The organism is Pseudomonas sp. 2957 (genome assembly GCF_031456345.1).
Taxonomy (GTDB): Bacteria; Pseudomonadota; Gammaproteobacteria; order Pseudomonadales; family Pseudomonadaceae; genus Aquipseudomonas; species Aquipseudomonas siliginis.
Window position 1 is genome coordinate 398409 of record NZ_JAVDUL010000001.1, and the last position, 113414, is coordinate 511822.

Sequence of the window (113414 nt, forward strand, 5' to 3'; positions counted from 1 at the left end):
GTTGCACGAGTTCCGTTGAATCAGGCGCGTGCCTGTATTTTATGGTGGCTGTGCGCATGGCGCCTTCGGGTGCGCCGGATGGGGGATGGGTCCGGTCTACTAACTTGCGTACAGCCGCCATTCTCCCGTTTAGTAGCGTGGTGGATGCGGCTCAAATGAAAGGTACCGCCCCGTGTTCAAAGTAACGCCAAATCCGCCGGAAACCGATCCGGCCTCTCCTTACGAGTCCCTCGATTCGAAAAAACTCCACGAAGCCGCCGAACGCGCTCTCGACCACTATCTCATCCCGCCGCAAACCAGCTCACCGCCATACCAGGCCAGCAGCATGTTCATGGTCAATCCAGGCACCGACACCGGGTCGCTATCGGTCAATGCCAGCTAATCCCTCGGATCGGTCAGCGTCATGCCCGGCGACTTCGCCGCCTTGCTCGACGGCAGCCAGCGCAAAACCCTGCTCGGCATCGCCCAGGTCGTCATGCTGGGCGAGCTGGCGGTGAATCAGGTGTTGGATAATGTGGTGCCGGTGGGTTAGCCGGCGTTGATTTCCGAGTAAAAAGTAACCGGTCGTTGCGACCGGTTTTTCGGCTAGTGCAGCGTCAAAACCGCTGATCAATACCAGGTTTGTCCTCTTGAAAGGGCTCGGAAGGGGGAATCGGGAATTGCTGCTCCTCATACTCGCCCACCCGCCGAGCGAGAATTTCCAATTCATCGCCTTCCGGCGAGTTCATCTCAGCGCCCCAAATCTGCTCGATACGCAGCAATGCTGCGGACAAGTCTTCAGTGCTCCGAATGGGTTTGATGTCCATAAATGATGTCCGCTTTGGTAACCACATGAGCGGCGATCTTGAACGGCACAACAAACGCTGTGTTCATCATTACGTTGCCAAATATGACTGCATTGCGGAGAGTCAGATTCGCGGTGACAAAAGCGGCCACGCGTGACCCAACCGCGTAATCCTCAATGTCAGCTGTGTAGCAATCAGAAGATCTCTATTGCTCCACGAAATTAGTGAAATTTTTCAAAAATGGTCATATCTGATCCTTAAGGGAGGCTAGATGGCTACAATGGCTCTATTAAGATCCTTAAGAATTGGAAGGGTTTGCCATGTCATTCATGCATTTGCTTCACTCGCCGGCTGAGATCGCTAGAAATGTCGGAGAAAACGCCAAAATCCTGCGGCTCTCCAAAAACCTTTCCCGCAAGACGCTCGCAGAAAAGGCGGGGGTTTCCGAATCCACCATCAAGCGATTCGAAGCGACCGGCCTCGTGACGTTGGAGGCTTTGATCCTGATAGCCACTGCGCTTGATGAACTCAACGCTGTGACCAGGCTGTTCAAACCAGAGCAACCGAGCTCGCTGGATGAGCTGAAGAATGCCAGGCGCAAGAGAGGGATGCGCTGATGATCAAGCCTTTCAAACACACAGAAGCGCTGGATGTTTTGAAAGAGGGCGCCAAGGTTGGTGAGCTGGTCAGAGTCGCGGGCCGGGGGATTTACTTCGCTTACGATCCGGGTTGGCTTGCCACTGGCTACAATCTTTCGCCGCTGACAATGGCTTGGGACGAAAAGCCCCAGTTGGCCAGGAACACCAGCCTCTTCGAAGGGCTACACGGACCGTTCGCCGATTCACTGCCTGACGGCTGGGGCATGCTGCTGATGGATCGATATTTCGACAGCACCTTCGGTGACGGCACCCACCTTACCCTCACAGCGCTTGATCGCCTTGCTTATATGGGCGAGCGCAGTATGGGGGCGTTTGAATATCAGCCGAAGGCGGAAAAAACAGAGCTCACAGGCCCTTTGGATATTTGCCAACTCTACGAAGCTTCAATCGAAGTTCAAGAGGGTGAGACCCCTGCTGTGCTTACCAAATTGCGACTGGCCGGTGGCTCACCGGGGGGCGCACGACCGAAGGCAATCGTGGCGCTGTCTGCCGACAAAAAACACGCAATTTCGGCCTTTGATGCCCTGCCCGAGGGCTATGCACATTGGATCGTGAAGTTCAGGGCATTGTACGAACCGATTGAAACCGGCGGCATTGAACTCGCCTATGCCGAGATGGCTCGTGCCGCCGGAGTGACCATGGCTGAATCGGATCTTCTGGATGTGCAGATGCCTGGCGGCGAGGTTGAGCGTTTCTTCGCAACCAAGCGCTTCGACCGCGACGGCGAGCGCAAGATTCACATGATGACCGTCTCGGCGCTCATGTACGCGGACTACCGCGCATTGTCATCCATCGACTACCCGAACCTGCTCAAGCTCACTCAGGTGTTGACCAGAAGCTCCGTCGAAGTGGAAAAGATGGCCAGGTTAATGATCTTCAATGCGCTGTCTCACAACCATGACGACCATGCGAAGAACTTTGCCTTTCTCTGCCACAATCCTGAAAAAAAAGGCGAGAAAGAAACCTGGACGCTGTCCCCGGCATACGACCTGACTTTCGCAAACGCCATGGGCGAGCACACCACTGACTTCGGTGGCCGCACTCCCGGCACGCCTACGCGCAAGCGAATCATGGAGATCTGCAAGGATTACAAATACCTCAAGGCCGAGGAATACATCGAGCAGACTCTCGCAGCGCTCGCCGACTGGAAGAAAGTATTCACTCGATTGAATGTCCCGCACAAAGCCGGGGAACCGATCTTCAATGTACTGGCGAGGCTGCATCAGGATTTCGAGAAGTAATCCGGGGAGGAGGGGCTCAGCGATCTTCTGGAAGTCTTCACCGCCAACACGCTTCAACTTCCAGACACAAAAAAACCGGCCATCAAGGCCGGTTTTTCATTTCTGCATCCCCCGTCGGACAACACAACGCGAGATCAATATTCGGTGGAGCGGGTAGAGGGAATCGAACCCTCATCTAAAGCTTGGGAAGCTTTCGTTCTACCACTAAACTATACCCGCTCAGAGCGGCTGACTTTGTACCAGACTCGGCCACGGATTTGAAGTTTTCTTTTCTCTGCGAGGGCTTTGCCACGCAGAAAACGGTCGATCGCGAGCAAGGGCTGCGCCGGTGCAACAGGCACTTCAAGCTTGCAGCCTTGCCCGCGATGACGCTGTTTCAAATGGCCAAAGCATGTTGATCCTGCACAAACGAGTAGCGCGTTCGGCTGGCTTGCGGCGCAGGTTTCAGAAAGCCGAGCAGGGCGTTCTGGCTGTCGCGGCAGGCGGCCTTGTGCTCCATGTCGAGAAAGTGTCCGGTGGCTTGCAGGGTGGTGAAGCTGCTGTGGGCAACGTGATTGCCGAACAGTCGCGCATCCTCGGCGGCGGTGTATTCGTCCCATTCGCCGTTGAGAAACAGCACCGGCACGTTGATCTTTTTCGCCGCATTCAGATAGCACTGGCGATCGCTGTGCAGCACGTCGTTGATATGAAAATGCATCTGTCCGTATTCATGCTCGGCGAGACTGCTGACGTGGCGGTAGTTGAAACGCTTGAACAGCGACGGCAGGTGTTTGCCGATGGTGTTGTTGACCAGATGGCCGACCCGGTCGCCGTCGCGGCTGCCGAGGTAGTCGACGCCGCGCTCGAGGTAATCGAGCATGTGCGCATTGATCACCGGTGAGAACGAGCTGATCACGGCTTTTTCGATGCGCCGCGGTTGCTGGGCGAGGGCGACCAGAGTGGCGGCGCCGCCCCAGGAGAACGACAGCACGTGTTCGGCGGCGAAGTGATCGATCAGCTCCAGCAGAATCTGCCCTTCGACTTCCTTCGTCAGATGTTTCTCATGCCGGTTGTGGGCTTTTGAGCGGCCCGCGTAGGGCTGGTCATAGCAGACCACGTTGAATTGCGGGTGCAGGTTTTTCACGGTCTGTGCAAACGACGCAGTCGTGGCCATCGAGCCGTTGACCAGAATGATGGTCTTTTCTGCGGCGTCTGCGCGATAGAACTCCGTGTAAACCCGATACTGACCCTGTATATCCAGCACAGCGATTTCTGGCCTCATGTCATAAGACTCCTGGCAAGCAAGCGGGTATGCGCGCAATCGAGATTGCACGAGCTTTGTGACAGGTAGGCATACGCCTGAAATTTGCTGGCCCATGTCGATCCGGTACGGCAGGTCGACGGGTGTTGTTATTGGCGGGCAGATTGTCGGCTGAGGCGCAGCCCTTGAGGGCAGACGACCGACAAAAAGTTTCTTGGAAGTATGTGGTGACTCATCGGTCACATTTCGGCCGACGTCCTGATTCAAGCAGGGGACTCAGGATCACGCAAGTGCCGTCGGCGAATTGTTCGACAACTTCGGCTGAGCGGTCGCCGGCTTAGAACAAATGAATCTCTTCGGTGCGCAAAGCGCGGTACTCGCCCGGTTTTAGCGCGTGATCGAGGGTCAGTTTGCCCATGGATTCGCGGTGCAGGCGCAGGACTTTGTTGTTGAAGAACCCGAACATGCGCTTGACCTGATGGTAGCGGCCTTCAACGATGCTCAACCGTGCCGAGCGTGGGCCGAGCAGCTCAAGCTGTGCCGGTTGCGTGGTCAGATCTTCGAAAGCGAAGTAGATGCCCTCGGCAAATTTCAGCGCGTAGCTCGGGTCGATGTCCTGTTCGGTTTCGACGTAATAGACCTTCGGCAGTTTGGTTTGCGGCTGCGTCAGGCGCCGCGACCAGGCGCCGTCATTGGTGATCAGCATCAGCCCGGTGGTGTTGAAATCCAGACGTCCGGCGATGTGCAGATCGTCCTTGTGCGGTTCGTCGAGCAGGTCGAGCACGGTCGCATGCTGCGGATCGCGGGTGGCGCTGACGCAACCCGGCGGTTTGTGCAGCATGAAATAGCGCGCCGGTTTACCGCTCTGCAGCACCTCATCGTCGACTTCGACCCGGCTGAATTCCAGCACATCACTGTGCGGGTCGCTGACGACTTTTCCGTCAATCCGCACGCGCTTTTCCACCAGCAACAGGCGCACCTGCTGACGGTTGTAGCGGGGCAGATTGCTGAGGAAGCGGTCGACGCGCATGGTCAGGATTCAACGGACAAAGGGCCGCGCATCTTACGGGATCGGCCGCCGGTCTGCTTGCAACTGCGCTTCGACCTGGGCGCAACGCGGGCACAGGCAGGCTTGATTGCGCAGCGCGGCCGGCAGCGCTTCGAGCACCGCCGGGTCGATGGTTACGCCATAGCACCAGCATTCGCGGTCGGCGGTGCGCGGGTCGGCGAGGCTGCAATCGTTGCGGGCGCCGCAGGCCGGGCAGTGGTCGGGTTTGACGTCGTTATCAGGCATAGGTCGAGTGCGGCATTTCCATGCAGGTGCGGTTGCGCCCGGTTTGCTTGGCGCGGTACATCGCATGATCGGCCCGCGACAGCAGAGTGTGCAAGGTGTCATCGCGTTGCACGGTGGTGGCGCCGATGCTCACGGTCAGATGCAGGCTGTGGCCATCGTAAGCGTATTCGTGTTGTTCGACGTGCTGGCGGATTTTCTCGGCGATTTTCTGCCCGGTCTCGCCGTCGGTGTCTTTCAACAGAACGATGAACTCTTCACCGCCCCAGCGGCAGACGATATCGGCGTGGCGCAGGCAACTTTGCAGATCGCGGGCGAAACCGATCAACACCTGGTCGCCAGCCATGTGCCCGTAGGTGTCGTTCAAGGCTTTGAAGTGGTCGAGGTCGAGCAACAGAGCGGTCAGCGGCTTGGTTTCCCGTTGGGCCTCGTGCAGCGCTTGCGCAGCGAGGATGTCGAAGCCGCGTCGGTTCGGCAGCTCGGTCAGACTGTCGAGGGTGGCGTGCGCCTGGATCTTCGCCTGGAAGCGCTTGATCACCCGATTGAGCAGCGCCAGTACGATCAACGTCACCAACAGGCAGATCAGCAGATTGAGATACAGCGACTGGCGGATCTCGCTCAGCGCGCCGTCTTCGCGTTTATCGACGAACAGGTACCAGTTCAACTCGGGGATAAACCGCACGTTGAGAAAATGTCCCTGGCCGTGGGTGGAGTATTCGTAGCTGCCGCTGTGCGGCTTGGGCAACTGGCTGACCAGACTTTTCATGCTCTCCAGTTCGCCAAGACTCTGGCCGATGTGCGCGCCTTCCGGACCACCCTCGGCACCGGTCAATACGAGGCGGCCGAAGGTGTCGACGAAGTACACGCTGCGTTGATAGCGCTGTTGATACTTGTCGATCAGCTTGATCACCGCGTCCACGGTCAGGCCCACGCCCGCCGCGCCGATGAAGCGGTTGTGGTAGTCGTAGACCTTGTAGTTGATGAAGAACGTCAGGTTGTCCTTGTTGGCGAGATCCGGGTCGACGTTGATCTCGTACGGGTCCTGCATGTCGCGCACGCGGAAGTACCAGGTGTCGCGCGGCTCATCGACTTTGACCTGTTTGAGCACGCCTTTGGCGTGGTAGTAGGTGAGCGTGGCATTGGAAACGAAGAACGCCGTGTAGGCGCCGTAATGGGTCATGACCTCGTCGAGATAGCGGGTCATCTGCTCGGGATTCTGCTCGCCGTTGACCACCCAGTCGCGCATGAACGTGTCACGGGACATCATCGAGGAAATCAGGATCGGCCGGACCAGATCTTTCTGGATTTCCGAATAGACCGTGTCGGAGGTCAGTGGCAGTTCAGTGTTGACGATGTTGTCGCGGATCGACTCGCGGGAAGCGAAATAGCTCAACAGCGAGGTGGCGAGAAACCCGGCGCCGAGCAGGGCGACCAACGTGAGCACCAGTGAACGTTGCGAGTACAAGGGAGAACGAAGCGGCATGGCAGATCCGTTGGCAGTGGCCCGATGGGATGCATTCTAGTGGCACTGCGCGCAAATAACTGCTCCCTGTGCGGCGTGAATGGTCGTTCCTTTATTCGGGGGTGGTGCGCCAGAACCTGTGGGAGCGAGCCTGCTCGCGAAAGCGGTGGGTCAGCCACATCAATGTTGAATGACATACCGCATTCGCGAGCAGGCTCGCTCCCACAGGTCGACAGATTCAGGCCAGGGTTTTGAGGTATGCCCGCCATCCCCCCAAATGACTGATATCCACCGCACCCTCCAGGCCATACGGCTCGCAGATAAACCCGCTCTCCCAGCGCCCGTCCGCCAGCTGCACCTTGCCCAGCCCCAGCGGCGCCGGAATTCCGGTGAGAAACGAGCCCAGCTCGCTGCTCGGCAACTCCCAGACCTCCACGGCAATCGCCACGCCGCCGTCCTTGACCCGCACCATGCCCGGCCGCAATGGCGGGCCGCCGGCGAGGGCGTGCAGTCGATAGTCCGGCGAACTGAACGTGGTTTCCAGCAAGCGCCCGCCACGCTGGGTCAGTTGCCAATTCAACGCCAGCCCTTGCAGGTGCGCGCCGCATACCACCAATCGAGCGCGGTCATTGCGCGCAGGGTTCGCCGGAGCTGGCAGGGCACTGTCCTGCTGGCGTTGCAAGGCATCGGCCACGCTCAACAGATACTGATCGGTAAACACCCGCCCGAACAACGTCACGCCCCACGGCAAACCGTTGCTCATGAACGCGGTCGGCACGGCGACGGCGGCGTAGTCGAGCAGGTTCATGAAGTTGGTGTAATAACCGAGTTCGGAATTGCGCAGCACCGGCTCGGCCGCAAGCTCGGCCAGGGTCACTGGACGACCGATGGTTGGCGTCAGCACGCAGTCGAGATTTTCCAGGGCCTCGTCGCAGAGGGCCTTCAGCGCCTGCAATCGATATTGTGCGCGGAAGGTCTGCACGCCGGTCACTGCCGGAGCCTTGGCCAGTACCGCTCGGATCACTGGCAGCACCGCTTCGGGATTCTGCTCCATCAGCTCACCGGCGACGCTGTAGCGCTCGGCCACCCATGGCCCGTCGTAAAGCAACCGCGCTGCTTCCAGAAACGGTGACAGGTCCAGCTCGACGGCTTCGCCACCCAAGGCCTTGAGCCGTTCGATGGCCGCTGCGAACAACTGTGGCCCCTCGTTGCAGCCGAAAAATTCAAGGTCCTGCGCCCGTGGCACGCCGAAGCGAAACGGCTGTGGCGCGCCAAAGGCCGAGCCGTCGTTCCATGCCGGGTTGCCTCGGCTGTATTCATCGCGAGGATCGTGTCTGGCCGTCAACGCCAGCAACTGACTGGCCTCACGGGCGGTCGCGGTGAAGGTGGTTACGCAGTCCAGCGTGCGGCACGCCGGCAGCACGCCAGCGGTGGAAATCAGGCCCTTGCTCGCCTTCAATCCCACCAGATTATTCAGCGCCGCCGGCACTCGCCCGGAACCGGCGGTGTCAGTGCCCAAGGCGAAACTCGCCACACCCAGCGCTACCGCCAGGGATGAACCCGCACTGGAACCGCCGGACGGATACTCCGCCAGCACGCTGTTCGGGCACGCACCATAAGACGAGCGGCTGCCATTGAGGCCGGTGGCGAACTGATCGAGATTGGTCTTGCCCAGCGGAATCGCCCCCAGCGCCAACAGTTGCTCGACGATGGTCGCCGACTGCTGCGGCACATAGGCAAACGCCGGGCACGCGGCTGTGGTGGGAATGCCGGCCAGATCGATGTTGTCCTTGATCGCGAACGGCACGCCATACAGCGGCAGACTGTCGAGGTCACGACCGTCGAGGGCGGCGAGGTACGGCTCCAGTTCATCGACGCTCAGCAGGTGGATGAACAGGTGATAGTCGGGATTCAGCGCAGCGGCTTTTTCGCGCAGTTGCAGCAGCAGTTGGCGCGGTGTGGTGTCGCCATTGCGATAGGCCTGGCGCAGTGCATCGAGTTGCAGATTCATCGGTTGATCCTTTTAAAAAAAATGGCTTCAGTCGAGTTCCAGCACCACCACCCGTTGTCCGGCGCGCACCGCCGAACCGGGTTGCACGCGGATCTCGCGCACCACACCGGCCAGCGGCGCGAGCACAGGGATTTCCATCTTCATCGACTCGAGAATCACCAGCACATCGCCCGCCGCGACACGCTGGCCGGCCTCGACCTGCACCTGCCAGAGATTGCCGGCGATGTGGCTGTCGACGCTGTGTTCACCGCTTTCCAGCGGTGCTTCTTCGCTGGCGTCAGGCACGGCTTCTTCACTGTCGAAATGCGCTTGGCCGCTGGCGATCCAGCGTTCGCGTTCAGCCTTGAACGCGCCCTGTTGCTGCGTGCGGAAGGCGCTGATGCCCTCGGCTTGCTGACTGAGAAATGCCTGATAGTCGGCGAGGTTGAGTTGGCTGTGTTCAATGTTCAGATCAAAGCGCCCAAGGGGGAAATCGCGGCGAATGCGCAGCAGTTCTTCAGCGCTGACCGGGTAGAAACGGATCTGATCGAAGAAGCGCAGCAGCCACGGTTTGCCGTCGAACGCGGCGACTTCGCGATAGCGATTCCACATCTGCAGAGTGCGCCCCACAAACTGATAACCGCCCGGGCCTTCCATGCCGTACACGCACATGTAGGCGCCGCCGATGCCGACCGAATTCTCGGCGGTCCAGGTGCGTGCCGGGTTGTACTTGGTGGTCACCAGACGATGACGCGGGTCGAGCGGCGTGGCCACCGGAGCGCCGAGATAGACGTCGCCAAGGCCCATCACCAGATAGCTCGCATCGAACACCGTGCGCTGCACTTCGTCGAGATTCGGCAGGTCGTTGATGCGCCGGATGAACTCCAGATTGCTCGGGCACCACGGCGCCTCCTTGCGCACGGTGGTCATGTATTTCTCGATCGCCAACTGACAGGCCGGGTCGTCCCACGACAGCGGCAAGTGCACGATGCGCGAAGGCACCTGCAAGTCCTTGGCGGCGCACACCGCGTCCCATTCGCCAGCGATGATGCCGAGCAGATCGGCCAGCGGCAGTTGCTCGGGCTGGTAGTGCACTTGCAGCGAGCGAATGCCCGGGGTGAGGTCGATCACGCCATGCAGGGCTTGGCTTTCCAGCGCCTGCATCAGCGCGTGGGCGCGAAAGCGCAGGACCAGATCAAGCTCCGGCGCGCCGATCTCCAGCAGTAAATGAGTGTCGCCAGAAACCCTCCCGACAAGCCGCCGATCCCCCTGACCCAACTCAAGAACCACAGGCGACACAATCCCTTGTGGGAGCTGGCTTGCCAGCGATGAAGTTGATGCGGTGTCAGATCGGGCACCATCGCTGGCAAGCCAGCTCCCACAGGGGGCATCCCATTTCAGGGCGAGATCGCGGGCGTCAGCCAGAGAGACGGGAATGAACTGGATTTTATCGCCCGCCTTGAGCTGCCCCAGCTGCCACAGATCGGCCTCAATCACCGTCACCGGGCAGACAAAACCGCCGAGACTCGGGCCATCCGGGCCGAGAATCACCGGCATGTCGCCAGTGAAGTCCACCGCACCAATCGCATACGGATTGTCATGGATGTTCGACGGGTGCAGACCCGCTTCACCGCCATCCTCACGCACCCACTCAGGCTTCGGTCCGATCAGGCGCACGCCGGTGCGGCTGGAATTGAAGTGCACTTCCCACTGGGTCGCGAAGAACGTGGCGATGTAGTTTTCGCTGAAGTATTCCGGTGCGCCGTGCGGGCCGTAGATCACCCGGATCTGGCGCACGCTCGGCAGCGTGGTGATGTGCTGTTCGGCCAGTTGCTGGCCGGCGCTGTGGTCGGCCAATGCCGGCACATGCAACACGTCACCGGCCCTCAACGCGCGCCCGCCATGCCCGCCGAACTGGCCGAGGGTAAAGGTACTTTTGCTGCCCAGATAATCCGGCACCTGCACGCCGCCGCGCAGGCACAGATAACTGCGCGCGCCGGCGCCGCTGATGCTGCCAAGTTGCAATGTCGCGCCGGCCGGGATCAGCAACGCGGTGTTCATCGGCACCGGTTCAGCGTCAAGGGTCAAGGCAATCGGCGCGCCGGTCACCGCGACCACTGCGTCACAATTGAAGCGCAGGATCGGCCCGCTCATGGTGATTTCCAGTGCGGCGGCGCCTTGTTCATTGCCGAGCAGGCGATTGCCCAGACGCAGCGCTCGGCTGTCCATCGGCCCCGAGGGTGGCACGCCGACGGCCCAGTAACCGAGGCGTCCGGGATAGTCCTGCACGCTGGTTTGCGTGCCGGCGCTGAGCACTTCGAAGGTGTTGGCGTGATAGAGCAGATTTTCCAGGCAACGGGTCCACGGCTGGCCGCTGGCGAATGGAGTATCGAGGAGAATCTGCCGCAGGTAATCGCGGTTGGTTTCCACGCCATACAGCAGGCTATCGCCCAGTGCCTGATGGAGTTCGGCGCGAGCCTGTTCGCGGCTCGGCGCCCAAGCGATGAGCTTGGCAATCATCGGGTCGAAATACGGCGGGATTTCCACACCGGCTTCGACCCAGGTGTCGATGCGCAACTCAACGCCGTTGGCTGGCGGAAATTGCACAGCGGTCAGCAGGCCCGGGCTCGGCTGGAAATCACGCCCCGGATCTTCCGCGTACAGACGTGCCTGAATCGCATTGCCCTGCGGTTCCAGGCCTTGATACAACTCGTTCAGCGGCGGCAGATCACCGGCGGCCAGCTCGATCATCCAGCGCACCAGATCCACGTCCCACACCTGTTCGGTGACGCCGTGCTCGACCTGCAAGCGCGTGTTCACTTCGAGAAAATAGAAGCGCTGGGCCTCGCTGTCGAAGACGAATTCGACGGTGCCGGCGCTGCGGTAATTCACCGCTTGCGCCAGTTTGATCGCTGCCGCGCACAGCTCATCGGCCATGCCTTCGGGCAAGTTCGGCGCCGGGGTTTCTTCGAGGACTTTCTGGTTGCGCCGCTGCACCGAACAGTCGCGCACACCGAGAGCGATGACTTCACCGCAGCCGTCGCCGAACACTTGCACTTCCAGATGCCGCGCGCGTTCGATGTACTTCTCGATGAACACCCCGGCGTCGCTGAAGTTGTTCTGACCGAGGCGTTTCACCGCTTCGAATGATTCGCTCAATTCACTGGCGCTGCGGCACACGCGCATGCCGATGCCACCACCGCCAGCGGTGCTTTTCAGCATCACCGGGTAGCCGACCTGTTCGGCGGCACTCAGCGCGCAATCGAGGCTGTCGAGCAGGTCGGTGCCTTCGAGCATCGGTACGCCGTGCTGTCTGGCCAATGCGCGAGCAGTGTGCTTGAGGCCGAACACCCGCAATTGCTCCGGCGTCGGGCCGATGAAGGCGATGCCCTGCGCTTCGCAGGCTTCGGCGAACGCTGCGTTTTCCGAGAGAAATCCGTAGCCGGGATGAATCGCCGTGGCGCCGCTTTGTTTGGCGATAGCGAGGATTTTATCGACGGCCAGATACGTCGCGGACGCCGCGCCTTCGCCGAGGCTGTACGCTTCAGCGGCCTGGGAGATGTGCAGGCTGGCAGCATCGGCTTCTGAGTACACGGCGACGCCTTGGGCCTTCAGCACGTTGATCGTGCGCAGGATGCGACAGGCAATCGCGCCACGGTTGGCGATCAGGATTTTTTCGAACATGGCATAACCCCTGAAGGGGGAGCGGGCCGTCCCGCTGTTTTTCGACAGACATCCGGGCCGTCCCGGATGGAAAAAACACACTTCACTCAAACCCACCACAAACCCCCTGTGGGAGCGAGCCTGCTCGCGAAGGCGGTGGATCAGCCACATCAATGCTGAATGACACGGCGCATTCGCGAGCAGGCTCGCTCCCACAGGGTTCAGGGTTGTCTGGTGGATTTCAGGCACTGCCCGGAACGCGCCTGGCACAGGGCAAAAAGCCAACGGCGTAAACGGCTGATGGTCAGTTCCATACGAGCAACTCCGCCGGGGTCGGGTTGTAGGCATTGCACGGGTTGTTCAACTGCGGGCAGTTGGAAATCAGCACGATCACGTCCATCTCGGCGCGCAAGTCGACATACTTGCCCGGCGCCGAAATACCGTCCTCGAAAGTCAGCCCGCCGTCCGCCGTCACTGGCACGTTCATGAAAAAATTGATGTTCGGCCCGATGTCACCTTTGCTCAATCGGCCGTCGTGGGCGCAGGCGCGCAGGTAGTTGTCGCGGCAGCTGTGCATGTAGCGTTTTTCCAGGGCGTAGCGCACGGTGTTGCTCTCCTGCGCACAGGCGCCGCCGAGGGTGTCATGGCGCCCGCAGGTGTCGGCAACGATGGTCAGCATGGGCTGGCCGAGATTGGAATACAGCACGCTGCCGGTGCTCAGGTAGACGCTGTTCTGCCGGCGCAAGGTGCGTTGCACGTCGTAGCGCTCCTTGGGGTTGGCGAGGCTGTAGAACAAGGTGTCGACGGCCTGATTGCCTTCCAGATCCAGGATGCGCAGGGTCTGCCCGGCCTTGACCTCCATCAGCCAGGGCTCGCCGGCGGGAATGGTGGCGCGGTAGATCGCGCTGTCGGCTTGCTTGTGCGAAGTGGCGATTGCGAGTGACATGGCAGCGATCCTCAGGCGAACAAACGGTCGGTGTTGATAAAGCCGCGCTCGTTTTCCGGGCGCGAAGTGCGGCAGTGTTCGGCGACGCTGGCGTCGGCGTTCATCCAGCTCAGCTTCAGAGGTTTCGGGGCGTATTCGGGTGACGGGTCCATCGGATGTTGCAGGGCGGTGAGCACCACCAGGGTGTCCATCGGCGCGTACAACTCGATGTAGTCACCGGCCTTCGAATTGCCCTCGACGAAGTGGAAACGCCCGGCCTCATCGACGTTCACACGGCTGAACAGATTCAGGGTCATCAGCAGGTCGGACAGGCCCAGGCCCCACTTGCCGAGTTCCACCAGCAGGTTGTCGGTGCCATTGCGAAAGAAGCCGTTGCGCAATTCCTGGTAGCGGCCCTGACCGTACTTTTCGGCGACTTCCTGTGCGCAAAGCACACCGCCGAGGCTATCGCTCCAGCCGCAGGTGTCGGCGGTGATCGCGGCGAGCACGCGGCCCATGTCCGAGTACAGGCAGTGGCCGGCGGTGAGCTTGGCGGTGTGTTGGCATTTGAGGCTGTCGGGCAGGTTCAGCCGCTCGGTTTTTTCATTGGCATTAAGCAAGGTCAGGCTGACATTGGCGCCACCGCGCAGGTCGGTCAGGCGCAGCAATTGGCCGCGCTTGAGCACGAACGAACGGTGGCCGCCGCCCGGCAGCATTTCCTCAGCGAAGGGTGGGAAAAGTTGGATTGAATCAGTCATTGCAGCAGTCCTCTCAAGCAGTGCGAAGGGTGCCCGCCAGCGGCAGCGGCAGGGCCTCGACGGCGGCGCGCTGGGCGCGGCGGTCGCTGTTCAACGGGATGTCGTAGGTGATGCGGGCGCCATAGGCGCCGGGGGCGTGCGGGTCGAGGCGCACCTTGTCGAACACCAGCAGGCGCGTGCCGAGGCTGAAGCCCTCGGACAGGTCGTGGGTGACCATGAACACCGTCAGTTGCGTCTCGCGCCACAGCTCCAGCAGCAGCGCGTGCATGTCTTTGCGAATGCCCGGGTCGAGTGCGCCGAAGGGCTCGTCGAGCAGCAACACGCGCGGCTTCATGATCAGCGCCTGGGCAATCGCCAGCCGTTGCTGCATGCCGCCGGACAGCTGTGCCGGGTACTTGTCCAGCGCATGGCCGAGGCCGACTTTTGTCAGCAGTGCTGCCGCCTGTTCGCGGGCCTCGCGTTTGGCGTTGCCGAACAGCCGACCAAGCAAGGGCGCGCGCGGCAATTCGAGACCGAGGGCGACGTTGTCGAGCACGCTCAGATGCGGGAACACCGAGTAGCGCTGAAAGACCACGCCACGGCTGGCATCCGGCTCGCTGGCCAAGGGCTGGCCGTCGAGCAGAATCTCCCCGCGACTGGCGCTTTCCTGGCCGAGCAGCAGGCGCAGGAAGGTCGATTTGCCGCAACCGGAGGCGCCGACCAGGGTGCAGAACTCGCCTTCGTTGACGCTCAGGTTCAAGCCTTCCAGCACCACTTGATCGGCGTACTGCTGCCAGACGTTTTTTACTGTGATGAAGCTCATTTCGCCGCTCCCTCATACCAAGGGAAAGCGCGCTGGGTCAGCTGTTTCAGGCCCCAGTCCATCAGCCAGGCGAGCAGGGTGATCCACACCACGTAGGGCAGGATCACGTCCATGGCCAGGTAGCGCCGCACCAGAAAGATCCGGTAGCCGAGGCCATCGGTGGAGGCGATCGCTTCGGCAGCAATCAGGAACAGCCACGCCGAACCGAGCATCAAGCGCAGCGAGATCAGCAAGCGCGGCAACAGCTGCGGCAGAACCACGCGCAGCATCAGCGTCCAGGTCGAGGCGCCCAGGGTCTGCGCCTTGATCAGCAGTTCGACCGGAATGTCGCGGGCACGCTGTTCCAGATCCCGGGCCAGCGCCGGGGTGATGCCGATGACGATCAGCATGACTTTCGACAACTCGCCCAGCCCGAAGACGATGAACAGAATCGGCAGGATCGCCAGCGGCGGCACCATCGACAGCACCGTCAGCAGCGGCGACAACGGCGCGCCGAACAGCGGCAGGGTGCCCGCCGCAATACCGAGGCAAAGACCTGCCAGCGCCGCGATGCCGAGGCCGATGGCCAAGCGGCGCAGACTTGCCGCGGTGTCTTGCCACAACAGGTATTCACCGGTGCGGCTGTCGGCGTTGAAGGCCAGGCGTTTTACCGCGTCGCTCATCTGCACGGCGCTGGGCAGCAGTTTGTCGTTGGGGTTGTCCGCCAGGCGCTCGGCCGAGCCTGTGAAGTAGGCGAACAGCACCAGCGCGAACGGCAGGATCACCAGCAACAGGCGACTCGGGCGATCGGGGTGGCGATTGATCAGGCGCATGGCCAAATCCTCCGTGGCTTACAGCTTGGCGTCGGCGGCCATCTGCATGTAAGTCGGATCGAAACGCAGCTTGAGATTGGCGGTGTCGCCGCTGGTCACGCCGTTGGCGAAGGACATGCCGACCGCGCTCGGGTCCTTCGCGCCTTCGCCGAGCAGGCCGTGCTCGAAGGAGAATTCGGCGACCTTGCGCATGGTGTCCGGCAGTTGTTTGCTGGTGGCGAAATTCAGCGCTTCGCTCGGCGTGGCGAACAGTTTTGTGGTGTCCAGTTGCGCCTGGAAGCCGGCGAGATCAGTTCCCGAGGCCTTGGCCATGTGCTCCAGCGCAGCTTTGCTCGCGGCACTTTTCGCGTTCATCAAAGCGACCACTTCGAACCACGCCCCGGTCAGCGCTTTGCCCAGCGCCGGGTTGTCTTTGAGGGTGGCGCTGTTGACCACCATCATGTCCATGATCTCGCCGGGGATCTGGCTGGAATTGAACACTTCGGTGACGCCGGGTTTGGCTTTGATATCCGAGAGCATCGGGTTCCAGGTGGTCACGGCGTTGACGTCGTCGGTGTTGAACGCGGCGGCAATGTCGGCGTCGGAGGTGTTGACCACCTTCAGGTCTTTCTCGGTCAGGTCCACCGAGTCCAGCGCCCGGGCCAGCAGGTAATGGGAGACCGACAGCTCGACCAGATTGACGTCCATGCCCTTGAGGTCGGCGACTTTCTTACCTTCACCCTTGAGCACGATACCGTCGTTGCCGTTGGAGAAATCGCTGACGATCAGCGCGGTGCTGTCGACACCACCGGCAGCCGGAATGGTCAGCGCATCCATGTTGGTCATGGTGCAGCCGTCGAACTGGCCGGCGGTGTACTGGTTGATCGATTCGACGTAGTCGTTGAGCTGCACGACGTCGATCTTGATCCCGTATTTCTTCGCCCATTTGTCGACGATGCCCTGGCTGCCGGCGTATTCCCATGGCATCCAGCCGGCGTAGATCGTCCAGCACACGCTGAAGTGGTCTTTCTGGGCGGCGGAAGATTGCGTGCTGATGAGCGCGGCGAAGGCGGCGGCGAGCAGGGCGGGGAAACGTAGTCGGATCATTGCGGATTCTCCAGTTGATCGAGGGCGGACAGGAAGGCAATGCGGCACCGCGAACGGTGGCTTGTCTCCCGGGCTTTTGTCCCGCCGTGTAACCTCAACTGGAGGTCGCCAACTCTCGGACCAGCCACTCGCGCTTGCGAGCCGGAACCCTAGTCAGCCATTGCAAATTGTGGTGCCGCGAACCTGTGATGACTCCTGCACAGGTTTGCTAAAGCGAGAGACGTGCCAAGTCGCGCCGAGGCCTCTGCGGCGGGGATCTGCTGGATTGTCGAAGTGAGCGGGGCGAGCGACAGCGCATCGTGGTGGTGCGCGGTTGCACCGTCATGCAGCGCGTTTACGCTTCACGGGTCGCTGATTTTGCGGATAAACAAGATTTCATAATCACTTGTTTCAACTTGTTGCAGGAACGCACCAGATTCTGAAACCGCTGTCTGATTCTTCGACAGTCACGCAATTGCTGACGGTCGCCTGCCAGCGTCGCTGGTGTGGCCAACCCGCGGTCCAGGAGGCCGCCATGTATCGCCGAATCGTACTGCTTGCCGTGATGCTTTTTTCCCTTGGCGGATGCGTTCCTTATTCCTATGGAGACAGCTACTACAGGTCAGAGGTCTACACATCACCCGCACCGGCCTATTACAGCGGTGGCGGCTCCTATTACCGCAGCGGCGGCACCTATTACACCCAGCCGCGCTACTACCAGCCAGCGCCGCGTTACTACCAGCAACCGCGTTATTACCAGGCACCCAGGCACTATCAACCGGCCCCGCGTTATTACGAAAGCCGTCGCTGGCACGGCAACGATCGCGGACGCTGGGACGGCCACCGTCGCGGCGGTTGGGACAATGACCACCGCGGTCGCGGCAACTACGATCGCCACAGCGGTCGTCGTGACTACAACGGCCGTGGCAACCGCTGGTAAATCTCTGCAATGAGCAAGCGGCGCATGATGCGCCGCTTTTTTTTTGCCCGGCGAAAAGTCCTTTCGTTGGCCATCTCCTAGGACAATCCCGGAAGCGTCCTACAGTTTCATTTCGTGGCGTTTGTTAGCGTTCGTGGATGCCGAACGAGGCGAGCAATCCTCAGCTCGATAGCGGCGAAAAATGGACGTTCAGCGCTATGAAGCTACTGGTTATTCATCAAAATTTTCCCGGTCAGTTCCGTCATGTGGTGCTGGCAGCGCTGGAGCGCGGTGATGAGGTTGTGGCGATAGGTCGGGACACGGCACCGGGCGTCGCCGGGGTGGAAATCCATCGATATCGAGCGACGGGGCGAGCGCCCGGCAATATTCACCCGTATCTGATCCGCTACGAACAAGCGGTGATCGACGGGCAGAAGGTTTTTGAAATCCTGGGCAGGCTGAAACGTTCGGGCTATCAGCCAGACGTGATTCTTGCGCATCCCGGATGGGGAGAGACGCTGTTTGCCAAGGACGTCTATGCCGATACGCCGCTGATTCACTATTGCGAGTATTACTATCGAGCGCAGGGCGCCGATTGCGGGTTCGACCCTGAATTCCGCCGAGCCGCAAGGGAGTCGTCACGGCTGCGAGTGCTCAACTCGCTGCATCTGTTGAATCTTCAACAATGCGATATCGCAATCGCGCCTACGCAGTGGCAGCGCAGCCTGTTTCCGGCCGCTTACCGGTCGGCGATTCGGGTCATTCACGAAGGTGTGATTCAAAATTCTGACCTGGCGAAAGTCGGGGCAGTCAGATTGCCCAATGGAATCGAGCTCAAAGCCGGACAGCCGATCGTTACCTATGTCGCCAGAAACCTTGAGCCTTATCGCGGCTTTCACAGTTTCATGCGAGCGATCCCGCTTATTCAGGCCGAGTGCCCCGATGCGCAGATCATCGTGGTTGGCGGTGACGGTGTCAGTTATGGGAGTAAGCCGGTCGGGTACCCGGATTGGCGCAGCAGGATGGAGGCGGAGGTCAGTTTCGATCACTCCAGAGTGCATTTCACAGGGAAACTTCCCTACCAGACTTATCGAGCGGTTCTGCAGTGTTCGAAAGTTCATGTCTATTTGACGTATCCGTTTGTCTTGTCCTGGTCGTTACTGGAGGCGATGGCGTCCGGTTGTGTGGTTGTTGCGTCGGATACGGCTCCGGTAAGGGAAGTCATTGTCGAGGGGGCTAATGGAATATTGGTGGATTTCTTTGACCATCAAGAAATTGCCAGAAGTGTAAGCAAGGTTTTGAAGTCGGCAGGTGAGTACGGTGGTCTTGCCAGCGCCGCGAAGTTGACGGCAGGTCGGTTCAGTGTGGAATCGGGCGTGAGCCAATATTTTGAGGTTTTTGCAAGCGCGATATCCGGGCATAGCGACATACCAACCGTTCCGCAGTTTGAGCGGGAGGTTTGAAATGTCCAGGAAGTCGCGTAAGCAGGCGATCAAGTGGTTTAAAAGGTTGTTGAAGTATGGATTGTTCTTTTATGTCTGTTACTGCGTAGCGGAATTTTATATTCGCAAAGAACAAACTGCCGAGTCGGCGGCTATTCACCAGGCAAACGAGAAAGCTTGCCAGAACAAGCTGGCGAGCATGCAGCAAGTGCCGATATTAGGCGGCGCCTATATAGATAAGACGCTGGTCCCTGAGTTTTACGTAGGCATGCCTGAAATGGTCAACAAGAAAGCGTGTCTGGCGATTGCTCTGAAGGGGCTTTTCTGGTGGACCGGGACGGGGCTGCACCGGTACCAGGATCAGCGCGCAGAGTCGATCCCCAAAAGTTGGCGGCTCTATAAATTGAACGCCGGACTTTTTACCAGGAAAGAAACCACCGAACCCCATGAGCGGGGTTATCGGCACGTCAACTGGCCGGATGAGTTGATTGTGAAACTAAAGAATTATCCGGGGCTGGAAGTTTGGCTTAACGCTCCGCCACCGCACTTCAAAAATGTGTCATCCGTACGAAATTTTGTAATTGCAGGTTGGCCGCGGCGAGACGGAACCCCTCGGCTGATCAAGTGTGACGGCTTGATTCGCCCGGCTTCCGAAGAGCAACTGACTGACAAAAAGCTGGCAAGTTTTGGTAGGGCTGAATTGGAGAATCTGGATTTCGGCAAGCTGAATTTCTTCTGCATGGTCAATCTGGATAACTTCGACTTCGCTGGAGGGCACGGTAGTGTAGGTCTTGGTCTGTCGTCATTACGCGAAGCACCTGAGATGCTCAAGTATCTCAGTGATTATCTTTCACGCTCTGTTATTACAAGGAAGTAACAATGAGTTATGTTTTCAGCGATATGGAAAAATCGGAAATTTTTAATGCGGCTAATAGTTGCAAAGGCATGTCGTTTGATTCTGAGGATGTGGAGTACATTGCATTGGAGTTAGCAGGGGCAAGCTGCGCCCCCCTGTACCAAAAGCTATTCGACATTATTGGTGAAAAAGTTTCTGACGTTGCAGCTGCCGATAAAGAGGCCGGAGAAGTGCTGAAAAGCGCCAGACTCTGGCTTGCCGTGGCCATTGATGCCAACGGTGGAAACGGTGCCTACTCTGCCCTGATTCGTGGTTACACCTCACGCCAGGGTGAACTCAGACTGAATACAATTTTCAGTGAAGACCTGATGCAGCTTTCATCCAACCAGGTTGCCGTCAATTTCATCAATACCCTGATCAACGGATCCCTTGCCGGTCAACTGGCACCCTGGACCGTTCCGTCAATCAGCCAGATCGCAGAAATCGACGCCAGCGCGATTGGCGAGGCCCTGTTCAAGGAGGTTTGCGGGGAGGACGACACCGCCGTGAAACGTAACTCCGGTTGGTCTGGAACAGTCGGATTCAGCTTGTTGGGCGGTAAACCTCCCTATGAAACGTGGAGACTGATCTCTGCGGGCGACCCGGATGCGGAAGATGGCGGCCCACCCACTCAGGCAAAAGCCAACCGGCTCGACGACTATAAAAACATTCTCTTCGCCATCGACGCCTACAGCGTCGGCCTGCGAGCGGCGATCAGTAATTTCGGCATCAATCCACTGCAAAGTCTGCTTTCAGTGGTTCCGGAGCAAATCAATATCGCGCTGGCCAGTGGCAGTGTGAATCCGCTGATTCAGCATGTAGTCAAAGGCACGCCCGTTGCCGCCGTGGTCGAGCTGATCTTGCGCTACGGCCAGAACGAATTTCTCGACATGTTCAAGCGCACTTACGACGGCGATTCTGCTGCCATACCCACTACCAACGACACTTTCGCCAGCAACGCTTACGCCTTCTTCTCGGCATTCTCCCCAGAGCAGTCGCAAAGCATCGTCACCCGGACAATAAGCGAGTTCGGCAATGCCAATGCATGGGCGAAACTGGCAGCCGAGGCGACGCCGCTCGGTCTGGCGTTGCGCAACTCTTTGCAGCAACTGAGTGAAGTCGTCATAGAGCGAGCCGACGGTTATCCCGACCGCAACCTCGAGCTTTACGATCCGCACACTGGCGAAGGCTTTATCACCGCGCAGTGGCTGGCGGATCGTGCGCAGATGCTCGCCCGTTTGATTGCCCGAACCCAAGGCTCGTTTGGAGAACACTTGCTGCAGCAGTTTTCCTACTCCGATCTCGCCTCCGGCAAACAGGCGCCGATGACCACCGGAGTGCTGAACCCGCTGGCCATGTTCGGTGATGACGGCGGGCGATCTTTCGCTGGTGGCGCCAATGCCGATCATCTGTATGGCGGCGTGGGCAATGACTCCATCGATGGGATGGCCGGTCACGATGTCATTGAAGGTGGTCGCGGTAACGACTCGCTAACCGGAGGTGACGGCAATGATGAGTTGTACGGGATGGCCGGTGACGATGTTCTGATCGGAGGAAAGGGTAACGACTCCTTGATCGGGGGCGAAGGCAACGACCGTTATGAATTCGCCAGCGGCGATGGCCTCGACGAGATTCTTGATGCCAATGCCAATGGGCAGCTGTGGATCAATGGCGCACCGATTCCCGCACTCAAACGCCGCGCGCCTCTGAGCAACATCTGGTCTACCGAGAATCGGTCCATCACCCTGGCGCTTGTTGAAAACACCCTCAACATCAAATACGGCCAGGGCGATCTGGTGGTGATCAAAAACTTCCAGCCCGGGATGCTTGGCATCCGCCTCCCTGAATACGAGGAGCAGCCGGTCCCCGTTGCTGATCTGACCCTCCAGGGCGACTGGAAAGCCAAAGACGCCGATCCCACTGTCCCCGGCGATCAGCCCTCCTTTGATGAGCTGGGCAACGTGGTGCTGCTGCCCAAGGTCAAACAGCGCAACAAGGCCGACGTACTTTACGGTTCCGCCGCAGACGACGTCATTCTCGGCCTGGGGGGTTCTGATCGATTGTTCGGCAAGGCTGGAGACGATCGGTTATTCGGCGACAAGCAGACGACACTCGAAAAAGCTATGGCCGACGGTGACGCCAAGGGCAAGGCAAGTCGCGGAGACTGGCTCGACGGCGGACAAGGTGACGATTTGCTTATCGGTACGGCATCCCGAGATGTTCTGCTCGGTGGCAATGACCGGGATACCTTGATCGGCGGTGCTGGCGACGATCTGTTATCCGGAGACGAAACCACCGGTGCGCTGGAGCAGGGTTGGGCGGTCAAACACGCTACCGTCACTATTGCTGGCGGTGTGACGAGTCACCGAACGGTCTTTTCAAAGGCCTCGATAAACAGTGCCTCCGAGGGCGGTGACGACGTGCTGTACGGTCAGGGTGGCAAGGACTTTATCGACGGCGGCTGGGGGGAGGACCTGCTTGACGGCGGAGCTGACGACGATTTTCTCAAAGGCGATCAAGGTAACGACACCCTGGCCGGTGGCAGCGGCAACGACGTGATGCTTGGTGACAACCTCGATTGGGGCGGTGGCCTGCCCAGCAGACACCATGGCAACGATGTGCTGGACGGCGGCAGTGGTGATGATTCACTCGCCGGTAACGGTGGCAGCGACGCTTTGTATGGCGGCCCTGGCAACGACATTTTGCAGGGTGATGACGGCGTACTGGACGGGGTCGAAGGCGATGCCGCGCATTTTTTTGGCGATGATCTGCTGGACGGTGGCTCCGGCGATGACACGCTCTGGGGCGGCGCTGGCGATGATTTGCTCTTCGGCGGCGAAGGCCATGACGATCTGATTGGCGACAGCCCTGAGCATCCGGTTCGCTATCACGGCAACGACTTTCTCGATGGCGGCGCGGGGGATGACACCCTGCGCGGCATGGGCGGCGCGGATACGCTGACGGGTGGCGCTGGGGCTGATTTTCTCGATGGCGATGTGTCTGACCTGCAACCGGGCGGGAGCAACAACGACGTGCTTCAGGGCGGCGAAGGAAACGATACGTTACAGGGTGGTTTCGGTGCCGACACGCTGTACGGCGGCGCGGGTGACGACATCCTTGCCGGCGATTACGAAAACAGCGCTGAGGCCGAGCAGAATGCCGATTATCTGCACGGTGGCTCAGGCAACGACACGCTGCTCGGAGGCGCTGGCAACGACACCTTGCTGGGCGGGGAAGGGACGGACTACCTTCGCGGCGATTCTGGCGACAACGTGTTTGATGGCGGTCCCGGTGCTGACGTGCTGGATGGCATGGATGGCGCCGACATCTACTATTTCGGCGCTGGCGACGGCCTGGATATCGTCACCGATGCCGGCGGCCGCAACATCATCAGGTTCGGTGCAGGGTTTTGCGCGCAAAGCCTGAAGGCCGACGTTATCGAAGTTACCGTCGGCACGGTTTTGCGACTAGCCAATGGCACGGGCGACGCGATACTCATCAAGAATCACGAGCGGTGGAAGGATTCCACATTCAATTTCAGCGACGGCGTGGTACTTGATTACGCAGATGTCCTGCGCAAAACATTGCCACCGATAGAGATGTCCGAGCCACCCGTACCGGAACCTGTCACCGCCCCGGCAACCCCTGAAAGCAAAGTTGTGGATCCGGTTAAGCCAGACGATGGAACCGCTGCGGCGCAAGGCCCGGTGGCATCTGTTCAAACGGTCAACTGGACCGATGAGTTCCTCGCGCGAATCCAGTCAAAACGCTCCGCCCGCAGACACGCCACAGGTTTTACCTTGAATGAGCAAGGCGTCTGGGTCCGCAGCCATATCACTACCAGCGACACCGGTTACACCACTCACACCGAGCTGATCGATGGCAGCGTCGAAGCGGGGACACTGTCTGAAACGCCGCCATGGATGAAGGTTGATTCAGCGCACGCCGTGGTCAGTGAAAGGCAGTCGACAACCACAACCCGTGTCGAAAATAAGCAGGTGAAAGCCGAGGGAGCAATGCCTTCCTCAGCTCAGGCGCCTCGCTATTATCGATCCGGTTCGGCCAACGGGTTTTCATTCAATACGGGCGACGTATTGGTTGAGGACCGAAAGGAGTCCGGCGCGCTTGAAGGCTGGTACGTCTATCCGGCGGCAAGCTTCAGTTCGGCCGGAACGGTGCGCAAGGAATTCCGCTGGGAGGTCGAAAGCACGACGATCAAACGCAAAATCGTCCATGGCAACGATGCCGGCGGGCGGGTCAACGTGGAAGTGGAAAACGTTTTCCACGGCGGCGCGGGAGACGATCTGATCGTCGTTTATGCAGGCTCCCCACTTGACTACGGCACTGTCGGCGACAGAACACCGGGCGCGTTTTTATCCGCAGGTGCAGGTGACGATACCTTGCTGGGCGCCGAGGGCGCCGACTATCTGGTCAGCGGGGCAGGGGATGACTGGCTTTACGGCGAAGGCGGTGCCGACACCTACATCGTGCAAGCGCACGCCGCAGCGACCACCACGATTGCGGATGTGCCGAACCCTGTTTTCCACCGCGCAGAAGTTGGCGTGGCGGGGTGGAAAGACGAGTACGGATTGATCGATCAGGACACGGTCGTTCTTCCAGCAGATGCGCAGCGCGATGCACTGCAATTGAGCTGGGGTGCTGCGCTGATGGAGACCACTCATGTCGAGCTGGAACCCAACCCGGATCGCGGGGCTTACCGCAACCCGCCGAGAGCGAAAATGCTCCATCCGACGCTCGATATCCAATGGGGCGGGACACAGAAAGTCCGCATCGTCTGGCCCCACAGCGGTGAACTTGAGGGCGCAGGTATTGAGCTCGTCAAGTTCGCCGATGGGTCGGTCGCAAGTTTGAAGCAGCTCCTGGAATCAAGTCAGCTGGGACCTGCGCCCGAGACTTTTCATACGGGTGTCATCGTCAACCATCCCACCCGTTCAACTTCCTTGCGAGACGGACGAGCGCTGCCACTCGTGGGCGGTCGCGGCAATGACACGATAAGCGGCGCGGCAGAGATCCGAGGCATGCACGGGGATGACGTGCTCACGGGCAGCCCCGGTGATGATCTGCTGCTGGGTGGGCCGGGCAATGACACGCTAACCGGCGGCGCGGGAAATGATATCTACCGATACGATGGCCTCGGCAGAGACGTGATCATCAACAACGGAGGCGGCCTGGACGGGATCGATTTTTCCGAGCGCATGCTGACGATCGACAACCTGAAGTTTCACCGTGAGCGTGATGATCTGGTGATCGTGGTCGACTACGGCATGGCACCGAAAATCCGGGTTTCCAGTCATTTTGCCGAAGGTGAAAACGCTATTGGCTTCATAAGAGTCAGCGAAGGAACAGCGACTCAAGACTACAGCGCGACGCAGATTGCCGAGCGCCTGCACCCGCTTCCGCCATTAAGGGATGTCGAGGATATTTTGATAAAGGGCGACGATGAAGCGCAGCGGGCCATGAGGGAAATCATTGAGTTCTACGAACTGAATGTCTGACAAGACGACCGATTGAGCCGGCCCGCGATGGAAATCCAGTCGCCATAGCGGGCCTCGCGCCACTTCAATACTGGGTCAGATCCGCCAATGGATGCCGTCCCTCCCAGACCTTATGAAAGTGCGCCTCGACCACCGCATCCGGCACGCTACTGATATCCGGCCAGTGCCAGTGCGGCTTCTGATCCTTGTCGATCAACCGCGCACGCACGCCTTCGCTGAATTCCGGATGACGGCAGCAATTGAGGCTCAGGGTGTATTCCATCTGGAATACTTCGGCCAGCGACATGTGCCGCGCGCGGCTGATCTGTTCCCAGACCAGATGCGCGGTCAGCGGCGAGCCCTCGGTCATGGTTTTCGCCGCTCGGGCGATCAATGGATCGCTGCTGTCGCGGTGCAGACTGATGGCTTTCCACGCACAGGTGACGTCGCTGACGTCGAGCAGTTCGTCGATCAGCTGGCGACGCGGCAGCCACTGCGCTTCGGGCATTTGCTCAAGTGCCTCCTGCTGCAGAGCCTTGAGCAGGCTGTTGAGCTGCATGGCGGTCTGTTCCTGCCAGTTCAATTGCAGCAGGCCTTCGATCAATTGCGGTTGCTGTTCGTCGAGCAGGAAGCGATCGGCCAGATCCAGATCCAGCGCATCACGGCCGTTGATGTGCGCGCCGGTCAGGCCGAGAAACAAGCCGAGCTTGCCCGGCAATCGGGCGAGAAACCAACTGGCGCCGACGTCCGGATACAGTCCAATAGTGATTTCCGGCATCGCCAGACGGCTGCTCGGCGTGACGATCCGCGTGCTCGCGCCCTGCAACAGGCCCATGCCGCCGCCAAGCACGTAACCGTGACCCCAGCAGATCAGCGGCTTCGGATAGGTATGCAGGCTGTAATCGAGGCGATATTCCGCGCTGAAAAACTGCGCGGCCAACGGCGGGACTTCGCCGGGGTGGGCGCGGCAGGCTTCGACCAGGCTGCGCACTTCGCCACCGGCGCAGAAGGCTTTGCTGCCGTTGCCGCGCAGCAGCACGCAGACGATTTGCGGGTCATTGGCCCAGGCGTTCAATTTGTCGCTGAGGGCGTTGATCATCGACAGTGACAGCGCGTTCAACGATTTTTCGGCATCCAGGCTGGCGATGCCGATGCGGGCGCCGTCGGTGCCGGTAAGTTCTTCGAAGTGCAGATTCATCGTGACCTCGATCGGGAATTTGAGCGATCAGTATGATCGCTATGGGGGAAAGTGCCGGATCTGCGTCAGATCAATTGACAAGCGTGGTCGGCTTTCCTAGGGTTCGCCCCATTGTTTTTGCCGGAAATGACCATGACTGCTGACGACCGTATCAAACTCGAACCGAGCTGGAAGGAGGCACTGCGTGCTGAGTTCGACCAGCCTTACATGGCAGAGTTGCGCAACTTTCTGCAGCAGGAGCGGGCAGCCGGCAAGGAGATCTATCCGCCGGGGCCGCTGATTTTCAATGCGCTGAATTCGACGCCGCTGGACAAGGTGAAAGTGGTGATCCTCGGCCAGGACCCGTACCACGGCCCGGGCCAGGCCCACGGTCTGTGCTTCTCGGTGCAACCGGGCGTGCCGGCGCCGCCGTCGCTGGTCAACATCTATAAAGAGCTGAAACGCGACCTCAATATCGACATTCCCAACCACGGCTACCTGCAGAGCTGGGCCGAACAGGGCGTGCTGCTGCTCAACACCACCATGACGGTTGAGCGCGCCAACGCCAACGCGCACAAGGACAAGGGCTGGCAACACTTCACCGACCGCATCATTGAGGTGGTCAGCGAACGGCAGCCGCATCTGGTGTTCATGCTCTGGGGCGCCCATGCGCAGAGCAAGCAGAAGCTGATCGACGCGACCAAGCACCTGGTGCTGACCTCGGTGCATCCGTCGCCGTTGTCGGCCTATCGCGGGTTTTTGGGCTGTGGGCATTTCAGCCGGACCAACAAGTTTCTCGAACAGAATGGCGAAACGCCGATCGACTGGCGCTTGCCACCGATTTGATGTGTCGACCGGGTTGGCCCCTTCGCGAGCAGGCTCGCTCCCACAGGAATTGTGTGCAAGCCACAAACCCCCTGTGGGAGCGAGCCTGCTCGCGAAAAGAGCGACCCGATCTCGCAGACTTAGGCGGGATGACGATTCCAGTATTTGAACAACGGCTCCGCCAGAAACAGCACAAACAACAGCCGCATCACCTGCATCGCCGTCACCAGCGGCACCGACAGTTGCAGGGTCTCCGCCGTCAGGCTCATCTCGGCGATCCCGCCGGGCATCATGCCCAGGGTCAGTGAACGCAGATCCAGATGGGTCAATGCACTCAAGCCCAGCGCCGCCAGCGACGCGATCAACATGGTCAGCGCCGTGCCGATCAACGTCCGGCCCATGAACGACGGCGCGCGGCGGAAGAACTGCCGATTGAAGTGACAGCCCAGGCCGCTGCCAATCAGCCATTGGCCGATCTGACTGCCGCCGTTGGGCAAACCGATGTGCAGATCCCACGTAATGCTCACCGCCGCACTGACCAGCAACGGCCCGAACAGCCATGGATTGGGTTGGCGCAGACGCTGCCAGAGCCAGGCGAGCAGGGCGCCCGCCGGAAACAGAATCGCCAGCCAGCGCCAATCGACGCTGCCGGCGTGAGAAATCGGCGTGCCGTCACCGAGCAGATACTTGAACGCCGCCGGCACGCACAACACCACCACCAACACCCGCAGACTCTGCCCGGCCGCGACATGGCTGAGCAGTGCACCGTTACGAGCGCCGAGGTTGACCATCTCCCCGGAACCACCGGGCATGCTTGAGAAAAAAGCCGTGGCGCGATCCTCGCCGGTGCGGCGCATCAGCCACACGCCGACCACCGCCGACAGGCTGGTGACCAATGCACCGAAGAAAATCAAACCGAAATGGCTGAGCACCTGTTCCATCACCAGCGGGGTGAAGTGCAGGCCGATACCGATGCCGACGATCCACTGGCCGCACTTGCGCCCGCCAGGGATTTCCGCCAGTTGCCACGGCGTCAGGCAGCGCACCAGGATGATCGCCAGCAACGAGCCGACCATCCACGGTAGCGGCCAGCCGATCTGACTGGCGATGAAACCGCCAAGCAGACCGACCAGCGGGGTGCCCCACCAGGCTTTCAGGGACAAGCGATCAAACATCGGCAATGACGCGCCGTGCCGCCGAACGTTTACGCCAGATGCGAATCAGCGGCATCAGCAGCATGATCGCGGTGAGGATCCAGCAACCGAAGGTGATCGGACTCGACCAGAGAATCTCCAGCGCGCCATTGGAGATCGACAGCGCGCGACGCAGGTTCTGCTCCATCAAGCCACCGAGGATGAAGCCCAGCAGCAGCGGCGACAGCGGGAAATCCAGCTTGCGCAGGATGTAACCGAAGATGCCGATACCGATCATCAGGAACAGATCGAAGGTGGTCGCGTGCACCGCGTAAACGCCGATCCCGGTGATGATCGCGATGATCGGCACCAGCGCCCAGTTCGGTACGGCGAGGATGCGAGTGAATACGCGGATCATTGGGATGTTGAGGATCACCAGCATCACGTTGGCGATGAACAACGACGCGATCAGACCCCAGACGATGTCCGGTTGCTGTTGGAACAGCAGTGGACCCGGGGTGATGTTGTACAGCGACAGCGCGCCGATCATCACCGCAGTGGTGCCCGAACCCGGAACGCCGAGGGTCAGCATCGGAACGAGAGCGCCGCACGCCGCGCCGCCGATTGCGGTCTCTGGCGCGGCCAGACCACGCGGATCACCTTCACCGAATTTGCCGCTGGTGCCAGCGATGCGCTTCTCGGTCATGTAGGCCACGGCACTGGCGAGCGTCGCGCCGGCACCGGGCAACACGCCCATGATGAAACCGAGCACGCCGCAGCGCACGTTGACGACGAAAACCGACGCCGCTTCCTTGAAGTTGAACATCATCCGGCCGGTGGCTTTCACCGCTTCCTGGCCGTGGTGGGTCTTTTCCAGCAGCAGAAGGATTTCGCTGATCGAGAACAGACCCAGCACCAGCACGACGAACTGAATGCCGTCGGTCAGGTGAATGTTGTCGCCGGTGAAACGGTACACGCCACTGTTGGCGTCGATGCCGACGGTGGAAAGGAACAGACCGATCAGCGCCGCAATAAAGGTCTTCAACGGTCGATCACCAGCCATGCCGCCGAGACAGACAATCGCGAACACCATCAACACGAAGTATTCCGCCGGTCCGAAGGCAATCGCCCATTTCGCCAGCAGCGGCGCAAACAGCACCATGCCACACGTGGCGATGAACGCGCCGATGAACGAACTCCACGCCGACAGCGACAGTGCCACACCGGCCATGCCTTTGCGGGCCATCGGGTAGCCGTCGAGGGTGGTCATTACAGTCGAGGCTTCACCCGGAATGTTCAGCAGGATCGAGCTGATCCGGCCGCCGTATTCGCAGCCCAGATACACCGCCGCGAGCAGGATCAGTGCCGACTCCGGCGGCAGGCCGAGCGCGAACGCGATCGGAATCAGCAACGCCACGCCATTGATCGGACCAAGGCCCGGCAACAGGCCGACGACGGTGCCGATCAGGGTGCCGCACAGGGCGGTCACCAGGTTGTACGGGCTCAGCGCGACGCCGAAGCCCTGACCCAAATAGCCAAGGGTATCCATATCAGTTCTCCAGGACGCTGAGCAGGCCGAGTGGCAGCGGAACATCCATCAAGCGATCGAACAGCAGATAGAGACCAACCGCCATCAGGCTGATGATGACCACGCTCGGCAGCCAGCGGCCGCCATAGAGACGGGCCATCGGTACGCCGGTAATGATGCTGGCCACGATGAAGCCAAGGGGTTCGAAGGTGCCGGCAAACACCAGCAGCAACACCACGCACAGACCTATCTTGGTCAGGGTTTCGCGATCCAGCGGCGGCTCATCCGGGTTGTGTTTGATCGGCGCCGGGCGAACCACCATGTACAGCAGCGCCAGCCCCATCAGGCCGAGCATCAGCAGCGGGAAGGCGCGTGGGCCGACCGGTTCATAGGAAAAAGCCGCTTGATACGGCCACGCCATCAATGCCAGGCCGGCACACACCAGCAGCAACACCGAGGCGAAAATGCGTTGAATAAGCATGGGAGCTCCTGTGCTGCGTCCCCGCGTAGGAGACGCAGCCACTAGACAGAGACGATCACTGGATCAGGCCGAACTCTTTGGCCAGCACTTTGTAGTCGGCGACCTGCTTCTTCACGTAGGTGTCCAGTTCCGGGCCGGTCATGGCGAACGGGAACAGCTCACGCTGATCGCGCAGCTTGGCGAACTCGTCGGAAGCCAGCAGTTTGTCGAACGAGTCTTTCCACCAGGCGTAGTCTTCGTCGCTGACTTTTGGCCCGAGGTAGAAGCCGCGCACCACCGGCCAGACGATGTCGTAGCCTTGCTCGCGAGCGGTCGGGATGTCCTTCATTTCCGGTTCGTCGAGACGCTTGTCCGAGAACACCGCGAGCAGGCGCATGTCACCGCTCTGGATGTGCGGCATGGAGTCGGAGATGTCGGTACTGCCGACCTGGATGTGGCCGCCGAGCAGGGCCGTGGCGATCTCACCGCCGCCTTCGAGTGCCACATAACGCAGCTCGCGCGGGTTGATGCCGGCGGCCTTGGCGATCAGTGCGGTCTGCATCCAGTCCTGGCTGCCGACGGTGCCGCCGGAGCCGATAACCACCGAGCCTGGATCTTTCTTCAACGCCTGAACGAGATCGTCGAGGGTCTTGTAGGGCGAATCGCTTTTCACTGCGATGGCACCGTAGCTGGTGCCGACGGCCGCGAGCCAGCGCACGTTGGTTTCATCGAAGCGGCCGAACTTGCCCTGGGCCAGGTTCAACAGCGAACCGCTCGACCACGCGACCAGCGTGCCGGCGTCCGCCGGACGTTGCGCGACCACCGCGTTGTACGCCACCGCGCCGACACCGCCGGGCATGTAGGTGACGCGCATCGGCTTGCTCAGCAACTTCTGGTTGACCAGTGCGCTCTGCACCAGTTTGCAGGTCAGGTCGAAACCACCGCCGGGGGAGGCGGGGGCGATGCATTCCGGACGTTTCGGCTCGGCCATGAGTTGGCCGGCAAACAGCATCGCGCCAGCGGCGAGAGCAACTTTACGCAGTGATACGTTCATTTGAGTCTCCAGAGGAGTTGTTGTTATGGATGGACCGAATGACCAAAGGGCAACGCGAAAACCTAGCGGCAGGCGCAGTTTTCTCGCGGCGCGCGCGCAACGACTGAAACAACGGAGGGGAAACAGGACTGCGGCGAGAAGCCGACGGTGCAACGGTGGAATCGAGCAAGGCGAGCAGGCATTACAGCCTTGGTGCGCATGGAGGGCATGCTGGGGTACTCCGTTATTGTTCTTATGAGTCGAAAACGCTTCATGGCGTTTTTCGTTGCGCTGTGTGGCGGCAGCGGCGACAGTCGAAACTGTCCGTGGGCCGACTCTAACCGGCTAACCTTTCAACAACCTTTCAATTGTCTTTCGCGGTTTTTCGGGCTTCACAGCGGCGGTTGCGGCTGTAAACTCCGCGACAAAGCGTGGCGTCGGCCAACCCTGAACGAGGTAAAAATCCATGCGTGTCCTGCTCGTCGAAGACCATTTGCAACTGGCCGAAAGCGTGGCTCAGGCGCTCAAGAGCACCGGTCTGACGGTGGATGTGTTGCACGATGGCGTAGCTGCCGACCTGGCGTTGGGCAGCGAGGAATACGCCGTGGCGATCCTCGACGTAGGCCTGCCGCGCATGGACGGCTTCGAGGTACTGGCGCGGCTGCGTGCTCGCGGCAAGAACCTGCCGGTGTTGATGCTGACCGCGCGCAGTGACGTCAAGGATCGCGTGCATGGTCTCAATCTCGGTGCTGACGACTACCTGGCCAAGCCGTTTGAGCTGACGGAACTGGAAGCGCGGGTCAAAGCCTTACTGCGCCGCAGTGTGCTGGGCGGCGAGCGTCAGCAGCGCTGTGGCGTGCTGGCTTACGACCTCGACACACGGCGCTTCACCCTCGGCGACGAACTGCTGACCCTCACCTCGCGCGAGCAAGCCGTTCTCGAAGCGTTGATCGCGCGGCCGGGGCGAGTGATGAGCAAGGAGCAACTGGCCGCGCAGGTGTTCGGCCTCGACGAAGAAGCCAGCCCCGACGCCATCGAAATCTATGTGCACCGCTTGCGCAAGAAACTCGATGGCCAGCCCGTGGCCATCGTCACCTTCCGTGGCCTCGGCTATCTGCTGGAAAGCCGCGATGCATAAGCCCAGCAGCCTGCGCTGGCGGTTGCTGTGGAACCTTGGATGGTTGCTGGTGGTGCTGATGCTCGCCAGCGGCTTGAGCGCTTACTGGAACGGTCGCGAAGCCGCCGACACCGCGTATGACCGCACGCTGCTGGCCTCGGCACGCACCATCGCTGCCGGGTTGTCGCAGCGCGATGGCAGCCTCAGCGCCGATGTGCCTTACGTGGCGCTGGACACCTTCGCCTACGACAGCGCCGGGCGCATCTATTACCAGGTCAACGACATTCACCAGAAGCTGATTTCCGGCTACGAAAATCTTCCCGGGCCACCGCCCGGCACGCCGCGCACCGACAGCTATCCGGCGCTGGCGCGCTTTTACAACGCGAAGTACAACGGCCAGAACGTGCGCGTGGTCAGCCTGCTCAAGGCCGTAAGCGAGCCGAACATGAACGGCATGGCGGAGATCCGCGTGGCTGAAACCGACGAAGCGCGGGTCAGCATGGCGCGCAGTCTGGCGGCCGATACGTTGCTGCGCCTGGGCATGCTGGCCGTGGGCGCATTGTTGCTGGTGTGGTTCGCGGTGAGTGCGGCGTTGCGCCCGCTGGAGCGGTTAAGAACCGCCGTTGAGGAACGCCAGCCCGACGACTTGCGGCCACTGCCGTTGGTGGAAGTGCAGCATGAACTGGGACCCTTGGTCCGCGCGCTCAATCATTTCACCGAAAGGCTACGCGGCCAGTTCGAGCGGCAGGCGCAGTTCATCGCCGATGCCGCTCACGAGTTGCGCACGCCGCTGGCGGCACTCAAGGCACGCCTGGAATTGGGCCTGCGCTCAAACGAACCGGAAACCTGGCGCACCACCCTTGAGTCATCCGCACAAAGCACCGATCGCCTGACCCATCTGGCCAATCAGCTGCTGTCGCTGGCCCGGGTCGAAAACGGTGCGCGGGCGATTGCCGAGGGCGGCGCGCAGTTGCTCGATCTGAGTCAATTGGCCCGAGAGCTGGGCATGGCCATGGCGCCTTTGGCGCACAAGCGCGGCGTGGCGCTGGCGCTTGAAGCGGATGAACCGGTGTGGCTGCGCGGTGAGCCGACGCTGCTCAATGAACTGTTGAGCAATCTGGTCGACAACGCGCTGGCGCATACGCCACCAGGCGGCAATGTGATTTTGCGGGTGACGGCGCCGGCGGTGCTTGAGGTTGAGGACGACGGGCCCGGGATCCCGCTGCATGAGCGCGATCGGGTGTTCGAGCGGTTTTACCGGCGTAATCAGCAGGTCGCCGGTTCAGGTCTGGGCTTGGCGATTGTCGGCGAGATCTGTCGCGCGCATCTGGCGCAGATCACCTTGCATGATGGCGAGCAGGCAGGGTTGAAGGTGCGGGTCAGTTTTATTGCCGGGTAGTGCTTTTGTGACGAGGGGATTTATCCCCGCTCGGCTGCGCAGCAGTCGCGGTTCGCATCGCAGAGTCTAGGGTCGCTTCGCAACCCAACGGGGATAAATCCCCTCACCACAGGTCAGTAGAACATCGACCGCGATTCTTCCAGATCCGCGCAAAATTGCTTGTTCTCCGGATCAATCCCCAGCTTCCTGAACGCCGGCACACTGAGCGGATCAATCCGCGCAAACGGATGATCGGTGTCCTTGCGGCAATACAAATTGGCCACCTGCACGACATCGACGTAATCGATGCGCGTCGAGTCGCGGCTGAAGTCTTGATACAGCAACGGCAAATGCACCAGGCGCTCGGGAAACTCCCAGACCCGCAGCAATTTCTCGCCGAGCAATGGGTGAATCTGCTCGATCACATGGGTCAGGCTGACCGCATCGGAGAGCAGTTCATTGTGGTCTTCGGCGTAAGTCAGAATCGGCAGCACTCCAATCTGATGCACCAGCCCGCCGAGTGCCGCCTGATCGGGTTTGAGCTGAGTGTGACGACGACACAGCGCATAGCTGACGCCAGCGATTTCCAGACTGCTGCGCCAGACTTCGCGCATCTTCTGTTCGACCACCTCGGAGCGGGCATTGAAGATCTGCTCCATCACCAGACCGATCGCCAGGTTGCTGCTGTAGTTGATGCCCAAACGGGTAATGGCGGTGTGCAGGTCGGTGACTTCCTGCGCGGCGCGCAGCAGGGGACTGTTGACCACTTTGATCAGGCGCGCCGACAGCGCGGTGTCGCGGCCGATGACTTTGCTCAGATCGCTGACGCTGATTTCCGGATCCTCGGCGGCCTTGCGAATTTGCAGGGCCACTTCCGGCAACGTTGGCAGAACCAGGTCATCGTTATCGATGGCCGCAACCAAATCCTGTTGGACCTTTTCCGCCAGTTCGCTCATTTGGACTCTCTAGGGTGTTGCAACAATGCTGCGATCAACGCTGGATTTCGCGGTCGCGATCCAGTTCGTAAGGCAGGTCGAGCACGTGCAACGCGGGGCCTTCGAGGGCGCCCAGACGCAAATCACCGGCTTCGGCAGCTTCGGCCTGCAACACGGCCAGGAGTTCAATGTTTCCCTCGGCATTGGCCGCCAGCACCACTTCGCCGATCGAGCTGTTGTGGCTGGGCGCGAACAACTGAGTGCCGGGCTCCGGCAACTCGGCCGCGTCGAGGCGCAGGCGGTACAGGCGCCGCTTGAGCTTGCCCAGGTACTGCATGCGCGCGACGATTTCCTGGCCGGTGTAGCAGCCTTTCTTGAAACTCACGCCGCCGACCGCCTGCAAATTGAGCATCTGCGGGATAAACAGCTCGCGGGTGGAAGGCATGACCTGGCCGATACCGGCGCGGATCTGGCCCAGCAGCCATTGATTCAGTTCGGCCTCAGGCAGCGCAGTCGACAGTTGGCTTTGCACGCTTTGCGCCTGAGCGGCAGGCACCCAGAGTTCGGCGCGCTCGGGCGAAACGCGAATTGCGATCAGGCCTTCGTTGCGCACAACGCTGTCGGTTTCGGCGGGCAGTGCCAGACCGAGGCTGGTCAGGGCTACGTCGCCATGCGCCAGACCGAAGCGCACCCAGGCGGCGCTTTCATCGGTCAGTTTCGATTTGGAGAACACTGCGTACTTTTTCAGGTCGGCCAGTTGCGGTTCGAGCAGCTCGCTGGCCATCGCCATCACCACGCCGTCACCTTCAAGCAGAATGCGGAAGCTCGACTGCATCCGGCCTTTCTGTGTGCAGCGGGCGCCGAGGCTGGCGTGGGTGTCGCTCAGGTAATTGATGTTGCAGGTCAACTGGCCTTGCAGGAATTTTCCGGCGTCCGCACCGCGAACCGCGAGTACGCCTTCATGAGACAGGGTGCAGAAAAAAGCAGAATCGGCCATGGGTCATCGCAGGGTAAATAGACTGGGGCACATCATAAGGGGGCAGGGTTGAAATGGGTAGTTGATAAAGGATCAGGGGTCCCCGACCAAAGCCGACTGTGCGGCCCGCGCCGGGGCTGTATACTGCCCGGCAAATTCGAGGAGGGCTCCATGGTCGAACAAGTTGAACTGAATCGCCTCTTTTGGCACAGCCGTCGCGGCATGCTTGAGCTTGACGTGCTGCTGGTGCCGTTCGTGCAGGAGGTTTACGCGACGTTGAATCAAGTGGATCGCGATCTGTACGTGCGTTTGCTGACCTGTGAGGATCAGGACATGTTCGGCTGGTTCATGGAGCGCAGCGAGTCGGAAGATCCCGAGCTGCAACGCATGGTCCGGATGATTCTGGATCGTGTCCAGCCCAAGTAATACGTTCGAATGCCGCTGGCATGCCTCACGGCAGTTGCTGGCGGCGTATCTGTTGGCCCAGGCGTTCGCCATGGGCTCGTTGTTTCTTCTGTCGATTCCACTCTGGGCCAGTCTGCTCGGCGCTTGCGTCTGTGCGCTGCATGGTTTTTGGGTGCTGCCACGGCAGATTCTGCTGAACCACCCGAAAGCATTCTGCGGCTTGCGCCGCGATGGCGATGGCTGGCAGGTCTGGAATCAGGCTGATGGCTGGCAAGCGGTGCAACTGCGCCCGGACAGTCTGGCGCTGCCATTGATTGTGGTGTTGCGCTTTCGTTTGCGCGGAGAGTGGCGGGTCAGGTCGATCTGCGTACCACGTGACTCGCAGGCGGCGGATCTGCACCGACGCCTGCGAGTGCGGCTCAAGTTCAGCCGGCGTAGGTGGGCGGCACCAGAATAGTGTCGAGCGCTTCGGGCAGCATATCCGGATAGTCGAGGGTGTAGTGCAGCCCGCGACTTTCCTTGCGTTCCATGGCTGAGCTGATCATCAATTCGGCAACCTGTGCCAGATTGCGCAGCTCGATCAGGTCGCGGCTGACTTTATAGTTGCTGTAAAACTCATCGATCTCATCCAGCAGGAGACGCACCCGGTGCTGCGCCCGTTGCAGGCGCTTGTTGGTGCGCACGATGCCGACGTAGTCCCACATGAATCGGCGCAACTCGTCCCAGTTGTGCGCGATGATCACGTCTTCATCCGAGTCGGTGACCTGGCTGGCGTCCCAAGCGGGCAGGGCTTTTGGTGCCGCGACCTCATCAAGTTGCGCGAGAATGTCCGCCGCTGCCGAACGGGCATAAACGAAGCATTCCAGGAGTGAGTTGCTGGCCATGCGATTGGCGCCGTGCAGGCCGGTGAAGCTGGTTTCGCCGATGGCGTAGAGGCCGGGCACGTCGGTGCGACCGTGCTGATCGACCATCACCCCGCCACAGGTGTAGTGCGCGGCGGGGACGACCGGGATCGGTTGTTTGGTGATGTCGATGCCGAAGCCCAGGCAGCGTTCATAAACAGTTGGGAAGTGAGTTTTTACGAACGATTCAGGCTTGTGGCTGATGTCGAGATATACGCAGTCGACACCCAGACGCTTCATTTCATGGTCGATGGCCCGCGCGACAATGTCACGAGGCGCCAGCTCCGCGCGTTTATCGAAGCGATACATGAAGCGCTCGCCGTTGGGCAGCTTCAAATGCGCGCCTTCGCCACGCAACGCCTCAGTGATCAGGAAACTCTTGGCTTGCGGGTGATACAGGCAGGTCGGGTGGAACTGGTTGAATTCCAGGTTCGCCACCCGGCAACCGGAGCGCCAGGCCATGGCGATGCCGTCACCGCAGGCGCCGTCGGGGTTGCTGGTATAAAGGTAGACCTTGGCCGCGCCGCCCGAAGCCAGAATCACGAAACGTGCGCCGTAGGTGTCGACTTCGCCCGTGGCGCGGTTCAGCACGTAGGCGCCGAGGCAGCGATCGCCTTCCATGCCCAAGCGGCGCTCGGTGATGAGATCAACGGCCACCCGCTGTTCCAGCAGTTCGATGTTCTCGCGCTCTTTGGCCTGGGCCAGCAAGGTTTTGAAGATCGCGGCACCGGTGGCGTCTGCAGCATGGATGATGCGCCGATGACTGTGGCCGCCTTCGCGGGTCAGGTGAAATTCGAAACCACCATCTTCAGTGCCGGACTGTTCGTCGCGGGTGAACGGCACACCCTGGTCAATCAGCCATTGGATGGCTTCGCGGCTGTGCTCGACGGTGAAACGCACCGCGTCTTCGTGACACAAGCCGCCGCCAGCGTTGAGGGTGTCGTCGACGTGGGATTCGACAGTATCGGTATCGTCGAGCACCGCGGCCACGCCGCCTTGGGCCCAGAAGGTCGAACCGTTGGCGAGATCGCCTTTGCTCAATACGGCAATGCGCAGATGACCGGGCAAGGTCAAAGCGAGAGTCAAACCGGCAGCACCGCTGCCAATCACCAGAACATCGTGTTGGAACTGTTGGCTCATTTCAGGATTCCGCTCAAAGCGACCCGGGTCGGGGTTGGCGCAAGACAGCTGGATCGGCGAGTCAAGACAGCCACACAGCCCACTAGTATATAGAGGGGTTGGGCGGCACAATAGCCAGGCCCAGATGGCATTGTGAGACTACTGCGCGGTAAAAAGCGCTGTGCTTCGTCGGAAGTTTTTTTGCCGGTTTGGGAAAAAGACACCTGTATCGGAGCTGAAACAGACTTTTCCGAGCAGGGTTGCGCAATGTCAGGTGGGTACGGCTATAAATAATTGGAACTTTTGCCAAAGGCCCAAGATCAATAGACGGTGCCAGAAACCAGGGACAGTGTCGGCTTCAGTGCGGGATCTGCGTTTGGATTCCTGCCGGCGAAACCGATAACAAGATTATTCGCGCAGCCGGTTTATCCCGCGCTGCGTTTTTCGTGCGTGCCAAATCAGAGCCCGCAGGAAACTTGCTTGGAGGGGGAGAACTTTTGCGAAAAGCCCGAGTCTATGTTTGCAAGTCTGGTCGTTTAGTAATGCAAGTCTCCTCCGGGCTTATCGAGGAGTGTTCATGCTAACCCAGGAAGAGGATCAGCAGCTGGTCGAACGCGTACAGCGTGGCGACAAGCGAGCTTTCGATCTGCTGGTGCTGAAATATCAGCACAAAATTCTCGGGTTGATCGTGCGTTTTGTGCACGACACCCATGAAGCCCAGGACGTTGCTCAGGAAGCCTTTATCAAGGCGTATCGGGCACTTGGAAATTTCCGCGGTGACAGTGCGTTTTATACGTGGCTGTACCGTATTGCCATTAACACGGCAAAGAACTACCTGGTTTCCCGCGGCCGTCGGCCGCCGGATAGCGATGTAAGTTCGGAGGATGCGGAGTTCTATGATGGCGATCACGGCCTCAAGGATCTCGAATCACCAGAACGTGCATTGCTGCGGGATGAGATCGAAGGCACCGTCCATCGGACCATCCAGCAACTGCCAGAGGATTTGCGTACGGCTTTAACTTTACGTGAATTCGATGGTCTGAGTTACGAGGACATTGCGAGCGTCATGCAGTGTCCGGTGGGTACCGTGCGCTCCCGGATTTTCCGCGCTCGGGAGGCCATCGACAAAGCCCTGCAACCGTTGTTGCAGGAAAACTGAGACAGCGGCGACAGCCAAGAGAGGAACGCCATGAGTCGTGAAGCCCTGCAGGAATCGCTGTCCGCAGTGATGGATAACGAAGCGGACGAACTGGAATTGCGTCGAGTGCTTAGCGCACTGGATGATGTTGATACCCGTGAGACCTGGGCTCGTTACCAGATCGCTCGGGCAGCCATGCACAAGGATCTGCTGCTTCCGCGTCTGGATATCGCTGCGGCAGTGTCCGCTGCGCTGGAAGACGAAACGGCTCCGGCCAAAGTATCCCGCAGCCCATGGCGTAACCTGGGTCGCCTCGCTGTTGCCGCTTCGGTAACCGTGGCCGTTCTGGCCGGTGTTCGTCTGTACAATCAGGACGAAATCGCTGGTGTTGAACTGGCACAGCAGTCGAATCAGCCAACTCTGGCCACTCCACAGGTCAAGGGTCCGGCAGTTCTGGCTGGTTACAGCGAAAGCTCGGAAGCGACTGGTCCTATGGCTAACGGCGTTCTGCAAGGACAGCCAGGCTGGCATGATCAGCGTCTGCCAGGCTATCTGCGTCAGCACGCTCAGCAGGCTGCACTCAAAGGAACTGAAAGCGCGCTGCCATACGCACGTGCCGCAAGCCTGGAAAACCGTTAAGGAGGATCATGCGCGCCATCCCTCTACTTTCGCTTCTGCTCAGTGGCTGGTTCATCGTTCCAGCCCACGCTGACGAGGCCCAGGACTGGTTGACCCGTCTGGGCCAGGCCGAGCAGCAGCAAAGCTTTCACGGTACTTTCGTTTACGAGCGCAACGGCAGTTTTTCCACGCACAACATCTGGCATCGTGTCCAGAATGGCCAGGTCCGCGAGCGGTTATTGCAGCTCGACGGTTCGGCTCAGGAAGTCGTGCGCATTGATGGACGTACTCAATGCGTCAGCGGCACACTGATTGCGGGATTGGGTGACTCGCCCAACGCTGCCGCCCGTGCGCTGGATCCCAAAAAGCTGAAGAATTGGTATGACCTTGCTGTCATTGGCAAGTCGCGCGTGGCCGGTCGTGATGCAGTGATCGTGTCGCTGACCCCTCGTGATCAGCACCGATACGGTTTCGAGCTGCATCTGGACAAGAAAACCGGCCTGCCGCTCAAGTCGTTGCTGTTGAACGATAAAGGGCAATTGCTCGAGCGCTTTCAGTTCACCAGCCTCGACACCGATGAAGTCCCGTCGGACAAGGATTTGATGGCAGACGCCGATTGCAAGCCGATCAACATCGCAAGCGACAAGGCTTCTGCGGCGAAGACCGTGCAAAACTGGCGTTCGGACTGGCTGCCGCCCGGCTTCGAGCTGACCAGCAGCAGTTCGCACAAGGATGCGCAGACCAATACCCAGGTCAGCAGCTTGATGTATGACGATGGCCTGGCGCGTTTCTCGGTGTTCCTTGAGCCATTGAACGGTGCCACCGTCACCGACACCCGCACTCAGTTGGGTCCGACCGTCGCGGTATCCCGTCGTTTGACTACACCGCAAGGTGAAATGATGGTGACGGTGGTTGGCGAAATCCCGATTGGCACCGCCGAACGAATTGCTCTATCGATGCGTAACAACGATGGCGCTGCGACCAGCAAGCAGTGAGCTGATTTCAGTCATTTCCACCTCGTCGTCGAGACGTCGAAATGTTTGCTGAGCATTTTCATTTGCAAAACCCCTGAAAATTTTTTATAGGTCAGAGCCTCACGGCTCTGGCCTTGTTTGTTGTTCCCGGAACAAAAATACCGGTCTGTGGTTTCCGGTGTTCCTTTGCTCCATATCGCTTAACCCTGCTCGTCGTAACGGGAGCTGTATGTCGATACCTAGTTTGAAGTCTTATCTTTCCATCTTCGCCACCGTGCTGTTGCTCGGTCAGGCGGTCCCTGCTGCGCAAGCGGCCGATCTGCCTGATTTCACCCAGTTGGTCGAACAAGCGTCGCCAGCGGTAGTGAATATCAGTACCACGCAGAAACTGCCGGACCGTCGCGTGAATCAGCAGATGCCGGATCTGGAAGGTCTGCCACCGATGCTGCGCGAATTCTTTGAGCGCGGCATGCCGCCTCAGCAGCGCTCGCCGCGTGGCGACGGGCGTCAGCGTGAAGCGCAATCGCTGGGTTCGGGGTTCATCATTTCGCCGGATGGCTACATCCTCACCAACAACCACGTGATCGCCGATGCTGACGAAATCCTCGTCCGTCTGGCTGACCGCAGTGAGATGAAAGCCAAGCTGGTCGGCACCGATCCACGTTCCGACGTGGCGTTGCTGAAAATCGAAGGCAAGGATCTGCCGGTGCTCAAGCTCGGCAAATCCCAGGATCTGAAGGCTGGCCAGTGGGTCGTCGCGATCGGTTCGCCATTCGGCTTTGACCACACCGTGACCCAAGGCATCGTCAGCGCTGTCGGCCGCAGCCTGCCGAACGAAAACTATGTGCCGTTCATTCAAACCGACGTGCCGATCAACCCGGGCAACTCCGGTGGCCCGCTGTTCAACCTGAACGGTGAAGTGGTCGGCATCAACTCGCAGATCTACACCCGCTCCGGTGGCTTCATGGGCGTTTCGTTTGCCATCCCGATCGACGTGGCTATGGACGTTTCCAATCAGCTCAAGAGCGGTGGCAAAGTCAGCCGCGGCTGGCTGGGCGTGGTCATTCAGGAAGTGAACAAGGACCTCGCCGAGTCATTTGGTCTGGACAAGCCAGCTGGCGCGCTGGTAGCGCAGATCCAGGATGACGGCCCTGCGGCCAAGGGCGGCCTGCAGGTTGGCGACGTGATCCTGAGCATGAACGGTCAGCCGATCGTCATGTCTGCCGATCTGCCGCATCTGGTCGGCGCGCTGAAGGCTGGCGCCAAAGCTAATCTGGAAGTGATTCGAGAAGGCAAGCGCAAGAACGTCGAGCTGACTGTCGGCGCAATCCCGGACGAGGATAAAGAGCTGGACGCACTGCCGAAATCCGGCGCGGAAAGCAGCAGCAACCGCTTGGGTGTTGCGGTCGGCGAATTGACCGCCGAGCAGAAGAAAGCCTACGACCTCAAAGGTGGTGTGGTGATCAAGGAAGTGCAGGACGGTCCTGCGGCCCTGATCGGTCTGCAGCCGGGTGATGTGATTACTCATCTGAACAACCAGGCCATCGGCTCGGCCAAGGAGTTCACCGACATTGCCAAGGCATTGCCGAAGAACCGTTCGGTGTCGATGCGCGTGCTGCGTCAGGGCCGTGCCAGCTTCATCACCTTTAAACTGGCTGAATAAGCCTGCAACAAGGTAAAAAAGAAACCGCCTCGAAAGAGGCGGTTTTTTTGTGTCTGAAGTTTTTGTCTTGTCTGGAAAGACTCAGCCCATCATGTCCTTGACCATACGCTCCTGTTCCATCAGCTCACGCTGGCGGGCATCGATGCGCGAGGACAGCGGGAAGTTGTTGCCAGCCTTGCGCTTGGCGAAGTCCAACTGCTGAATGGCCTGGCGGTAATCGCCGACCAGCGCAAAATACTCGGCTCGCGCCTGGTGCAGGCCGATGATGTTGCCCGACAAGCCACGGGTTTCAGCAACCTGATACCAGACGTCCGGATCATCCGGGCGGGACTTGAGCAGGCTGTCCAGCGCCTTCTCGGCATCGGCGGCGCGATTCTGTTTCAACAGCAGATCGACACGCACCTGATTCAGCGGATAGTTGCCCGGGAACTGCGTGAGCATGCGGTCGACCCGTGATTGTGCATCGGGCAGGCGATTGTTGGTGATGTCCAGATCGACCTGAGCGAGGTTGTAGATAATCTCGTTGGGCGACTTGGCCAACAATTGCTTGAGATTTTCGCGGGCTTCGTTCAGCTGGCCACCCTTGATTTGCGCGATGGCGAGGCCGTATCGCGCGACATCGTTTTTCGGGTTTTCATCGAGCAGGGCGCGGAAACGCTTGGCGCCCAGCCCCGGGGTTTCCTCGTAGATCAACTGCACCCGCGCGCGGATCAACTGGTAGCGCATGCTGTCTTCGATGCCGCCCGGTTTCGCCTGCTCGGCGCGGTTGCGGGTATCGGCGATACGCGATTCGGTGACCGGGTGAGTCAGGAGGAATTCCGGCGGTTTGGCGTCAAAGCGGTACTGGCGCATCAGGCGTTCGAACATGGTCGGCATCGAGCGCGGATCGTAACCGGCCTTTTCCAGGTTGAGGATGCCGATGCGATCTGCCTCCTGTTCGTTTTGTCGCGAGAAGCGCCGTTGTTCCTGCAACGCCGCAGCCTGGGTGCCAGCGATGGTGGCGATGCCGGCATCACCGCCGCCGGCCGCCGCAATGACAATGCCGGCCAGCAACGCGGCCATCATCGGCACCTGCATTCTTTGTGAAGCTTCCACCCCGCGAGCAAAGTGGCGTTGCGACAAGTGCGCCAATTCGTGAGCGAGCACCGAGGCGTATTCACCTTCGGTCTGGGCGTTGAGGAACAGGCCGCCGTTGACCCCGACCACGCCGCCCGGCGCTGCAAAGGCGTTGAGTTGTGGGCTGTTGATCAGGATGAATTCCAGGCGTCGGTCGGAAACCTGACTGGTCTCGACCAGCTTGTACACGCTGGATTCGACGTAGTCCTTGAGCTGCGGATCGTTGAGCTGGGAAACCTGACTGCGCAGCATGGCCAGCCAGGCGCGGCCGAGCTGGTATTCCTGTTGCGGCGAGACAATGGCAGAGCTGGCGTCGCCGAGTGACGGCAGATCGTCGGCAAAGCCTGGTGAGGCGAGCAGGCAAGCGAGCGTCAGCAGGGTAGGGCGCAGAAAAGTCATGCACAAAGCCTTGGAGGACAAAGACCTTACTGTAGCCGGACACCGAAGCCGCGACCAGATATTCTAGGCAGCTCGACAACGAACCGGAGTGACGCAATGACTGACGCTGTAGCCCATGACGTGGAACTGGACGCCAGTGGCCTGAACTGTCCGTTGCCGTTGCTCAAGGCAAAAATGGAACTCAACAAACTGCACAGCGGCGCTGTGCTCAAGGTGATCGCTACCGATGCCGGCTCGCAACGCGACTTCCGTACCTTTGCCAAACTGGCCGGTCATGCGCTGTTGCGCGAAGAAGACGAGGCTGGCGTCTACCGTTACTGGTTGAAAAAAGCCTGACGCGAGCGCGTTAACGATCGAAGGGATTATTGATGTTCAAAGTGTTACGCGACTGGATTCAGCGCTACTTCTCCGATGAAGAAGCCGTGGTGCTGGCGGTGCTGCTGGTTCTCGCCTTCACCGCCGTGCTTACCCTCGGCGGCATGCTCGCGCCCGTATTGGCGGGCATGGTGCTGGCGTATCTGATGCAAGGCCTGGTGGTGACGCTTGAGCGGCTGCGTGTGCCCGGCGGGGTGGCGGTGGGGCTGGTGTTTGCGCTGTTCATGGGCGCGCTGATGCTGTTTATTGTCGTGGTGCTGCCGCTGCTGTGGCATCAGTTGATCACGCTGTTCAACGAGTTGCCGGGCATGCTCGCCAAGTGGCAGTCGCTGCTGCTTCTATTGCCAGAGCGCTATCCGCATCTGGTGTCCGACGAGCAAGTCTTGCAAGCGATCGAAGCGGCGCGGGGCGAGATTGGCAAGTTTGGCCAGTGGGCACTGACTTTCTCGTTGTCGAGTTTGCCGCTGCTGGTGAACATCATGATCTACCTGGTACTGGTGCCGATTCTGGTGTTTTTCTTCCTCAAGGATCGGGCGATGATTGGCGAGTGGGTGCGTGGCTATCTGCCTCGCGAGCGCGCGCTGATCACCCGCGTCGCGCAGGAAATGAACCGGCAGATCGCCAATTACATACGTGGCAAAGGCATCGAGATCGTGATTTGCGGCGGCGTGACCTACATCGCCTTCATCGCGCTGGGCCTGAACTACGCGGCGCTGCTGGCTTTGCTGGTCGGCTTGTCGGTGGTGGTGCCATATGTCGGTGCGGTAGTGGTGACCGTGCCGGTGCTGCTGATTGCGCTGTTCCAGTGGGGCTGGAGCGATCAGTTCATCTACCTGATGGCGGTCTACGGAATCATTCAGACGCTGGACGGCAACGTGCTGGTGCCGTTGCTGTTTTCGGAAGCAGTGAACCTGCATCCGGTGGCGATCATCTGCGCGGTGTTGTTGTTTGGCGGATTGTGGGGATTCTGGGGTGTGTTCTTTGCGATCCCGCTGGCGACGCTGTTCAAGGCTGTGCTCGATGCGTGGCCGCGCAAGGAGCCGGTGGTGGCGCCGTTGCTTTAAATCGGGGTGAGGCTTTGGCCTCATCGCTGGCAAGCCAGCTCCCACAGGTTTTGTATGTGCTGAACCCTGTGGGAGCTGGCTTGCCAGCGATGGCGTCGGTGACGACACAGCAAAAACATCAGGCTTTATTCAGAGCCTCAGCCGCCGCCAGCACGGCATCAACATGCCCCGGCACTTTCACGCCACGCCATTCCTGACGCAGCACACCGTCCTTATCAATCAGGAAAGTGCTGCGATCAACGCCCAGGTATTCCTTGCCATACAGCTTTTTCAGCTTGATCACGTCGAACAGCTGGCAAACCGCCTCGTCCTTATCGCTGATCAGCTCGAAGGGGAATTCCTGTTTGCCTTTGAAGTTTTCGTGCGACTTCAAGCTGTCGCGGGAAATGCCGAAGACTTCGGTGTTGGCAGCCTTGAACGCCGCATATTGATCGCGAAAGCCCTGGCCTTGAGTGGTGCAGCCCGGGGTGCTGTCCTTCGGGTAGAAATAGATCACCACTTGCTTGCCCTTGAGTTCGGACAGGCTGAAGGTCTGCCCGCTGGTCGCAGGCGCGGTGAAATCCGCAACCGGTTGGTCGATGACAACGGCCATGAAAGCTTCCTTACATTGGGTTTTGTGGGCGCCAAGGCTCGATCAGGGCATCCAGGTTCATCGCGTCGGCGAAATCGAGGAACTGATCGCGCAGCCAACTGATCTGCGTGTTGGCCGGCAGGGTCACGGTGAACGTGGCGTTGAGCATGGTGCCGCCGGTCTGCGGAGCCTGGTAAGTATCGCAGGTGAGGTTTTCCAGTTCGACGTTATGGTCCATGAAGAACTGGCACAGCTCATTGATGATGTCCGGGCGATACGCCGAGCTGACGTAAGCCACGTAAGGCAGCGCTTGCGGACGATTTTCCAGAGCGGCGCTGCGCACCACGTTGACGGTGAAAGCGTGACGCTTGGCCAGCAATGGCAGGCTGCCTTCGAGGCGCGCGAGGGCGTCCCAGCTACCGGAAACTTCCAGCACCAGAGCGCTGCACTCGCCGTGGCGGGTCAGGCGAGAGGTGACGACAGCGCAGCGGTTTTCATGGCTGGCGCGGCACAGGACGTTGGTCAGCTCCATGGGGTTGGCGCCGAGGGCACTGATGACAAGGAATTGTTCGCGAACTGTGGGGGTGGACATGCAGCATTCCTAAAGCGATGAGCGGTCGGTAGGTTGACGGGCATTGGTGGCCGGGCGTGCCTGTTCTGGCGGTCCGTATAAAGAGCTCCGGCCAGCGTTCGCGGCTCGCTCCACTGTGCGGGAGCGCGTCGATGCGACGCAGGAACGGGGCCTGGGAGGCCGAAAGGGGAGGCTGAAACCCGGCGTACAAGCTGATCTGTACCGATCAAAGTCTGAAGGGTAGCGAAAAGCGGCGCCAAGGGGAATGGCAGCGGCGCAGTACTTCGCTTGTGCAAGCATCTTGGCGCCAGTACCATTACCGCTCTCTTTTTCCGGCAGGAGCGGTTTCATGATTGCGGGCAGTATGGTGGCACTGGTCACTCCCATGGATGCACAAGGGCGTCTTGACTGGGACAGCCTCAGCAAACTCGTGGACTTCCACCTCAAGAACGGCACCCATGCCATCGTCGCCGTCGGTACTACCGGCGAGTCGGCCACCCTTGATGTAGAAGAGCACATCGCCGTCATCAAAGCCGTGGTCAAACAGGTTGCCGGGCGCATTCCGGTCATCGCCGGCACCGGCGCCAATTCGACCCGCGAAGCCGTCGAGCTGACCCGCAACGCCAAGGCCGCCGGCGCCGATGCCTGCCTGCTGGTGGTTCCTTATTACAACAAGCCGACCCAGGAAGGCCTGTACCAGCACTTCAAGCACATCGCTGAAGCGGTCGACATTCCGCAGATTCTCTACAACGTTCCCGGCCGCACCTCCTGCGACATGCAGGCCGAGACGGTGATTCGCCTGTCCACCGTGCCGAACATCATCGGCATCAAGGAAGCCACCGGCGACCTCAAGCGCGCCAAAGCGATCATCGATGGCGTGAGCAAGGATTTCATCGTGCTGTCCGGCGATGATCCGACCGCTGTCGAGCTGATCCTGCTGGGCGGCAAAGGCAACATCTCGGTCACCGCCAACGTCGCCCCGCGCGAAATGGCTGACCTGTGCGAGGCCGCGCTGAAGGGCGACGCCGATACCGCACGCGCAATCAACGAAAAACTGATGCCGCTGCACAAGGACCTGTTCATCGAAGCCAACCCGATTCCGGTGAAGTGGGCTTTGGTCGAAATGGGCCTGATGCACGAAGGCATCCGCCTGCCACTGACCTGGCTGAGCACCCCTTGTCATGAAACGCTGCGCTCGGCCCTGCGCCAGTGCAACGTCCTGGTTTAATTGAGGAAGTACAACGCATGAAGCGAATGGCCGGACTTTCCGCACTTGCCTTGATTATCTCCAGCACCAGTGGCTGCGGATGGGTCTGGGGGCCGGAAGGTTATTTCCGCGACCGTGGAAGCGATTACCTGCAAGCGCAACAGACTGCACCGATGCAATTGCCACCGGATGTGAGCACTGCCAAGCGCCTCGATCCGCTGTTGCCGATCCCGCGCAACGTTGCCGATGACACCGCGACGGGCGAATACGTCGTGCCGCGTCCTCAGCCGCTGTCGGCGGTTGCCGATGCCACTGATTACTCGCTGCAGAAGAGCGGTGATTCGCGTTGGGTCGTAGCCCAGCATCCACCGGCCGAAGTCTGGCCAGTGGCGCTGCAGTTCTTCCAGGACAACGGTTTCCGTCTGGATGAACAGCGTCCACAGACCGGCGAGTTCACCACTACCTGGCAGCACTCCGACGAGCTGTCCGCTTCGATGGCCAAGCGCCTGAGTGCGGCCGGTATCGCCAGCGACAGCGAAACCCGCGTGCGCGTGCGTATCGAGCCGGGCGTGCAGCGCAACACCAGTGAAATCTACGTGGTCAGCGCCGAGCGTCCTGCCGGCAGCACGGCCGACGTGGCCTTCACCAACCGTTCGGTCAACACTGGCCTGGACGCTGCGCTGGTCGACGACATGCTCGCGAGCATGAGTCGCACCTCCGAGAAGGGCGGCTCGGTGTCGATGCTGGCCTCGCGTGATTTCGACGCCCCGAGCCGTGTCAGCCTGAACGAAGACGGCAGCGGCAACCCGGTGTTGAACGTCGGTACCGATCTGGACCGCGCCTGGTCGAGCGTCGGCCGTGCGCTGGAACAGGGCGAATGGCGCGTTGAAGACATCAACCGCAGCCTGGGCTTGTACTACATCAACCTGGCCGAAAAAGCCGAGAAGAAAGACGACAAGCCTGGCTTCTTCAGCAGCCTGTTCGGCAGTGCGCCGAGCAAGGAAGAAGTCGAAGCCCGCGCCGAGCGTTATCAGGTTCGCCTGAGCAAGGTGGGCGAGAACATCCAGGTCACCGTCGAAAAGAACATCAACACCGTCGCGCCGGCCGATGTCGCGCGTAAAGTGTTGAGCGTGATTCAGGACAACCTGGGCTGATCCGATATGCGTTTTGCCGTTCTCGGCAGCGGTAGCCAAGGGAACGGCACGCTGATCGCCAGTGCTGATACGTACGTGCTGGTGGATTGTGGTTTTTCCCTGCGGGAAACCGAAAGACGTCTGTTGCGCCTGGGTGTGCACCCGGCGCAACTGAGCGCGATACTCGTGACCCACGAACATGCCGACCACGTGCATGGCGTGGGTTTGCTGTCTCGGCGCTACAATCTGCCGGTCTACCTCAGTCGCGGCACGTTGCGCGGGATGCGCAAACCGCTTGAACCGGCAGGCTTTCTGGCCGGCGGCGAGCAACTGCAGATCGGCCCACTGAACGTCGGGGTCATTGCCGTGGCCCATGACGCGCAGGAGCCGACCCAGTACGTCTTCAGCGATCAGGAACAGCGGCGCTTCGGCCTGCTGACCGACCTGGGATCGTTCTGCGAGCGGGTGCTGGATGGCTATCGGGACCTCGATGCATTGATGATCGAGTCCAACCATTGCCGCGACATGCTGGCCCGTGGTCACTACCCGTACTTTCTCAAGCAGCGGGTGGGCGGCGAACGCGGACATCTGAACAACCATCAGGCGGCATTCCTGGTGGCCGAGTTGGGCTGGCAGGGTTTGCAACACCTGGTGCTGGCCCATCTGAGCAGCAAGAACAACCTGCCGCAGCTGGCCCGGCAATGTTTTGTCGACACCCTCGGGTGCGACCCGGACTGGCTGCAACTGGCCGATCAAGATTCAGGGCTCGACTGGCGCCACATCGCCTAGCCCACCTACTTAGCAAGCGGAGCCCATCATGGAAAAACGTGAAGAACTCTACCGCGGCAAAGCCAAATCGGTTTACAAGACCGACGACGCTGACCGCTTGATCCTGCTGTTTCGCAACGACACTTCGGCGTTCGACGGCAAGCGCATCGAACAGCTCGATCGCAAAGGTATGGTGAACAACAAGTTCAACGCCTTCATCATGCAGAAACTCGAAGCGGCCGGCGTGCCGACCCAATTCGACAAACTGCTGGGCGACAACGAGTGCCTGGTGAAGAAGCTCGACATGATCCCGGTGGAATGCGTCGTGCGTAACTACGCCGCCGGCAGCCTGGTCAAGCGTCTGGGCGTCGAAGAGGGCATGAAGCTCAACCCGTACACATTCGAACTGTTCTTGAAGGACGACGCCAAGGGCGACCCGTTCATCAACGAATCCCACGTTGTTGCATTCGGCTGGGGCACCGCCGAGCAACTGGTGCGCATGAAGGAACTGTCGCTCAAGGTCAACGAAGTCCTGAGCAAACTGTTCGACGACGCCGGCCTGCTGCTGGTCGACTTCAAGCTTGAATTCGGCGTGTTCAGCGACGGCTCCATCATCCTCGGCGACGAGTTCAGCCCGGACGGCTGCCGTCTATGGGACAAGGACACCAAGAAGAAGATGGACAAGGACCGCTTCCGCCAAGGCCTCGGTGACGTCATCGAAGCCTACGAAGAAGTCGCCGCTCGTCTGGGCGTACCGCTTTAATCGACGCAAGCATCTGATAGCACGGAAAAAATTTCGTTTGGGGGGTTCGCAACCGACGAAAGTGTTGTTATGATGCGCGCCGTTGGAGAGATGCCAGAGTGGCCGAATGGGACGGATTCGAAATCCGTTGTACCTTCACCGGTACCTAGGGTTCGAATCCCTATCTCTCCGCCATTATTGAACAAGACGAAGCCCCCGTAATCATTGCTGATTACGAGGGCTTTTTCGTTTCTGGCGTTTTGTTCGCAATGCTTTTCGGGTACAACCTGCCGACTGCATAAAAGGAACAGCTCGATGAGTGAAGTTCAGCCGTTGGCGGGTGATGATGACGTTAGGCCGCAGAGCGTGAGTTTGCGCGAGGCGTTCTGGTTCTGGTTGAAGCTGGGCTTTATCAGTTTCGGCGGGCCGGCCGGGCAGATTTCGATCATGCACCAGGAACTGGTCGAGCGCCGACGCTGGATTTCCGAGCGGCGTTTTCTGCATGCCTTGAACTATTGCATGTTGCTGCCCGGGCCGGAGGCGCAGCAGCTGGCGACCTACATTGGCTGGCTGATGCATCGAAGCTGGGGCGGGATTGTGGCCGGGGCGTTGTTCGTGTTGCCTTCGCTGTTCATCCTGATTTTCCTGTCGTGGCTCTATATCGCCTTCGGTGAGGTGCCGGTGGTGGCCGGGCTGTTTTACGGGATCAAGCCTGCGGTGACGGCCATCGTCGTGCAGGCGGCCCATCGGATCGGTTCGCGGGCGCTGAAGAACAACTGGCTGTGGGCGATTGCTGCGGCGTCGTTTACGGCGATCTTTGCGTTCAATTTGCCGTTTCCGCTGATCGTTTTGGGCGCGGCGGTGATTGGCTATTTCGGCGGTCGAATGGCGCCGGAGAAATTCAGGGCCGGCGGGCATAGCGCGGCGAAGAAGTCTTTCGGCGCGGCGTTGATCGACGACGACACGCCAACACCGGCCCATGCCCGTTTCAGCTGGACGAAACTGGCCATGCTCGCCGTGATTGGCGCCGCGCTGTGGGCATTGCCGATGGGCGTGTTGACCGCGCTGTTTGGCTGGCAGGGCACGCTGACGCAGATGAGCTGGTTCTTCACCAAAGCTTCGCTGCTCACCTTTGGCGGGGCTTATGCGGTGTTGCCATATGTCTATCAAGGTGCGGTCGGTCACTACGGCTGGCTGACCCCGACACAGATGATCGACGGCCTGGCGCTGGGCGAAACCACGCCAGGGCCGCTGATCATGGTGGTGGCGTTCGTCGGTTTTGTCGGCGCTTATGTGACGCAGGTGTTCGGCGCCGATCAGGTGTTCCTCGCCGGAGCGGTCGCCGCCGCGCTGGTGACGTGGTTTACCTTTCTACCCTCATTCCTGTTCATCCTCGCCGGCGGCCCGCTGGTGGAGTCGACGCACGACGAACTCAAATTCACCGCCCCGCTTACCGCGATCACCGCTGCGGTGGTCGGCGTGATTCTCAACCTGGCGTGTTTCTTCGGCTATCACGTGCTCTGGCCGCAGGGTTTCAGCGGCAGCCTGGATTGGCCCTCGGCATTGATCGCCATTGCGGCAGCCGTTGCGCTGTTTCGCTTCAAACGCGGAGTGATTCAGGTGTTGCTGGGCTGTGCGTTGGTTGGGTTGGTGGTGCATTTGCTGCGTTAGTCTCGGCCGGCGTGCCATGGACGGCGGCGTATATCGACACCGTCGGTGAGCCTACCGCCGACATGCGCTCCAACATCGCAGCTGAAGCACGGGCGAAGATCGTCTATGAGCGCTTGATGGGGCGCGCGCCTGACATCAGCCGGCGCGCCCCGGTTAATCACTGTGAAATCTTGGTGACTTGCAAAGATTTGCGCTCGATCGCTACGGGCTGCAAATGCCCCAAGCGGTCGAGGTGATAACGCTGCAGGTCCCGCGCCAGAATCAGTTGGCCGTGATACAACGCTGCCGCTTCGTTGCGCACATCCTCGATCGACGGGCTCACCGCCGGATTGGCCTGATAGCGCGCGCTGAAATGCGTCAACACCAGATTGCGCACCCCGGCTGATTCGGCGAAACCGGCGACAGCGGCGGCGCTGCTGTGGCCGTAACTGGCACGAGCGCGGTCGATTGCTGCCTGCACGAATGTCGCTTCATGCACGAGCACATCTGCCGATTGCGCCACTTCGGCCAGCAGTGCCGGCCGATCGTTATCGCCGCAGACAATGATGCGTCGATCAGGTCGTGAACTCAGCAGATAGTCGCGAGCGTGCAGCATCCGTCCGTCAACCTCCACGTCCTGACCGTGGGCCAACTGACCCCAGAGCGGGCCGCGTTCGATACCCTCGGCATCCAGGCGCTGCACTTCCAGACGCGGTTCCGGGTCGGACTCGGTGAACACATAACCATGACACGGCACGCGGTGCGACAACTCAACGGTCTGCACCTGAACGTTGACGCTGCGCCACTCTGTAAGCGTTTCCACAGCATGCAGGTTGATCTCGAACGGCAGATACGATTGCGTCACCTCCAGACTCATTTTCAGCCAGGGATGCAGCGCTGTCGGCAGGATAATGTCCAGTGGTCGCGTGCGTCCGGACATGCCGGTGCTAGCCAGCAGGCCCGGCAAGCCCAGGCAGTGATCGGCATGCACATGAGTGATGAAAATCGCCCGCAACTCGCTCAGCGACAGCGGCGTGCGCAGCACCTGATGCTGAGTGCCTTCACCGCAATCGATCAGGTACCAGCCCTTGCCGGCAGAGGCGATCAATGCAGTCGCGCTGACGTTGCGCTGGCGGGTCGGCACGCCGGCAGACGTGCCCAGAAACAACAAATCCACGGTGGTTCTCCCTGGCGGATCGGATTTCAGATCTTGCGTGCAGTTCTCGGTGAGCTTTCGACAATCAGCGAGGCGATTCGGATCCATCGATGGAATGCGACAATTCATCGGACACCCGCCCTGGCGGTGTCCGGCCTCGGCACTTCGCTCGCTGATGATGGTCACAGCGAAACGGAGTCACTTAGCGGAGGTCAACTTGCCCAGAAAATCCAGGCCGATCGTCGACCGCGCCGATGCGGCGACCCTTTCGCAAGAACGCAAAGATGTGTTTTTCGCGGCGGTGCAGGTCAGCCGCATGGCCATGATTGTCACCGATCCAGCGCAGCCCGACGATCCCATCATTTTTGCCAACAATGCGTTTCTTGAACTCAGCGGCTACGAGCTGGAAGAAGTGCTCGGGCGTAACTGCAGGTTTCTGCAAGGCGAGCAGACTGATCGCGCGGTGTTGCAACGGGTCAAGCAAGCGCTGAAACATCAACACGAAACCTGCGTGGAGGTGCTCAACTATCGCAAGGACGGATCGTCGTTCTGGAACGAGCTGTTCATCGCGCCGTTGTTCAACGAGCGCGGGCAACTGGTGTATTTCTTCGCTTCGCAAATGGACGTCAGCCGCCGACGCGACGCCGAGGACGGCCTGCGCTACAGCGAGAACATGGAAGCGCTGGGCCAGTTGACCGGTGGCATCGCCCACGATTTCAACAATCTGTTGCAAGTGATGATCGGCTACATCGAGCTGATCCAGCACACCGCCAAGCGGCCGAGCATTGATCCGCAACGCATCGTGGTAGGCGCCGGCCACGCTCGCGCGGCGGCGGAAAAAGCACGTTTGCTGACCCAGCATCTGCTGGCATTCTCCCGCCGACAACGGCTCGAAGGCCGGGTGATCAATCTCAATGCCTTGCTTGAGCGCTCTGCGCTGCCGACGCATGAATCCGCCGATCTGGAACCGCGATTCGAACTGGCCGAGGACTTGTGGAACTGCCGGCTCGACCCGGCGCAGGCCGAGATGGCGCTGAACCATTTGCTTTCCAACGCTTGCGACGCATTGGTTGACCGGCAACAGCCAGCGATTACCGTGCTGACCCGCAACGTCGTGGTCCCGGACGCGACCGATCCGCACCAGGGCGGATTGGCGGCGGGGCGTTACGTCTGCATTGCGATCGCCGATAACGGCGTGGGCATTGCCGCCGACGATCTCGACAAGGTCATGGAGCCGTTCTACACCACGAAAGAGGAAGGTAGCGGCGCTGGCCTCGGGCTATCGATGGTCTACGGCTTCGTCAAGCAATCCGGCGGTGTGGTCAAAATCGAATCGACGCCGGGGCTCGGTACCACGGTGCGCCTGTTCTTCCCTGCGGATGACAGTCAGCTATCGGCACCTGGCTCCGCTGAAGCCGCAGAAAATCTCAAGGGCACGGAGCGCATCCTGATCGTCGAGGATCGCGCCGAAGTCGCTGAACTGGCGCGCTTTGTATTGTCCGAACAGGGTTACCACACCGACCTCGCTGCAGATGCGAGCGAGGCACTGGCCGTGCTGCAGAGTAGCGAATACGACCTGGTATTCACCGATTTGGTCATGCCGGGCGAGATGAACGGGCTGGCACTGGCGCGGGAAATCAGCCAGCGCTATCCGGCCATGAAGATCCTGCTGACGACCGGGTACTGCGCGGACGAGTCGACGCCCAATGAGCTGGCTGACAATGAGTTCGAATTGATCGCCAAGCCCTACGCGCCGGTGGACCTTTTGCGCAAGCTGCGCTTGATGCTCGGCTGAAAAAACGAACTGACGGCGCACGTTCGGCGTCCATCCTAAAGACTGCATTGAACAACCAGTGAGGGACCCGATCCCCGAGGAGATATTGGCAGTGAGCGATGACTTGATGATCAATAACGGGCCGATCGACTGAGCGTCGACGAGGACGGTTCATGCAGGAGCAATCTTTGGTGGTGATTAGCGGCGCCAGTGCTGGCGTAGGGCGAGCGGTGGCCCATCGGTTTGCCGCTGGCGGCTACCGCATCGGACTGTTGGCGCGTGATCCGGCGGGCCTGGCCGTCACGCAAGAGGAACTGCAAGCGTATGGCGTTCAGGTTGAAACCGTTAGCGTCGATGTCGCCGATGCGCTCGCCGTGCAAGAGGCCGCGCAGCAACTGGAAGCCACGCTCGGGCCGCTGGCGGTGTGGGTCAATGCAGCGATGGTCACGGTGCTCTCGCCGATAGAACAATTGTCCGCCGCCGAGATCGAGCGCGTCACTCAGGTGACCTATCTCGGCACGGTTCATGGCACGTTGGCAGCGCTGTCGTTGATGCGCCCACGCAACAAGGGACTGATCATTCAGGTCGGCTCGGCGCTGGCCTATCGGGCCATTCCGTTGCAGGCCGCTTACTGCGGGGCAAAATTTGCCGTGCGCGGTTTTACCGACTCGTTGCGCTGTGAGTTGCTGCATGAGCGCAGCCATATTCGCGTGTGCATGGTGCAATTGCCCGCGATCAATACCCCGCAGTTTGACTGGGCGCGCAACAAATTGCCCAAGCGTCCCCAACCGGTGCCACCGATTCACGACCCCGACGTAGCGGCACGGGCGATTTTCAGTGTGGTAAAGCATCCTCCGCGAGAGTTGTGGCTAGGGTGGTCGACGATCAAAGCGATTATTGGGCAGTCGGTCATGCCCGGTCTGCTCGACCGTTTGATGGCGCGAAGTGCATGGTCCGGTCAGCAGACCAACGAGCCTGAAGACAACGAGCACCCGGACAACCTGTTCGAAGCGCAGCCGGATCGGCATCAGATTCGCGGCCGCTTCGTCGGCCGTTCCAGGGATGCAGCGCTGGCCTTGACCTCGACGCAAGTGCTGGCGATATCGGCAGTGATTGCCATATTGGTCGGCGTGGTTCTATTACAGCTCTGATGCTTTCCCGCTTCGCTCCACTGTCGACGCATCTCTGCGCGCGCTGCTAGAGGCGCCGGGGTGCATGGAAGCAACAAATGCAGCACATGCACCTTTGATGACTGTGGTTTCGTTCAGATCTCTTTGATCGGCGTCTCGCCCTGTACTGCTTTTATCAGGTTGATCACGTGCAGGCAATCAGCCTTGTTCACATACGATTCGCCACTGGCCACCGTCTCGTGGTTGCGCGCACGCAGGCGCCAGCGCCATTGGCCTTTGCCAGTGCTGGGGGTGCCTCGGGTTTGTCGGTAGATTTCGAAATACATACGGTTCGCTCCCTGCGATCGATAGGCGCGCCCACCTGTGTGGCGCATCGACGCAAGCCTAGCGCAGCGGTTTTTTTTGGCTATCGGGGATTTGTTTCCAATCGTTCGCGGATGTTTCTGAAAGACGCTGGCCAGAGCGCCGCGACTGCCCGGCGAATTGGCCGATATGACGCCGTGTCCTGCTTGCACGTGCGTGCCGGCTGCTGCTTAATACGGCACGGCTCATGGCCTCGAAAGACTTTCGATGACCGACAAACTATAAAAAGAGCACTCCTTTGACTGAGCACGGAACGCAACAGGCCGGGCAGGTGACGTTGTCGCTGGTGATCCCCGTTTTCAACGAGGCCGACAGCCTCGACAGCTTTCTTTCGCGCATCGACGACGTCTTTCAGACGCAGGCACTGATCGATCTTGAACTGGTCTTCATCAACGATGGCAGCACCGACACCACCCTTGAGCGCTTGCTTGAGCGGCAGCGGCAAGACTCGCGTCTGCGCATCGTCGATCTAAGCCGCAACTTCGGCAAGGAAGCGGCGTTGTCGGCCGGTCTGCAAATGGCCACCGGGCAGATCGTGGTACCGATCGACGCCGATCTGCAGGACCCGCCGGAAGTCATTTTGCAGATGATCGAGCGCTGGCGCGAAGGTTACGAAGTGGTGCTGGGGCATCGTGTCAGCCGCCGCAGCGACACGTGGGCCAAATCGACCTCGGCCCACTGGTTCTATCGCCTGCACAACCGCATCGCCGAACAGCCGTTGCCGGAGAACGTTGGCGACTTCCGCCTGATGGACCGCTGCGTGGTCGATGCCTTGCTGACTCTGCCTGAGTCGCGCCGCTTCATGAAAGGTCTGTTCGCCTGGGTCGGTTTCCGCACCACTCATGTCGACTACGAGCGCCCCGAGCGCGTGGCCGGGCAAAGCAAATTCAATGGCTGGCGGCTGTGGAACTTCGCCCTCGAAGGCATCACCAGTTTCAGCACCGAGCCGCTGCGGGTCTGGACTTACCTGGGGGCAACGGTTTCGCTGGTGTCGTTTGCGTTCGCCATGTTCATTGTCCTGCGCACACTGATCCACGGTGTCGACTTGCCTGGTTATGCCTCGCTGATGGTCGCAGTCACGTTCCTTGGCGGTCTGCAATTGATCGGCATTGGCGTACTCGGCGAATACCTTGGCCGCACCTATATCGAATCCAAACGCCGGCCGGTTTTTCTGGTGCGTCGCGTTTACGACCCCAAGGACTGACAGATGGATCTCAAGGAAACCGACATCCTCGGCGACAGCATCGATGAGCATTGGTATTACTGCTGCAAAGCGGCGGCGACCCGGCGATTGCTGGGTAACATGCCGATCCGACGAATACTCGATGTCGGTGCCGGCTCGGGGTTTTTCTCGCATCATCTGCTGACCCACACCGACGCGCATGAGGCGTGGTGCGTCGACATCAGTTACCCCGCCGATTCAAGCGCCACCACCGCGGGCAAACCGGTGCATTACCGCCGCGGCATCGACAGCATCGATGCCGATCTGGTGTTACTGATGGACGTGCTCGAGCATGTCGACGACGACCTCGGCCTGCTCAAAAACTATGTCGATAAAGTGCCTTCGGGCAGTCGTTTTCTGATGACGGTGCCGGCGTTTCAGTTTCTCTGGAGCGGTCATGATGATTTTCTTGAGCACAAGCGCCGCTACACCCTCGCGCAATTCGAAACCCTGGCGGGCGATGCCGGTTTGACCGTGCAGCGCGGCACCTATTATTTCGGTGCGGTGTTTCCTATCGCCGCAGCGTTGCGCCTGATACCTCAAGGTTCGCAAACCGCACGGCCGCAGTCGCAACTCAAGCGTCATCACCCGTGGGTCAACAGCGTGCTCAAGACTCTTTGCCGACTGGAGTTGCCGTTGATGGGCAGCAACCGGCTGGCCGGTTTGAGCGTCTTTGTGCTGGCGCAGAAACCGTGATCGACAGTGATCGTTCAGCGTTGGTTCGCCGTGGTCTGCGCTTTGCCCTGACCGGGCTGTTCGTCACTGCGCTGCATGCGCTGGTGGCCGTGATGTTCATCCGCTTCATCGCGCCCGAACCACCGCTGGCCAATGGTTTCGCCTTTGCCGTGGCGACCGTTGTGTCTTATGTGATCAATACCACCTGGAGCTTTTCAGCTCGCCTGCACGGGCGCACGTTACTGCGCTTTGTGTCGGTCTCGGCGGGCGGTTTTCTATTGGCGATGCTGGTTGCCTGGGCGGCGCAAGTGGCGGGGTTGCATTATCTGCTCGGGATCGGTGCCGTGGCCATGACGGTGCCGGCGTTCACATTCGTTTTGCATAATTTCTGGACGTATCGATGAAGCTTTGCTCAACCTCTCGGGCGGCTGCGCTGTTGCCTGTGCTGCTAGGCATTCTGGCCTTTTTTATCGTGGTCGGCCCACGGGCGTTGAACCCGATGAACATTGCCTGGCTGGGCGACGGCGACCCGGCCACCCATTACCAGGGTTGGGTGTTTTTCCGGCACTCGCCATGGAGCTTTCCGCTGGGGCTCAATCCGTCTTATGGACTTGAATTGAGCAATGGCTTGATCTTTTCCGATTCCAATCCGCTGTTTGCCTTTCTGTTCAAGCCGTTTTCGGCGCTGTTGCCGGAGCCGTTTCAGTATTTCGGACTGTGGTTGCTGACCTGCTTCATTCTGCAGAGCTGGTTTGCCTGGAAACTGCTCGGCCTGGTGACCCGCGACGCGGTTCTGCGGTTGCTCGGCACCGGGCTGTTTTTATTCGTTCCGGCCATGCTGATCCGCATGAGCGTGCACCTGTCCCTGGGCGGGCATTTCATGTTGCTGGCCGCGCTGTACCTGGCGCTGCGGCCCTTCACGCCCAAGCGCTCTCTGGCCTGGGGAACGTTGCTGGCGGCGGCCGCGCTGATTCACGCCTATTTGCTGGCGATGATTGCGCTGATCTGGCTCGCCGATCTCGCAGCACACACCCTGCGGCGACATCTGGCGCCGCGCAAAGCTGTGGCCGAACTGATCGGTCTGTTTTTGCTGGTGAGTCTGTGTTGCTGGCAGGCGGGCTACTTCAGCGTCGGCGATGACGGTCTGGCACTGATGGGCTACGGTCTGTTCCGCGCCAATGTGCTGAGCTTTTTCGACCCGGGAACCTGGTCGTTTGCCCTGCGCGACATGCCCGGTGTGTTGGGCGATGGTGACGGTTTTGCTTTCCTTGGTTTGGGTGTGGTGTTCCTGTTCATCTGCGCCTTCGCGGCATGGCTGCAACGCGGCACGGCTGTTCACCTCAAGCCACGTCGCTACCCGTTGCTGTTGCTCGCGCTCGCCGGCCTGGCGCTGTTTGCGTTTTCCAACAACATCGGGGTCGGCCCATTCGAGTTGCACATCCCGCTGCCGGATGCGGTGGTGGCGGTGGCGACGATTTTTCGCGGTTCGGGGCGGATGATCTGGCCTGTCATGTACATGGCGATTTTCGCCATTCTGTACGTGGTGATTCGCGGCCATACTTCGCGCACGGCACGGATTCTGCTGAGCATTGCCCTGTTGCTGCAAGTGGCGGATACGCGTTCCGGTTGGGGAGAGTCGCGCAACCTGTTCATGGCCACGCCGGCGCCACAATGGCCGACGCCACTGGTTGATCAGTTCTGGGATCAGGCAGCCCGCCATTATCAGGCGGTGCGCTGGCTGCGCCCGGAGAATTATCCGGAGCAGTGGCGAACGCTGGCCGAGTATGCGGGACGCCATCATCTGCCGACCAATGCGGTCTACCTCGGCCGCATGAGTACCAAGGCCACCGAGGCGGCCCAAGCTGTGGCCGACCAGATGGTCAGCTCTGGTCAATACGCCACCGATACGCTGTATGTACTCGATAGCCGCACTGTGCTGCCGGCCGCGCTGACTCTCAATCGCGAGACTGACGTACTCGCCAGAATCGACGGTTTGAACGTGCTGGCGCCCGGCTGGAAGCGTTGCGCCGATTGCCCGCCCATCGTGGCCGCCGATCCCCTTACGCTGATTTCGCCAATGAAGTCGAACGAGCGTGTGACCTTCAACGTTACCAGCCTGGCGACGTTTTTCCTCGGCAGCGGATGGTCGAAAAGCGAACCGTGGGGTACGTGGTCCGAGGGCAGTGAATCGCAAATCATTCTGCGGCCCGAGGCCCCGGTGAGATCATTTGTGCTGGAAGCCAATGCTTTGATTGCGCCGTCGCATACCGAACAGGGGCTGGAGATTAGCGTCAACGATGTGCCGGTGCTCTCCACCCGTTTGCTCAAGGCCGAAGCGAACGTTGTCAGCGTTGATCTGCCAGCTGAAGTCCAGCAGCGCATTGAGCGTGAAGGCGTGCTGGTGATTCGTTTCCAGCACGCCGATGCCGTCAGCCCGAGAGCGCTGGGCATGGGACTCGATCCGCGCAAACTGGCCATTGGCATTCTGGCGTTGACGCTTCATTGACCCTTCAGTGACTGTTCGGCGCAGCGGCCCATAGACGCGGTTCTTGGGCCTTTCTACACTGCCGCTATTCCGGGGAGCAGGGGCAAAGGATGAACCGCAATGAACTACGCAAGGCCGACATCAACCTGATGGTGGTGTTCGAGACCCTGATGCTCGAACGCAACGTGACCCGCGCGGCGGAGAAGCTGTTTCTTGGCCAGCCGACCATCAGTTCGGCACTCAACCGTTTGCGCACGATGCTCAACGATCCGCTGTTCATCCGCGTCGGCCATCGCATGGAACCGACGGCTCGTGCCGAAGACATTTACCGCCATCTCAAACCGGCACTGGATTCACTCTCGGCGGCGCTGAGCCTGACCCGCGATTTCGATCCCGCCACCAGCACCATGACCTTTCGCATCGGCCTGTCCGACGACGTCGAATTCGGCCTGCTGCCGCCGCTGTTGCGCGCGTTGCGCCAAGAGGCGCCGAGCGTGGTGTTCGTGGTGCAACATGTCGATTACTGGCGCATTCCCGACCTGCTCGCTGCCGGCGATATCACCGTCGGCATCAGCCAGACCCGTGGCCTGCCGGCCAACGCCAAACGCAAACTGCTGCGGCATATCCAGCCAAGCATCCTGCGCGCCGATGCCTCTGATACGCCGCTGACCCTCGACGAATATTGCGCTCGCCCGCATGTGCTGGTGTCGCACACGGCCAATGTCAGTGGCTACGCCGATGAGTGGCTGGCGGAACTGGGGCGCACGCGGCAGGTGGTGTTGTCGGTGCCGCAATACAGCGCACTGCCGGCTTTGCTGGCCGGCACCGACCTGATCGCCAGCCTGCCGGATTACACCGCAGCGGCGATGGCGGCGTCCGGGGCGCTGTTCCAGGAACCGTTCCCGTTCAAGACGCCAACACTGGACCTGTCGATGGTCTGGCTCAGCCACGTCGACAGCGACCCTGCCGAACGCTGGCTGCGCTCGCGGCTGGAAGCATTCATGAGTGAACGGCCGCTTATTCAGATCTAACAGATGCCACGTATCCCTGTGGGAGCGAGCCTGCTCGCGAAGCGGTTCAGCAGGCGCGGGTGTGCAAACTGAAAGGACGCTTTCGCGAGCAGGCTCGCTCCCACAAATGACGCTGTGTGATTGTGGTATATGTACGCCCCGCATCCGCCGACTGGAGATCCGCAATGCCACACCTGCACATGGAATACACCGCCAACCTGACGCAGTTGAACGCTGACATCGCCCTGATCCGGCTCAACAACACGCTGGTCGGTTCCGGTCAGTTCGGCGCGGAGTTCGATATCAAGAGCCGCGCGATCAAGATCGACAACTTCAAGGTCGGCACGGCGCAGGGCGAGCGTGCCTTCGTCCATGTGAAACTGGCCTTGCTCAGCGGGCGCTCGGCGGAGATCAAGAAGCAGCTCTCGCAAAGTCTGCTGGCAGTGTTGCAGGAACTGTGCGAATGGCCGGCCGGGCTCGAAGTCCAACTGTGCGTCGAACTGCTCGACATTGATCGCGAGTCGTACAGCAAAGCCGCGATCGGCATCTGACGTTCAGGCGTTGTCCAGCTCGCTGCACACCTGAATCACCTGCTCGCGCAGCCAGACGTTGGCGCTGTCCTGATCGGCGTTCTGGCTCCACTGCATGTCGAGGGTGAAACCCGGCAGGCCGTTGGGCGCCTCGCAGTGGTTGAACACTGCGTCGTTGGTCAGCAGACGCTGGATACGCCGGGGCAGGGTGAGGATGAAATCGGTGCCGGTGATCATCTTCAACGCGGCGCTGTAGCTGTTCGATCGCGCGACAATCTGACGTTTTTGCGCTTGCCGTGCGAGCCAGCCGTCGACCATGTTGGTGCTTGAAGTCCACGGCGTTGGAAACACATGCCGACGTTCGGTGAATGCTTGCAGGCTCAGGCGCGGTTCGAGTGGCGTGGCGCGTTTGTCGAAGACGCAGACCAGGTCATCTTCCAGCAACATCCGTGATTTCAGATCCGCATGCTGGCGGTGAAAGTGCGGGCCGAAACTGATCACCAGATCGAGGCTGCCGTCGCGCAACTCTTCGGCCGGAACGTCGGTTTCGAATTTGTGCATGTTGACCATCACCGGTAAGTCATCGAAGTCGAAGCGCTTCAACAGACGCGGCAGAATCAATTGCTCGAAGTATTCCGGGGCGCAGATGTTGAAAGTCACCGCCTGCCGGCTCGGGTCGAAGGCCGGGGCGCCGGCATGACAGAGGTTGATGCTTTCGAGAATCTTCTGCACATGGCCGTACATGCTGCAGGCCTTATAGGTCGGGCGCATGCCGGTGCGGGTGTTGATGAACAGTTCGTCTTCGAAACTGGTGCGCAGTTTCTTCAGGCAATAACTGACGGTGGACTGGCTGACGAACAGGGTTTCCGAGACATCGGTGACACTGCTCTGCTCGTACACGGCGACGAATACCATCAAGTCCTGCATATCGAGCTTGCGAAGCAAATTACTGTTCAGCATGAGTTCCGTCTCGCTGTGCCCCTCGCGCAGAATTCGCGCAAACGTGTGCGTACGATCCTAACGGAACGATGGTGCCAGGAGAAACCCTCGTAGGACATTTCACGGACACATGTGGGACAGAAACTTTTAGCAACACGACGTTGCCAATCTCGTGCGCAAAAGATGGCCAGAGGCCTCTAGCCCGGGCAGGGCAAGTGACGTGTGTAGTCGCGAGGGTTGAAGCGCACGACCATCAGCAGCATGAGCACCACTACTGCAGTCAGCGCCCACCACGCGCCTTCGAAACTGCCCAGCCGATCGCGAATCATCCCTGCCAACAGTGGCGACAGTCCTGCGATCAGATAACCGATCCCCTGTACAAACGCGGTCAGGCCACCGGCGCGCTGCGGCTCGTCGCAGTGATCCAGTGCAACGATCAGGCTCATCGGAAACAGACCGCCAATCCCCAACCCCAACAGACAGGGCCATAACAGGGCCAGAGATGGCGGGGCGAGAATCAGCCCGCAGAAACCGCCGATGATCAGCAACAGCAGAACCGCCAATATCCCACGCCGGTCACGGCTGCGATTGGCGATCGCAGGCACTGCCAGGCCGGAAATGACCTCCATCGCTGTAAGAAAACCCAACAGCAGCCCGGCGTTCTGTTCACTCCAGCCTTTTTCCACGTAATACGGGGCAAGCCAGGCGAGGACACAGGTGTAGGACGCCGTACCGAGGCCAAAGAAAATCGCCAGCAACCAGGCGCGACGGCGCGTGATGAAAGATTCCCGCTGGGTCACCCTTGGTAGGGCTTGCGCGGGCTGCAAGCACCAGACCAGCAACGCGACCAATGCCAACGCCGCCCAGATGGCCAGCCCGATGCGCCAACTGCCGGTCTGCACCATCACCAGCGGCGCGAACGATGCGGCAATCGCGGCGCCGCCCATGATCGAAGTCACGTAGATGCCCATGCACAACGCCACGTTGTCAGCAAAGCGCGTCTTGATCAGCGCCGGCATCAATGCCTGAATCAGGGCTATGCCAATACCGGCCAGTATCGCGCTGACGATCAGCTCGCCCGCAGAATCGATAAACAGCCGTGACAGGCTCGCCAGCCCGATGACAAGCAGCGACAGCAGCACCGTGCGTTGTTCGCCCAGACGCTGGCTGATGCGCAGGCCGAAGAACATCGCCAGCCCCATGGCCATGACCGGCAGCATCGTCAGCAAAGAGGCAAGCGTGAAGCTCAACGGTATATCGCTACGGATCGCCGACAGCAGCGGCCCGATGGCTGCCATTGAGGGGCGCAGATTAAGTGCAACAAGAATGATCGCGAGTATCAGCCAAGCGGCGGGGCGGGAGTGATTCATCAGCGGGCCTTTGAGTGCAGAGGCTGATGATTAGGCGTCGCGGCGCGCGCATCGGCAAATCAGAAAACCCCGGGCCAGACCTAAAAACTCGATAACACCCCTGTCCCGATGTGGGAGCGAGCCTGCTCGCGAATGCGTTCCTCCAGACAAACATTCATTTGCTGACATTGCGCTTTCGCGAGCAGGCTCGCTCCCACAGAGGACATTGTGAAGTGCCTGAAACTGAATAAACCCTGAATCATTCTCAAATACTCGCAAACTTTCACGTTCGTACTCCGAGGCAACTAATCATTAGCATCTTTTTCACGAAAAATTGATCCATGCCTGCCTAAAGTTTGGCATGCCTCGGTGAATGAATTTTTCACAATCGACGAGGCTCTTCTTTCAGGAACAGTCACTCATCATGTTGAAGTTAAAAGCCGTGCGCCCGGAATGGGTGACGTTGTTTGCCAGCGCCTTTTTGTTGCTCGGTTTCAATCTGGTGCTTTGGCAACACCTGTTCGAGATCACCGCCGCCGATGGCAAGGGCATCGCCATGCGCGTGGCGTTCGGCGTGATGATCCTTGCCGCGTTCAATATCGTGCTGACGATATTCGCGTTCCGGCCACTGCTTAAACCACTTTTGACTCTTTTGTTTTTAGTCAGCGCCGGCGTGGCTTATTTCATGAGCCAATATGGCGTCATGATTGATGCGGGCATGTTGCGCAACTTTGCCGAGACCAACGCGACGGAAGTGCGTGATCTGCTTTCGTTGAAGTTGTTCGCTTATATTCTCTTGCTGGGTGTTTTGCCGTGTTTGTTGTTGTGGAAAGTACCGGTCAATTATCGGCGCTGGCATCGCGAGTTGTTCAGCAAAGTTATTGTCAGTGTTGCCTCGGCGGCGGTGATCGGCGTTGTGGCATTGGCCAACTATCAAGGTTTGTCGTCGCTGTTTCGCAATCACCACGAAATTCGCCTGATGCTGGTGCCGAGCAATTACATCGGCGCATCCATTGGTTATCTGCAAGAGCAAGTTGTCTCGGCGCAGCAGCCGTTCATCAAGATCGGCGAAGATGCCCAGCGCAACCCCGACTTGCAGCTACAGCCACGCAAATCCCTCACCGTGCTGGTGGTAGGGGAAAGTGCGCGGGCGCAGAACTTCGGCATTCTCGGTTACGACCGAGACACCACCCCGCAACTGGACAAAGAGGCTGGCCTGATCGCTTTCACTGATGTGCATTCCTGCGGCACGGAAACGGCTGTCTCGGTACCGTGCATGTTCTCCAACATGGGCCGCAAGGATTACAACGCCAGCAAGGCCAGGAATGAGGAGGGCTTGCTCGACGTACTCAAGCGCGCCGGCATTGATGTGATCTGGCGCGATAACCAGTCCGGCTGCAAAGGCACTTGCGACCGCGTCACGGTGCAGGATGTCAGCAAGTTGCAAGACCCGGCGTTGTGCGCCAACAGCGAATGTCGCGATGAAATCCTCCTGCAAGGGCTGCAAAGTTTTATCGATCACTTGGACAAGGACACCGTCCTGGTTCTGCACCAGATGGGCAGTCACGGCCCGGACTACTTCAAGCGGTATCCCAAGGAGTACGAACACTTCACTCCGGTCTGTGAAAGTAACGCGCTGAACAATTGCAGCCGCGAAAGTATCGTAAACGGTTACGACAACACCTTGGTCTACACCGACCATGTGCTGGCGAGCCTGATCGATGTGCTGCGCAGCAATCAGGACAAAGTCGACACCGCCATGCTCTATCTGTCGGACCACGGCGAATCGCTGGGCGAGTACAACCTGTTTCTGCACGGCACGCCTTATATGCTGGCGCCCGAGCAACAGAAGCATGTAGCGATGCTGGCGTGGTTCTCTGACAGCTATCAGAAGGCCTATTCGGTCGACACCCATTGCCTGCAACTGAGCCGGGACAAGCCGCTGAGCCAGGACAATCTGTTCCACTCGATGCTCGGCCTGCTGGAAGTGCGCAGCAGCGTCTATCAACCTGCCTTGGACATGTTTGCCGGCTGTCGTGGCGCGGTGATCGACGGCGTGTTGGCCAAGCAGTGAAGCGTTTCCTGCCCGTCGCGCCAATGCGACGGGCCTTTCTGTTTCTGCTGTCAGACTATTCTTGCTGACAGGCAAGATATTTCCTTACAGCTCTTGCCCTTCAAAGGCGCGTAAATCGTCGGTGGCGATATATACTGCGCGCCATTCTTCAAGGGAGAGCCGTGTGGCTATCGATATTCACTGGATTCGCGACAACGAAAGCCTCGCGCAGTTTTGCGCCGAGTGGCAGCAGCTGCCGTTCGTTGCCCTCGACACCGAATTCATGCGGGTCGACACCTTCTACCCGATTGCCGGCCTGTTGCAGATCGGCGACGGCAAACGCGCCTACCTGATCGATCCGCTGACCATCAACGCCTGGCAACCTCTGGCCGCGTTGCTGGAAAACCCGGCGGTGCTCAAAGTCCTGCACGCCTGCAGCGAAGACCTCGAAGTGCTGTTGCGCCTGACCGGCAGCCTGCCGGCGCCGCTGTTCGACACGCAACTGGCCGCCGCTTACCTGAACCTCGGCTTTTCGATGGGCTACTCGCGTCTGGTGCAGGAGGTGCTCGGCATCGACCTGCCAAAGGGCGAAACCCGTTCCGACTGGTTGCAGCGACCGCTGTCCGAAACCCAGATCAGCTATGCCGCCGAAGATGCCGTGCATCTGGCCGAGGTGTTCGTCGAGTTGCGGCCCAAGCTGTCCGACGACAAGTTCGCCTGGGTGCTGGAGGATGGCGCCGAACTGGTCGCCAACCTGCGCCGCGAAACCGATCCTTACGAGGTGTATCGCGAGGCGAAACTGGCATGGAAGTTGTCCCGTGCACAACTCGCCGTGCTGCGTGAGCTGTGCGCCTGGCGCGAAAAAGAAGCCCGCGCCCGCGACCTGCCGCGCAACCGCATCGTCCGTGAACACTCGCTGTGGCCCTTGGCCCGCACGCAGCCGGATAACCTCGCGGCGCTGGGCAAGATTGAAGACATGCACCCGCGTACCGTACGTCAGGACGGTCAGTTTCTGCTTGATCTGATCAAGCGCTCTGGCAGTGTGGGGCCAGATCAATGGCCGCCGGCAGTGCCGGAGCCGTTGCCGATCGAAGCCGCTGCGTTGATCAAACAACTGCGCGCGCTGGGTCAGGCCGAGGCCGAACGCTTGGGTATTGCCCCGGAACTGATGCTGCGCAAGAAAACCCTCGAAGCCCTGGTCAAAAGCGGCTTCCCCGAGGGGCCTTACCAATTGCCCGATTCGCTGCGTGGCTGGCGCCGCGAATTGCTCGGCCAGAAGCTGCTCGACAGCTTGGCCACCGCCGGAGAACAGCCTTGAAACGTATTTGCTCCATCTACCAAAGCTCCAAGCGCAGCGGCATGTATCTCTACGTGCTCAAGAGCGATGCGCTCGAGCGCGTGCCGGAAGCGCTGATGACGGCTTTTGGCAAAGCGAAGCATTCCTTCGATCTGGTGCTGTCGCCCGAGCGCAAGCTGGCCAGCGAAGACATCACCGTGGTTCTGGAAAACCTCGACAAGCAGGGCTATCACCTGCAAATGCCACCGGCCGAGGACGAGTACATCGAGCACTTGCCCGAAGAGTTGCTGCGACGCAACGACCCGGTCTGACCCGCGAGGCCCTGTTCTGGGCCTCGGTTAACCCTGGAACTGTTTTTACCGCGATGGCCGGCCCGACCCCGGCGGCTGTCTGCACGGTTTGCGAAAGGTTTGAAGATGCGCGTTCTGATTGCCGAACACGACTACGCGATATACGCCCGCCTGCTGCGTCAGGCGCTGCCCGAGCTTGAAATCCTGACCAGCGGCGACTCCGCCGAACTGGCGCGTCAGGCCGCCGATTGCCCGGTGTGGCTGGGCCAGCCGGATCTGCTGGCGACCTTGCTGCGCCAGGGCCATCAACCGCAATGGCTGCAATCGACCTGGGCCGGCATCACGCCGCTGCTCGCCGACGGCCTGCGCCGCGACTATCGACTGACCCGCGCCGTGGGGATTTTCGGTCAGGTCATGGCTGAATACGTGCTGACCTACATCCTCGGCCACGAGCGCGAAGTGCTGGCGCGGCTGGTCAGCCAGGTCGAGCGCAAGTGGGACAACCGCAGCGGCCAGAGTCTGGTAGGGCGCAAGGTGCTGATCGTCGGCACCGGTGACATCGGCCAGAGCGTTGCGCAGTTTCTGCGGCCGTTCGGCGTCGAGCTGTACGGTATCGCCAGCAGTGCCCGCGAACAGGCGCCATTTGTCGAAGTCGGCGCGCTGGCCGATCTTCCGCGATTGGTGGGCGAAGTGGATTACGTGGTCAATCTGCTGCCGAACACCGAACACACCCACGATATCTACGACGCGGCGCTGTTCAAGCAATTCAAGCCGACCGGATTGTTCATCAACGCCGGGCGTGGCGTCGCAGTGGTCGATGCCGATCTGGTAGAAGCCTTGAAGGAAGGGCATCTGGCCGGCGCGGTGATCGACGTTTGCCGTCAGGAGCCATTGCCGCAACGTCACCCGTTCTGGACCGCGTGGGGCTTGCTCCTGACCGGGCACAGCTCGGCACCGACCTCGCCGGCGCTGATGGTGGATTTGTTTGTGCAGAATCTGAAAGCGTATGAGGCAGGTGAAGCGTTGCGTGGCGAGGTAGATTTCACCCGCGGATATTGATCCAGCGCCGATCATCGTGGGAGCGAGCCCGCTCGCGAAGAGGGCGTGTCAGTCGACAACAGCGTGTCTGACACAGCGCTTTCGCGAGCAGGCTCGCTCCCACATTGGTTTCAAAGGGTAGTCACCAGGTTGCTCAGTGGGCGGCGCTGGCGCTGACAAGCGGATTTACCGGCAGTCGCCAGCGCTTGGCCCCCGCGCCCGCTGGCACTAGACTGGCGGCCTTTTCACCACCTTGATGTTGATGCTTGAGCCATGGCCGCCATAGTCGAACCGTTCTGGAAACGCAAAACCCTCGATCAACTCGATCACGAGGAATGGGAATCGCTGTGCGACGGCTGCGGTCTGTGCTGCCTGCAAAAGCTCGAGGACGAAGAAGACAACAGCGTCTATTACACGCGCATCGCCTGCAAACTGCTGGATCTGAAAACCTGCCAGTGCAGCGATTATCCGAACCGGATCAAGTTTGTCCCTGACTGCATTCAGCTCACGCCGGGTCAGGCGGAGGAATTCAAGTGGCTGCCGCCGACCTGTGGTTATCGTCTGGTCAGCGAGGGCAAGGATCTGCCGTTATGGCATCACCTGGTGTGTGGCGACCGCGACGCGGTGCACCATGAGCGGATTTCCCAGTCCGGGCGCATGCTCGCCGAAGGCAGCGTGCCGGAGGATGACTGGGAAGATCATCTGATTTTTCGCGCGGGTTGATGAGGTGGTGAGTTGTTGAACCCGTAAAAATCAAAAGATCGTAGCCTTCGGCAGCTCCTACAATGGAAAACGTGATTCCGTGTAGGAGCTGCCGCAGGCTGCGATCTTTTGCTTTAAAGCCTCAGACGCCGGCCTTCGGCGAGGTCAGCGAATCATTGCCGGTGACGGTCGCCGTTTCCGTGGCCACTTCGGCATTGGTCTTCAACTTGCTCAGTTCTTCCCCGGCGCGTTCGATCTTCGCCCGCACGTTGCTCATGTCCTGACGGCCTTTTTCCAACAGGCTTTTCGCCGAGCAGTGTCCGGTGATGCCACGGGCTACGGCCATGCCGCCGAGCGCCACTTGCAGCAGGCCGAATACGCCGCCACGGCGCAGGCCCTTGCCGACCATCAGCACGCCGCCGGTCAACGAGCCGACGCGCTCCCAGCCATGCACATTCTTGTGCGAAGGCGACTGGAACGGGGTGGATTCGATGCGTTCTACGCGTTTGAGCTCGCTCATGATCTATCTCCAGGCAGGGTGCGATTGATAGATAAGCTGACTGCCGGGGCCGTCAGCTTGTTCCATCGAATGTGCGACGCTTCAGCGGAATTTCGGCCCGGAGCGGGTGTTCAGGCCCTTGGCCATGCGGTCGTAGAGCACGACGTTGACCGTGGCGGCGAGATTCATGCAGCCGGTGGTCGGGATGTACACGACGTCTTCGCACCAGTCGCGAATCTCTTTATCCAGCGAGCCGTCTTCCGGGCCGAAGATGTACAGGGCGCGGTCGGGGTGGGTGTATTCCGGCAGCGGCCGGGCGCCTTCGACCAGCTCCACTGCGACGGGAACGCAGTTGAGCGGAAGGATTTTTTTCAGGTCGTCGATGCCGATCAACGGGATGTCGTAGTGCACGCGCTTGGTGTCGGTGACGAAGTCGGCGGCGCGTTCATAACGCTTGCCGGTGTAGAACACCGACGCCACGCCGTAACAGCCTGCGGCGCGCATCACCGAACCGACGTTCTCCGGTGATTTGGGGTTATACAAACCAATGCAGCTGTACCGTTTGTCTGCCACGAGCGGGGTGCCTTCGGGAAAAAGAGGGCGATTATACGGGGATTGGGGGAGGGCGGGCAGATTCGAGATTTGTGGTGCCTGGCCGGCCGCCTTCGCGAGCAGGCTCGCTCCCACAGGGGAACGCATTTCAACTGTGGGAGCGAGCCTGCTCGCGAAAGGGCCAGCTCAGGCGATGAAGATCTTCAATCTTCTTTTTTCATCAGGCCAGCCAGGGCCGCAAACGGGTTATGCGTGGCCTTGGCGATCTTCGGTGTGCTCAGCGAGCCGTCGCCGAAATACTGCTGATCGGTGTAACGCGAGTGCTCGTTGTCGTGGCAATACAGGCACAACAGCTCCCAGTTCGAGCCGTCCTGCGGGTTGTTGTCGTGGTTGTGGTCACGGTGATGCACAGTCAGTTCGCTCAGGCGCTTGCCGGAAAACTCACGGGCGCAGCGGCCGCAGACGTGTGGGTACATCTTCAGGGCTTTGTCGCGGTAGCCCATTTCCTTGTCGCGCTGGTTGTCGGCGAGGATGCGGTCCAGCTTCGACGTGTTGGTGGGGGTGGACGAACTCATGGGTTCACCTTTGCAGAAAGACTGATGACGGTTATGCGCAGTTTAGCTCAGCCCTTGAGCTTCTCGGCAATCCAGATCGTGTGACGGGTGCCCTTGTTGCCGTGGGCGAAGACCTGGACTTCTTCGGCTTTGAAACCGGCCTTCTTCAATTTGTCGGAAAACTGTCGGTCGGCGCTGGCCGACCATACCGCGAGCACACCTTTGGGGCGCAGCGCCTTGGCGCAGGCATTCAGACCTGCGGCGGAATACAGCCAGCTGTTGGCCTTTTGAGTCAGGCCTTCGGGGCCGTTGTCTACGTCAAGCATGATCGCATCGAAACCGTTCGGCTCGCTTTGCAGCACATTGGCCACATCTTCCTGACGGATCACCGTGCGCGGGTCGAGCAATGGCCGACCGGACTTCTCCCCGAGCGGGCCGCGATTCCACTCGACTACGCCGGGCACCAGCTCAGCGACCACCACTTCGGCGGACTTGCCCAGGTGCTTGAGTGCCGAGGCGAGGGTGAAACCCATACCCAGGCCACCGATCAACACCCGCGAATTCGACCGGCCGGCGACCTTGCGGCAGGGGATCTCGGCCAGCGCATCTTCAGAACCGTGCATGCGCGTGTTCATCAACTGTCCGCCGTCGCCGCCCTGGATCTTGATGACGAAATCCTCGCCATACTCGAACAGGCACAGGGCACCGCCGTTTTCAGGGATCGGGGTGGTGTCGAGCAGAACGAAACGTTTCATGGAAATCTCTAAAGGGGGGGAAGGCAAGCAGGCGCGTTGGGAGTAGCCTGAGCACAGACTAAAGGCCAAACGGAGCCCTTGATGAAGCGCACCATTCTAACGGTCATTACCCTGGCCGCGCTCGCGATTACTGCAGTGCAGGCCCAGCAGAGCGTTCCGGTCAGCCCGACGCCGCAGCCCGGCTCGCCCGGCACCGCGACGCCGACGCCGTATCCGCAGATCACCCCGATCACCCTGCCCAAGTCGGGCGCCGGTAGCGGCAGCCCGCCACTGGTGCCGATTGAAATGCCCAGCCCGCCGAGCAAGGATCAACCGGTGCCGGGCATCGAGCCGAACGGCAACAAGGTCAAATCCCCCGGCGGCTAAACCTGTTGCGCGGCGAGTTGGCCGTCGGCCATGCGCAGGCGTTTGGACAGCGAGACGGCGAGGGCGCGGATGATCTTCGCGGCGATTTTCGGCGCGTCGTTGAGCATTTTCTCCAGCGAGTCCTTGCCCAGATTGAGCAACTGACAATTGCTCGCCGCGATGCAGGTAGCCGAGCGGCGCTCGCCATCGAGCACGGCCATTTCACCGAAGGCCCGACCGCTGCGCAGGGTGGCCATGGTGATGACCTGGCCGTCAGCGCCGGTTTTCTGCACGGCGACCTGGCCGGTGTGGATGATGCACATGAAACTGCCGGCATCACCCTCGCGAAAAATCGCCTCGCCTTCAGCCACGGTGCTGATGCTGAAATAGCCGGAAGCGGCCGCGAAGTCGGCCAGCTGCAATTGATCGAACAGGCCACAGTCCATCAGCCAGTCGCGGATTTCGTTGTTCAGAAAGGTCGGTTCGGACATGTCGATGCGGTCTTTTTGTTATCACTGTTTCCAAGGAGCACACGGTCCCCATGTAGGAGCTGCCGAAGGCTGCGATCTTTTGATCTTGTCGTTCAAAACCAGGATCAAAAGATCGCAGCCTTCGGCAGCTCCTACACAGGGAATCGGTGGAGGCTTTTGGTCTGCTGTTAAGACCCAAGCCACCCACAGAGTTCCTCAGGCAATCTGCAAAACCTTGAACACAAATGCATATTCGAGCGCTACGTCACGTAATCCCTGATAGCGCCCGCTCATGCCGCCATGCCCGGCGCCCAGTTCGGTCTTGAGCAGCAGCACATTGTCGTCGGTCTTGGTTGCGCGCAATTTTGCTACCCACTTGGCCGCTTCCCAGTACTGCACGCGGCTGTCGTTGTAGCCGGCGATCACCAGCAGTGGCGGATAAGCTTGCGCGGTGACGTTTTCGTACGGTGCGTAAGCCTTGATCCGATCATAGACGTCCGGTTCTTCCGGGTTGCCCCATTCGTCGTATTCGGTGACGGTCAGCGGCAGATCGGGGTCGAGCATGGTGTTGAGCACGTCGACGAACGGCACTTCGGCAATCGCCACGCCGAACAGGTCCGGGCGCTGATTGAGTACCGCGCCGATCAGCAGGCCACCGGCGCTGCCGCCGCTGATCGCCAGTTTTTCCGCCGTGGTGATGCCGTTGAGGATCAGAAACTCAGCGCAAGCGATGAAGTCGCTGAAGGTGTTGTGTTTGTGTTCCTGCTTGCCGGCGCGATACCAGGCTTCGCCCAATTCACCACCACCGCGTACGTGAGCGATGGCGAAGGCCATACCGCGATCGAGCAGGCTCAGGCGCGCGTGAGAAAACCACGGATCGAGGCTGGAACCGTAGGCGCCGTAACCGTACAGATACAGCGGCACCGGTTTACCGACCATCTCGCGCTTCATCACCAGACTGATCGGCACCTGCGTACCGTCCGGGGCGGTCGCCCACAGGCGTTGGCTGACATAGGCGTCGGCATCAAATTGGCCGAGTACCGGGGTTTCCTTGAGCACCGTTTGCTCGCCGCTGGCAAGAATCAACTGGCGCACCTGGGCCGGGCGATTCAACGCTTCGTAGCGCAGGCGAATGCGGTCGCTCTCGAATTCCAGGCTGTTTTGCACGTGGAGGCTGTAGGCCGCATCGGGCAATTGCACGCGATACGGCGCCGAGCCCTGCGGGTGAACCTCGATGATCGGCAGGCCACCTTCGCGCAGACTCAAAGTCATCGCCTCGGTGTTGAGGCTGACACCGTCGAGCATCACTTCTTCGTTGTGCGGGATCAGGTTCCGCCAGTCGGCCTCGCTCGGCGGCACGCCAGTGTCCGGGGCCTGATACAGGGCGAAGTTGATGCCGTCGCGGTTGGTACGGATAAACCATGTCCAGACGCCATCGAGCAGGCCGTGGTCGACGTCGTATTCGTGATCTTCGACCCGTGGCGCCAGGCAGCTGAACGGCAGGTGCGGTTGGTTGGCGTCCAGCGCCCAGACTTCACTGGTGGTCTTGCTGCCCAGCGACAGCAGCAATTGCTGTTCGGAGCTGGCGCGGTAGCAATGCAGGAAGAACCGACCGTCCGGCTCGTGGAAGACTTCTTCAGCGGCGGTGCCATCGAGACGATAGCGGAACAGTTTGTGCGGGCGATGGGTGTCGTCGAGCACGCCGAAGAACAGGGTCAGGCTGTCGTTGGCCCAGGTCATGCTGCCGTCGCAGTCCTCGAATTCCAGTTCGCTGACCTTGTCGTTGGACAGCTCCTTGACGAACAGCGTGTAGATCTCGTCGCCCGAGGTATCGACGCTGTAGGCCAGGCGCTGGTGATCGGGGCTGATGCTGAAAGCACCGAGCGAGAAGAAACCGCCGTTGGCCAGCGCATTCGAGTCGAGCAACAGTTGCTCGCGGCTTTCATCGAGGGTCAGGCTGTCGTCCGCCGGGCGCGGGCAGCGGTAGTGCCGGGCATATTCGTCACCGGCGGTGGTGCGCGTGTAATAAAGGTAGGGGCCCCAGGGCGAGGGCAGGGACAGATCAGTCTCGAGAATCCGGCCCTTGATCTCGTTGAACAGGCTTTCGCGCAGCTCGGCCTGATCGGCGGTTTGCGCTTCCTGATAAGCGTTTTCAGCCTTGAGGTAGTCGAGCACCGCGTCGGTATCGCGTTCCTGCAGCCAGGCATACGGGTCGGCGCCGGGCGCCCGCTGGGCAATCGGGGCAGTCATGACATTGGCGGATTGGGGCATGGAAGGCTCTCGGACAATATTCGGAATTGGGTTTTTCGCAGGTCTTGAAAGCGCCGCAGCCCGTGTGGGAGCGAGCCTGCTCGCGAAAGCGGTGTGTCAGGCAGTTGTTGCAACTGACAGTCCGTATTCGCGAGCAGGCTCGCTCCCACAGGGGCGGCTGCTGGCCGTCTGGTATTGGGACAAGCCGCATGGGCGAAAAGTCGTTACTATAAGCGCCTATTTGCCTGCCTTGCCATGGACACCATGACCGAGAACGACTATCTGATCGCCTGGGGCCTTTACGCCTTTGCCGCCGTGGGCTGCCTGCTGGTATGGATGCGCCTGACCACCTGGATGTGGCGTTGGCTGCGCGAGCCGCTGCGTGTGCTGATGGCGGTGTTGCTGTTCAGCCCGACCATCGTCGATCCGGTGAAAGCCAAAGTTGCACCGGCCATCGCCATCACCGCCCTGGACATGCTGTTCAAGGTCGGCAACAACGCCTGGCGCGCGGTTTCCGATCTGTTCATGTACGGCATGATCGCCTTCGGGGTGTATCTGGTTTTCGTCTTGATCCGCCTGCCGATCGAGCGTGCCTCGGTAGCACGGCGTGAACGCGCCGAGGCAGCCAAGGCCGCCGCCCGTGCCGAAGAGCGCGACGATGATCAACCGTTCGGTGGCGCCGGTGACGACCGCTACGGTCGCCCGCCAGTACCGAACAATCCGCAGCGCATGCGGGTCGAGCCGCGTCTGTAACCCGAGAGTCCGCACATGTGTGAATTACTGGGCATGAGTGCCAACGTGCCGACCGACATCGTGTTCAGCTTCACCGGCCTGATGCAGCGTGGCGGACGCACCGGCCCGCACCGCGACGGCTGGGGCATTGCCTTCTACGAAGGGCGGGGCCTGCGTCTGTTTCAGGACCCGGCAGCGAGCAGCGAGTCGGAAGTTGCCAACCTGGTGCAGCGTTATCCGATCAAGAGCGAAGTGGTCATCGGCCATATTCGCCAGGCCAACGTCGGCAAGGTCTGCCTGTCCAACACCCACCCGTTCGTCCGCGAACTGTGGGGGCGCAACTGGTGTTTCGCGCACAACGGCCAGCTCGCTGACTTCACTGCGATCAAGAGTTTCTACCGACCGGTCGGCGATACCGACAGCGAAGCGGCGTTCTGCGATTTGCTCAACCGGGTACGCGCAGCCTTCCCCGAGCCGGTCGATATCGAAGTGCTGCTGCCGGATCTGGTCGCAGCGTGCGCCGAATATCGCAGCAAAGGCGTGTTCAATTGCCTGCTCAGCGACGGTGACTGGCTGTTCTGTTACTGCTCGACCAAACTCGCCCAGATCACCCGCCGCGCACCGTTCGGCCCGGCGCGGCTCAAGGATGTCGATGTGATCGTCGACTTCCAGGCCGAAACCACGCCCAACGACGTGGTCACGGTGATTGCCACCGAGCCTTTGACCGAAAACGAAACCTGGACCCGTTACGAACCGGGCCAATGGAGCCTGTGGCGACGCGGCGAATGCGTCAGCCAGGGCAAGACCGAATAAGGATTTGCACCCATGTTGCTCAGTTATCTACGGCTGGTGTTGTTTGCGGCGGGCCTGTTGATCGGTGTCCAGGTGCCGGGGTTCATCAACGATTACGCCCAGCGTGTCGAAGCGCACCTGATCGAAGCGCAGACCGGTCTGCGTGGTTTCCAGGGCACGGCGGATCAGTTTTTCAAAGGCGATATGCAGGCGCTGGTCGCACATTACCGTGCCAGCGAAGACCCGATTTTTCGCAGCGATGCCGACAGCCTGAACACCTTGCTCACCCGCCAGGTCGCGCTGGACAAGCAATTCCAGGCGATGCAAGGCCCGTGGTATGTGCGCTTCCTGCAAGTGGTGCTGGCCGCCGATCCGGATATTCGCAAGGAAACCTGGAACGGCTACAGCTACCAGATCCTGCTGACGCCAGAGGCGATGATCTGGGGCATGAGCGGCGCGTTGCTGCTGTCGTTCGGCATCGAATGCCTGTTCCGCCTGATCGACTGGGTCGTCCTCGGCGGCCGCCGCCTGCGCCAGAGCCGGCCGATCGAAGATCGGGACGTGCGTGGCCTCTGAGATCAGCGCAGTAAGGATCGTTCCTACGCTCTGCGTGGGAATGCCTCATCGGACGCTCCGCGTTCGGCTTTCGAGGGACGCGGAGCGTCCCGGGCTGCATTCCCACGCGGAGCGTAGGAACGATCAACTTAACGCGATGTAGTCCTTGCCCACCTTGTGCGCATACCCCGCTAGCACCTGCTGACACAACGTCACGATCTCTTCGACCCACTCAACCCCGACCCGCCACGACACCACCACCGGCAGATTCGCCGGCCGCTGCTCGATGTCGAGCACGATCAATTCGCCACGCGCCAGCTCCTCGGTCACCAGCACCGGCGGCAGCGCGCCGATACCGAAGCCGTCGCGCAACAACCGGGTGATCGCCGACACCGAGTTCACGCAATTCAAGCGTGGCGCCATGACGCCGCTGGCCTGCATCAGCGCGACGATATCCTGATGCGGTCGTGAGTTTTTCGAGTAGGTGATGATCCGCTCCTGCGCCAGTTCGGCGAGGTCGGCGTAGTCGCGGTTGTAGATCGAATTGCTGGCGACAATCCAGCCCAGCGGATGGCTCGCCAGCTCGAGGCTGCGCACGCTTTCGTGACGGACCAGATCGGTTTGCAGAACCAGATCAAGGAAGCCTTTTTGCAGTTGATCGCAGAGGTTCAGCGCGGTATCCGCGACCAATTCGATTTCCACCCGTGGGTACAGATCGGTCATCTGCGCCACCAGCGGGCTCAGCCAGGTATGGATCACTGTGTCCATCACGCCGATACGCACCCGGCCGACCTTGCTCGAACGGGTCTCGATCGACTGCTTCAGCGCCGCCATGGTGTCGAGCATCTGCTCGGCATAGTCCAGCACTTTCAGGCCTTCCGGGGTCAGGCTGACGCCGCGTGAGTCGCGCAAAAACAGCTTTACGCCCAGCTCGCCTTCGAGCACTGCAATGCGGCTGGAAATCGATGCCTGGGTGGTGAACAGCTTGTCAGCGGTCAGGCGAAAACTCTTCAGACGCGCGACCCAGACAAAGGTCTCGAGAAACTTCAGATTCATGGACAAGGCTCGAGTGACAAATTTTTCTTATGCCTAAGGCGGGTTTTTATTCGTTGGACGGCGCAGGGCAGGGCGACGAAAAATCGGCGCATCCGGTTCCCACGATAGGCGTCGTCGGAGCTTCGAACAAGACCAATAAAAGCCCTGCGGAGATTTGCCATGAGTGCTCCCGACACCCTTCCTTTATCCAAGCCTGCGGCGCGCCCCGGGCCTTTCGACTGGTATCGCAACATCAACCAGCAGGAGCGCCGCACGTTCTGGAGCTGCAAGATCGGTTACGGCCTGGATGGCATGGACACGCAGATGCTCAGCTTCGTCGTGCCGACGCTGATCGCGATGTGGGGCATCACCACGGGCGAAGCGGGACTGATTCACACCAGCACCCTGATCGCCTCGGCCATCGGCGGTTGGGTCGCCGGGATTCTCTCCGACCGCATCGGCCGTGTGCGCACCCTGCAACTGACGGTGCTGTGGTTCGCCTTCTTCACCTTCCTCTGCGGCTTCGCGCAAAACTACGAACAATTGTTGATCGCCCGCACCCTGATGGGCTTCGGTTTCGGCGGTGAATGGACCGCTGGCGCAGTGTTGATCGGTGAAGTGATTCGCGCTAAGGATCGCGGCAAAGCGGTGGGCATGGTGCAATCCGGCTGGGCGCTGGGTTGGGGCCTGACGGCGATTCTGTACGCGCTGCTGTTTTCGGTGTTGCCAGCGGAAGATGCCTGGCGCGCGCTGTTCATCCTTGGCATCGTGCCGGCGATATTCGTGATTTTTGTCCGTCGCCTGGTGAAAGATCCGGAGATATATCGCGAAGCCAAAGCCGCGCAAACTCCGGAAAACCCGGCGAAGTTCTACGAGATCTTCGCACCGGGCATGCTCTTCACCACGTTTCGCGCTTCTTTGCTGACCACCGGTGCGCTGGGCGGCTACTACGCGATCACCTCCTGGCTGCCGACTTTCCTCAAGAACGAGCGCGGTTTGAGCGTGCTCGGCACCGGTGGTTATCTGGCGATGGTGATCGTCGGTTCCTATGTCGGTTATGTGATCAGCGCGTATCTGACCGACCTGCTGGGGCGGAAAAAGAACTTCATTTTGTTTGCCGTCGGCTCGTTCACCATCGTTCTGCTCTACACGCAGATGCCGGTCAGCAATGGCGTGATGCTCTGGCTGGGCTTTCCGCTGGGCTTCTTCGCCTCGGGGATTTTCAGCGGCATGGGCGCGTTTCTGACTGAATTGTTTCCTACGCGGATTCGCGGCTCGGGCCAGGGTTTCTGCTACAACATCGGCCGCGCACTGGCGGCGTTGTTCCCGCTGTTGATCGGCCTGCTCAGCCAGAAAGTGCCATTGAGCATGGGCATCGGCGCCTTCGCGGCGGTGTCCTATGGCGTGGTGATTCTGGCGGCGCTGAGCCTGCCGGAAACCCGTGGCAAGCAACTCGACGCGCAGTAACTGATACCCTGCGCAGAAGTCTCCTACAGATAAAAAGACCAGCAGCTACAGGAGTGTTCACCGTGAGCCGCCTGCTATTGAATTGCGACATTGGCGAGAGCTTCGGCAGCTGGACCATGGGTCTGGACACCGAAGTCATGCCCTTCATCGATTGCGCCAACGTTGCCTGTGGTTTCCATGCCGGCGACCCGAGCATCATGCGCAAAACCGTGGCGCTGGCGCTCGAGCACGGCGTGCAGATTGGCGCGCACCCGGCCTATCAGGATCTGGTCGGATTCGGCCGACGCTCCATGGCGTATTCCGCGCAAGAGCTGCAAGACATCCTGCATTACCAGATCGGTGCCCTCGACGGCATCTGCAAGGCGCAGGGCGGACGCGTGAGCTACGTCAAACCCCACGGCGCGATGTACAACGACATGATGGCCAACCCGGCGCAATTGCGTGCGGTGGTGCAGGCCGTGGCCGCTTATGATCGCAATCTGCCGCTGATGTTGATGGCGACCCGAGACAACGCTGCGGCGCAGCAAATTGGCGATGAATACGGCGTAACGCTGTGGTTTGAAGCGTTCGCCGACCGTGCCTACGACAGCGCCGGCCGGCTGGTCTCCCGGCAATTGCCGGGCGCCGTGCATCACGATGCCGAAAAAATCATCGAGCAAGCGCTGACCATCGCCGATGGCGGCGCGCTCACCGCCAGCGATGGCAGCACCTTGATCCTGCGCGCCAATACATTGTGTGTACACGGCGACAACGCCAGTTCCGTGGCTGCGGTGCAGCGCATTCGCCAAGCCTTGCAGCAGTCGAGTGCGTCATGAACCCACGGATTGAAGTGGTGGCGCTCGACTGCCTGATGCTGCGTCTGTTCGATGAAATCGCCGAAGCCAACATGCCGTGGCTGCTCGCCGCCAGCGAGCGTTTGCGCACGGCGTTTGGTGCACAGTTGATCGATCTGGTGCCGTCCTATACGACGTTGATGGTGCATTACGACCTGACGCTGTTGAGTCCTGCTCAGGCGCGTGACTTGATCGCCGAAGCGCTGATCGATCTGGCGCCGAATGCGCGCCGTGCCGGGCAGTGTCACGTCTTGCCGGTCTGGTACGACTTGAGTGTCGGCCCGGAATTGAGCCTGTTGGCCGAACGCAGCGGGCTGGCGGTGAAGGAGGTGATTCGTCGCCACAGCGCACGGGAATATCAGGTGTTCGCCCTTGGCTTTGCGCCGGGTTTTGCCTTCATGGGCCTGGTCGAAGAAATGCTCGCCGCGCCGCGCTTGAGCACGCCGCGCAAGAAAGTTGCCGCCGGCAGCGTGGGCATCGCTGAGCGGCAGACGGCGGCTTATCCGGTAGTTTCACCTGGTGGCTGGAACCTGATCGGGCGCACCCCGGCGCAACTGTTTGATCGCCATCGCGACGGCTACAGCCTGATGCAACCGGGCGACACGGTGCGCTTCGAAGCCGTCGATCACGCCGAATTCATACGCTTGGGCGGCGATGACACACCACTGGAGGCGTTGGCATGAGTCGATTGACGATCGAAGCCAGCACACCGCTGTGCCTGTTGCAGGATGCCGGGCGGTTTGGCGTGCGGCATCTGGGCGTGACCCAGGGCGGCGCGGCGGATTGGTGTTCGATGAGCTGGGCCAATTGGCTGCTCGGCAATGAGCTGGATGCAGCAGTGGTTGAAATCACCCTCGGCGGGTTTGCTGTTGTGGCTGAAGAGGATTGCCTGCTGGCGCTGGCGGGAGCGGATCTCGGCGCGCAGATCGACGGCCAGCCGCTGGCGCCGTGGCGCAGTTTCAAATTGGCGAAAGGCCAGACATTGCGGTTCACGCAGCCTTTGCTCGGCGCCCGGGCGTATCTGGCCGCGCCCTTTGGGTTTACTGCGCCCAAGGTACTGGGCAGCAGTGCCACGGTGGTGCGCGAAGAATTGGGCGGGCTTGATGGCATGGGCCTTCCGCTCGCCAAAGGGGCGGTGCTCGGTTACAGCGGCGAAGCGTTGGCAGTACGGGAAATGCCTTCGGCGCTGCGGCCGGATTTCAAAATGCACGCGCCTTTGGATTTGGTGCTCGGCGCACAGATCGGCCAGTTCAGCGGGCAGAGCCTGTTCGATGTCTTCAACAGCGCCTGGACCATCGACAGTCGCGCCGACCGCATGGGCATCCGCCTGCTCGGCTCGGCGTTGCAATATCAGGGCGCGCCGATGATCTCCGAGGGGATTCCGTTGGGCGCGGTGCAGGTGCCGCCCGATGGCCAACCGATCGTGTTGCTCAACGATCGCCAGACCATTGGCGGATACCCGCGCCTGGGCGCGTTGACGCCGCTGGCGTTGGCACGATTGGCGCAATGCCTGCCGGGAGCGAAGGTGAGATTGAGGCCGGTAGTGCAGGACGTCGCGCACCGCGAGCATGTCGAGTATTTGCAGCGCTTCAAAGATCGCTAAAAGCTTCGCGAGCAGGCTCGCTCCCACAGGTAAAAGCATTCCAATGTGGGAGCGAGCCTGCTCGCGAAGGCGTTCGTCGAGTTAACGATTATTTGGAAAGAAACCGCATCCCTTCTTCAAGCCCGCGCAGCGTCAGCGGATACATCTGATCCTCGATCAGATCGCGGACGATGTTGGTCGACGAGGTATAGCCCCAGGTCTCCTTCGGATACGGGTTGATCCAGATGAGCTTCTTGTATTTTTCCATGAAGCGCTGCATCCACACGTAACCCGGCTCTTCGTTCCAGTGCTCGACGCTGCCACCGGCCTGGGTGATTTCATAAGGCGCCATGGCGGCGTCACCGATAAAGATCACTTTGTAGTCGGCGCCGTATTTATGCAGCAGATCCTGGGTCGAGGTGCGTTCGGAAGTGCGGCGCATGTTGTTCTTCCACACTGATTCATAAATGAAGTTGTGGAAGTAGAAATACTCAAGATGCTTGAACTCGGTCTTGCAGGCCGAGAACAATTCCTCGCAGATCTTTACGTGCGCGTCCATCGAACCGCCGATGTCGAACAACAGCAACAGCTTCACCGTGTTGCGCCGTTCCGGGCGCATCTGGATATTCAGCAGGCCGGCGTCCTTGGCGGTGTGGTCGATGGTGCCGTCAATGTCGAGTTCTTCCGCCGCACCCTGACGGGCGAACTTGCGCAGACGACGCAGGGCGACCTTGATGTTGCGCGTGCCCAGTTCCACCGAATCGTCGAGGTTCTTGTACTCGCGCTGATCCCAGACCTTGACCGCTTTGCCCTGACGCTTGCCGGCATCGCCAACGCGGATGCCTTCCGGGTTGAAACCGCCGGAACCGAACGGGCTGGTGCCGCCGGTGCCGATCCATTTGTTGCCGCCGGCGTGACGTTCCTTCTGTTCTTCCAGACGCTTCTTGAATTCCTCGATGAGCTTGTCCAGCCCGCCAAGGGACTGGATCTGCGCGCGTTCTTCGTCGCTCAGCGAACGCTCGAATTCCTTGCGCAGCCAGTCTTCGGGAATCAGCGCCTGCAAGTGATCGTCGAGTTTCTCCAGGCCATTGAAGTAGGCACCGAACGCGCGGTCGAACTTGTCGAAATGGCGCTCGTCCTTCACCAGAATCGCCCGCGACAAATAATAGAACTCGTCGATGTCGGCGAAGGTCACGCGCTGTTTCAGCGCGTTGATCAGGTCGAGCAGCTCGCGTACCGACACCGGTACCTTGGCTGCACGCATTTCGTTGAACAGGTTGAGCAACATGGCAGCAGCCTCTTAGCGGGTGCCGCGCCGGCTCATGAACGCCAGGCGCTCAAGCAGTTGCACGTCCTGTTCGTTCTTCACCAGCGCGCCTGCCAGCGGCGGAATGGCCTTGGTCGGATCGCGCTCGCGCAGCACCGCTTCGCCGATGTTGTCGGCCATCAGCAGTTTCAGCCAGTCGACCAGCTCGGACGTCGAAGGCTTTTTCTTCAGGCCCGGTACCTTGCGCACGTCGAAGAACACGTCGAGCGCTTCGCTGACCAGGTCCTTTTTGATGTCCGGGTAGTGCACGTCGACGATTTTCTGCAGGGTAGTGCGGTCGGGGAAAGCGATGTAGTGGAAGAAGCAGCGGCGCAGGAAGGCGTCCGGCAGCTCTTTCTCGTTGTTGGAAGTAATGATGATGATCGGGCGCTTCTTGGCCTTGATGGTCTCGTCGATCTCGTAAACGTAGAACTCCATCTTGTCGAGTTCTTGCAACAGGTCGTTGGGGAACTCGATGTCGGCCTTGTCGATTTCGTCGATCAGCAGAATCACCCGCTCTTCGGACTCGAAGGCTTCCCAGAGCTTGCCTTTCTTCAAGTAGTTGCGCACGTCGTGGACTTTTTCATTGCCCAGCTGCGAGTCGCGCAAACGGCTGACCGCGTCGTACTCGTACAGACCCTGATGGGCCTTGGTGGTGGACTTGATGTGCCAGGTGATCAGCTTGGCCCCGAACGACTCGGCCAGTTGCTCGGCGAGCATGGTCTTGCCGGTGCCCGGCTCACCCTTGACCAGCAGCGGCCGTTCCAGGGTGATGGCGGCGTTGACCGCCAGCTTCAGGTCATCGGTGGCGACGTAGGCCTGGGTGCCTTCGAACTTCATCTGCAAATCCTCGAACGGTAACGCTGACCTTGCGGGCAGGGCGGGGCGAATAATCGGATGCCCGACTATAACGCGCACGCCGGTCGACTGTGAACGCAGACGGCTTATTCAGTCTCTGAATGGAGCGTCACATGTTGACTCAGTCTCGGCGGATGGCCAGTATTTCGGTATCGCCGATTTGGCGATAGCTTGTGATCCATGTCTACTAAATACCGATTTCGCGATAAATACCGCATACAACTGCGTGAGAAAGATCACCCACCGCCCCATGTCCACCTGACCGGTGGCGGCGTTGACGTGATACTCAGCCTGGAAACGATCGAAGTCATGATGGGTAAGGCCCCGCCGCTGATCGTCAAAGAAGCGTTGGCTTGGGTGGGCGCACATCAGGCGCAACTACTGAAGGAGTGGAAACGATGTTACCCATGAAACGGCCGCGTCTGCGATCTGCGCACGTCCTGTCGGATTTCAGGTTGGCGCTGACATTTATCAATGGTCAGGAACTGACAGTTGGTTTGGGGATGGATATTCATACTTATCCAGGTCTGCGGCCACTGCTTGATCGCGAAGTCTTTGCGACTGCCGTAGTCGGGGACGAGGGTTGGATCGTTGAATGGGTTGAACCCGACGTACAGATCGGTGCAGACACCTTGTATATGGATGCGCTAGCGCAAAATGCCCAGGATGAGAACACGCGCATTTTTATCGATTGGCGCGCCCGTACCGGACTTTCTCTCAATGATGCGGCCGAAGCGCTCGGTGTGAGCGCTCGCAGCATCAGCCGTTACAGCAATGGGCGTGAAGCAGTGCCACGTTCTTTGGCCTTGGCCTGCCTGGGCTGGGATTCGCTGCAACAGCGTTCATCGATAGCGGCCGAAGACACAGGTCGATATGTCGTCAACCGCAAAAATTAACCCTCATCCGGCTTCGGCCGCTCATATCGCGCATTGAATGCCTGGATGAAGCCATTGCGCAAAATCTGCAAAAACGCTTCGAAGGCGTTGACGTTCTGCTGGTGAACATTGCCGCTGAGTTCGACGCGAGTGGCGAACTGGTTTTTGTTCTGGTTTTTCAGCACGGTCTCGGTGCCGCCGACCAGCGCTTCCCAGATTGAGCGGAACAGGCCTTTGTTCTTGTTTTCGACGTCCTGCTGCCAGTTGAATACGTCGACGTCGCGCAGCAGGGGTTTGATGTAGCCGGTGAGTCGGGCTTTCTCTGCCTTCGCTTCGATAACCACGTCGCCGTGGCCGGCGTTGAAGTCGAACTTGCCGTAGGCGGCGGCGAAGTCGTTCATGCGTTTGAGCTCGATGTCGCGAGCGCGCAGACGGAATTCAAAGTCTTCGAAGTTGCTCAGCGGATCGAAGGTGGCGGTGGTTTCCAATGGCGCGTGGCCCAGCAGCAAGGCCTTGCCTTCAAAGCGGGCGTCGCGTTTGCCTTCCTTGTCGACCACATTGGTCAGGTTGTAGATGCTGGCGTTGACGTTGCTGGCGTTCATGTTCACCGGCGGCTTGGAATTGAAGTTGCGGAAGGTGATACGGCCGTCGTTGATCTGCACTTCATCGAGGGTGATCGGCAGCAGCTTGCCCAATTGTTCACGCCAGTCGGTGCCCTGACCGGTTTGCGAGTTCTGCTTGTTGGGGCCACCGTCGACGAAGTTGATTTCGGGATTGAGGAATTGCACCTGCGCGACCACGGCATGGTCGTACCACAACGAATGCCAGCTCACCGACAGATCGATCAACGGCGCATCGACGAACGGCACCGGGACCTTGCCATCGACCTTGACGATCTTCAGGCCGTTGATTTTGTAGGCGCCGCGCCATAGCGCGAGATCGACATCGGTGATCTGTCCACGGTAATCGCCCATGTCCGCGAGCTTGTCATTGAGGTAGTCGCGTACCAGATAGGGCAGGGCGAAATGCAGGGCGACCAGCAGCACCACGACACCCGCCAGGGTCCAGAGCGGCCAGCTGTAACGACGTTTCATGCCATTGTTCCTTCAAGAGTGTGGCTTGACGATTCAAAGCGATTGACTCCGCGCGTTTGCAGACGTTCGACCCGACTGGACTGTGATCGGCAACGGGCTTACCTTGGAAGGCTGAATTCAACGCTGCATAAGGACCCAGCCATGAGCCGTATTTACGCTGACAACGCCCACTCCATCGGTAATACGCCGCTGGTCCAGATCAACCGCATCGCGCCGCGCGGGGTTACGATTCTGGCCAAGATCGAGGGGCGCAATCCCGGTTACTCGGTCAAATGCCGAATCGGCGCCAACATGATCTGGGACGCCGAAGGCAGCGGCAGACTCAAGCCGGGCATGACCATTGTCGAGCCGACTTCCGGTAACACCGGTATCGGTCTGGCCTTCGTTGCCGCTGCGCGGGGCTACAAGTTGATGCTGACCATGCCGGCATCGATGAGCATCGAGCGCCGCAAGGTTCTTAAAGCCTTGGGCGCGGAACTGGTGTTGACCGAGCCGGCCAAGGGCATGAAGGGCGCCATCGAGAAAGCCGTGGAAATCGTCGCCAGCGATACCGATAAATATTTCATGCCGGCGCAATTCGATAACCCGGCCAACCCGGCGATTCACGAAAAGACCACCGGCCCGGAAATCTGGAACGACACCGACGGCGCCGTGGATGTGCTGGTGGCAGGCGTCGGCACCGGCGGAACCATTACCGGTGTCTCGCGGTATATCAAGAACACCGCCGGTAAACCGATTCTGTCCGTGGCTGTCGAGCCGGCATCTTCGCCCGTCATCACCCAGGCTCTGGCCGGTGCCGAAATCAAGCCGAGCCCGCACAAGATACAGGGCATTGGCGCCGGTTTTGTGCCGAAGAATCTTGATCTGTCGATGGTCGATCGCGTCGAGCAGGTGACCGATGAAGAATCCAAGGCCATGGCTTTGCGCCTGATGCAGGAAGAGGGGATTTTGTGCGGAATTTCCTGCGGTGCTGCCATGGCGGTGGCGGTGCGTCTGGCGGAGAAACCAGAGATGCAGGGTAAAACCATCGTCGTGGTGCTGCCGGATTCGGGTGAGCGTTACCTGTCGAGCATGCTGTTCAGTGACCTGTTTACCGAGCAGGAGAACCAGCAGTAAGCCTGTTGATTCAGGTCAGCCGAGGTTCAGGTGCTGCATGTTAATAAAGGCTTTGTTGCGTAATGCTTAACACTGAATCTTGCGTCAGGCGGGTTTTTCCGCAGGCCGGTAGTGTTTATCATGGCCGGCTGCCATGCCGGGTAAAGGGCATTGCGCAGCGTTGTCTTTATTCAAGGAGTTGTTGATGACCGTTTCGTTTGCCGCCAAGGCGTTTGTGCTGTTGCTGTTTCTGGGCAGCACGCTCTATGTGCATTTGCGCGGCAAGGCGCGTTTGCCGGTATTGCGCCAGTTCGTCAACCACTCCGCGCTGTTCGCGCCCTACAACGCGTTGATGTACCTGTTTTCCGCAGTGCCATCCAGACCGTATCTGGATCGCAGCAAGTTTCCGGAACTGGATGTTCTGCGCGACAACTGGGAAACCATCCGCGACGAAGCCATGCACCTGTTCGACGAAGGCTACATTCGCGCTGCCGAAAAGAATAACGATGCCGGTTTCGGTTCGTTTTTCAAGAAAGGCTGGAAGCGTTTCTATCTGAAGTGGTACGACAAACCGTTGCCATCGGCCGAAGCCCTGTGCCCGAAAACCGTGGCGCTGGTCAGCGCCATTCCCAACGTCAAGGGCGCGATGTTTGCGCTGCTGCCGGGCGGCAGTCACCTCAACCCGCACCGCGATCCGTTCGCCGGCTCGCTGCGCTATCACCTCGGTTTGTCGACGCCCAACTCCGATGATTGCCGGATCTTCGTCGACGGTCAGGTCTATGCCTGGCGCGACGGCGATGACGTGATGTTCGACGAGACCTACGTGCACTGGGTCAAGAATGAAACCGCTCAGACTCGAGTGATTCTGTTCTGTGACATCGAACGTCCGCTGAGCAACCGCTTGATGACCCGGATCAACCGCTTCATCAGCGGCTGGCTCGGCCGCGCCACCGCGCCGCAGAATCTTGATGACGAACGCGTTGGCGGCATCAACCAGGCTTATGCCTGGAGCAAGAACTTCAGCGACCGTTTCAGCGGCGTGGTCAAGCAGTGGAAGCGCCGCCATCCCAAGGCCTACAGGGTAATGCGCCCGGTGCTGGCGGTGCTGGTGCTGACGATGCTGGGGTACTGGTTGTTTGGCTGAGGCTGGATCAGACAATAGAAAACCGCTCTTTGGGAGCGGTTTTTCATTAGCGGAAGGAAAAGGACGACCCGGCTAATGCGCCGCTTGGCTCTTCAACGGCTGGATTGACCAGTGCATTCCTGATGCGATGCATCTCGGTTTCAGATAATTCAACAGATGGCTGCTTTTTCTCCATCTTTCTGGATTTGAAGTTTGATGCTTTCTTTTCAACGACAGCTTTCATGGGATCTCCCACGTTGATCACTAAATGAGCAGGTGCTCAGATACTAGACTTGGTCAATACGCTTCACAAGACGGCCCTCAGAGTCGAATTCGAAACCCAGTTGACGGTATAGAGGTATAGCTCCCGAAAGAGGCTCCTGAATTTCGATTTGCTGGCTGCCGATGATACGTGCGAAATGAGTGACGGCAGTCAGGGCGAAGGTCGCTATGCGGCCCTTGAGCGGGTGTTCGTTTGGGTGCCCCTCAAGACGCACAATTTTGACTCTCAGTCGGCTTTGGTTCGGATTGGCGAAACAAAGTCCGCACAGTTCACGATCAAACCAGATTGCCAGATCGAAGCTCATTGGTTCTTTGGCTTTCCATCGGACAATTTCCTCCCAGCAGAAATGCGGATCGAGCCATTGCTCATAAGCTTTCATGGCGGACGCATCAATAGCCTCGAAGCGAACCTTGGAATAATCAACGTCAACAATTGCGCGCGCCTCGAGTTCGCTGTGTAGCTTCGCAAATGTAACTGCCGCCCGCTTCCTCGCCTCCGACCGATAAACCTGATACCGCAAATACGTCCGTTTCCTTGGCATATGATCTCTTGCATTCCATGTCTCCTGACAATCCGTTGCCACGCCAATAACCCTAACCACCCGGCACCAGACTGTCGCTACCGGCCCTTCGCCCAAGTCATTGCAATCTGTGTCCCGGGCTGGTTATAGTCAGCCCGGTTGAGCGCCATGCTCACGCCTTCATTTCCTCAATAAAGATCAGCATCCATGCCTGCATCCCTCATCAACGCGGTAGTCGATTCAGCGGTCAACGCTGGCGTCGTGCCGTGCGGGAATCGGCAGTCTGTGCAGATCAGTCATTACCCTCCACCTGTCAGTAGCACGCCGGTGTGCGCAGTCGTTTCGCCGCCGGGCGTTGGTGTGCGGGGTTGATCGGCAGTTTCTGCTGACCCCTGCGCCCGCCAGAACAACCTACTGAATTTCAGCTTCGGCTGAGTTGGCTTCTTGCCTGACTACAGGTGGTATTCATGTTTGTCCTTTCGAAACAATCCGCGCTCGCGGCGACGTCCACGAGCCTGTTCGTTCTGCTGTGGAGCAGCGGGGCGATTTTCTCTAAATGGGGCCTGGCCCATGCTTCGCCCTTTGCCTTTCTGCTGATTCGCTTTGCCATCGCCGTGTGCGGGCTGGTCTTGCTGGCGCCGCTGCTCAAACTCAAGTTGCCCAAGGGCGGCAAACCGATGCTGTTTGCGATCGCCACCGGCGTGGTGCTGTTGGGCGCCTATCAGATCTTTTATCTGCTGGCGCTGGACTGCAAAGTCACGCCGGGGGTGATGGCCACTCTGATGGGCGTTCAGCCGATTCTCACCGTGGTGCTGATGGAGCGCCAGCGTTCGGCGAGCCGCCTGTTCGGCCTGACGCTGGGGCTGACAGGGCTGATCATGGTGGTTTATCAGGGCATCGGTCTGGCCGGAATGTCCTGGGCTGGCATGTTGTTCGGTTTGCTGGCGCTGGCGAGCATGACGCTCGGCTCGATCATGCAAAAACGCATCACCGACAATCCGCTCGGTACGCTGCCAGTGCAGTACCTGGCCGGCCTGTTGCTGTGCGCGGTGTTCGTACCGTTCCAGCCGTTTCACTTCGAGCACAGCGCAGGCTTTATTGTCCCGGTGTTATGGATGGGCCTGGTGGTGTCGGTGCTGGCGACGCTGTTGCTGTATCGACTGATCGCGCGGGGCAATCTGGTGAATGTCACCAGCCTGTTCTATCTGGTGCCGGCGGTGACGGCTGTGATGGATTACCTGATTTTCGGTAATCGTCTGGCGGCGTTGAGCGTGTTGGGAATGCTGCTGATTATTGTTGGATTGGTATTTGTGTTCCGTAAAACCGGATAGCCGATAGGCAGGTGGCGCTTGTTGCGCCGCCTTTCGCGAGCAGGCTCGCTCCCACATTGGAATGTATTTTTCTGTGGGAGCGAGCCTGCTCGCGAATATCTGCGGCAGAAAATCTAACGGACTGACACCTTTGCAGGCCTCACCACTGCCGGCTTCAACACCAGCCACAACGCCGCCGCAATCAGCACCCCGCCATAAATGTGCGCCATCGACAACGGCTCATCCAGCAACAACGCCCCCCACAACACGCCGAACGGCGGGATCATGAAGGTCACGGTCATCGATTTCACCGGGCCGATCGAGCTGAGCAGGCGGAAATAGATGATGTAGGCAAACGCCGTGCAACCCAGGCCCAGGCCGAGCAGCGACAGCCAGACCTGCCAGCCGCCCCAGCTGACCGGCGGCGCAGTGATCACGCTGTAGGCGAACAGCGGCAGCAAAAACAACGTCGCCCCGAGCATGCTGCCCAATGCCGACAAACGGCTGTCCAGCCCACCGGCCTGATCCAGCCAGCGCCGCGCGAGGAAACCGGCAAAGCCATAACAAGTGGTCGCCAGCAGGCACGCGACCGCGCCCATCAGCAGTTGCAGGTCGAAGGCCACGGGACCGGCGCGTGTCAGCACGCCGACGCCGAACAGGCCGAGGAACACACCGCCCAGCTTGGCAATCGTCAGTTTCTCGCTGAAGAACAAACCGCCAATCAACACGCCCATCAGCGGCGTGGTGGCGTTGAAGATCGCCGAATAGCCGGCCGGCAATACCTGGGCGGCAACCGAATACAGCGTCGCCGGAATCCCCGAGTTGATCACGCCCAGTAGCATCACGGTCTTCAGCTTGCCCTTGAAGTCCCAGCTGATGCGCATCAGCCCAAGGATCACCAGCAGCCCGGCGGCCGCAATCGACACGCGAAAGAACCCGGTCGGGATCGTGCCGATCACCGGGGCAATAATGCGCATGAACAGAAAACTCGCGCCCCAGATAGCGGCCAGCGACAACATGCGGAAAATATCGACAGGGCTCACGGCGGGCTCCTTGCTTGATCGGGACGAGAGTGTTGCCGAGCGTCCGGATCATGGCAACCGCTATTCGGGCTTTTAATTCTGTCTTGGGATTAACCTGCGCGAGAAACACCGTCAACGGTCAGCGCTGTATCGGTTTTGGCAGAAATTGCGCTTTTCCTGCGAGCGCTTCCGTGACTAAGCTCAGACCAACCGAATTCCCGCCGAGGTTTCATTTATGTCGCAGCAATGGCCAGCCACCGAGATCGCCCGGATGATCCTCGCCGGCTTCGACGATTACCGCGAGCATTTCCGCCGCATCACCGATGGCGCGCGGGAGCGCTTCGAACAGGCGCGCTGGCAGGAGGCGCAGGCCGCGTCGGCGGCGCGGATCAGTCTGTATGAGGAAAAGGTCGGCGAAACCGTCGCTCGCCTGCGCGAGTATTTCGACGAAGAGACCCTGATGAACGTCAGCTGCTGGCCGCTGGTGAAAAGCGCCTATATCAGTGTCATCGACCTGCGCTTCGACGATGAGCTGTCCGAAACCTGGTACAACTCGATTTTCTGCGGGCTGTTCAGCCACGACCTGATCAGCGACGGCTGCATGTTCATCCACACCACGCGTCCTAGCCTGCGCCGTGCCCGCGCCGCGCAAACCCGTACGTACAAGCCGCAGGGCCAGTTGTCCGGGATGCTCGCCAGCATCTTCGCCGATTACCGCTTCAGCGAGGATTACGCTGATTTGCCCGGCGACTTGCTGCGGCTCGAAGCGCAATTGCGCGAGAACCTGCCGGACTGGGTGTGCAAGGACCCGGAGCTGAGTGTCGAGCTGTTTTCCTCGGTGCTTTACCGCAACAAGGGCGCGTATCTGGTCGGACGCATCTACACCCGCGACGAGCAATGGCCGCTGGTGATTCCGTTGTTGCACCGCGAAGGTCGGGGCATTCAGATCGATGCGTTGATCACCGACGAAGCCGATGTGTCGATCATCTTCTCTTTCACCCGTTCGTATTTCATGGTCGATGTCCCGGTGCCGGCGGAGTTCATCGGTTTTCTGCGGCGCATCCTGCCGGGCAAGCACATCGCCGAGCTGTACACCTCGATCGGCTTCTACAAGCACGGCAAGTCGGAATTTTACCGCGCGCTGATCAATCACCTGGCCAACACTGACGACCAGTTCATCATGGCCCCGGGCGTGCGCGGCATGGTCATGAGCGTGTTCACTTTGCCGGGTTTCAACACCGTGTTCAAAATCATCAAGGACCGTTTCTCACCGTCGAAGAACGTCGACCGCGCCACGGTGATCGAAAAATATCGACTGGTGAAAAGCGTCGATCGGGTTGGGCGTATGGCCGATACCCAGGAGTTTGCCGATTTTCGTTTTCCGCTGAGCAAGTTCGATCCGGCGTGCCTCGAAGAACTGCTCGAGGTGGCGCCGTCCACGGTTTCGGTCGAAGGCGAAACCGTGCTGATCCGCCACTGCTGGACCGAACGCCGGATGACGCCGCTCAACCTGTATCTGGAAAATGCCAACGACGCCCAGGTACGTGAAGCGCTTGAGGATTATGGCCTGGCAATCAAGCAGCTGGCGGCGGCGAATATTTTTCCCGGGGATATGCTGCTGAAAAACTTCGGCGTCACCCGTCACGGGCGCGTGGTGTTTTACGATTACGACGAAATCTGTTTCCTGACCGAAGCCAACTTCCGCCACATCCCGCAACCGCGCACGCCGGAGGACGAAATGGCCTCTGAGCCGTGGTACTCCATCGGCCCGCTGGACGTTTTTCCCGAAGAGTTTCCGCCGTTCCTGTTTGCCGATGCCGGACAGCGCAAGCTGTTCGATCAGTTGCATGGCGAGTTGTACAACGCCGATTACTGGAAGGGCTTGCAGGAGGCGATTCGGGCGGGGAAGGTCATCGACGTCTTCCCATACCGGCGCAAGGGCCTCGACAACGAGTAGCTCTTTTAAAAGCCCCTCACCCCAGCCCTCTCCCAGAGGGAGAGGGAGCTGACCGAGGTGTCTTGGGTCAAACGCCGACCTGAAAGAGCTCGGCGATTATGGATTCGGCAAAGCTCTTTCAGGTCGATGTACCTTTGAAGCATCCCCCAATCGGTCCCCTCTCCCTTTGGGAGAGGGCTAGGGTGAGGGTCGCAATCCCCCTGACACGCCACAACCCCCCCAAATCTGCGACAATCCGCCCCTGCATAAATAGACGACCGAATTGCCTACCCGATGACCGACGAATCGCCCTCCATCGACAAACTGCTGAAAAACCTCGATCACGCTATGCTCGCCGACCGTCACCGGCTGCGGCGGCAGTTGCTTGAGCTGCGCAAGAAACCCGACGAGGCCAAACTGGCCCAGTGGGTGACGCGCATGCAGGCGTCCTGTGATCAGGTACTGGCGCGTCGCGCGAGCCTGCCGGTGATTCGTTACGACGACAGTTTGCCGATCGCGGCCAAGCGCGACGAAATCAAAAAGGCCCTGGAGCAACATCAGGTGCTGATCATCGCCGGCGAAACCGGTTCGGGCAAAACCACCCAGTTGCCGAAAATCTGTCTGGAAATCGGTCGTGGCCAGCACGGTCTGATCGGCCATACCCAGCCGCGTCGGATCGCCGCGCGCAGTGTGGCCAGTCGCGTCGCCGAAGAACTCGGCACGCCGCTTGGAGCGCTGGTCGGCTATCAGGTGCGTTTCGAAGATCAAAGCGATGCCAACACCCTGATCAAACTGATGACCGACGGCATTCTGCTGGCGGAAACCCAGAACGACCGCTACCTCGAACGCTACGACACGATCATCGTCGACGAAGCCCACGAACGCAGCCTCAACATCGATTTCCTCCTCGGTTACCTGAAAACCCTGCTGCCACGCCGTCCCGACCTGAAGGTCATCATCACGTCGGCGACCATCGATCTGGAGCGCTTCTCCAAGCACTTCGATGACGCGCCGATCGTCGAAGTGTCGGGGCGTACTTTCCCGGTGGAAACCTGGTACCGGCCGCTGACCCTGGAGCAGGACGAGGAGGGCAACCGGGTCGAGGATGACCTGACCGTCGATCAGGCAATTCTCGCCACTCTCGACGAAATCGCCGCGTATGAGCGCAGCGAACGGCGCAGTCCGGGGGATGTGCTGGTGTTCCTGCCCGGCGAGCGCGAGATTCGCGACGCCGCCGACATGTTGCGCAAGGCCCAGCTCAAGCACACTGAAATCCTGCCGCTGTACGCGCGCCTGTCGCCGGCTGAACAGCAGCGGATTTTCCAGTCGCACCCGGGCCGCCGTGTAGTGCTGGCGACCAACGTCGCCGAAACCTCGCTGACCGTGCCGGGCATTCGTTACGTGATCGACAGCGGCACCGCGCGCATCAGTCGCTACAGCTATCGGGCCAAGGTGCAGCGCTTGCCGATCGAAGCGATTTCCCAGGCCAGCGCCAATCAGCGTAAAGGTCGCTGCGGGCGGGTCGAGCCGGGTATCTGCGTGCGTTTGTACAGCGAAGAGGATTTCCTCGGCCGCCCGGAATTTACCGATCCGGAAATTCTGCGCACCAACCTCGCCGCCGTTATTTTGCAGATGCTCCATCTGCGCCTCGGCGAAATCACCGCGTTCCCCTTTATCGAACCGCCGGACGGCAAGGCGATCAGCGACGGTTTCAACCTGCTGCAAGAGCTTTCGGCAGTGGATCGCAACAGTCAGCTGACCCCGCTCGGTCGCCAGTTGGCGCGCTTGCCGGTCGACCCGCGCATGGGCCGCATGCTCCTGGAAGCGGCCAGGCTCGGCAGCTTGCAGGAAGTGCTGATCGTCGCCAGCGCCATGTCGATTCAGGACCCGCGCGAGCGTCCACCGGAGCGTCAGCAAGCGGCGGATCAGGCCCATGCACAATGGAAGGACCCGGATTCGGACTTCGCCGGGCTGGTCAATCTGTGGCGTGGTTTCGAAGAGCAACGTCAGGCGCTGACCGCCAACCCGCTGCGCAACTGGTGCCGGAAGAATTTCCTCAATTACCTGCGCTTGCGCGAGTGGCGTGATTCTCACCGTCAGTTGAGCCTGATCTGCCGCGACATGCAGCTGAGCCTGAACAAAGAGCCGGCGGATTATCCGAAGCTGCACAAAGCGGTACTGGTCGGCTTGCTCAGCCAGATTGGCCAGAAAACCGAAGACGGCGATTACCTCGGGGCGCGGCAGCGGCGCTTCTGGATTCATCCGTCGTCGGGCATCGGCAAGAAGCGTCCGCAGTGGCTGATGACCGCCGAACTGGTGGAAACCACCAAGCTGTACGCGCGCATGGTCGCCAAGATCGACGCCGACTGGATCGAGCCGCTGGCCGGGCACCTGATCAAGAAAAACCATTTCGAGCCGCATTGGGAGAAGAAGCGCGGTCAGGTCGTAGCCTATGAGCAGATCACCCTGTTCGGCCTGATCGTGGTCGGTCGCCGCCCGGTGCATTACGGCCCGGTCGATCCGGTGGTGTCGCGTGAGCTGTTTATCCGCGAAGGCCTGGTGCGCGGCGAGATTCAGTCGCGGGCCAAATGCCTGAGCGCCAATCAGAAACTGCTCGAGCAGCTCGACGAACTGGAAGCCAAGGCTCGCCGTCGCGACATTCTCGCCGACGAAGAAACCTTGTACGCCTTCTACGATGCGCGTCTGCCGGCGGAGATCCACCAGACCGCGACCTTCGACAGTTGGTACAAGGTCAACAGCCAGAAAGACCCGCAGCTGCTGATCATGCGCGAAGAAGACGTGCTGGCCCGCGAGGCCAGTGAAGTCACCGCCCGTGATTACCCGGACACCCTGCACATCGGCGATCTGGAACTGGCGCTTACCTACCATTTCGAACCCAATCACCCGCGCGACGGCGTGACCTTGCGCGTGCCGGCGCCGTTGCTGCCGATGTTGCCGCCGGAGCGTCTGGAATGGCTGGTACCGGGCCTGATCGAGGCCAAGTGCATTGCCCTGGTGCGCAACCTGCCGAAAGCCCTGCGCAAGAACTTCGTGCCGGTGCCGGACTTCATCAAGGCCGCGTTGCAGCGCATGACTTTCGCCGAAGGTTCGCTGCCGCAAGCGCTCGGTCGCGAGCTGCTGCGCATGACCGGCGCGCGGGTCAGCGATGAAGCGTGGGCGGAAGCGGCGCAGCAGGTTGAAAGCCACCTGCGCATGAACCTGGAAATTGTCGACGGCGAGGGCAAGTTCCTTGGCGAAGGCCGCGATCTGGCTGAGCTGACCGCACGCTTCGCCGAAGCCAGCCAGGCCGCGCTGGCGGTGCCGCAGAGTGCGAAAAGTCAGCAGCCGGTGGAGGCGAAAGTCTTTGCGCCGGTAGCAGAAAAGACCCAGCAGAAGATCGCCGGGCTGTCGATGACGGTGTACCCGGCGCTGGTGGAAGAGGGCGGCGCGGTCAAGGAAGGGCGCTTCTCGACCCCGGCCGAAGCCGAGTTCCAGCATCGTCGGGCCTTGCAGCGTTTGTTGATGCAGCAACTGGCCGAGCCGGCGAAATTCCTCCGGGGCAAGTTGCCGGGGCAGACTGAACTGGGCCTGCTGTATCGCGAACTGGGCCGCGTCGATGCGCTGGTCGAAGACATTCTGCTGGCCAGCCTCGACAGCTGCATTCTCGAAGGTGAAGACCCGTTGCCCCGCGATGGCGCCGGATTGGCGGCATTGGCCGAACGCAAACGCGGCAACTGGACCGAGCACGCCGAGCGCGTCGCGCGGCTGACGCTGGAAATCCTCAAGATCTGGCACGGTCTGCAAAAACGCTTCAAGGGCAAGATCGATCTGGCGCAAGCGGTGGCGTTGAACGACATCAAGCAGCAGATCGGCAATCTGGTTTATCCAGGCTTCGTCCGCGAGACGCCGATGCAGTGGCTCAAGGAGTTGCCGCGTTACCTGAAAGCGGTCGAGCAGCGTTTCGAGAAACTCGGCGCACAGGTGCAGAAGGATCGCGTCTGGAGTGGCGAACTCGCTGGCCTGTGGGCGCAATACCAGACCCGCGCGGCCAAGCATGCGCAGGAAGGCAAGCGTGATCCGCAGCTGGAGTTGTACCGCTGGTGGCTGGAGGAATACCGCGTGTCGTTGTTTGCTCAGCAGTTGGGGACGAAAGTGCCGATCTCCGACAAGCGCCTGAGCAAACAGTGGAGTCAGGTCGAGCCCTGACCTGCAGCCATACACAATCCCCCTGTGAAAGCGGGCTTTGTGGCGAGGGGATTTATCCCCGTTGGGTGGCGAAGCCGCCCCAAAAACTGCAACCTCGGTTCATCAGCTATACCGAGCGTGGTGGGTTGGCGACTGCTTCGCAGTCGAACGGGGATAAATCCCCTCGCCACAGAGTTGAGTTCATATGGTGAATGGCAGTTGTGCTTGAGAACGGCGCCAAAACCTCGGGTTTATGGCAAACTTCGCCACCATAACCCGCCGTTTCGCGACCCAGAGCCTTCGGCCGTGTCGCGCTGCGGAATAAAACGATGCCAGGTTTGCGTCCCCCGGATGGGAATAGACCCTTTGCGTGTTGGTACGACGGTTCCAGCACTTTCTGCCTGAACAGATTAGAGAAACGACCATGCATAACGTCGTCATCAGCGGCACCGGCCTGTACACACCGGCCAACAGCATCTCCAACGAAGAGCTGGTGCAGTCTTTCAATACCTACGTCGCCCAGTTCAACGCCGATAACGCCGAGGCCATTGCCAGCGGTGAAGTCCAGGCCCTGACAGAATCCAGCGCTGCGTTCATCGAAAAAGCCTCTGGCATCAAGAGCCGCTTTGTCATGGACAAGGACGGCATCCTCGATCCGCAACGCATGGCCCCGCGCTTGCCCGAGCGCTCCAACGACGAATGGTCGGTGCTCTGCCAGATGGCCGTTGGCGCAGCCGAGCAAGCCTTGCAGCGAGCCGGCAAAACCGCAGCCGACATCGACGGCGTGATCGTCGCCTGCTCCAACCTGCAACGCGCTTACCCGGCCATCGCCATCGAAGTCCAGGAAGCGTTGGGCATCGAAGGTTTTGGTTTCGACATGAACGTGGCGTGTTCTTCCGCCACCTTCGGCATCCAGGCCGCCGCCAACAGCGTGCAACTGGGCCAGGCGCGGGCGATCCTGATGGTCAACCCGGAGGTCTGCACCGGGCACCTGAACTTCCGTGATCGCGACAGCCATTTCATCTTCGGCGATGCCGCGACTGCGGTGATCATCGAACGCGCGGATCTGGCGACCTCCGCGTACCAGTTCGACGTGGTCAGCACCAAATTGCTGACCAAGTTCTCCAACAACATCCGCAATAACTTCGGCTTCCTCAACCGCGCGGCGGAAGAGGGCATCGGTGCCCGCGACAAGCTGTTCGTGCAGGAAGGCCGCAAGGTGTTCAAGGATGTCTGCCCGATGGTCGCCGAGCTGATTGGCGAGCACCTGGAAGAGAACCAGCTCAACGTTGGCGACGTGAAGCGTTTCTGGCTGCACCAGGCCAACCTGAGTATGAACCACTTGATCGTGCGCAAGCTGCTCGGCCGCGAAGCTACCGAAGAAGAAGCTCCGGTGATTCTCGACAGCTACGCCAACACCAGCTCGGCCGGTTCTGTCATTGCTTTCCATAAATATCAGGATGATCTGGCCTCGGGTTCGCTGGCGGTGCTCAGCTCCTTCGGTGCCGGTTATTCGATCGGTAGCGTGTTGCTGCGCAAGCGCTGAAACAGGTTAATTTCCCCTTAATCGCGTCGATCTTTCCTACATCCGAAGCGATTGAAACGCTGTAATTTTTCGGACGTCGCGGCAGGTGCACACCTGCCGCGTTCATTTTCGAAGTCCGGACAAGGGGATTGATGGATGGCGGCTGACGACACCCAACTGCTCACGCGCCTGCTGGCGGGGGAGCAAAAGGCTTTCAAGGAACTGGTCACCACGTATCAGAGCGCCATGCGCGCTGTGGCTTACGCGATTGTCGGCCAGCGTCATGTCGAGGAAGTGGTGCAGGATGCCTGGCTGTCGGTGGTGCGCCATCTGGCCAGCTTCGAAGGCCGTTCCAGCCTCAAGACCTGGTTGCTGACCATCACCGCCAATTCGGCCAAGAGTCGCTACAAGCTCAATCGCCGGGAGGTCCTGCTCGACGACCTGCCATCGCCCCACGGCACCATCGGTGATGATCGATTTTCCTCGAGCGACGGTCATTGGCTGGTCGCGCCATTTGCCTGGCATCAGGACACCCCAGAGGCGCTACTCACGGAAAACGAACTGCGCGAATGCCTCGAACACACCTTGCTGAGTCTGTCCGAGTTGCAGAGCAGTGTCCTGCTGTTGCGCGAACGCCAGGGCCTGGAGCTGGAAGAAATCTGTAATCTTCTGGAGATTTCGCTCTCCAATGTCCGCGTGCTGCTGCATCGGGCACGTTTGAAGGTCTTTGCGACCGTGGAACATTTTGAGGAGACAGGAGAATGTTGACCTGCAAGGAGCAAGTGGCACGATCCAGCGATTATCTCGACGGCCAACTGAGCTTTCGCGAGACGCTGATGGTGCGTCATCACCTGTTGTTCTGCCCCAACTGCCGGCGATTCATGCGGCAGATGCGCGTGATGCAGGCAACCCTGAAGGCGCTGCCGGACAAACCGGACGAGAACGTCGATGCCTTGGCCGAACGCCTGGCCGAGCAACGACGAAAAGACAACCCCCTGTAGGAGCTGTCGAGTGAAACGAGGCTGCGATCTTTTGATCTTGTTTTCAGGATCAAGATCAAAAGATCGCAGCCTTCGGCAGCTCCTACAGGGGTTTTTGCATCCTGCAGAAATAACCCGGTGCGGGTGAAACGAACGGATGATGGGGATCGTCCCGCCCGCACCGGGCTATCACTTTTTTAGAACTTCGCTTCAGCATCCAGCTGCAGGGTGTTGGCGTCTGCGTCGCGCTGGCTGCGGCTGGCGAAGTCGGCCTTGGTCAGGAAGTACGTAGCGCCGACGGCGAAGTTCTTGTCGATGTCGTAACCGACCTTGAACTTGTGCCCGCGCGAACCGGTGGTGCCGTTGGCGAAGTCGGAGTCGGTGAAGGCGCCGACCACGGCATTGCGCTGCACGTCGCGATAGTTGTAGTCGAGGTTGAAGCCGAAGACTTTCGACTTGGCGCCGAGCAACCATGCGGTGTCCTGATCGGTCACGGCATCGTTGTTCTTCACGTACTGGCCGTAGAACGACAGTGGCATTGGCAGGCCGCCGATGTCGATCTGGCTGAACCCTTCATACAGACGGAATTCGTTGTTCGCCGAGTTGCCGTTGACTGCCAGGGCGCACGGCGTCGAGGTGCCGGTGCAGCGGCTGTCTTCGTCGTTCTGGTAGGCGTAGACGCTGCCGCCGACGGTCATTTTCAGGTTGTCGGTGATGTTGAAGCGGCTGCCCAACTGGCCAGCGGTCAGGCGCAGGTCGTGGCGGAATTGCACGCCGTCGCCGTCAACGTTGTCCTTGAGGTTGTAGTTACCCAGGCTGCCGAACAATTCGGCGCTGCCGCCCAATGGATACTTGTAGGTAACGGCCAGACCTTCCGGGTTGATATCGCTGTCCCAGATCACGTCGCCCATGCTCACCCACGGTTGCAGCATCTTGCCGCCGATCACGTGCAGGTTCTTGATCTGATCAGGGTGATAGTCGATGTAGCCGAGGTCGAGCCAGATCTGCTTCTTGTCGAAGTAGTTGTCCTGATCCTGGTTGGTCGAGCGCGCGTCGTCACCGCCGCCAGTGGCGATGCGGATACCGGTGTCGACTTGCGGGTTGATCTCGGTGTAGGCGCCCAGACGCGCACGGATGCGCTGGCGATCCTTGTCGCGGCCGCCGTTGTTCGGCTCGCCGTCGATCTTGATGGTTTCCTGACGAATACGTACGTCGCCCTTGAACTGGGTCTTCGCCGCCCAGGCCAGTTTCTGGTCGAACAGGCTCTGTTCGTTGGTCTTCTTCGCGACCGCCGCCACTTGTTCGTTGGTTTCCTGCTGCGCCTGTTGGGCGATTTGCTGAGCCTTCTGATCCTTGGCCAGTTCTGTTTGCAGCTCGATGTACTGCGCCTGGGAAATCGACCCGTTGGCCTTGAGCATGTCGAGCAGTTTGGCGTCGACTGCAGCACTGGCCGGAACGCTCATGGCCAGCAACAAGCCGCCGCACAGGGCCGCTGCAGTTTTCGTGGAAGCAAGACGCATAGCAATCTCCGAAGATGAAGGGGATGGCTGAACCATCCTGGGCACAACCGGCTGAAGGCCGGAAAACTGTGTCCGGGTTAGAACCCGGCGCTCTAAAAACAGGCGCCAGTATCGCGATGGTTTATGACAGAGCGGTGGCACAGTGATGGCAGGTTGATGACGATGCGTATCAGGCGTGAACTATCGAGTTAGAGCGCTGTCGGCCGATTGAGCGTGTGCAACGGGGTCGCGATCAGCGATACTCGCCGGGCTTTGTCGCCAAGCTGTGGAGTGCCAGTGAATGCCGTTGCAACGCCTGCAAGACCTGTCAGAAATCGCCCCGGCAAGCTGGGATGCGCTGGTGCCGGACAACCAGCCGTTCCTGCGTCACGCCTTCCTCAGCGCGCTGGAAGACAGCGGCAGTGTCGGCCCGCACTCCGGCTGGCAGCCCGAGCATTTGCTACACATCGAAGATGAGCGACTGATCGCCGCGCTGCCCAGTTATCGCAAGTGGCACTCCTACGGCGAGTACGTCTTCGATCACGGTTGGGCTGACGCCTGCGCGCGTGCCGGCATTGATTACTACCCCAAACTCCTGACTGCCGTGCCCTTCAGCCCGGTCAGCGGTCCGCGCTTGCTGGCGGCGAAGGTCGAGGACGGTTTCGAACTGCTGAAAAGCCTGCCGGGCTATTTGCAGATCGAAGAACTGTCCAGCGCGCACATCAATTTCACCGATCCGTTTACCGATGCTGCGATGGCCGAGCAACCGGGTTGGCTGCAGCGCATCGGCTGTCAATATCACTGGCAGAACCGTGGTTACCGCGACTTTAAGGACTTCCTCGACGCCCTCAGCTCACGCAAGCGCAAGCAGATGCGCAAGGAACGCGAGCAGGTGGCGGGGCAGGGCTTCGAGTTCGAGTGGCTGGAGGGGCGTGAGCTGGACGAGGCACAGTGGGATTTCGTGTACGCCTGCTATGCCAACACCTACGCGGTGCGGCGTCAGGCGCCGTACCTGACGCGGGAGTTCTTCAGCCTGCTGGCCGAACGTATGCCCGAAGCGATTCGCGTGGTCTTGGCCAAACAGGGCTCCCGGCCGGTGGCGATGGCGTTCAGTGTGGTCGGTGGCGACAGTTTCTACGGGCGTTATTGGGGCTGCCTGGCCGAGTTTGATCGGCTGCATTTCGAGACGTGTTTTTATCAGGGCATGGATTACGCGATTGCCCATGGCATCCAGCGTTTCGATGCCGGGGCGCAGGGCGAGCACAAGTTGATTCGCGGCTTCGAACCGGTGATCACCCATTCCTGGCATTACCTGCGCCATCCGGGGTTGAAGGCAGCGGTAAAAGATTTCCTGCAACAGGAACGCGCCGGCATCCTCGCCTATGCCGAAGAAGCGAAAACCGCCTTGCCCTATCGCCAAGCATAGATCCCTGTGGGAGCGAGCCTGCTCGCGAAAGCGTCGGGTCAGTTGACGAATTTGTCGCTGATCCACCGCATTCGCGAGCAGGCTCGCTCCCACAGTTTTTTCACCGCACCGCCAGGCATCAGTCGATGCCGACAAACCCGCCGGTCTGGTGCGCCCACAAGCGCGCATACAAGCCGCGATGGGCGAGCAGTTCGGCGTGGGTGCCGCTCTCGGCGATCTTGCCGTTTTCCAGCACCACGAGGCGATCCATGCGCGCGATGGTCGAGAGACGGTGGGCGATGGCGATCACGGTTTTGCCCTGCATCAAGGTCTCGAGGCTTTCCTGGATCGCCGCTTCGACTTCCGAATCCAGTGCAGAGGTGGCTTCGTCCATGATCAGGATCGGCGCGTCCTTGAGCAGCACCCGCGCGATCGCGATGCGCTGGCGCTGACCACCCGACAGTTTCACCCCGCGCTCACCGACATGCGCGTCGAAACCGGTGCGGCCTTCAGCGTCGGACAGCAGTGGAATGAACTCATCGGCGCGAGCCTTGTGCACCGCCTCCCACAGTTCAGCGTCGGTGGCGTCGGGTTTGCCGTAAAGCAAGTTGTCGCGGATCGAGCGGTGCAACAGCGAGGTGTCCTGAGTGATCATGCCGATCCGCGCACGCAGGCTTTCCTGGCCGACTTCGGCAATGTTCTGCCCATCGATCAGGATGCGCCCGCCCTCGACGTCGTACAGGCGCAGCAACAGGTTGACCAAGGTTGATTTGCCGGCGCCGGACGGGCCGATCAAGCCGATTTTCTCCCCCGGTTTTATCGTCAGATTGAGGTCGCCGATGATGCCTTTCTTCTTGCCGTAGTGAAAATCCACGTGCTCGAAACGCACTTCGCCCGAGGCCACGGCCAGCGGTTTGGCCTGCTCGCGGTCGGTGACGCTGACCGGTTGCGAAATGGTGCGCAGACCGTCCTGGACCATGCCGATGTTTTCGAAAATGCCGGTGACCACCCACATGATCCAGCCGGACATGTTGACGATGCGAATCACCAGGCCGGTGGCCAGGGCAATCGCGCCGACGGTGATCAGCGACTGCGTCCACAGCCACAATGCCAGCGCCGTGGTGCCGACGATCAGCAGGCCGTTCATGGTGGTAATCGCCACGTCCATGCTGGTCACCACGCGACCGGCCATCTGCGCTTTGACGGTCTGTTCCTCGATCGCTTCCTTGGCGTAGTGCTGTTCGAAGTTGGTGTGAGCGAACAGTTTCAGCGTGGCGATGTTGGTGTAGCCGTCGACGATACGGCCCATCAATTTCGAGCGCGCGTCAGAGGCTTCCACCGAACGCTCTTTCACGCGCGGCACGAAGTAATACAGCGCGCCGATGTAGGCGACGATCCAGGTCAGCAACGGGATCATCAGGCGCCAGTCGGCCTCGGCGAACAGCACCAGCGAGCTGATCGCATAGATCACCACGTGCCACAGCGCGTCCACCGCTTGCACGGCGGAATCGCGCAGCGAGTTGCCGGTCTGCATGATGCGCTGGGCTATGCGCCCGGCGAAGTCGTTCTGGAAGAAATTCAGGCTCTGCTTGAGCACGTAACTGTGGTTCTGCCAGCGGATCATGCTGGTCATGCCGGGGCTAAGGGTCTGATGCACCAGCAGGTCGTGCAGAGCAAAGAAGATCGGTCGCAGCACCAGAGCGACCACCAGCATCCAGGTCAATTCGAGGGCGTGGTCGCTGAAGAAATTCGGGTTGGGCGTGCCTTGCGCCAGATCGATGATGCGGCTCAGGTAACTGAACAGCGCAACCTCAATCAATGAGGCAAACAGGCCGATAACAAGCAGGGCAGCGAAACTCGGCCAGACCTGCTTCAGGTAATAGACGTAGAAGGGCCAGACGCGGTCCGGCGGGGACGCCGTCGGGGCGTCGCGGAAGATATCGATAAGTTGTTCGAAACGGCGATAGAGCATCAGATAACCGCCCGGAATCCGGGCTCTCCTTTTATCAGTGCGAGCGGCGCAGGCTCAGCCCGGCGCCGCTCGATATGCCCGGCGAAACTCAGTCGATGCGCTTGGCCGACTTGATGATCACAGGGTCGACAGGCACGTTCTGCATGCCTTGTTTGGTGGTGGTCTGCGAGTTGACGATGACGTCTACGACATCCATGCCCTTGACCACTTTGGCGAACACGGCGTAACCGGCGTCACGGCCCGGATCGAGGAATGCATTGTCGGCAACGTTGATAAAGAACTGGCTGGTCGCCGAGTCAGGAATGGAAGTACGCGCCATCGACAGGGTGCCACGAACGTTGTGCAGGCCATTGCTGGCTTCGTTCTTGATCGGCGCCTTGGTGTCTTTCTGTTGCATCTGCTGGGTGAAGCCGCCGCCCTGAGCCATGAAGCCCGGGATCACGCGGTGGAAAATGGTGTTGTTGTAGAAACCGCTGTCGACGTATTCAAGGAAGTTCTTCGTGCTGATCGGTGCCTTGACCGGGTCCAGTTCGATTTCGATCTGGCCGTTGGTGGTGTCCAGCAGCACGTGGGGCGCCTTGGCCGGGGTAGCAGCCATCAGGTTGGCGGCAAACAGTACGGAGCCGGCGGCGAGGGCGAGTTTTTTCAGCATGGGTCAGTGATCCTGAGAGTGAAGGTCGGCTGTGGCGAGAAAATCCAGCAGCGTGTGATTGAAGCGTTCGGGTTGATCGAGCGGGGTGGCATGGCGCGAGTCGTCAATGACCACCAGCCGCGCATCCGGCAGCAGTTTTACATAGGTTTCTTTTAACGCCACCGGTGTGTAATCACGGTCGGCGCTGATGACGAGCGTTGGACAGGACACCCGGGAAAGTCGTTCCTGAACGCCCCAGCCCACGATCGCATCGAAGCTGGCGAGATAAGCACGTTTGTCGTTTTTTGCCCAGCGTTCGGCCATTTTCCGTCGCAGATCGGCCTGTTCCGGCTTGGGGAAAAGTTTGCTGCCGAGGGCTTTGCCGATGGTTTCCAGGCTGAGCAGGCGCATCAGGCTCCAGCGTTTGAACCACTGCCAGTAGTCGTCGCGGCTGCGCAATTTGACTTGTGGCGCGCTGTTGACGATGGTCAGGCTCTTGAGCACCTGCGGCTGATCGACGGCCAGCTGAAAACCGATCATCCCGCCCATCGACAGCCCGACGTAGTGCACCGGGCCGAGGCGCAGGTGCTCGATCAAGGCCAGCAGGTCGGCGCTGAACCCGGCAATGCTGTAGCGCTCGCGGGGTTTGTCCGAGCGCCCGTGGCCGCGAATGTCCGGGACGATCACCCGGTAGTGCGCGGCCAGCGCCGGGATCTGCATTTCCCAGTCCAGTGTGCTCGAGCCGAGCCCGTGGACCAGCAGCAGCGGCGCACCGTGGCCATATTCCTCGTAGTGCAGGTTGCAACCTTCGTGCTCGAAATACGCCATCGGTGAACTCCGTGTCAGGCTTGTTCAGGTGCGGCGAACGGTGCGTCCAGCGGCAAGGTGTCGAAGGTGCGCAGCAGTTCGATGAGGATCTGCGTGGCCGGGCCCAGGGGTTTGTCCTTGTTCGAATACAGATAGAAGCTCGAATTGCGGCTGCCGCCTCGGTCCAACGGTAGCAGCTTGAGCGAACCATCCTTCAATTCGCGGTCGATCATGTGCCGCGGTAGCCAGGCAAAACCCAGGCCGCTGCTGACAAAGGTCGCGGCGGTGGCGAGGCTGCCGACGGTCCAGCGCTGCTCGGCGCCGAGCCAGCCGACATCGCGCGGCTGCTGGCGGCCGGAGTCGCGGATCACCACTTGCATCTGGGTTTCCAGATCCTGAAAGCTCAGCTCGCGGTTGAGCCGATGCAGCGGGTGATCAGGGTGGGCAACGGCGACGAACTCGACATCGCTCAACTCCGCACCCAGGTAGCCCGGAATGCTCAGGCCGGTGATCGCCAGGTCCGCCACGCCTTCGAGCAGCACTTCCTCGACCCCCGACAACACTTCCTCGCGCAAACGCACGCGGCAGCCGCGACTCTGCGGCATGAACGCGGTCAGCGCGCGGACGATCCGCGCGCTCGGGTAGGCCGCATCCACCACCAGCCGCACTTCCGCTTCCCAGCCTTGCTCCATGTGATGGGCGAGGTCTTCGAGTTGGCTGGCCTGTTTGACCAATTGCCGCGAACGGCGCAACAACACGCCGCCGGCCTCGGTGAGCACAGCTTTGCGCCCGTCGATGCGCAGCAACGGCACGCCGAGCTGATCCTGCATGCGGGCGACGGTGTAGCTCACCGACGATTGCGAACGGTGCAGGGCCTCGGCGGCCTGGGCGAATCCGCCGTGGTCGACCACGGCCTGCAACGTTCGCCATTGATCAAGGGTCACGCGGGGCGCTTTCATCAATAGCTCCTCTTGTCCTAAGCTGGCCGTCCCTCATGGAGACTGCCGAATGAAAAAATTCTGTTGTGTGGTGCTGGCGCTGCTGCCGTTGACCGCGTTTGCCTATCCGATCGATGTGCAAAAGGATCTCAACGGCATGAAGATCGACTACGAGACTTACGACACGGACAACGACATCGGCTCGATCCGCGTGGCCAACTACGGTGATGTCGACGCGACCTGCCGTGCGGTGTTCAGCAACGGCCCGGAAGCACCGCGCACGCGCAGCATCGATGTCCCGGCGGGCAAGCATAAAAACGCCACGGCCAAGTTCACCCGCGAGATCATCAAGCTGCGCATCAAACTGACCTGCACCCCGAAATAACGCTATTTCCCTGTGGGAGCGAGCCTGCTCGCGAAGACGGAGTGTCATCCAGAGATGATGTGACTGACATTCCGCTTTCGCGAGCAGGCTCGCTCCCACAGGGGATATGGGTCTAGCTTATAAACGAATTTATCGATGGATTACAGCGGATATTTGCGCTTTTTCATCGATTCGACTCTGTTTAACCTTCACTCCATCGACTTACAACATTCTCGGATGGAGGCTACACACCATGTCCCGCGTTCTGATCATCGAAAGCAGTGCCCGCCAGCAAGACTCGGTTTCCCGTCAACTGACCCAGACCTTCATCGCTCAGTGGAAAGCCGCGCACCCTGCCGATCAGATCACCGTGCGTGACCTCGCCGCCAACCCGGTGCCGCATCTGGACGCCAACTTGCTGGGCGGCTGGATGAAGCCCGCCGAACAGCGCAACGACAGCGAACAGGCATCGCTGGACCGCTCCAACCAATTGACTGATGAGCTGCTCGCCGCCGACGTGCTGGTGATGGCTGCACCGATGTACAACTTTGCGATCCCGAGCACGCTCAAGGCCTGGCTTGACCATGTGCTGCGTGCCGGGGTGACCTTCAAGTACACCGAAACCGGCCCGCAAGGTCTGCTCAGCGGCAAGCGCGCCTTTGTCCTGACCGCTCGCGGTGGCGTGTATGCCGGTGGTCCTGCGGATCATCAGGAACCGTACCTGCGTCAGGTGATGGGTTTCATCGGGATCAACGACGTGACCTTTATCCATGCTGAGGGCATGAACCTGGGCGGTGACTTCCAGGAGAAGGGCCTGAATCAGGCCAACGCCAAATTGTCTCAGGTCGCTTGATCGGTTAATCGCCAGATAATCGCCGATTGTTTAAGTGACCTGGCGCAACCCCTTCAAGGTTCCACGCGCATCGAACCTCCCTTTGCACTTTTGCTCCTGAGTGCTGTAGCCCGATTGAACGCTTTAGCGAGATCGGGCTTTTTTTTGTCTGGGTTTTCTTGGCGGCCTTTGGGCCGACCAGGCTCTTGGGGTTTTGGGTGAATATCCGTTACTGCGGTGTTGCGGCTGGCGGTTCCGCTCTTACAGCGGGTCACTTTGGCAAACGCCCCAAAGTAACCAAAGGTCTGTGCCCCAACGTTCGGCCCGCTCGCTGGGGCTCGGGGTTCCTTCGCTGCGGGATCGATCCGGGCGCAGCGGCTCCGGTTTGCTTCGCTGCACCTCCTTCCGCTGTGTCTGGCTGCGCCAGACGGTCGCTGCGCTCCCACGCCCGGATCAATCCCTCCGCTCAGCCTGCCGACGGGGCGGGTGGATCAAGATCAAGAGCGGTACTCGAGCTTGCGCTCATTGTGTTGAGTGGTGGAGGGCCGGTTTTTGGCTTCTTTGGATTCGATGCGGTATTTCATGTCGGCGTAGCTTGCCCAACCACCTCGGTCAGTCCCCTCTCCCTCCGGGAGAGGGCTAGGGTGAGGGGCTTTTGATTCCGGCGCCGTTTGCTGTTGGAGCCCATCCGAAAAACCGCTATCGTCGCCGCCATTCGATTTTCGAGGCGAGCATGGGCTATCTACTTTTTGTCACGCTGATCCAGGCGTTTTCCTTCAGTCTGATCGGCGAATACCTGGCTGGGCATGTCGACAGTTACTTTGCGGTGCTGGTCCGTGTGGTGTTGGCCGGGCTGGTGTTTATTCCGTTGACGCGCTGGCGTTCGGTGGAGCCGGCGTTCATGCGTGGCATGTTGCTCATCGGCGCGTTGCAGTTCGGGGTGACTTACGTCTGCCTGTACCTGAGCTTCCGCGTGCTGACGGTGCCGGAGGTGTTGCTGTTCACCATTCTCACGCCGCTGCACGTGACGTTGATCGAAGACGCGCTGAACCGCCGCTTCAACCCGTGGGCGTTGATAGCTGCGCTGGTAGCAGTCGGGGGTGCGGCGGTGATTCGCTTCGACAGCATCAGTCCCGACTTCTTCATGGGCTTCCTGCTGCTGCAACTGGCCAACTTCACTTATGCCGCCGGGCAGGTCCTGTACAAGCATCTGGTGGCGAAGCATCCGAGTGACCTGCCGCATTACCGCCGTTTCGGTTATTTCTACCTCGGTGCATTGGCGGTTGTGCTGCCAGCGTTCCTGTTGTTCGGCAAGTCGAACTTTCTGCCGGAAGCGCCGTTGCAATGGGGCGTGTTGCTGTTTCTCGGTCTGGTCTCGACTGCATTGGGTCTGTACTGGTGGAACAAGGGCGCGTGCACGGTCAACGGCGGAACACTGGCGGTGATGAACAACCTGCACGTGCCGGTGGGGTTGCTGTTGAATCTGCTGATTTGGAATCAGCATGAGGAACTGGGGCGGTTGTTCCTTGGCGGGGGTGTGATTCTGGCAGCGGTGTGGATCAGTCGGTTGGGCATCCGCAAATCCCCGGCCGCCGCATAACCCCTGTGGGAGCGAGCCTGCTCGCGAAGGCGTTGGGTCAGATAAGTATGGGTCGACTGACACATTGCATTCGCGAGCAGGCTCGCTCCTACATTTGATCTTTGGGTTACATCAGGTGTTTTTCCGGCTCGGGAATACTCGCCGAGCCCAAGACCGCCGGCAGCAACCCGGCGCGCAAATCCCCACCACTCGGCTGCTGATACAAACTCAGCCCGAACTCCGGCAACACCGCCAGCAGGTAATCGAAAATATCCCCCTGAATCCGCTCGTAATCGGCCCACACCGTGGTGCGGGTGAAGCAGTAGATTTCCAGCGGAATGCCCTGCGCGGTGGTTTGCATCTGCCGGACCATGCAGGTCATGTTCGGCTGAATTTCCGGATGACTCTTCAGATACGCCAGCGCATAGGCGCGGAAGGTGCCGATATTGGTCATGCGGCGGCGGTTGGCCGACATCGCCGCGACATTGCCCTGGGCCTCATTCCAGGCCTTGAGCTCGGCTTTCTTGCGGCCCATGTAGTCGGTCAGCAGGTGCACCTGCGAAAGCTTTTCTTCCTCGTCGTCGCGGATGAAGCGCACGCCGCTGGCATCGATGAACAGGCTGCGTTTGATCCGCCGACCGCCGGACTGCTGCATGCCGCGCCAGTTCTTGAATGACTCGGACATCAGCCGCCAGGTCGGGATCGAGACGATCGTCTTGTCGAAGTTCTGCACCTTGACCGTGTGCAGGGTGATGTCGACCACGTCGCCATCGGCGCCGACTTGCGGCATCTCGATCCAGTCGCCGACCCGCAGCATGTCGTTGCTGGTCAGTTGCACGCTGGCAACGAACGACAGCAGCGTGTCCTTGTAGACCAACAGAATCACCGCCGACATCGCACCCAGACCCGACAGCAGCAACAGCGGTGAACGGTCGATCAGGGTGGCGACGATGATGATCGCGCCGAACACGTACAAAACCATTTTCGCCAGTTGCACGTAGCCTTTGATCGAGCGTGTACGCGCATGCTCGGTGCGCGCGTAGATGTCGAGCAGGGCGTTGAGCAGGGCGCTGACCGCCAGCAGCAGGAACAAAATGGTGAAGGCCAGCGCGACGTTGCCGAGGAAATTCATCGCGGTTTTGCTCAGCTCCGGCACCAGATGCAGGCCGAACTGGATCACCAGCGACGGCGTCATCTGCGCCAGTCGTTGAAACACCTTGTTGTGGCGAAAGTCGTTGATCCAGTGCAGCGCCGGTTGGCGGCCGAGCATGCGGCTGGCGTGCAGGATCAGGTAACGCGCCACCCGTCCGAGCACCAGCGCAATGACCAGCAACACCAGCAGCGCCAGTCCCGATTGCAGAAGTGGGTGCTCTTCGAGCGTGCCCCAGAGGCCTTGGGCTTTGAGCCAGAGCTGTTTGATATCCATAAGCAAAACATTTCTTCTGTAAGACGCGAGGGCCGATTAGAGCATTTAAGACGCTGTGTATTGCAGCGAGTGACAAATCGGGCAACAAAAAAACCACTGATTGTCGGCGTTTGCACAAAGAAACTCGGCCTGAGCGCTCGAAACCGGTAACCTATGCAGCTGTTTTTTTGCATATCTTCGAGGTAGCACCCGTGTTTTCCCAATTCGCCCTGCACGAACGCCTGCTCAAAGCCGTGGCCGAGCTGAAATTTGTCGAGCCAACGCCAGTGCAAGCCGCGGCCATCCCGCTGGCGCTCCAGGGGCGTGATCTGCGGGTGACGGCGCAAACCGGTAGCGGCAAAACCGCCGCTTTCGTCCTGCCGATCCTCAATCGCCTGATCGGCCCGGCGAAGATCCGCGTCAGCATCAAGACGCTGATCCTGCTGCCAACCCGTGAGCTGGCCCAGCAGACTTTGAAGGAAGTCGAACGCTTCTCGCAGTTCACCTTCATCAAGTCCGGCCTGATCACTGGCGGCGAAGACTTCAAAGTCCAGGCCGCCATGCTGCGCAAAGTGCCAGACATCCTCATCGGCACCCCGGGGCGGATGATCGAGCAGCTCAACGCCGGCAACCTCGACCTGAAAGAAGTCGAAGTGCTGGTGCTCGACGAAGCCGACCGCATGCTCGACATGGGTTTCGCCGAAGACGTGCAGCGTCTGGTCGATGAGTGCCCGAACCGTCAGCAGACCATGCTGTTCTCCGCGACCACCGGCGGTTCCGGTCTGCGCGAAATGATCGCCAAGGTCCTGAACAACCCGGAGCACCTGCAGCTCAACGCGGTCAGCCAGCTCAACTCGACGACTCGTCAGCAAATCATCACCGCCGACCACAATCAGCACAAAGAGCAGATTGTGAACTGGCTGCTGGCCAACGAGACCTACCAGAAGGCCATCGTCTTCACCAACACTCGCGCCATGGCCGACCGCATCTACGGCCGCCTCGTGGCCCAGGAATA

Annotated in this window: 104 protein-coding genes, 2 tRNA genes, 2 pseudogenes and 1 riboswitch (1 of these 109 only partly in view); of the genes and pseudogenes, 61 read left to right on the forward strand and 47 right to left on the reverse strand. The window is 60.2% G+C overall.

Features of this window, described 5'->3' with window-relative positions; translation table 11 throughout:
• Positions 1-172: 172 nt before the first annotated feature.
• Positions 173-532 (forward strand): annotated as a pseudogene (locus tag J2Y39_RS01830) (DUF6124 family protein).
• A gap of 64 nt (positions 533-596) precedes the next feature.
• Here J2Y39_RS01830 and J2Y39_RS01835 read toward each other — a convergent pair.
• The gene (locus J2Y39_RS01835; protein ID WP_081932519.1) at positions 597-806 is read right to left on the reverse strand and encodes a transcriptional regulator; all 210 of its coding nucleotides are present in this window, start codon (positions 804-806) and stop codon (positions 597-599) included.
• Positions 807-1105: 299 nt separating this feature from the next.
• Between J2Y39_RS01835 and J2Y39_RS01840 the strand changes: the two genes are divergently transcribed.
• Both J2Y39_RS01840 and J2Y39_RS01845 read left to right on the forward strand, forming a co-directional pair.
• Positions 1106-1402: a helix-turn-helix domain-containing protein gene (locus J2Y39_RS01840; RefSeq protein WP_095180586.1), complete on the forward strand. Its 297-nt coding sequence runs from the start codon at positions 1106-1108 to the stop codon at positions 1400-1402.
• On the forward strand, positions 1402-2685 hold the full coding sequence (locus tag J2Y39_RS01845) for a type II toxin-antitoxin system HipA family toxin (RefSeq protein ID WP_095180587.1): 1284 nt from the start codon (positions 1402-1404) through the stop codon (positions 2683-2685). The genes J2Y39_RS01840 and J2Y39_RS01845 overlap by 1 nt, the downstream gene beginning before the upstream one ends.
• A gap of 145 nt (positions 2686-2830) precedes the next feature.
• Here the strand turns inward: J2Y39_RS01845 and J2Y39_RS01850 are convergent.
• The 12 genes from J2Y39_RS01850 to J2Y39_RS01905 all read right to left on the reverse strand — a co-directional run bounded on the left by J2Y39_RS01850 (position 2831) and on the right by J2Y39_RS01905 (position 16714).
• Positions 2831-2904 (reverse strand) — tRNA-Gly (locus J2Y39_RS01850).
• 157 nt (positions 2905-3061) lie between these two features.
• Complete coding sequence (locus tag J2Y39_RS01855) at positions 3062-3946, reverse strand: alpha/beta fold hydrolase (RefSeq protein WP_041478884.1); 885 nt, start codon at positions 3944-3946, stop codon at positions 3062-3064.
• A gap of 316 nt (positions 3947-4262) precedes the next feature.
• Positions 4263-4955, reverse strand: coding sequence for a pseudouridine synthase (locus tag J2Y39_RS01860; protein ID WP_310214726.1), 693 nt, complete (start codon positions 4953-4955; stop codon positions 4263-4265).
• 33 nt (positions 4956-4988) lie between these two features.
• A complete protein-coding gene (locus J2Y39_RS01865) occupies positions 4989-5219 on the reverse strand; it encodes a cysteine-rich CWC family protein (RefSeq protein WP_041478882.1) in 231 nt (76 codons plus the stop codon).
• Positions 5212-6699 carry a sensor domain-containing diguanylate cyclase gene (locus J2Y39_RS01870; RefSeq protein WP_041478881.1) on the reverse strand — a complete coding sequence of 496 codons (1488 nt, stop codon included), beginning with the start codon at positions 6697-6699 and terminating at the stop codon, positions 5212-5214. Before J2Y39_RS01870 ends, J2Y39_RS01865 begins: the two co-directional genes overlap by 8 nt.
• A 217-nt stretch (positions 6700-6916) precedes the next feature.
• The gene (atzF, locus tag J2Y39_RS01875) at positions 6917-8689 is read right to left on the reverse strand and encodes an allophanate hydrolase (RefSeq protein WP_310214729.1); all 1773 of its coding nucleotides are present in this window, start codon (positions 8687-8689) and stop codon (positions 6917-6919) included.
• A gap of 27 nt (positions 8690-8716) precedes the next feature.
• A complete protein-coding gene (gene uca / locus J2Y39_RS01880) occupies positions 8717-12352 on the reverse strand; it encodes an urea carboxylase (protein WP_310214732.1) in 3636 nt (1211 codons plus the stop codon).
• A gap of 283 nt (positions 12353-12635) precedes the next feature.
• Positions 12636-13277 carry an urea amidolyase associated protein UAAP2 gene (locus tag J2Y39_RS01885; RefSeq protein ID WP_125917748.1) on the reverse strand — a complete coding sequence of 214 codons (642 nt, stop codon included), beginning with the start codon at positions 13275-13277 and terminating at the stop codon, positions 12636-12638.
• An 11-nt stretch (positions 13278-13288) separates the two neighbouring features.
• Positions 13289-14014 (reverse strand): urea amidolyase associated protein UAAP1, encoded by a 726-nt coding sequence (locus J2Y39_RS01890; protein ID WP_016771290.1) that lies wholly within the window; start codon positions 14012-14014, stop codon positions 13289-13291.
• 13 nt (positions 14015-14027) lie between these two features.
• Positions 14028-14816, reverse strand: coding sequence for an ABC transporter ATP-binding protein (locus J2Y39_RS01895; RefSeq protein WP_125925287.1), 789 nt, complete (start codon positions 14814-14816; stop codon positions 14028-14030).
• Positions 14813-15628, reverse strand: a complete 816-nt coding sequence (locus tag J2Y39_RS01900; RefSeq protein ID WP_041478876.1) for an ABC transporter permease — start codon at positions 15626-15628, stop codon at positions 14813-14815. The genes J2Y39_RS01895 and J2Y39_RS01900 overlap by 4 nt, the downstream gene beginning before the upstream one ends.
• An 18-nt stretch (positions 15629-15646) precedes the next feature.
• Entirely contained in the window at positions 15647-16714 is a 1068-nt protein-coding gene (locus tag J2Y39_RS01905; protein ID WP_310214740.1) for a putative urea ABC transporter substrate-binding protein, read from the reverse strand.
• Positions 16715-16777: 63 nt separating this feature from the next.
• A riboswitch (guanidine-I (ykkC/yxkD leader) is annotated at positions 16778-16878 on the reverse strand.
• 350 nt (positions 16879-17228) lie between these two features.
• Here J2Y39_RS01905 and J2Y39_RS01910 point away from each other — a divergent pair.
• The 4 genes from J2Y39_RS01910 (at position 17229) to J2Y39_RS01925 (ending at position 25465) form a co-directional block, all read left to right on the forward strand.
• A complete protein-coding gene (locus J2Y39_RS01910; RefSeq protein ID WP_039760873.1) occupies positions 17229-17633 on the forward strand; it encodes a hypothetical protein in 405 nt (134 codons plus the stop codon).
• Between the two features lie 197 nt (positions 17634-17830).
• A complete protein-coding gene (locus J2Y39_RS01915; RefSeq protein WP_310214743.1) occupies positions 17831-19075 on the forward strand; it encodes a glycosyltransferase family 4 protein in 1245 nt (414 codons plus the stop codon).
• A 1-nt stretch (position 19076) separates the two neighbouring features.
• Positions 19077-19931, forward strand: coding sequence for a hypothetical protein (locus tag J2Y39_RS01920; protein WP_150636498.1), 855 nt, complete (start codon positions 19077-19079; stop codon positions 19929-19931).
• A gap of 2 nt (positions 19932-19933) precedes the next feature.
• Positions 19934-25465 carry a calcium-binding protein gene (locus J2Y39_RS01925; protein ID WP_310214748.1) on the forward strand — a complete coding sequence of 1844 codons (5532 nt, stop codon included), beginning with the start codon at positions 19934-19936 and terminating at the stop codon, positions 25463-25465.
• Positions 25466-25529: 64 nt separating this feature from the next.
• Here J2Y39_RS01925 and J2Y39_RS01930 read toward each other — a convergent pair whose 3' ends face one another.
• On the reverse strand, positions 25530-26642 hold the full coding sequence (locus J2Y39_RS01930; protein ID WP_310214750.1) for an enoyl-CoA hydratase/isomerase family protein: 1113 nt from the start codon (positions 26640-26642) through the stop codon (positions 25530-25532).
• A gap of 132 nt (positions 26643-26774) precedes the next feature.
• Here J2Y39_RS01930 and ung point away from each other — a divergent pair, with 132 nt between their 5' ends.
• On the forward strand, positions 26775-27467 hold the full coding sequence (ung, locus tag J2Y39_RS01935; protein ID WP_150636503.1) for a uracil-DNA glycosylase: 693 nt from the start codon (positions 26775-26777) through the stop codon (positions 27465-27467).
• A 119-nt stretch (positions 27468-27586) separates the two neighbouring features.
• Here the strand turns inward: ung and J2Y39_RS01940 are convergent, their stop codons facing one another.
• From J2Y39_RS01940 to J2Y39_RS01955, 4 genes are read right to left on the reverse strand one after another with little or no spacing between them, the layout of a single operon-like run.
• Positions 27587-28621, reverse strand: a complete 1035-nt coding sequence (locus J2Y39_RS01940) for an AbrB family transcriptional regulator (RefSeq protein WP_056783516.1) — start codon at positions 28619-28621, stop codon at positions 27587-27589.
• A complete protein-coding gene (locus J2Y39_RS01945; protein WP_016771277.1) occupies positions 28614-30128 on the reverse strand; it encodes a tripartite tricarboxylate transporter permease in 1515 nt (504 codons plus the stop codon). Before J2Y39_RS01945 ends, J2Y39_RS01940 begins: the two co-directional genes overlap by 8 nt.
• A gap of 1 nt (position 30129) precedes the next feature.
• The gene (locus J2Y39_RS01950; protein ID WP_095180598.1) at positions 30130-30588 is read right to left on the reverse strand and encodes a tripartite tricarboxylate transporter TctB family protein; all 459 of its coding nucleotides are present in this window, start codon (positions 30586-30588) and stop codon (positions 30130-30132) included.
• Between the two features lie 55 nt (positions 30589-30643).
• Positions 30644-31621 carry a tripartite tricarboxylate transporter substrate binding protein gene (locus J2Y39_RS01955; RefSeq protein ID WP_024011991.1) on the reverse strand — a complete coding sequence of 326 codons (978 nt, stop codon included), beginning with the start codon at positions 31619-31621 and terminating at the stop codon, positions 30644-30646.
• A 445-nt stretch (positions 31622-32066) separates the two neighbouring features.
• Between J2Y39_RS01955 and J2Y39_RS01960 the strand changes: the two genes are divergently transcribed.
• Entirely contained in the window at positions 32067-32738 is a 672-nt protein-coding gene (locus J2Y39_RS01960; RefSeq protein ID WP_024011992.1) for a response regulator, read from the forward strand.
• Complete coding sequence (locus J2Y39_RS01965; RefSeq protein WP_039760888.1) at positions 32731-34116, forward strand: sensor histidine kinase; 1386 nt, start codon at positions 32731-32733, stop codon at positions 34114-34116. Before J2Y39_RS01960 ends, J2Y39_RS01965 begins: the two co-directional genes overlap by 8 nt.
• A gap of 113 nt (positions 34117-34229) precedes the next feature.
• On the opposite strand, the gene J2Y39_RS01970 is transcribed toward J2Y39_RS01965, so the two are convergent.
• Both J2Y39_RS01970 and J2Y39_RS01975 read right to left on the reverse strand, forming a co-directional pair.
• A complete protein-coding gene (locus J2Y39_RS01970; protein WP_041478868.1) occupies positions 34230-35051 on the reverse strand; it encodes an HDOD domain-containing protein in 822 nt (273 codons plus the stop codon).
• A gap of 34 nt (positions 35052-35085) precedes the next feature.
• Positions 35086-36027 (reverse strand): folate-binding protein, encoded by a 942-nt coding sequence (locus J2Y39_RS01975; RefSeq protein WP_310214759.1) that lies wholly within the window; start codon positions 36025-36027, stop codon positions 35086-35088.
• A gap of 150 nt (positions 36028-36177) precedes the next feature.
• On the opposite strand from J2Y39_RS01975, the gene J2Y39_RS01980 reads away from it, so the two are divergent.
• Together J2Y39_RS01980 and J2Y39_RS01985 are read left to right on the forward strand one after the other, a co-directional pair.
• On the forward strand, positions 36178-36432 hold the full coding sequence (locus J2Y39_RS01980; RefSeq protein WP_007911418.1) for a succinate dehydrogenase assembly factor 2: 255 nt from the start codon (positions 36178-36180) through the stop codon (positions 36430-36432).
• Positions 36416-36868 (forward strand): protein YgfX, encoded by a 453-nt coding sequence (locus J2Y39_RS01985; protein WP_095180600.1) that lies wholly within the window; start codon positions 36416-36418, stop codon positions 36866-36868. The genes J2Y39_RS01980 and J2Y39_RS01985 overlap by 17 nt, the downstream gene beginning before the upstream one ends.
• On the opposite strand, the gene nadB is transcribed toward J2Y39_RS01985, so the two are convergent.
• A complete protein-coding gene (nadB, locus tag J2Y39_RS01990; protein WP_150636512.1) occupies positions 36837-38453 on the reverse strand; it encodes an L-aspartate oxidase in 1617 nt (538 codons plus the stop codon). The two genes, J2Y39_RS01985 and nadB, sit on opposite strands and share 32 nt — an antisense overlap.
• Positions 38454-39009: 556 nt before the next feature.
• On the opposite strand from nadB, the gene rpoE reads away from it, so the two are divergent.
• From rpoE to J2Y39_RS02010, 4 genes are all read left to right on the forward strand, one after another.
• Complete coding sequence (gene rpoE / locus J2Y39_RS01995; RefSeq protein ID WP_003172477.1) at positions 39010-39591, forward strand: RNA polymerase sigma factor RpoE; 582 nt, start codon at positions 39010-39012, stop codon at positions 39589-39591.
• Between the two features lie 30 nt (positions 39592-39621).
• Complete coding sequence (locus J2Y39_RS02000) at positions 39622-40209, forward strand: sigma-E factor negative regulatory protein (RefSeq protein WP_008077804.1); 588 nt, start codon at positions 39622-39624, stop codon at positions 40207-40209.
• An 8-nt stretch (positions 40210-40217) separates the two neighbouring features.
• Positions 40218-41183 (forward strand): MucB/RseB C-terminal domain-containing protein, encoded by a 966-nt coding sequence (locus J2Y39_RS02005; protein WP_252868946.1) that lies wholly within the window; start codon positions 40218-40220, stop codon positions 41181-41183.
• A 208-nt stretch (positions 41184-41391) separates the two neighbouring features.
• Entirely contained in the window at positions 41392-42825 is a 1434-nt protein-coding gene (locus J2Y39_RS02010; protein ID WP_150742398.1) for a DegQ family serine endoprotease, read from the forward strand.
• Between the two features lie 81 nt (positions 42826-42906).
• Here J2Y39_RS02010 and J2Y39_RS02015 read toward each other — a convergent pair whose 3' ends face one another.
• Positions 42907-44340, reverse strand: a complete 1434-nt coding sequence (locus tag J2Y39_RS02015) for a M48 family metalloprotease (protein ID WP_024011999.1) — start codon at positions 44338-44340, stop codon at positions 42907-42909.
• Positions 44341-44436: 96 nt separating this feature from the next.
• Between J2Y39_RS02015 and J2Y39_RS02020 the strand changes: the two genes are divergently transcribed.
• Together J2Y39_RS02020 and J2Y39_RS02025 are read left to right on the forward strand one after the other, a co-directional pair.
• Entirely contained in the window at positions 44437-44676 is a 240-nt protein-coding gene (locus tag J2Y39_RS02020; protein ID WP_041478863.1) for a sulfurtransferase TusA family protein, read from the forward strand.
• Between the two features lie 32 nt (positions 44677-44708).
• Positions 44709-45779: an AI-2E family transporter gene (locus tag J2Y39_RS02025; RefSeq protein WP_041478862.1), complete on the forward strand. Its 1071-nt coding sequence runs from the start codon at positions 44709-44711 to the stop codon at positions 45777-45779.
• A 118-nt stretch (positions 45780-45897) separates the two neighbouring features.
• On the opposite strand, the gene J2Y39_RS02030 is transcribed toward J2Y39_RS02025, so the two are convergent.
• Positions 45898-46371 carry a peroxiredoxin gene (locus tag J2Y39_RS02030; RefSeq protein WP_056783542.1) on the reverse strand — a complete coding sequence of 158 codons (474 nt, stop codon included), beginning with the start codon at positions 46369-46371 and terminating at the stop codon, positions 45898-45900.
• A gap of 10 nt (positions 46372-46381) precedes the next feature.
• Positions 46382-46942 (reverse strand): glycine cleavage system protein R, encoded by a 561-nt coding sequence (locus J2Y39_RS02035; protein WP_024012001.1) that lies wholly within the window; start codon positions 46940-46942, stop codon positions 46382-46384.
• Positions 46943-47270: 328 nt separating this feature from the next.
• Between J2Y39_RS02035 and dapA the strand changes: the two genes are divergently transcribed.
• The 7 genes and pseudogenes from dapA to J2Y39_RS02070 form a co-directional block, all read left to right on the forward strand.
• Positions 47271-48149 carry a 4-hydroxy-tetrahydrodipicolinate synthase gene (dapA, locus tag J2Y39_RS02040; protein WP_016771265.1) on the forward strand — a complete coding sequence of 293 codons (879 nt, stop codon included), beginning with the start codon at positions 47271-47273 and terminating at the stop codon, positions 48147-48149.
• A 17-nt stretch (positions 48150-48166) separates the two neighbouring features.
• Positions 48167-49282 (forward strand): outer membrane protein assembly factor BamC, encoded by a 1116-nt coding sequence (bamC, locus tag J2Y39_RS02045; protein ID WP_016771264.1) that lies wholly within the window; start codon positions 48167-48169, stop codon positions 49280-49282.
• 6 nt (positions 49283-49288) lie between these two features.
• Entirely contained in the window at positions 49289-50050 is a 762-nt protein-coding gene (locus J2Y39_RS02050; RefSeq protein WP_310214771.1) for an MBL fold metallo-hydrolase, read from the forward strand.
• 28 nt (positions 50051-50078) lie between these two features.
• Positions 50079-50792, forward strand: coding sequence for a phosphoribosylaminoimidazolesuccinocarboxamide synthase (purC, locus tag J2Y39_RS02055; protein WP_310214774.1), 714 nt, complete (start codon positions 50079-50081; stop codon positions 50790-50792).
• Between the two features lie 84 nt (positions 50793-50876).
• Positions 50877-50966, forward strand: a tRNA-Ser gene (locus tag J2Y39_RS02060).
• A 120-nt stretch (positions 50967-51086) separates the two neighbouring features.
• A complete protein-coding gene (gene chrA / locus J2Y39_RS02065; protein WP_310214777.1) occupies positions 51087-52442 on the forward strand; it encodes a chromate efflux transporter in 1356 nt (451 codons plus the stop codon).
• A pseudogene (locus tag J2Y39_RS02070) lies at positions 52424-52576 on the forward strand (manganese catalase family protein); the annotation flags it as partial. The gene chrA and the pseudogene J2Y39_RS02070, both read left to right, overlap by 19 nt.
• 23 nt (positions 52577-52599) lie before the next feature.
• On the opposite strand, the gene J2Y39_RS02075 reads toward J2Y39_RS02070, so the two are convergent.
• Entirely contained in the window at positions 52600-53598 is a 999-nt protein-coding gene (locus J2Y39_RS02075) for a ribonuclease Z (protein ID WP_310214780.1), read from the reverse strand.
• Positions 53599-53794: 196 nt separating this feature from the next.
• Between J2Y39_RS02075 and J2Y39_RS02080 the strand changes: the two genes are divergently transcribed.
• Together J2Y39_RS02080 and J2Y39_RS02085 are read left to right on the forward strand one after the other, a co-directional pair.
• Complete coding sequence (locus tag J2Y39_RS02080) at positions 53795-55372, forward strand: histidine kinase famiy protein (RefSeq protein ID WP_310214783.1); 1578 nt, start codon at positions 53795-53797, stop codon at positions 55370-55372.
• A gap of 152 nt (positions 55373-55524) precedes the next feature.
• The gene (locus tag J2Y39_RS02085) at positions 55525-56502 is read left to right on the forward strand and encodes an SDR family oxidoreductase (protein ID WP_150636526.1); all 978 of its coding nucleotides are present in this window, start codon (positions 55525-55527) and stop codon (positions 56500-56502) included.
• Positions 56503-56615: 113 nt separating this feature from the next.
• Here J2Y39_RS02085 and J2Y39_RS02090 read toward each other — a convergent pair whose 3' ends face one another.
• Positions 56616-56807, reverse strand: a complete 192-nt coding sequence (locus J2Y39_RS02090) for a DUF1508 domain-containing protein (protein WP_016771242.1) — start codon at positions 56805-56807, stop codon at positions 56616-56618.
• Between the two features lie 275 nt (positions 56808-57082).
• Here J2Y39_RS02090 and J2Y39_RS02095 point away from each other — a divergent pair, with 275 nt between their 5' ends.
• The 6 genes from J2Y39_RS02095 to J2Y39_RS02120 all read left to right on the forward strand — a co-directional run bounded on the left by J2Y39_RS02095 (position 57083) and on the right by J2Y39_RS02120 (position 62787).
• Complete coding sequence (locus J2Y39_RS02095) at positions 57083-58048, forward strand: glycosyltransferase family 2 protein (protein ID WP_150636528.1); 966 nt, start codon at positions 57083-57085, stop codon at positions 58046-58048.
• Positions 58049-58051: 3 nt separating this feature from the next.
• Positions 58052-58762 carry a bifunctional 2-polyprenyl-6-hydroxyphenol methylase/3-demethylubiquinol 3-O-methyltransferase UbiG gene (locus J2Y39_RS02100; protein ID WP_252877647.1) on the forward strand — a complete coding sequence of 237 codons (711 nt, stop codon included), beginning with the start codon at positions 58052-58054 and terminating at the stop codon, positions 58760-58762.
• Positions 58759-59145: a GtrA family protein gene (locus tag J2Y39_RS02105; RefSeq protein WP_252877648.1), complete on the forward strand. Its 387-nt coding sequence runs from the start codon at positions 58759-58761 to the stop codon at positions 59143-59145. The genes J2Y39_RS02100 and J2Y39_RS02105 overlap by 4 nt, the downstream gene beginning before the upstream one ends.
• The gene (locus tag J2Y39_RS02110) at positions 59142-61247 is read left to right on the forward strand and encodes a DUF6311 domain-containing protein (protein WP_310214790.1); all 2106 of its coding nucleotides are present in this window, start codon (positions 59142-59144) and stop codon (positions 61245-61247) included. The genes J2Y39_RS02105 and J2Y39_RS02110 overlap by 4 nt, the downstream gene beginning before the upstream one ends.
• 89 nt (positions 61248-61336) lie before the next feature.
• Positions 61337-62257 (forward strand): LysR substrate-binding domain-containing protein, encoded by a 921-nt coding sequence (locus J2Y39_RS02115; RefSeq protein WP_056783563.1) that lies wholly within the window; start codon positions 61337-61339, stop codon positions 62255-62257.
• Positions 62258-62421: 164 nt separating this feature from the next.
• Complete coding sequence (locus tag J2Y39_RS02120) at positions 62422-62787, forward strand: 5-carboxymethyl-2-hydroxymuconate Delta-isomerase (RefSeq protein WP_041478855.1); 366 nt, start codon at positions 62422-62424, stop codon at positions 62785-62787.
• Between the two features lie 3 nt (positions 62788-62790).
• On the opposite strand, the gene J2Y39_RS02125 is transcribed toward J2Y39_RS02120, so the two are convergent.
• Both J2Y39_RS02125 and J2Y39_RS02130 read right to left on the reverse strand, forming a co-directional pair.
• Complete coding sequence (locus J2Y39_RS02125; protein ID WP_056783567.1) at positions 62791-63726, reverse strand: LysR family transcriptional regulator; 936 nt, start codon at positions 63724-63726, stop codon at positions 62791-62793.
• A 176-nt stretch (positions 63727-63902) separates the two neighbouring features.
• Positions 63903-65075: a cyanate transporter gene (locus J2Y39_RS02130; protein WP_310214793.1), complete on the reverse strand. Its 1173-nt coding sequence runs from the start codon at positions 65073-65075 to the stop codon at positions 63903-63905.
• 403 nt (positions 65076-65478) lie between these two features.
• On the opposite strand from J2Y39_RS02130, the gene J2Y39_RS02135 reads away from it, so the two are divergent.
• From J2Y39_RS02135 to J2Y39_RS02155, 5 genes are all read left to right on the forward strand, one after another.
• Positions 65479-67128 carry a phosphoethanolamine transferase gene (locus J2Y39_RS02135; RefSeq protein ID WP_041478852.1) on the forward strand — a complete coding sequence of 550 codons (1650 nt, stop codon included), beginning with the start codon at positions 65479-65481 and terminating at the stop codon, positions 67126-67128.
• A 163-nt stretch (positions 67129-67291) separates the two neighbouring features.
• Positions 67292-68425 carry a ribonuclease D gene (rnd, locus tag J2Y39_RS02140; RefSeq protein WP_024012017.1) on the forward strand — a complete coding sequence of 378 codons (1134 nt, stop codon included), beginning with the start codon at positions 67292-67294 and terminating at the stop codon, positions 68423-68425.
• Complete coding sequence (locus J2Y39_RS02145) at positions 68422-68715, forward strand: YcgL domain-containing protein (RefSeq protein WP_041478850.1); 294 nt, start codon at positions 68422-68424, stop codon at positions 68713-68715. The genes rnd and J2Y39_RS02145 overlap by 4 nt, the downstream gene beginning before the upstream one ends.
• Before the next feature lie 105 nt (positions 68716-68820).
• Positions 68821-69753 carry a D-2-hydroxyacid dehydrogenase gene (locus J2Y39_RS02150; protein ID WP_041478849.1) on the forward strand — a complete coding sequence of 311 codons (933 nt, stop codon included), beginning with the start codon at positions 68821-68823 and terminating at the stop codon, positions 69751-69753.
• A gap of 252 nt (positions 69754-70005) precedes the next feature.
• Positions 70006-70455, forward strand: coding sequence for a YcgN family cysteine cluster protein (locus J2Y39_RS02155; RefSeq protein WP_016771232.1), 450 nt, complete (start codon positions 70006-70008; stop codon positions 70453-70455).
• A gap of 121 nt (positions 70456-70576) precedes the next feature.
• Here J2Y39_RS02155 and J2Y39_RS02160 read toward each other — a convergent pair whose 3' ends face one another.
• From J2Y39_RS02160 to J2Y39_RS02175, 4 genes are all read right to left on the reverse strand, one after another.
• Positions 70577-70954 carry a DUF2892 domain-containing protein gene (locus tag J2Y39_RS02160; RefSeq protein ID WP_252877654.1) on the reverse strand — a complete coding sequence of 126 codons (378 nt, stop codon included), beginning with the start codon at positions 70952-70954 and terminating at the stop codon, positions 70577-70579.
• An 81-nt stretch (positions 70955-71035) separates the two neighbouring features.
• Positions 71036-71506 (reverse strand): RNA methyltransferase, encoded by a 471-nt coding sequence (locus J2Y39_RS02165; protein WP_007911337.1) that lies wholly within the window; start codon positions 71504-71506, stop codon positions 71036-71038.
• A 182-nt stretch (positions 71507-71688) separates the two neighbouring features.
• Positions 71689-72060, reverse strand: coding sequence for a YajD family HNH nuclease (locus J2Y39_RS02170; protein WP_003222612.1), 372 nt, complete (start codon positions 72058-72060; stop codon positions 71689-71691).
• A 47-nt stretch (positions 72061-72107) separates the two neighbouring features.
• A complete protein-coding gene (locus J2Y39_RS02175; RefSeq protein ID WP_056783581.1) occupies positions 72108-72794 on the reverse strand; it encodes a spermidine synthase in 687 nt (228 codons plus the stop codon).
• A gap of 81 nt (positions 72795-72875) precedes the next feature.
• Here J2Y39_RS02175 and J2Y39_RS02180 point away from each other — a divergent pair, with 81 nt between their 5' ends.
• The gene (locus J2Y39_RS02180) at positions 72876-73160 is read left to right on the forward strand and encodes a hypothetical protein (RefSeq protein WP_016771228.1); all 285 of its coding nucleotides are present in this window, start codon (positions 72876-72878) and stop codon (positions 73158-73160) included.
• On the opposite strand, the gene J2Y39_RS02185 is transcribed toward J2Y39_RS02180, so the two are convergent.
• Both J2Y39_RS02185 and J2Y39_RS02190 read right to left on the reverse strand, forming a co-directional pair.
• On the reverse strand, positions 73157-73630 hold the full coding sequence (locus J2Y39_RS02185) for a cyclic nucleotide-binding domain-containing protein (protein ID WP_016771227.1): 474 nt from the start codon (positions 73628-73630) through the stop codon (positions 73157-73159). The genes J2Y39_RS02180 and J2Y39_RS02185 overlap by 4 nt on opposite strands.
• Before the next feature lie 195 nt (positions 73631-73825).
• Positions 73826-75880, reverse strand: coding sequence for a S9 family peptidase (locus J2Y39_RS02190; RefSeq protein ID WP_310214798.1), 2055 nt, complete (start codon positions 75878-75880; stop codon positions 73826-73828).
• 234 nt (positions 75881-76114) lie between these two features.
• On the opposite strand from J2Y39_RS02190, the gene J2Y39_RS02195 reads away from it, so the two are divergent.
• The 3 genes from J2Y39_RS02195 to J2Y39_RS02205 are packed head-to-tail and all read left to right on the forward strand — an operon-like array spanning position 76115 to position 77959.
• A complete protein-coding gene (locus J2Y39_RS02195; protein ID WP_056783588.1) occupies positions 76115-76612 on the forward strand; it encodes a hypothetical protein in 498 nt (165 codons plus the stop codon).
• Between the two features lie 15 nt (positions 76613-76627).
• Complete coding sequence (locus J2Y39_RS02200) at positions 76628-77404, forward strand: class II glutamine amidotransferase (protein ID WP_041478844.1); 777 nt, start codon at positions 76628-76630, stop codon at positions 77402-77404.
• Positions 77405-77416: 12 nt separating this feature from the next.
• Positions 77417-77959: a DUF2937 family protein gene (locus tag J2Y39_RS02205; RefSeq protein ID WP_016771223.1), complete on the forward strand. Its 543-nt coding sequence runs from the start codon at positions 77417-77419 to the stop codon at positions 77957-77959.
• Positions 77960-78082: 123 nt separating this feature from the next.
• On the opposite strand, the gene J2Y39_RS02210 is transcribed toward J2Y39_RS02205, so the two are convergent.
• Positions 78083-78994: a LysR family transcriptional regulator gene (locus J2Y39_RS02210; RefSeq protein WP_252885523.1), complete on the reverse strand. Its 912-nt coding sequence runs from the start codon at positions 78992-78994 to the stop codon at positions 78083-78085.
• A 159-nt stretch (positions 78995-79153) separates the two neighbouring features.
• On the opposite strand from J2Y39_RS02210, the gene J2Y39_RS02215 reads away from it, so the two are divergent.
• From J2Y39_RS02215 to J2Y39_RS02230, 4 genes are all read left to right on the forward strand, one after another.
• On the forward strand, positions 79154-80440 hold the full coding sequence (locus J2Y39_RS02215; protein ID WP_016771221.1) for an MFS transporter: 1287 nt from the start codon (positions 79154-79156) through the stop codon (positions 80438-80440).
• A gap of 62 nt (positions 80441-80502) precedes the next feature.
• Positions 80503-81255, forward strand: coding sequence for a 5-oxoprolinase subunit PxpA (locus J2Y39_RS02220; RefSeq protein ID WP_310214807.1), 753 nt, complete (start codon positions 80503-80505; stop codon positions 81253-81255).
• Positions 81252-81956 carry a 5-oxoprolinase subunit PxpB gene (gene pxpB, locus J2Y39_RS02225; protein ID WP_310214810.1) on the forward strand — a complete coding sequence of 235 codons (705 nt, stop codon included), beginning with the start codon at positions 81252-81254 and terminating at the stop codon, positions 81954-81956. The genes J2Y39_RS02220 and pxpB overlap by 4 nt, the downstream gene beginning before the upstream one ends.
• Positions 81953-82876, forward strand: coding sequence for a biotin-dependent carboxyltransferase family protein (locus J2Y39_RS02230; RefSeq protein ID WP_310214813.1), 924 nt, complete (start codon positions 81953-81955; stop codon positions 82874-82876). The genes pxpB and J2Y39_RS02230 overlap by 4 nt, the downstream gene beginning before the upstream one ends.
• A gap of 88 nt (positions 82877-82964) precedes the next feature.
• On the opposite strand, the gene J2Y39_RS02235 is transcribed toward J2Y39_RS02230, so the two are convergent.
• Both J2Y39_RS02235 and J2Y39_RS02240 read right to left on the reverse strand, forming a co-directional pair.
• The gene (locus J2Y39_RS02235; protein WP_310214816.1) at positions 82965-84143 is read right to left on the reverse strand and encodes a VWA domain-containing protein; all 1179 of its coding nucleotides are present in this window, start codon (positions 84141-84143) and stop codon (positions 82965-82967) included.
• 12 nt (positions 84144-84155) lie between these two features.
• On the reverse strand, positions 84156-85001 hold the full coding sequence (locus J2Y39_RS02240; protein WP_007911294.1) for a MoxR family ATPase: 846 nt from the start codon (positions 84999-85001) through the stop codon (positions 84156-84158).
• Between the two features lie 198 nt (positions 85002-85199).
• Here J2Y39_RS02240 and J2Y39_RS02245 point away from each other — a divergent pair, with 198 nt between their 5' ends.
• Complete coding sequence (locus J2Y39_RS02245) at positions 85200-85430, forward strand: DUF4160 domain-containing protein (RefSeq protein WP_305382407.1); 231 nt, start codon at positions 85200-85202, stop codon at positions 85428-85430.
• Positions 85418-85915 carry a helix-turn-helix domain-containing protein gene (locus J2Y39_RS02250; protein ID WP_305382409.1) on the forward strand — a complete coding sequence of 166 codons (498 nt, stop codon included), beginning with the start codon at positions 85418-85420 and terminating at the stop codon, positions 85913-85915. The genes J2Y39_RS02245 and J2Y39_RS02250 overlap by 13 nt, the downstream gene beginning before the upstream one ends.
• Here the strand turns inward: J2Y39_RS02250 and J2Y39_RS02255 are convergent.
• Positions 85912-86988: a DUF748 domain-containing protein gene (locus J2Y39_RS02255; RefSeq protein ID WP_056783605.1), complete on the reverse strand. Its 1077-nt coding sequence runs from the start codon at positions 86986-86988 to the stop codon at positions 85912-85914. The genes J2Y39_RS02250 and J2Y39_RS02255 overlap by 4 nt on opposite strands.
• 141 nt (positions 86989-87129) lie before the next feature.
• Between J2Y39_RS02255 and cysK the strand changes: the two genes are divergently transcribed.
• Positions 87130-88104: a cysteine synthase A gene (gene cysK, locus J2Y39_RS02260; protein ID WP_310214820.1), complete on the forward strand. Its 975-nt coding sequence runs from the start codon at positions 87130-87132 to the stop codon at positions 88102-88104.
• A 184-nt stretch (positions 88105-88288) separates the two neighbouring features.
• A complete protein-coding gene (locus J2Y39_RS02265; RefSeq protein ID WP_252868967.1) occupies positions 88289-89227 on the forward strand; it encodes an aspartyl/asparaginyl beta-hydroxylase domain-containing protein in 939 nt (312 codons plus the stop codon).
• A gap of 46 nt (positions 89228-89273) precedes the next feature.
• On the opposite strand, the gene J2Y39_RS02270 is transcribed toward J2Y39_RS02265, so the two are convergent.
• Positions 89274-89450 carry a hypothetical protein gene (locus tag J2Y39_RS02270; protein WP_191622380.1) on the reverse strand — a complete coding sequence of 59 codons (177 nt, stop codon included), beginning with the start codon at positions 89448-89450 and terminating at the stop codon, positions 89274-89276.
• A 43-nt stretch (positions 89451-89493) separates the two neighbouring features.
• Positions 89494-90030 carry a hypothetical protein gene (locus J2Y39_RS02275; RefSeq protein ID WP_056783608.1) on the reverse strand — a complete coding sequence of 179 codons (537 nt, stop codon included), beginning with the start codon at positions 90028-90030 and terminating at the stop codon, positions 89494-89496.
• Between the two features lie 446 nt (positions 90031-90476).
• On the opposite strand from J2Y39_RS02275, the gene J2Y39_RS02280 reads away from it, so the two are divergent.
• Positions 90477-91340: a DMT family transporter gene (locus tag J2Y39_RS02280; protein ID WP_310214827.1), complete on the forward strand. Its 864-nt coding sequence runs from the start codon at positions 90477-90479 to the stop codon at positions 91338-91340.
• Positions 91341-91453: 113 nt separating this feature from the next.
• Here J2Y39_RS02280 and J2Y39_RS02285 read toward each other — a convergent pair whose 3' ends face one another.
• Positions 91454-92362 carry a DMT family transporter gene (locus tag J2Y39_RS02285; protein WP_236167958.1) on the reverse strand — a complete coding sequence of 303 codons (909 nt, stop codon included), beginning with the start codon at positions 92360-92362 and terminating at the stop codon, positions 91454-91456.
• 214 nt (positions 92363-92576) lie between these two features.
• Between J2Y39_RS02285 and aceK the strand changes: the two genes are divergently transcribed.
• From aceK to J2Y39_RS02310, 5 genes are all read left to right on the forward strand, one after another.
• Positions 92577-94298, forward strand: a complete 1722-nt coding sequence (gene aceK / locus J2Y39_RS02290; protein WP_071174703.1) for a bifunctional isocitrate dehydrogenase kinase/phosphatase — start codon at positions 92577-92579, stop codon at positions 94296-94298.
• A 273-nt stretch (positions 94299-94571) separates the two neighbouring features.
• Entirely contained in the window at positions 94572-98483 is a 3912-nt protein-coding gene (gene hrpA / locus J2Y39_RS02295) for an ATP-dependent RNA helicase HrpA (RefSeq protein ID WP_150636562.1), read from the forward strand.
• Positions 98484-98886: 403 nt separating this feature from the next.
• Positions 98887-100008: a beta-ketoacyl-ACP synthase III gene (locus J2Y39_RS02300; RefSeq protein ID WP_056783622.1), complete on the forward strand. Its 1122-nt coding sequence runs from the start codon at positions 98887-98889 to the stop codon at positions 100006-100008.
• A 135-nt stretch (positions 100009-100143) separates the two neighbouring features.
• Positions 100144-100755 carry an RNA polymerase sigma factor gene (locus J2Y39_RS02305; RefSeq protein WP_041478829.1) on the forward strand — a complete coding sequence of 204 codons (612 nt, stop codon included), beginning with the start codon at positions 100144-100146 and terminating at the stop codon, positions 100753-100755.
• Positions 100749-100988 carry an anti-sigma factor gene (locus tag J2Y39_RS02310; RefSeq protein ID WP_056783624.1) on the forward strand — a complete coding sequence of 80 codons (240 nt, stop codon included), beginning with the start codon at positions 100749-100751 and terminating at the stop codon, positions 100986-100988. Before J2Y39_RS02305 ends, J2Y39_RS02310 begins: the two co-directional genes overlap by 7 nt.
• 176 nt (positions 100989-101164) lie before the next feature.
• On the opposite strand, the gene J2Y39_RS02315 is transcribed toward J2Y39_RS02310, so the two are convergent.
• Positions 101165-102487 (reverse strand): putative porin, encoded by a 1323-nt coding sequence (locus J2Y39_RS02315; protein ID WP_041478827.1) that lies wholly within the window; start codon positions 102485-102487, stop codon positions 101165-101167.
• A gap of 280 nt (positions 102488-102767) precedes the next feature.
• Here J2Y39_RS02315 and J2Y39_RS02320 point away from each other — a divergent pair, with 280 nt between their 5' ends.
• Positions 102768-103892 carry a GNAT family N-acetyltransferase gene (locus J2Y39_RS02320; protein ID WP_310214838.1) on the forward strand — a complete coding sequence of 375 codons (1125 nt, stop codon included), beginning with the start codon at positions 102768-102770 and terminating at the stop codon, positions 103890-103892.
• Positions 103893-104010: 118 nt separating this feature from the next.
• On the opposite strand, the gene J2Y39_RS02325 is transcribed toward J2Y39_RS02320, so the two are convergent.
• From J2Y39_RS02325 to J2Y39_RS02340, 4 genes are all read right to left on the reverse strand, one after another.
• Positions 104011-105843, reverse strand: coding sequence for an ABC transporter ATP-binding protein (locus tag J2Y39_RS02325; RefSeq protein WP_056783633.1), 1833 nt, complete (start codon positions 105841-105843; stop codon positions 104011-104013).
• Positions 105844-105931: 88 nt separating this feature from the next.
• A complete protein-coding gene (locus tag J2Y39_RS02330) occupies positions 105932-106495 on the reverse strand; it encodes a peptidylprolyl isomerase (protein ID WP_310214841.1) in 564 nt (187 codons plus the stop codon).
• 3 nt (positions 106496-106498) lie between these two features.
• Complete coding sequence (locus tag J2Y39_RS02335; protein ID WP_123442890.1) at positions 106499-107302, reverse strand: alpha/beta fold hydrolase; 804 nt, start codon at positions 107300-107302, stop codon at positions 106499-106501.
• A 14-nt stretch (positions 107303-107316) separates the two neighbouring features.
• Positions 107317-108240: a LysR family transcriptional regulator gene (locus J2Y39_RS02340; RefSeq protein WP_016771199.1), complete on the reverse strand. Its 924-nt coding sequence runs from the start codon at positions 108238-108240 to the stop codon at positions 107317-107319.
• A gap of 49 nt (positions 108241-108289) precedes the next feature.
• Between J2Y39_RS02340 and J2Y39_RS02345 the strand changes: the two genes are divergently transcribed.
• From J2Y39_RS02345 to J2Y39_RS02355, 3 genes are all read left to right on the forward strand, one after another.
• A complete protein-coding gene (locus tag J2Y39_RS02345; protein WP_016771198.1) occupies positions 108290-108604 on the forward strand; it encodes a hypothetical protein in 315 nt (104 codons plus the stop codon).
• A gap of 232 nt (positions 108605-108836) precedes the next feature.
• Positions 108837-109436, forward strand: coding sequence for an FMN-dependent NADH-azoreductase (locus J2Y39_RS02350; protein WP_041478822.1), 600 nt, complete (start codon positions 108837-108839; stop codon positions 109434-109436).
• Between the two features lie 712 nt (positions 109437-110148).
• Entirely contained in the window at positions 110149-111015 is an 867-nt protein-coding gene (locus tag J2Y39_RS02355) for a carboxylate/amino acid/amine transporter (RefSeq protein WP_310214847.1), read from the forward strand.
• A gap of 106 nt (positions 111016-111121) precedes the next feature.
• Here the strand turns inward: J2Y39_RS02355 and J2Y39_RS02360 are convergent, their stop codons facing one another.
• Entirely contained in the window at positions 111122-112420 is a 1299-nt protein-coding gene (locus tag J2Y39_RS02360) for a mechanosensitive ion channel family protein (protein ID WP_056783642.1), read from the reverse strand.
• Between the two features lie 191 nt (positions 112421-112611).
• On the opposite strand from J2Y39_RS02360, the gene J2Y39_RS02365 reads away from it, so the two are divergent.
• On the forward strand, positions 112612-113414 hold the 5' portion of the coding sequence (locus J2Y39_RS02365) for a DEAD/DEAH box helicase (protein WP_024012040.1). Its footprint extends 538 nt past the window's final position; only the first 803 of its 1341 coding nucleotides appear in the window; its start codon is at positions 112612-112614; its stop codon lies beyond the right edge, outside the window.

Bases quoted from the DNA above. Each gene is read 5' to 3' on its own strand.
- J2Y39_RS02175 (WP_056783581.1), bottom strand. From the start codon at position 72,794: ATGAAACGTTTCGTTCTGCTCGACACCACCCCGATCCCTGAAAACGGC.
- J2Y39_RS02185 (WP_016771227.1), bottom strand. From the start codon at position 73,630: ATGTCCGAACCGACCTTTCTGAACAACGAAATCCGCGACTGGCTGATG.
- J2Y39_RS01835 (WP_081932519.1), bottom strand. From the start codon at position 806: ATGGACATCAAACCCATTCGGAGCACTGAAGACTTGTCCGCAGCATTG.
- J2Y39_RS02240 (WP_007911294.1), bottom strand. From the start codon at position 85,001: ATGAAGTTCGAAGGCACCCAGGCCTACGTCGCCACCGATGACCTGAAG.
- J2Y39_RS01940 (WP_056783516.1), bottom strand. From the start codon at position 28,621: ATGTTTGATCGCTTGTCCCTGAAAGCCTGGTGGGGCACCCCGCTGGTC.
- J2Y39_RS02300 (WP_056783622.1), top strand. From the start codon at position 98,887: ATGCATAACGTCGTCATCAGCGGCACCGGCCTGTACACACCGGCCAAC.
- purC (WP_310214774.1), top strand. From the start codon at position 50,079: ATGGAAAAACGTGAAGAACTCTACCGCGGCAAAGCCAAATCGGTTTAC.
- J2Y39_RS02195 (WP_056783588.1), top strand. From the start codon at position 76,115: ATGGACACCATGACCGAGAACGACTATCTGATCGCCTGGGGCCTTTAC.
- J2Y39_RS01870 (WP_041478881.1), bottom strand. From the start codon at position 6,699: ATGCCGCTTCGTTCTCCCTTGTACTCGCAACGTTCACTGGTGCTCACG.
- J2Y39_RS01910 (WP_039760873.1), top strand. From the start codon at position 17,229: ATGTATCGCCGAATCGTACTGCTTGCCGTGATGCTTTTTTCCCTTGGC.
- J2Y39_RS02355 (WP_310214847.1), top strand. From the start codon at position 110,149: ATGGGCTATCTACTTTTTGTCACGCTGATCCAGGCGTTTTCCTTCAGT.
- J2Y39_RS02115 (WP_056783563.1), top strand. From the start codon at position 61,337: ATGAACCGCAATGAACTACGCAAGGCCGACATCAACCTGATGGTGGTG.
- J2Y39_RS02170 (WP_003222612.1), bottom strand. From the start codon at position 72,060: ATGAGTTCGTCCACCCCCACCAACACGTCGAAGCTGGACCGCATCCTC.
- J2Y39_RS02255 (WP_056783605.1), bottom strand. From the start codon at position 86,988: ATGAAACGTCGTTACAGCTGGCCGCTCTGGACCCTGGCGGGTGTCGTG.
- J2Y39_RS01915 (WP_310214743.1), top strand. From the start codon at position 17,831: ATGAAGCTACTGGTTATTCATCAAAATTTTCCCGGTCAGTTCCGTCAT.
- J2Y39_RS02265 (WP_252868967.1), top strand. From the start codon at position 88,289: ATGACCGTTTCGTTTGCCGCCAAGGCGTTTGTGCTGTTGCTGTTTCTG.
- J2Y39_RS02155 (WP_016771232.1), top strand. From the start codon at position 70,006: ATGGCCGCCATAGTCGAACCGTTCTGGAAACGCAAAACCCTCGATCAA.
- bamC (WP_016771264.1), top strand. From the start codon at position 48,167: ATGAAGCGAATGGCCGGACTTTCCGCACTTGCCTTGATTATCTCCAGC.
- J2Y39_RS02350 (WP_041478822.1), top strand. From the start codon at position 108,837: ATGTCCCGCGTTCTGATCATCGAAAGCAGTGCCCGCCAGCAAGACTCG.
- J2Y39_RS02050 (WP_310214771.1), top strand. From the start codon at position 49,289: ATGCGTTTTGCCGTTCTCGGCAGCGGTAGCCAAGGGAACGGCACGCTG.
- J2Y39_RS02345 (WP_016771198.1), top strand. From the start codon at position 108,290: ATGAAAAAATTCTGTTGTGTGGTGCTGGCGCTGCTGCCGTTGACCGCG.
- J2Y39_RS01860 (WP_310214726.1), bottom strand. From the start codon at position 4,955: ATGCGCGTCGACCGCTTCCTCAGCAATCTGCCCCGCTACAACCGTCAG.
- J2Y39_RS01945 (WP_016771277.1), bottom strand. From the start codon at position 30,128: ATGGATACCCTTGGCTATTTGGGTCAGGGCTTCGGCGTCGCGCTGAGC.
- J2Y39_RS01955 (WP_024011991.1), bottom strand. From the start codon at position 31,621: ATGAACGTATCACTGCGTAAAGTTGCTCTCGCCGCTGGCGCGATGCTG.
- J2Y39_RS02015 (WP_024011999.1), bottom strand. From the start codon at position 44,340: ATGACTTTTCTGCGCCCTACCCTGCTGACGCTCGCTTGCCTGCTCGCC.
- chrA (WP_310214777.1), top strand. From the start codon at position 51,087: ATGAGTGAAGTTCAGCCGTTGGCGGGTGATGATGACGTTAGGCCGCAG.
- ung (WP_150636503.1), top strand. From the start codon at position 26,775: ATGACTGCTGACGACCGTATCAAACTCGAACCGAGCTGGAAGGAGGCA.
- J2Y39_RS02150 (WP_041478849.1), top strand. From the start codon at position 68,821: ATGCGCGTTCTGATTGCCGAACACGACTACGCGATATACGCCCGCCTG.
- cysK (WP_310214820.1), top strand. From the start codon at position 87,130: ATGAGCCGTATTTACGCTGACAACGCCCACTCCATCGGTAATACGCCG.
- J2Y39_RS02315 (WP_041478827.1), bottom strand. From the start codon at position 102,487: ATGCGTCTTGCTTCCACGAAAACTGCAGCGGCCCTGTGCGGCGGCTTG.
- J2Y39_RS02025 (WP_041478862.1), top strand. From the start codon at position 44,709: ATGTTCAAAGTGTTACGCGACTGGATTCAGCGCTACTTCTCCGATGAA.
- uca (WP_310214732.1), bottom strand. From the start codon at position 12,352: ATGTTCGAAAAAATCCTGATCGCCAACCGTGGCGCGATTGCCTGTCGC.
- J2Y39_RS01960 (WP_024011992.1), top strand. From the start codon at position 32,067: ATGCGTGTCCTGCTCGTCGAAGACCATTTGCAACTGGCCGAAAGCGTG.
- J2Y39_RS02190 (WP_310214798.1), bottom strand. From the start codon at position 75,880: ATGCCCCAATCCGCCAATGTCATGACTGCCCCGATTGCCCAGCGGGCG.
- J2Y39_RS02250 (WP_305382409.1), top strand. From the start codon at position 85,418: ATGTTACCCATGAAACGGCCGCGTCTGCGATCTGCGCACGTCCTGTCG.
- J2Y39_RS01975 (WP_310214759.1), bottom strand. From the start codon at position 36,027: ATGGCCGATTCTGCTTTTTTCTGCACCCTGTCTCATGAAGGCGTACTC.
- J2Y39_RS01885 (WP_125917748.1), bottom strand. From the start codon at position 13,277: ATGTCACTCGCAATCGCCACTTCGCACAAGCAAGCCGACAGCGCGATC.
- J2Y39_RS02110 (WP_310214790.1), top strand. From the start codon at position 59,142: ATGAAGCTTTGCTCAACCTCTCGGGCGGCTGCGCTGTTGCCTGTGCTG.
- J2Y39_RS02135 (WP_041478852.1), top strand. From the start codon at position 65,479: ATGTTGAAGTTAAAAGCCGTGCGCCCGGAATGGGTGACGTTGTTTGCC.
- J2Y39_RS02335 (WP_123442890.1), bottom strand. From the start codon at position 107,302: ATGGCGTATTTCGAGCACGAAGGTTGCAACCTGCACTACGAGGAATAT.
- J2Y39_RS02005 (WP_252868946.1), top strand. From the start codon at position 40,218: ATGCGCGCCATCCCTCTACTTTCGCTTCTGCTCAGTGGCTGGTTCATC.
- J2Y39_RS01925 (WP_310214748.1), top strand. From the start codon at position 19,934: ATGAGTTATGTTTTCAGCGATATGGAAAAATCGGAAATTTTTAATGCG.
- J2Y39_RS02120 (WP_041478855.1), top strand. From the start codon at position 62,422: ATGCCACACCTGCACATGGAATACACCGCCAACCTGACGCAGTTGAAC.
- J2Y39_RS01965 (WP_039760888.1), top strand. From the start codon at position 32,731: ATGCATAAGCCCAGCAGCCTGCGCTGGCGGTTGCTGTGGAACCTTGGA.
- J2Y39_RS02210 (WP_252885523.1), bottom strand. From the start codon at position 78,994: ATGAATCTGAAGTTTCTCGAGACCTTTGTCTGGGTCGCGCGTCTGAAG.
- J2Y39_RS01950 (WP_095180598.1), bottom strand. From the start codon at position 30,588: ATGCTTATTCAACGCATTTTCGCCTCGGTGTTGCTGCTGGTGTGTGCC.
- J2Y39_RS01855 (WP_041478884.1), bottom strand. From the start codon at position 3,946: ATGAGGCCAGAAATCGCTGTGCTGGATATACAGGGTCAGTATCGGGTT.
- J2Y39_RS02310 (WP_056783624.1), top strand. From the start codon at position 100,749: ATGTTGACCTGCAAGGAGCAAGTGGCACGATCCAGCGATTATCTCGAC.
- aceK (WP_071174703.1), top strand. From the start codon at position 92,577: ATGTCGCAGCAATGGCCAGCCACCGAGATCGCCCGGATGATCCTCGCC.
- J2Y39_RS02010 (WP_150742398.1), top strand. From the start codon at position 41,392: ATGTCGATACCTAGTTTGAAGTCTTATCTTTCCATCTTCGCCACCGTG.
- J2Y39_RS01845 (WP_095180587.1), top strand. From the start codon at position 1,402: ATGATCAAGCCTTTCAAACACACAGAAGCGCTGGATGTTTTGAAAGAG.
- J2Y39_RS02100 (WP_252877647.1), top strand. From the start codon at position 58,052: ATGGATCTCAAGGAAACCGACATCCTCGGCGACAGCATCGATGAGCAT.
- dapA (WP_016771265.1), top strand. From the start codon at position 47,271: ATGATTGCGGGCAGTATGGTGGCACTGGTCACTCCCATGGATGCACAA.
- pxpB (WP_310214810.1), top strand. From the start codon at position 81,252: ATGAACCCACGGATTGAAGTGGTGGCGCTCGACTGCCTGATGCTGCGT.
- nadB (WP_150636512.1), bottom strand. From the start codon at position 38,453: ATGAGCCAACAGTTCCAACACGATGTTCTGGTGATTGGCAGCGGTGCT.
- J2Y39_RS01895 (WP_125925287.1), bottom strand. From the start codon at position 14,816: ATGAGCTTCATCACAGTAAAAAACGTCTGGCAGCAGTACGCCGATCAA.
- J2Y39_RS01980 (WP_007911418.1), top strand. From the start codon at position 36,178: ATGGTCGAACAAGTTGAACTGAATCGCCTCTTTTGGCACAGCCGTCGC.
- J2Y39_RS02305 (WP_041478829.1), top strand. From the start codon at position 100,144: ATGGCGGCTGACGACACCCAACTGCTCACGCGCCTGCTGGCGGGGGAG.
- J2Y39_RS01900 (WP_041478876.1), bottom strand. From the start codon at position 15,628: ATGCGCCTGATCAATCGCCACCCCGATCGCCCGAGTCGCCTGTTGCTG.
- J2Y39_RS01840 (WP_095180586.1), top strand. From the start codon at position 1,106: ATGTCATTCATGCATTTGCTTCACTCGCCGGCTGAGATCGCTAGAAAT.
- J2Y39_RS01920 (WP_150636498.1), top strand. From the start codon at position 19,077: ATGTCCAGGAAGTCGCGTAAGCAGGCGATCAAGTGGTTTAAAAGGTTG.
- J2Y39_RS02215 (WP_016771221.1), top strand. From the start codon at position 79,154: ATGAGTGCTCCCGACACCCTTCCTTTATCCAAGCCTGCGGCGCGCCCC.
- J2Y39_RS02200 (WP_041478844.1), top strand. From the start codon at position 76,628: ATGTGTGAATTACTGGGCATGAGTGCCAACGTGCCGACCGACATCGTG.
- J2Y39_RS02320 (WP_310214838.1), top strand. From the start codon at position 102,768: ATGCCGTTGCAACGCCTGCAAGACCTGTCAGAAATCGCCCCGGCAAGC.
- atzF (WP_310214729.1), bottom strand. From the start codon at position 8,689: ATGAATCTGCAACTCGATGCACTGCGCCAGGCCTATCGCAATGGCGAC.
- J2Y39_RS02205 (WP_016771223.1), top strand. From the start codon at position 77,417: ATGTTGCTCAGTTATCTACGGCTGGTGTTGTTTGCGGCGGGCCTGTTG.
- J2Y39_RS02360 (WP_056783642.1), bottom strand. From the start codon at position 112,420: ATGGATATCAAACAGCTCTGGCTCAAAGCCCAAGGCCTCTGGGGCACG.
- hrpA (WP_150636562.1), top strand. From the start codon at position 94,572: ATGACCGACGAATCGCCCTCCATCGACAAACTGCTGAAAAACCTCGAT.
- J2Y39_RS02125 (WP_056783567.1), bottom strand. From the start codon at position 63,726: ATGCTGAACAGTAATTTGCTTCGCAAGCTCGATATGCAGGACTTGATG.
- J2Y39_RS02340 (WP_016771199.1), bottom strand. From the start codon at position 108,240: ATGAAAGCGCCCCGCGTGACCCTTGATCAATGGCGAACGTTGCAGGCC.
- J2Y39_RS02275 (WP_056783608.1), bottom strand. From the start codon at position 90,030: ATGCCAAGGAAACGGACGTATTTGCGGTATCAGGTTTATCGGTCGGAG.
- J2Y39_RS02235 (WP_310214816.1), bottom strand. From the start codon at position 84,143: ATGTTGCTCAACCTGTTCAACGAAATGCGTGCAGCCAAGGTACCGGTG.
- J2Y39_RS01970 (WP_041478868.1), bottom strand. From the start codon at position 35,051: ATGAGCGAACTGGCGGAAAAGGTCCAACAGGATTTGGTTGCGGCCATC.
- J2Y39_RS01905 (WP_310214740.1), bottom strand. From the start codon at position 16,714: ATGATCCGACTACGTTTCCCCGCCCTGCTCGCCGCCGCCTTCGCCGCG.
- J2Y39_RS02230 (WP_310214813.1), top strand. From the start codon at position 81,953: ATGAGTCGATTGACGATCGAAGCCAGCACACCGCTGTGCCTGTTGCAG.
- J2Y39_RS02245 (WP_305382407.1), top strand. From the start codon at position 85,200: ATGTCTACTAAATACCGATTTCGCGATAAATACCGCATACAACTGCGT.
- J2Y39_RS01930 (WP_310214750.1), bottom strand. From the start codon at position 26,642: ATGAATCTGCACTTCGAAGAACTTACCGGCACCGACGGCGCCCGCATC.
- J2Y39_RS02330 (WP_310214841.1), bottom strand. From the start codon at position 106,495: ATGCTGAAAAAACTCGCCCTCGCCGCCGGCTCCGTACTGTTTGCCGCC.
- J2Y39_RS02180 (WP_016771228.1), top strand. From the start codon at position 72,876: ATGAAGCGCACCATTCTAACGGTCATTACCCTGGCCGCGCTCGCGATT.
- J2Y39_RS02130 (WP_310214793.1), bottom strand. From the start codon at position 65,075: ATGAATCACTCCCGCCCCGCCGCTTGGCTGATACTCGCGATCATTCTT.
- J2Y39_RS02035 (WP_024012001.1), bottom strand. From the start codon at position 46,942: ATGTCCACCCCCACAGTTCGCGAACAATTCCTTGTCATCAGTGCCCTC.
- J2Y39_RS02090 (WP_016771242.1), bottom strand. From the start codon at position 56,807: ATGTATTTCGAAATCTACCGACAAACCCGAGGCACCCCCAGCACTGGC.
- J2Y39_RS02000 (WP_008077804.1), top strand. From the start codon at position 39,622: ATGAGTCGTGAAGCCCTGCAGGAATCGCTGTCCGCAGTGATGGATAAC.
- J2Y39_RS02280 (WP_310214827.1), top strand. From the start codon at position 90,477: ATGTTTGTCCTTTCGAAACAATCCGCGCTCGCGGCGACGTCCACGAGC.
- J2Y39_RS02085 (WP_150636526.1), top strand. From the start codon at position 55,525: ATGCAGGAGCAATCTTTGGTGGTGATTAGCGGCGCCAGTGCTGGCGTA.
- J2Y39_RS01865 (WP_041478882.1), bottom strand. From the start codon at position 5,219: ATGCCTGATAACGACGTCAAACCCGACCACTGCCCGGCCTGCGGCGCC.
- rpoE (WP_003172477.1), top strand. From the start codon at position 39,010: ATGCTAACCCAGGAAGAGGATCAGCAGCTGGTCGAACGCGTACAGCGT.
- J2Y39_RS02270 (WP_191622380.1), bottom strand. From the start codon at position 89,450: ATGAAAGCTGTCGTTGAAAAGAAAGCATCAAACTTCAAATCCAGAAAG.
- J2Y39_RS02020 (WP_041478863.1), top strand. From the start codon at position 44,437: ATGACTGACGCTGTAGCCCATGACGTGGAACTGGACGCCAGTGGCCTG.
- J2Y39_RS02160 (WP_252877654.1), bottom strand. From the start codon at position 70,954: ATGAGCGAGCTCAAACGCGTAGAACGCATCGAATCCACCCCGTTCCAG.
- J2Y39_RS01890 (WP_016771290.1), bottom strand. From the start codon at position 14,014: ATGACTGATTCAATCCAACTTTTCCCACCCTTCGCTGAGGAAATGCTG.
- J2Y39_RS02030 (WP_056783542.1), bottom strand. From the start codon at position 46,371: ATGGCCGTTGTCATCGACCAACCGGTTGCGGATTTCACCGCGCCTGCG.
- J2Y39_RS02325 (WP_056783633.1), bottom strand. From the start codon at position 105,843: ATGCTCTATCGCCGTTTCGAACAACTTATCGATATCTTCCGCGACGCC.